This window comes from Paenibacillus sp. FSL P2-0136 (assembly GCF_037975325.1).
Classification (GTDB): domain Bacteria; phylum Bacillota; class Bacilli; order Paenibacillales; family Paenibacillaceae; genus Paenibacillus_AQ; species Paenibacillus_AQ silagei.
Window position 1 is genome coordinate 57672 of record NZ_CP150244.1, and the last position, 115343, is coordinate 173014.

Annotated in this window: 97 protein-coding genes, 1 pseudogene and 3 riboswitches (2 of these 101 cut by a window edge); of the genes and pseudogenes, 66 read left to right on the top strand and 32 right to left on the bottom strand. The window is 54.6% G+C overall.

What is annotated here, in order from left to right; translation table 11 throughout:
• The 11 genes from NYE26_RS00260 to NYE26_RS00310 all read left to right on the top strand — a co-directional run.
• Positions 1-813: the 3' portion of a TerD family protein gene (locus NYE26_RS00260; RefSeq protein ID WP_339253107.1), read on the top strand. 513 nt of this gene lie to the left of the window's left edge; the window shows 813 of its 1326 coding nt (coding positions 514-1326); its start codon lies beyond the left edge, outside the window; its stop codon occupies positions 811-813.
• Positions 814-840: 27 nt separating this feature from the next.
• Positions 841-1584 (top strand): TerC family protein, encoded by a 744-nt coding sequence (locus tag NYE26_RS00265; RefSeq protein WP_036723548.1) that lies wholly within the window; start codon positions 841-843, stop codon positions 1582-1584.
• Positions 1585-1817: 233 nt separating this feature from the next.
• Positions 1818-3026, top strand: coding sequence for an HpcH/HpaI aldolase/citrate lyase family protein (locus NYE26_RS00270; RefSeq protein WP_051477877.1), 1209 nt, complete (start codon positions 1818-1820; stop codon positions 3024-3026).
• 76 nt (positions 3027-3102) lie between these two features.
• On the top strand, positions 3103-4395 hold the full coding sequence (locus NYE26_RS00275; RefSeq protein ID WP_339257699.1) for a phosphoribosyltransferase family protein: 1293 nt from the start codon (positions 3103-3105) through the stop codon (positions 4393-4395).
• Positions 4392-5546, top strand: coding sequence for a cysteine protease StiP family protein (locus tag NYE26_RS00280; protein ID WP_339253108.1), 1155 nt, complete (start codon positions 4392-4394; stop codon positions 5544-5546). Before NYE26_RS00275 ends, NYE26_RS00280 begins: the two co-directional genes overlap by 4 nt.
• Positions 5543-6379: an HAD family hydrolase gene (locus NYE26_RS00285; RefSeq protein ID WP_339253110.1), complete on the top strand. Its 837-nt coding sequence runs from the start codon at positions 5543-5545 to the stop codon at positions 6377-6379. Before NYE26_RS00280 ends, NYE26_RS00285 begins: the two co-directional genes overlap by 4 nt.
• Positions 6376-7431, top strand: a complete 1056-nt coding sequence (locus NYE26_RS00290; RefSeq protein WP_339253112.1) for an ATP-grasp domain-containing protein — start codon at positions 6376-6378, stop codon at positions 7429-7431. Before NYE26_RS00285 ends, NYE26_RS00290 begins: the two co-directional genes overlap by 4 nt.
• A gap of 36 nt (positions 7432-7467) precedes the next feature.
• Positions 7468-8184, top strand: a complete 717-nt coding sequence (locus NYE26_RS00295; RefSeq protein ID WP_339253113.1) for a hypothetical protein — start codon at positions 7468-7470, stop codon at positions 8182-8184.
• Between the two features lie 13 nt (positions 8185-8197).
• The gene (locus NYE26_RS00300) at positions 8198-9292 is read left to right on the top strand and encodes a toxic anion resistance protein (protein WP_036723538.1); all 1095 of its coding nucleotides are present in this window, start codon (positions 8198-8200) and stop codon (positions 9290-9292) included.
• A gap of 159 nt (positions 9293-9451) precedes the next feature.
• Complete coding sequence (locus tag NYE26_RS00305; protein ID WP_339253114.1) at positions 9452-11986, top strand: S-layer homology domain-containing protein; 2535 nt, start codon at positions 9452-9454, stop codon at positions 11984-11986.
• A gap of 334 nt (positions 11987-12320) precedes the next feature.
• Positions 12321-13109, top strand: a complete 789-nt coding sequence (locus NYE26_RS00310; RefSeq protein ID WP_036723535.1) for a formate/nitrite transporter family protein — start codon at positions 12321-12323, stop codon at positions 13107-13109.
• Positions 13110-13796: 687 nt separating this feature from the next.
• On the opposite strand, the gene NYE26_RS00315 is transcribed toward NYE26_RS00310, so the two are convergent.
• Positions 13797-16103, bottom strand: coding sequence for a TPM domain-containing protein (locus tag NYE26_RS00315; protein ID WP_339253116.1), 2307 nt, complete (start codon positions 16101-16103; stop codon positions 13797-13799).
• Positions 16104-16348: 245 nt separating this feature from the next.
• Complete coding sequence (locus tag NYE26_RS00320) at positions 16349-16492, bottom strand: hypothetical protein (RefSeq protein ID WP_200869518.1); 144 nt, start codon at positions 16490-16492, stop codon at positions 16349-16351.
• 340 nt (positions 16493-16832) lie between these two features.
• On the opposite strand from NYE26_RS00320, the gene NYE26_RS00325 reads away from it, so the two are divergent.
• A complete protein-coding gene (locus NYE26_RS00325; RefSeq protein WP_339257701.1) occupies positions 16833-19931 on the top strand; it encodes an EAL domain-containing protein in 3099 nt (1032 codons plus the stop codon).
• Between the two features lie 158 nt (positions 19932-20089).
• On the opposite strand, the gene NYE26_RS00330 is transcribed toward NYE26_RS00325, so the two are convergent.
• Positions 20090-21100: a GGDEF domain-containing protein gene (locus NYE26_RS00330; RefSeq protein ID WP_339253118.1), complete on the bottom strand. Its 1011-nt coding sequence runs from the start codon at positions 21098-21100 to the stop codon at positions 20090-20092.
• A 310-nt stretch (positions 21101-21410) separates the two neighbouring features.
• Positions 21411-21510: riboswitch (purine riboswitch) on the top strand.
• Between the two features lie 138 nt (positions 21511-21648).
• Between NYE26_RS00330 and NYE26_RS00335 the strand changes: the two genes are divergently transcribed.
• On the top strand, positions 21649-23079 hold the full coding sequence (locus NYE26_RS00335; RefSeq protein WP_339253120.1) for an NAD(P)/FAD-dependent oxidoreductase: 1431 nt from the start codon (positions 21649-21651) through the stop codon (positions 23077-23079).
• 70 nt (positions 23080-23149) lie between these two features.
• Entirely contained in the window at positions 23150-24667 is a 1518-nt protein-coding gene (locus tag NYE26_RS00340) for a methyl-accepting chemotaxis protein (RefSeq protein WP_339253122.1), read from the top strand.
• A 295-nt stretch (positions 24668-24962) separates the two neighbouring features.
• Here the strand turns inward: NYE26_RS00340 and NYE26_RS00345 are convergent, their stop codons facing one another.
• Positions 24963-25643, bottom strand: a complete 681-nt coding sequence (locus tag NYE26_RS00345) for a class I SAM-dependent methyltransferase (RefSeq protein WP_051477874.1) — start codon at positions 25641-25643, stop codon at positions 24963-24965.
• A gap of 560 nt (positions 25644-26203) precedes the next feature.
• Between NYE26_RS00345 and NYE26_RS00350 the strand changes: the two genes are divergently transcribed.
• The 4 genes and pseudogenes from NYE26_RS00350 to NYE26_RS00365 all read left to right on the top strand — a co-directional run bounded on the left by NYE26_RS00350 (position 26204) and on the right by NYE26_RS00365 (position 31630).
• Positions 26204-27865, top strand: coding sequence for a sensor histidine kinase (locus NYE26_RS00350; RefSeq protein WP_339253123.1), 1662 nt, complete (start codon positions 26204-26206; stop codon positions 27863-27865).
• On the top strand, positions 27862-28593 hold the full coding sequence (locus tag NYE26_RS00355; RefSeq protein WP_036723527.1) for a LytTR family DNA-binding domain-containing protein: 732 nt from the start codon (positions 27862-27864) through the stop codon (positions 28591-28593). Before NYE26_RS00350 ends, NYE26_RS00355 begins: the two co-directional genes overlap by 4 nt.
• Before the next feature lie 131 nt (positions 28594-28724).
• Positions 28725-29984: an OFA family MFS transporter gene (locus NYE26_RS00360; RefSeq protein WP_339253125.1), complete on the top strand. Its 1260-nt coding sequence runs from the start codon at positions 28725-28727 to the stop codon at positions 29982-29984.
• A 453-nt stretch (positions 29985-30437) separates the two neighbouring features.
• Positions 30438-31630 (top strand): annotated as a pseudogene (locus tag NYE26_RS00365) (IS256 family transposase).
• A 490-nt stretch (positions 31631-32120) separates the two neighbouring features.
• On the opposite strand, the gene odhB reads toward NYE26_RS00365, so the two are convergent.
• Complete coding sequence (odhB, locus tag NYE26_RS00370; RefSeq protein ID WP_339257268.1) at positions 32121-33440, bottom strand: 2-oxoglutarate dehydrogenase complex dihydrolipoyllysine-residue succinyltransferase; 1320 nt, start codon at positions 33438-33440, stop codon at positions 32121-32123.
• A gap of 59 nt (positions 33441-33499) precedes the next feature.
• Positions 33500-36367 carry a 2-oxoglutarate dehydrogenase E1 component gene (locus NYE26_RS00375; protein ID WP_339253126.1) on the bottom strand — a complete coding sequence of 956 codons (2868 nt, stop codon included), beginning with the start codon at positions 36365-36367 and terminating at the stop codon, positions 33500-33502.
• 495 nt (positions 36368-36862) lie between these two features.
• Positions 36863-36966: riboswitch (cyclic di-GMP riboswitch) on the top strand.
• Between the two features lie 34 nt (positions 36967-37000).
• Between NYE26_RS00375 and NYE26_RS00380 the strand changes: the two genes are divergently transcribed.
• Positions 37001-37144, top strand: a complete 144-nt coding sequence (locus tag NYE26_RS00380; RefSeq protein WP_143803895.1) for an anti-repressor SinI family protein — start codon at positions 37001-37003, stop codon at positions 37142-37144.
• A gap of 145 nt (positions 37145-37289) precedes the next feature.
• Here the strand turns inward: NYE26_RS00380 and NYE26_RS00385 are convergent, their stop codons facing one another.
• From NYE26_RS00385 to NYE26_RS00405, 5 genes are all read right to left on the bottom strand, one after another.
• Positions 37290-37622: a helix-turn-helix domain-containing protein gene (locus NYE26_RS00385; RefSeq protein WP_036732876.1), complete on the bottom strand. Its 333-nt coding sequence runs from the start codon at positions 37620-37622 to the stop codon at positions 37290-37292.
• A 322-nt stretch (positions 37623-37944) separates the two neighbouring features.
• A complete protein-coding gene (locus NYE26_RS00390; protein WP_036732873.1) occupies positions 37945-38535 on the bottom strand; it encodes a TasA family protein in 591 nt (196 codons plus the stop codon).
• A 37-nt stretch (positions 38536-38572) separates the two neighbouring features.
• Positions 38573-39169, bottom strand: coding sequence for a TasA family protein (locus NYE26_RS00395; RefSeq protein WP_036732870.1), 597 nt, complete (start codon positions 39167-39169; stop codon positions 38573-38575).
• 99 nt (positions 39170-39268) lie between these two features.
• A complete protein-coding gene (locus NYE26_RS00400) occupies positions 39269-39871 on the bottom strand; it encodes a signal peptidase I (protein ID WP_339253127.1) in 603 nt (200 codons plus the stop codon).
• A gap of 1 nt (position 39872) precedes the next feature.
• Positions 39873-41183 carry a hypothetical protein gene (locus NYE26_RS00405; protein WP_339253128.1) on the bottom strand — a complete coding sequence of 437 codons (1311 nt, stop codon included), beginning with the start codon at positions 41181-41183 and terminating at the stop codon, positions 39873-39875.
• 548 nt (positions 41184-41731) lie between these two features.
• On the opposite strand from NYE26_RS00405, the gene NYE26_RS00410 reads away from it, so the two are divergent.
• From NYE26_RS00410 to NYE26_RS00425, 4 genes are all read left to right on the top strand, one after another.
• The gene (locus NYE26_RS00410) at positions 41732-42028 is read left to right on the top strand and encodes a transposase (protein WP_339223802.1); all 297 of its coding nucleotides are present in this window, start codon (positions 41732-41734) and stop codon (positions 42026-42028) included.
• 11 nt (positions 42029-42039) lie between these two features.
• On the top strand, positions 42040-42897 hold the full coding sequence (locus NYE26_RS00415; RefSeq protein WP_339257270.1) for an IS3 family transposase: 858 nt from the start codon (positions 42040-42042) through the stop codon (positions 42895-42897).
• Between the two features lie 154 nt (positions 42898-43051).
• The gene (locus tag NYE26_RS00420) at positions 43052-43348 is read left to right on the top strand and encodes a transposase (RefSeq protein ID WP_339223802.1); all 297 of its coding nucleotides are present in this window, start codon (positions 43052-43054) and stop codon (positions 43346-43348) included.
• Positions 43349-43359: 11 nt separating this feature from the next.
• A complete protein-coding gene (locus NYE26_RS00425) occupies positions 43360-44217 on the top strand; it encodes an IS3 family transposase (RefSeq protein ID WP_339257270.1) in 858 nt (285 codons plus the stop codon).
• A 410-nt stretch (positions 44218-44627) separates the two neighbouring features.
• Here NYE26_RS00425 and NYE26_RS00430 read toward each other — a convergent pair whose 3' ends face one another.
• From NYE26_RS00430 to NYE26_RS00445, 4 genes are all read right to left on the bottom strand, one after another.
• Positions 44628-45605, bottom strand: coding sequence for an aldo/keto reductase (locus NYE26_RS00430; RefSeq protein WP_339253129.1), 978 nt, complete (start codon positions 45603-45605; stop codon positions 44628-44630).
• A 65-nt stretch (positions 45606-45670) separates the two neighbouring features.
• Complete coding sequence (locus NYE26_RS00435; RefSeq protein ID WP_339253130.1) at positions 45671-45883, bottom strand: hypothetical protein; 213 nt, start codon at positions 45881-45883, stop codon at positions 45671-45673.
• A gap of 263 nt (positions 45884-46146) precedes the next feature.
• A complete protein-coding gene (locus tag NYE26_RS00440; protein ID WP_036732907.1) occupies positions 46147-46710 on the bottom strand; it encodes a PadR family transcriptional regulator in 564 nt (187 codons plus the stop codon).
• A gap of 4 nt (positions 46711-46714) precedes the next feature.
• A complete protein-coding gene (locus NYE26_RS00445; protein ID WP_339253131.1) occupies positions 46715-48235 on the bottom strand; it encodes an MDR family MFS transporter in 1521 nt (506 codons plus the stop codon).
• Between the two features lie 268 nt (positions 48236-48503).
• Between NYE26_RS00445 and NYE26_RS00450 the strand changes: the two genes are divergently transcribed.
• The 3 genes from NYE26_RS00450 (at position 48504) to NYE26_RS00460 (ending at position 51922) form a co-directional block, all read left to right on the top strand.
• The gene (locus NYE26_RS00450; protein WP_036732850.1) at positions 48504-48851 is read left to right on the top strand and encodes a metal-sensitive transcriptional regulator; all 348 of its coding nucleotides are present in this window, start codon (positions 48504-48506) and stop codon (positions 48849-48851) included.
• A 295-nt stretch (positions 48852-49146) separates the two neighbouring features.
• Positions 49147-49347 (top strand): copper ion binding protein, encoded by a 201-nt coding sequence (locus NYE26_RS00455; protein WP_036732845.1) that lies wholly within the window; start codon positions 49147-49149, stop codon positions 49345-49347.
• A 118-nt stretch (positions 49348-49465) separates the two neighbouring features.
• Complete coding sequence (locus NYE26_RS00460; protein ID WP_339253132.1) at positions 49466-51922, top strand: heavy metal translocating P-type ATPase; 2457 nt, start codon at positions 49466-49468, stop codon at positions 51920-51922.
• A gap of 240 nt (positions 51923-52162) precedes the next feature.
• Here NYE26_RS00460 and NYE26_RS00465 read toward each other — a convergent pair whose 3' ends face one another.
• Positions 52163-53101 carry a DMT family transporter gene (locus NYE26_RS00465; protein WP_209877405.1) on the bottom strand — a complete coding sequence of 313 codons (939 nt, stop codon included), beginning with the start codon at positions 53099-53101 and terminating at the stop codon, positions 52163-52165.
• 208 nt (positions 53102-53309) lie between these two features.
• On the opposite strand from NYE26_RS00465, the gene NYE26_RS00470 reads away from it, so the two are divergent.
• The 8 genes from NYE26_RS00470 (at position 53310) to NYE26_RS00505 (ending at position 62218) form a co-directional block, all read left to right on the top strand.
• Positions 53310-54653, top strand: a complete 1344-nt coding sequence (locus NYE26_RS00470; protein WP_339253135.1) for a PLP-dependent aminotransferase family protein — start codon at positions 53310-53312, stop codon at positions 54651-54653.
• A gap of 151 nt (positions 54654-54804) precedes the next feature.
• Positions 54805-55557: an oxygen-insensitive NADPH nitroreductase gene (gene nfsA, locus NYE26_RS00475; RefSeq protein ID WP_339253136.1), complete on the top strand. Its 753-nt coding sequence runs from the start codon at positions 54805-54807 to the stop codon at positions 55555-55557.
• A 1018-nt stretch (positions 55558-56575) separates the two neighbouring features.
• Entirely contained in the window at positions 56576-57838 is a 1263-nt protein-coding gene (locus tag NYE26_RS00480) for a prolyl oligopeptidase family serine peptidase (RefSeq protein ID WP_339253137.1), read from the top strand.
• 109 nt (positions 57839-57947) lie between these two features.
• Positions 57948-58535 (top strand): TetR/AcrR family transcriptional regulator, encoded by a 588-nt coding sequence (locus NYE26_RS00485; protein WP_339253138.1) that lies wholly within the window; start codon positions 57948-57950, stop codon positions 58533-58535.
• A gap of 274 nt (positions 58536-58809) precedes the next feature.
• Complete coding sequence (locus NYE26_RS00490; protein WP_339253140.1) at positions 58810-59721, top strand: ABC transporter ATP-binding protein; 912 nt, start codon at positions 58810-58812, stop codon at positions 59719-59721.
• Entirely contained in the window at positions 59721-60458 is a 738-nt protein-coding gene (locus NYE26_RS00495; RefSeq protein WP_339257272.1) for an ABC transporter permease, read from the top strand. Before NYE26_RS00490 ends, NYE26_RS00495 begins: the two co-directional genes overlap by 1 nt.
• Before the next feature lie 3 nt (positions 60459-60461).
• On the top strand, positions 60462-61619 hold the full coding sequence (locus NYE26_RS00500) for a sensor histidine kinase (RefSeq protein ID WP_245368481.1): 1158 nt from the start codon (positions 60462-60464) through the stop codon (positions 61617-61619).
• A complete protein-coding gene (locus NYE26_RS00505) occupies positions 61616-62218 on the top strand; it encodes a response regulator transcription factor (RefSeq protein ID WP_209877390.1) in 603 nt (200 codons plus the stop codon). The genes NYE26_RS00500 and NYE26_RS00505 overlap by 4 nt, the downstream gene beginning before the upstream one ends.
• Before the next feature lie 363 nt (positions 62219-62581).
• Here NYE26_RS00505 and NYE26_RS00510 read toward each other — a convergent pair whose 3' ends face one another.
• The 6 genes from NYE26_RS00510 to NYE26_RS00535 form a co-directional block, all read right to left on the bottom strand.
• Positions 62582-63367, bottom strand: coding sequence for an ABC transporter ATP-binding protein (locus NYE26_RS00510; protein ID WP_339257274.1), 786 nt, complete (start codon positions 63365-63367; stop codon positions 62582-62584).
• A gap of 118 nt (positions 63368-63485) precedes the next feature.
• On the bottom strand, positions 63486-64247 hold the full coding sequence (locus tag NYE26_RS00515; protein WP_209877388.1) for an ABC transporter permease: 762 nt from the start codon (positions 64245-64247) through the stop codon (positions 63486-63488).
• Entirely contained in the window at positions 64244-64537 is a 294-nt protein-coding gene (locus NYE26_RS00520) for an MTH1187 family thiamine-binding protein (protein WP_036732817.1), read from the bottom strand. Before NYE26_RS00520 ends, NYE26_RS00515 begins: the two co-directional genes overlap by 4 nt.
• Positions 64538-64588: 51 nt before the next feature.
• Positions 64589-65662, bottom strand: a complete 1074-nt coding sequence (locus tag NYE26_RS00525; protein WP_339253143.1) for an ABC transporter substrate-binding protein — start codon at positions 65660-65662, stop codon at positions 64589-64591.
• A gap of 149 nt (positions 65663-65811) precedes the next feature.
• A riboswitch (TPP riboswitch) is annotated at positions 65812-65922 on the bottom strand.
• Positions 65923-65994: 72 nt separating this feature from the next.
• Positions 65995-67446 carry a hypothetical protein gene (locus NYE26_RS00530; protein WP_339253144.1) on the bottom strand — a complete coding sequence of 484 codons (1452 nt, stop codon included), beginning with the start codon at positions 67444-67446 and terminating at the stop codon, positions 65995-65997.
• Between the two features lie 48 nt (positions 67447-67494).
• A complete protein-coding gene (locus tag NYE26_RS00535; protein ID WP_339253146.1) occupies positions 67495-68673 on the bottom strand; it encodes an MFS transporter in 1179 nt (392 codons plus the stop codon).
• A gap of 159 nt (positions 68674-68832) precedes the next feature.
• Between NYE26_RS00535 and NYE26_RS00540 the strand changes: the two genes are divergently transcribed.
• The 8 genes from NYE26_RS00540 to NYE26_RS00575 all read left to right on the top strand — a co-directional run bounded on the left by NYE26_RS00540 (position 68833) and on the right by NYE26_RS00575 (position 76006).
• Entirely contained in the window at positions 68833-69252 is a 420-nt protein-coding gene (locus tag NYE26_RS00540) for a pyridoxamine 5'-phosphate oxidase family protein (RefSeq protein WP_036732803.1), read from the top strand.
• Between the two features lie 208 nt (positions 69253-69460).
• Complete coding sequence (locus tag NYE26_RS00545) at positions 69461-70495, top strand: EAL domain-containing protein (RefSeq protein ID WP_339253149.1); 1035 nt, start codon at positions 69461-69463, stop codon at positions 70493-70495.
• Positions 70496-70595: 100 nt separating this feature from the next.
• Complete coding sequence (locus tag NYE26_RS00550) at positions 70596-71270, top strand: response regulator transcription factor (protein ID WP_036732799.1); 675 nt, start codon at positions 70596-70598, stop codon at positions 71268-71270.
• Positions 71267-72706: a histidine kinase dimerization/phospho-acceptor domain-containing protein gene (locus tag NYE26_RS00555; protein WP_339253151.1), complete on the top strand. Its 1440-nt coding sequence runs from the start codon at positions 71267-71269 to the stop codon at positions 72704-72706. Before NYE26_RS00550 ends, NYE26_RS00555 begins: the two co-directional genes overlap by 4 nt.
• Before the next feature lie 58 nt (positions 72707-72764).
• Entirely contained in the window at positions 72765-73676 is a 912-nt protein-coding gene (locus tag NYE26_RS00560; protein ID WP_036732796.1) for an ABC transporter ATP-binding protein, read from the top strand.
• The gene (locus NYE26_RS00565) at positions 73673-74389 is read left to right on the top strand and encodes an ABC transporter permease (RefSeq protein ID WP_339253152.1); all 717 of its coding nucleotides are present in this window, start codon (positions 73673-73675) and stop codon (positions 74387-74389) included. Before NYE26_RS00560 ends, NYE26_RS00565 begins: the two co-directional genes overlap by 4 nt.
• A gap of 2 nt (positions 74390-74391) precedes the next feature.
• Positions 74392-75129: an ABC transporter permease gene (locus tag NYE26_RS00570; protein ID WP_076083436.1), complete on the top strand. Its 738-nt coding sequence runs from the start codon at positions 74392-74394 to the stop codon at positions 75127-75129.
• 511 nt (positions 75130-75640) lie between these two features.
• The gene (locus NYE26_RS00575; protein ID WP_036732785.1) at positions 75641-76006 is read left to right on the top strand and encodes a metalloregulator ArsR/SmtB family transcription factor; all 366 of its coding nucleotides are present in this window, start codon (positions 75641-75643) and stop codon (positions 76004-76006) included.
• 335 nt (positions 76007-76341) lie between these two features.
• Here the strand turns inward: NYE26_RS00575 and NYE26_RS00580 are convergent, their stop codons facing one another.
• Complete coding sequence (locus NYE26_RS00580) at positions 76342-77328, bottom strand: cation diffusion facilitator family transporter (RefSeq protein ID WP_339253153.1); 987 nt, start codon at positions 77326-77328, stop codon at positions 76342-76344.
• Between the two features lie 261 nt (positions 77329-77589).
• On the opposite strand from NYE26_RS00580, the gene NYE26_RS00585 reads away from it, so the two are divergent.
• Together NYE26_RS00585 and NYE26_RS00590 are read left to right on the top strand one after the other, a co-directional pair.
• A complete protein-coding gene (locus tag NYE26_RS00585) occupies positions 77590-79926 on the top strand; it encodes a heavy metal translocating P-type ATPase (protein WP_339253154.1) in 2337 nt (778 codons plus the stop codon).
• Between the two features lie 217 nt (positions 79927-80143).
• Entirely contained in the window at positions 80144-82138 is a 1995-nt protein-coding gene (locus NYE26_RS00590) for a methyl-accepting chemotaxis protein (RefSeq protein WP_209877369.1), read from the top strand.
• Between the two features lie 91 nt (positions 82139-82229).
• Here NYE26_RS00590 and NYE26_RS00595 read toward each other — a convergent pair whose 3' ends face one another.
• The 3 genes from NYE26_RS00595 to NYE26_RS00605 all read right to left on the bottom strand — a co-directional run bounded on the left by NYE26_RS00595 (position 82230) and on the right by NYE26_RS00605 (position 84432).
• Entirely contained in the window at positions 82230-83192 is a 963-nt protein-coding gene (locus NYE26_RS00595; RefSeq protein WP_339253155.1) for an L-lactate dehydrogenase, read from the bottom strand.
• Positions 83193-83463: 271 nt separating this feature from the next.
• Positions 83464-83970, bottom strand: coding sequence for a cytochrome c biogenesis protein CcdC (locus tag NYE26_RS00600; RefSeq protein WP_036732774.1), 507 nt, complete (start codon positions 83968-83970; stop codon positions 83464-83466).
• Between the two features lie 201 nt (positions 83971-84171).
• Positions 84172-84432, bottom strand: a complete 261-nt coding sequence (locus NYE26_RS00605; protein WP_036732764.1) for a GlsB/YeaQ/YmgE family stress response membrane protein — start codon at positions 84430-84432, stop codon at positions 84172-84174.
• 257 nt (positions 84433-84689) lie between these two features.
• Between NYE26_RS00605 and NYE26_RS00610 the strand changes: the two genes are divergently transcribed.
• Entirely contained in the window at positions 84690-85742 is a 1053-nt protein-coding gene (locus NYE26_RS00610) for a lactonase family protein (RefSeq protein ID WP_339253157.1), read from the top strand.
• Between the two features lie 98 nt (positions 85743-85840).
• Here the strand turns inward: NYE26_RS00610 and NYE26_RS00615 are convergent, their stop codons facing one another.
• Positions 85841-88168, bottom strand: a complete 2328-nt coding sequence (locus tag NYE26_RS00615; protein WP_339253159.1) for an alpha/beta hydrolase — start codon at positions 88166-88168, stop codon at positions 85841-85843.
• Between the two features lie 407 nt (positions 88169-88575).
• Here NYE26_RS00615 and NYE26_RS00620 point away from each other — a divergent pair, with 407 nt between their 5' ends.
• The 4 genes from NYE26_RS00620 to NYE26_RS00635 all read left to right on the top strand — a co-directional run bounded on the left by NYE26_RS00620 (position 88576) and on the right by NYE26_RS00635 (position 92019).
• Complete coding sequence (locus NYE26_RS00620) at positions 88576-89697, top strand: sulfate ABC transporter substrate-binding protein (RefSeq protein ID WP_036732757.1); 1122 nt, start codon at positions 88576-88578, stop codon at positions 89695-89697.
• 111 nt (positions 89698-89808) lie between these two features.
• The gene (gene cysT, locus NYE26_RS00625) at positions 89809-90660 is read left to right on the top strand and encodes a sulfate ABC transporter permease subunit CysT (protein WP_339253162.1); all 852 of its coding nucleotides are present in this window, start codon (positions 89809-89811) and stop codon (positions 90658-90660) included.
• 173 nt (positions 90661-90833) lie between these two features.
• The gene (cysW, locus tag NYE26_RS00630) at positions 90834-91697 is read left to right on the top strand and encodes a sulfate ABC transporter permease subunit CysW (RefSeq protein WP_339253164.1); all 864 of its coding nucleotides are present in this window, start codon (positions 90834-90836) and stop codon (positions 91695-91697) included.
• Between the two features lie 100 nt (positions 91698-91797).
• On the top strand, positions 91798-92019 hold the full coding sequence (locus NYE26_RS00635; protein ID WP_036732753.1) for a YezD family protein: 222 nt from the start codon (positions 91798-91800) through the stop codon (positions 92017-92019).
• A gap of 275 nt (positions 92020-92294) precedes the next feature.
• Here the strand turns inward: NYE26_RS00635 and NYE26_RS00640 are convergent, their stop codons facing one another.
• The gene (locus tag NYE26_RS00640; RefSeq protein ID WP_036732749.1) at positions 92295-92762 is read right to left on the bottom strand and encodes a VOC family protein; all 468 of its coding nucleotides are present in this window, start codon (positions 92760-92762) and stop codon (positions 92295-92297) included.
• Between the two features lie 43 nt (positions 92763-92805).
• On the bottom strand, positions 92806-93114 hold the full coding sequence (locus NYE26_RS00645) for a hypothetical protein (RefSeq protein WP_036732747.1): 309 nt from the start codon (positions 93112-93114) through the stop codon (positions 92806-92808).
• Between the two features lie 228 nt (positions 93115-93342).
• On the opposite strand from NYE26_RS00645, the gene NYE26_RS00650 reads away from it, so the two are divergent.
• The 4 genes from NYE26_RS00650 to NYE26_RS00665 all read left to right on the top strand — a co-directional run bounded on the left by NYE26_RS00650 (position 93343) and on the right by NYE26_RS00665 (position 97937).
• Positions 93343-93756 carry a GNAT family N-acetyltransferase gene (locus tag NYE26_RS00650; RefSeq protein ID WP_036732745.1) on the top strand — a complete coding sequence of 138 codons (414 nt, stop codon included), beginning with the start codon at positions 93343-93345 and terminating at the stop codon, positions 93754-93756.
• A 60-nt stretch (positions 93757-93816) separates the two neighbouring features.
• Positions 93817-94449 carry an NAD(P)H-binding protein gene (locus NYE26_RS00655; RefSeq protein ID WP_339253167.1) on the top strand — a complete coding sequence of 211 codons (633 nt, stop codon included), beginning with the start codon at positions 93817-93819 and terminating at the stop codon, positions 94447-94449.
• Between the two features lie 620 nt (positions 94450-95069).
• The gene (locus NYE26_RS00660) at positions 95070-97091 is read left to right on the top strand and encodes an NAD(P)H-hydrate dehydratase (protein ID WP_339253169.1); all 2022 of its coding nucleotides are present in this window, start codon (positions 95070-95072) and stop codon (positions 97089-97091) included.
• Between the two features lie 417 nt (positions 97092-97508).
• Positions 97509-97937: a hypothetical protein gene (locus NYE26_RS00665; RefSeq protein WP_339253170.1), complete on the top strand. Its 429-nt coding sequence runs from the start codon at positions 97509-97511 to the stop codon at positions 97935-97937.
• Between the two features lie 10 nt (positions 97938-97947).
• On the opposite strand, the gene NYE26_RS00670 is transcribed toward NYE26_RS00665, so the two are convergent.
• Positions 97948-98403: a hypothetical protein gene (locus NYE26_RS00670; RefSeq protein WP_339253171.1), complete on the bottom strand. Its 456-nt coding sequence runs from the start codon at positions 98401-98403 to the stop codon at positions 97948-97950.
• A gap of 370 nt (positions 98404-98773) precedes the next feature.
• Between NYE26_RS00670 and NYE26_RS00675 the strand changes: the two genes are divergently transcribed.
• From NYE26_RS00675 to sdaAA, 3 genes are all read left to right on the top strand, one after another.
• Positions 98774-99184 carry a GNAT family N-acetyltransferase gene (locus tag NYE26_RS00675; RefSeq protein WP_339253173.1) on the top strand — a complete coding sequence of 137 codons (411 nt, stop codon included), beginning with the start codon at positions 98774-98776 and terminating at the stop codon, positions 99182-99184.
• A gap of 247 nt (positions 99185-99431) precedes the next feature.
• Complete coding sequence (gene sdaAB / locus NYE26_RS00680; protein ID WP_339253175.1) at positions 99432-100148, top strand: L-serine ammonia-lyase, iron-sulfur-dependent subunit beta; 717 nt, start codon at positions 99432-99434, stop codon at positions 100146-100148.
• Positions 100145-101023: an L-serine ammonia-lyase, iron-sulfur-dependent, subunit alpha gene (sdaAA, locus tag NYE26_RS00685; RefSeq protein ID WP_339253177.1), complete on the top strand. Its 879-nt coding sequence runs from the start codon at positions 100145-100147 to the stop codon at positions 101021-101023. Before sdaAB ends, sdaAA begins: the two co-directional genes overlap by 4 nt.
• 37 nt (positions 101024-101060) lie before the next feature.
• Here sdaAA and NYE26_RS00690 read toward each other — a convergent pair whose 3' ends face one another.
• The gene (locus NYE26_RS00690) at positions 101061-101363 is read right to left on the bottom strand and encodes a hypothetical protein (protein ID WP_209877347.1); all 303 of its coding nucleotides are present in this window, start codon (positions 101361-101363) and stop codon (positions 101061-101063) included.
• A gap of 72 nt (positions 101364-101435) precedes the next feature.
• Here NYE26_RS00690 and NYE26_RS00695 point away from each other — a divergent pair, with 72 nt between their 5' ends.
• Positions 101436-101633, top strand: a complete 198-nt coding sequence (locus NYE26_RS00695; protein ID WP_036732721.1) for a YwbE family protein — start codon at positions 101436-101438, stop codon at positions 101631-101633.
• Here the strand turns inward: NYE26_RS00695 and NYE26_RS00700 are convergent.
• On the bottom strand, positions 101620-102435 hold the full coding sequence (locus NYE26_RS00700; protein ID WP_339253180.1) for an HNH endonuclease: 816 nt from the start codon (positions 102433-102435) through the stop codon (positions 101620-101622). The two genes, NYE26_RS00695 and NYE26_RS00700, sit on opposite strands and share 14 nt — an antisense overlap.
• Positions 102436-102742: 307 nt before the next feature.
• Between NYE26_RS00700 and NYE26_RS00705 the strand changes: the two genes are divergently transcribed.
• The 9 genes from NYE26_RS00705 to NYE26_RS00745 form a co-directional block, all read left to right on the top strand.
• On the top strand, positions 102743-103225 hold the full coding sequence (locus NYE26_RS00705; protein WP_339253181.1) for a hypothetical protein: 483 nt from the start codon (positions 102743-102745) through the stop codon (positions 103223-103225).
• A 52-nt stretch (positions 103226-103277) separates the two neighbouring features.
• Positions 103278-104291, top strand: coding sequence for a LacI family DNA-binding transcriptional regulator (locus NYE26_RS00710; RefSeq protein WP_339253183.1), 1014 nt, complete (start codon positions 103278-103280; stop codon positions 104289-104291).
• A 109-nt stretch (positions 104292-104400) separates the two neighbouring features.
• Complete coding sequence (locus NYE26_RS00715; RefSeq protein WP_339253185.1) at positions 104401-105744, top strand: glycoside hydrolase family 30 protein; 1344 nt, start codon at positions 104401-104403, stop codon at positions 105742-105744.
• A 461-nt stretch (positions 105745-106205) separates the two neighbouring features.
• Positions 106206-109433: a cellobiose phosphorylase gene (locus NYE26_RS00720; protein WP_339253186.1), complete on the top strand. Its 3228-nt coding sequence runs from the start codon at positions 106206-106208 to the stop codon at positions 109431-109433.
• A 941-nt stretch (positions 109434-110374) separates the two neighbouring features.
• Positions 110375-111040, top strand: a complete 666-nt coding sequence (locus NYE26_RS00725; RefSeq protein WP_339253188.1) for a hypothetical protein — start codon at positions 110375-110377, stop codon at positions 111038-111040.
• Between the two features lie 161 nt (positions 111041-111201).
• A complete protein-coding gene (locus NYE26_RS00730; RefSeq protein ID WP_209877335.1) occupies positions 111202-112191 on the top strand; it encodes an ABC transporter permease subunit in 990 nt (329 codons plus the stop codon).
• Between the two features lie 18 nt (positions 112192-112209).
• On the top strand, positions 112210-113100 hold the full coding sequence (locus NYE26_RS00735) for a carbohydrate ABC transporter permease (protein ID WP_339253190.1): 891 nt from the start codon (positions 112210-112212) through the stop codon (positions 113098-113100).
• 98 nt (positions 113101-113198) lie between these two features.
• Entirely contained in the window at positions 113199-114899 is a 1701-nt protein-coding gene (locus NYE26_RS00740) for an extracellular solute-binding protein (RefSeq protein WP_339253192.1), read from the top strand.
• A gap of 69 nt (positions 114900-114968) precedes the next feature.
• On the top strand, positions 114969-115343 hold the 5' end (the start) of the coding sequence (locus NYE26_RS00745) for a histidine kinase (RefSeq protein WP_339253194.1). The gene runs 1524 nt beyond the window's last position; 375 of the gene's 1899 nt are visible here — the first part of the coding sequence; its start codon is at positions 114969-114971; its stop codon lies beyond the right edge, outside the window.

Genomic DNA, 115343 nt, shown 5'->3' on the forward strand with positions numbered 1-115343 from the left:
CTTAAGGCGCTCTGCGGCAACTATGGCATAGAAGTAGAGGACGAGCCTGCACCGGCACCGAAGCCGCCGGAAACTACACCGACGCAGGCACGACCGCCGCTTCAAGTGCCGCCGCCCCGCGCAGAGTCATCCAGACCGAATATTGTGATTCCGCCACCGCCTGCACCGGCACCGCCTAAGCAGGAGGCTGCTCCCGCACCGGCGCTGAATCTCAATCTGAAGAAGATTGAGCTGAAGAAGAAGGGCGATTCGATTAACCTGAAGAAATCCGCTTCCGGTCTGGGTGAGTTGCTGATTAACCTGAACTGGAACCAGAAGCAGGGCGGAGGGCTGTTCAGCCGTAACAAGGGCGGGGTGGACCTCGATCTGGCTTGTCTGTATGAGCTGAAGAACGGCAGCAAAGGCGTGGTGCAGGCACTGGGCAATGCGTTCGGTAACCTGCAGCAGCAGCCTTATATGATGCTCGATGGAGATGATCGGACAGGCTCCGTAACATCCGGCGAGAATCTGCGTATAAACGGAAGTAAGGTAGCCCAGATCGAACGGATTCTGGTGTTTGCCTTTATTTACAAAGGAGTTACCAACTGGTCTGAGGCGGATGGGGTGGTTACCCTGAAGCAGGATGGAGGGCCGGATATTATCGTGAATCTGGACGAGCATAACAACCGTAAAGGCATGTGCGCCATCGCGCTGATCCGGAATGTGGATAACGAGACCTTCAGTATTGAACGGCTCGTGCAATATTTCAGCGGTCACCGGGAGATGGATGAGGCTTATGGCTGGGGGCTTCGCTGGGTAGCGGGAAGTAAATAATTTGATATTACCGGAGGCGCAAGTGGAATGGACTGGTTCAGTGATTTTTTTAGGAGTATCGGTGAGAATTACGGGCATTTCTTCTCATGGAGTGATATTGCAGGAACGCTCTCCGACCCTGTCAGCTGGGGGATAATCGGAAGCCTGATTCTGCTGGAGGGTCTGTTGTCCGCTGATAACGCGCTTGTACTGGCGGTCATGGTTAAGCACCTGCCGAAGGAGCAGCAGCGTAAGGCGTTGTTCTATGGTATTATCGGTGCTTACGTGTTCAGATTCCTGGCGATTGGGCTGGGGACCTATCTCGTCAAATTCACGCTGGTGAAGGTGCTTGGAGCCTTGTATCTCTTCTACATTGCCTACAAAGGGTTGTTCAAGGGCAGCGGAGAAGAGGGAGAGATTAAGAATAAAGGTGCATCCTTCTGGAAGACGGTACTCCTCGTTGAATTAATGGATATTGCCTTCAGTATTGACAGCGTGGTAGCCGCATTTGGTCTTAGCAGTGAAGTATGGGTACTCTTCCTGGGCGGTATTCTCGGCGTGCTGATGATGCGCGGAGTGGCACAGGTGTTCCTCAAGCTGATTGCCAGATATCCTGAATTGGAACAGACAGCATTCCTGCTTATTGCACTGATTGCCGGTAAAATGCTTGCCGGAGCCTTCGGCTATGAATTGCCGCATGTAATTTTCTTCGGTATTCTAATTGCGGTGTTTGCAGGTACTATCGTGTACAGCGCAAGCAAACGCAAGAAGGCTGAGAACCACAAGGCCTGATGGTTGTGCGTGCTTCATCTCTTTATCCTTTATAGCTGTGCAGGAAGGCGCGGGGTTCACGGGAAGGGTGGACTCCGGCACGCCTTTCGGGTAATCGTAACAGGTTTATAGCATGGCCTTTGCTTGGGTTCTAAGCAAGCCGGATACCGTCCCCGAGAGGACGGCATAGCTGGTTCTGCTCGCAGCCAAAGGCCATTTGGATTGTGCTGGCACAACATTAAGGGGGAAGGGCCTTGAGATATTTCGATTACCTCACACAAGAACAGGAAGCCTCATTATTCCATGTTCCGCCGGTTTCATTTGATCATACTACCCGCAAGGATTTACTGGCTTATGCCGTCGGAGCAGCCCTTTATATGCCGGCCACCCGTGCCAGTGTTGCCGAAGATATTATTAAGCTGAGAGCCTCGGGGCTTATCACGGTAATCATAGATTTGGAGGATGCCATCGGGGACGGTGAAGTGGATTATGCCGAAGAATCCATCGTCAGGCATCTGGCATTTCTGTCCGCTTATGCGGAGAATGAGCCGGACCAGCGCGGCAGTCTTCCGCTGCTGTTCATCCGCGTACGTAACCCTGCACAGCTGCGGGATCTGATCTTTCGGCTGGGATCATTAATCACCATGCTGACCGGCTTCGTCTTCCCCAAGTTCTCCGTAGAGAACGGTACGGATTATTTCGAGGCCATTGCCGATTACAATGACACACGCAGCTATTCAGCCCCGGTGTTGTACGGGATGCCGATTCTGGAGAATGCACCGATCATCTACCGGGAGAGCCGGATGGACACTCTGCTTGGGGTCCGGGATCTGCTGGGGCAATACCGCGAGTATGTGCTGAATGTCCGGATTGGGGCTACGGACTTCTCCAGTCTGTTCGGATTGCGGCGCAGCCCGGATATCAGCATCTATGACCTGACGCCGATCCGCGACTGCATGTCGGATATCATTAACGTATTTGGCCGTGTGGAGGAAGGATACGTGATCTCGGGTCCTGTGTGGGAGTATTTTGCCAGCAAAGGACACCGGGTCCTCCGCCCGCAGCTGCGGGAGACGCCCTTCGAGGATACTTATGGCAAGCATGGCCGCGAAATGCGCAACAGCTTCATTTCAAGCTCGATGGACGGGCTGATCCGGGAAGTAATTCTGGACAAGGAGAACGGCATTGTGGGCAAAACCATTATCCACCCTTCCCACCTCAGACCCGTGCAGGCGATGTATACCGTAATGCATGAAGAGTATGTGGATGCCTTAAGTATTGTAGACAGCAACGATGGCAGCCGCGGCGTGTTCAAGAGTGAATACTATAATAAAATGAATGAAATCAAGCCTCATTTGAACTGGGCCAGACGAATTTTATTACGATCTCAAATATACGGGGTGTTACATGAACAACAGCATTTTGTCGGATTACTACCCGAGAACGAATACACACACGTTTAATATCGTCGAGAATCTGCAGGTTACGGTAACAGAAACCTCCAATCCTTTTCATATGCCTGTGGAGTCCTTGTTCTCCATGGCTGCACGAATCAATAAGAAGCGCTCCTTCCTGTTCGTCAGCAAAGTGCTTGGCAAGCACATTCCCGTAGGGCCCTATACCCCGCTGCTTAGCGGAGCGGCACTCGCCTTGCTCCTGTATCTGGAGATGAGTGGGGATACCGCTGACCGGGAGGTTATGGACCCGCTGATGAACCAGGCCGTTCATGGCCTGATCCATCCTGAATATGCGGAAGAAGCTTATCATGCGCTGCTTGCTGCACGTCTGGCTCTGCCTGAGCCGGTTCTGTTTATCGGGTTCGCCGAAACCGCTACCGCCCTGGGCCATAGCATGTATAATGCATTCGCCGGCGGCGCGTCTTATATTCATACCACGCGTGAGATGATTCCTGAGCTGGAATCGGTGGTGACCTTCGTGGAGGAGCATTCCCATGCGATGGACCACCTCTGTTACGCGCTGGATGCCAGCCTGCTGTCAGGGACTGAACCGGTCATCCTGGTGGATGATGAGATTACCACCGGCAATACGGCGGTCAACATCATCCGGGACATTCAGTCGAAATTCCCGCGCCGCGAATATGTAGTGGCTTCGCTCCTCGACTGGCGGAGCGAGGCGAATATTCAGGCGTACCGTAAGCTGGAGCAAGAGCTGGGGATACGGATTACCGCTCTATCCCTGCTGCAGGGAAGCATTAAGGTTGAGGGGGTTCCGCTGCTGCAGCCTGCAGCTGATAACGGAGCCGCTGCTACCACAGGTGCAGAGCTTGTAACTACTTATGTGCGGGACGGCCTGGAACGGCTGCCTGTAACCTCTGTGGATGCACAAGGCGTGATCAATCCGGCGGCATATTTGAAGCTCAGCGGCCGCTTTGGCCTGAAATCTGCGGATGATGTGCAGCTTGATGCCGGTGTAAGCCGCGTGGCCGAGCAGCTCGGGAGCTTGCGGGAAGGCTCCCGTGCCCTGGTGATGGGCGTAGGCGAGTTCATGTATCTGCCGATGCGGATCGCCGCAGAGATGGGAGAGGGCGTGCTGTACCAGGCCTCAACCCGCAGTCCGATCCATCCCGAGCGGCGTGCGGATTACGGCGTGCACAGCGCTGCTGCGTATCCGTCCGCAGGGGATACGGAGATCATGAATTTCATCTATAATGTGGACTCCGGCCAGTATGACGATATCTTCGTCCTGCTGGAGCGCGAGGTGCCCCGGCAGCGGATTGCACCGATGACGGATATTTTACAGAGGCTGGCAGGCAATAAGGTACATCTTGTTGTACTCAGCCCAGAACCAGATACGGGAGGCTCAGAGCTATGAAGGGAATAGATATCGAAGCCATTCACAATAGAACAATATCCCCTCCGGTGGCACTGGGCAGCTATCCTGCTTCCGACGTTACCTTCCTGCTCAAGGATCTAAGCAATGTATCCCTGGAGCGGGGAACAGCCGAGCGGGAGGAAGCGATCCAGTCCGGCGTGCATTATTCAGAGATGCTCCCGGTGGAGTACCAGCCGACAGAGCAGTATATCGAATTGTTTCATGAGACGCTGCAGCAGACTGCGAGGAAGGTGGCGCTGGCTGTAGCTGTGGTGTCCGAGATGATTGTTGCCCGGCGGGGAACGGCGAATACGGTGCTGGTCTCTTTGGCGAGAGCGGGCACACCTATCGGGGTGCTGATCAAACGTTATATTCTTGAGAAATATAGAGCGGATCTTCCGCATTACAGCATCTCGATTATCCGCGGCAAGGGGATTGATGAGAATGCGGTGCTCTATATGCTACAGCAGCATGGAAGGGATGCCGAACTGCAATTCATCGATGGCTGGACCGGTAAGGGGGCCATCCGGCAGGTGCTGATAGAGGCCTGTGAGAGTATGCATAAGAAATATGGCATTACGCTAAATGATGATCTGGCGGTACTCGCCGATCCCGGGCACTGCTCGGGAACCTTCGGTACCCGGGAGGATTATCTGATTCCAAGCGCCTGCCTGAACTCCACGGTATCCGGCCTGATGAGCCGTACGGTGCTCCGCGATGATCTGATCGGGCCTGAGGAATTCCACGGGGCCAAATTCTACAAGGAATGGCTGGACAGTGATCTGTCCAACGTATTCGTTGAAGCGATTACCCCATATTTCGCGGAAGTAGCAGCAGAGGCACTTGCGCAGGCTGCGGAGATGCTGGAGCATCCGCCGGAGATTACCTGGCAGGGGCTGGCCGATATCCGCAGTATCCAGGATACCTTCGGCATCGATAATATCAATCTGGTGAAGCCAGGAGTGGGGGAGACGACACGTGTGCTGCTGCGGAGAGTGCCCTGGAGAATTCTTGTCGACAGGCTGGACAATCCCAACCTGCGGCATATTCTGCTGCTGGCGGAGGACCGGGGCGTGCCGGTAGAGGTCTATCCCGGGCTGACCTACTCCTGCTGCGGAATCATCAAGCCGCTGAAAGGGGAGAGTGAATGATCTACGCCAGCGATCTGGACCGCACGCTGATCTACTCTCTTAGCGCGATAGGCGTTCCTGAGGATACCCCCGGTCTGGTTCCGGCAGAGGTTGTTGACGGCAAGGTGGTATCGTATATCTCACAGCAGGCTCTGGCTACACTGAAAGAGCTGGCGGCGAAGATCGTCTTCATGCCGGTGACTACACGTACCATTGCCCAGTACCGGCGGATTAACCTGTTCCAGGAGACGGTCATTCCGGATTATGCCATCACCAGCAATGGCGGCAATATTCTTGTGAACGGGGTAGTGGATCAGGATTGGCGGACGGCTGTCGGCAAAGCGGTGGAACGCGGCTCCGCTGCGGCGGAAGAAGCCGAGAGCATCGTGCGTGCTGTTGTCCGGGAAGAATGGATCATTAGCCGGCGGTATTGCGATGAGCTGTTCTATACCTTCGTGGTTCACCGGGATTCGCTGCCGCTTGAGGAGATTGCCCGGATGTCTCAACGGCTGGGTGAGCTTGGCTGGAGAGTATCCCTGCAGGGGCGCAAGCTCTATATCGTGCCGGAGGCGGTGAACAAAAGCGATGCCATTCTTCATGTCCGCCGCACCGTGCATTCGGAGCCGATGGTCGCTTCAGGCGATTCCCTTCTGGACAAGAGCCTGCTCGCCGCCGCCGATTATGCCATAGCTCCCTGCCACGGAGAAATATTTGCCGAGCAGCAGGCGGGTTTAGTACACTTAGAGTATCCGTTTACTAAGCGGCCGGGGGTATTTGCCGCGGATGAGATTATGCAGTATGTTCACAGGATCTATACACATTCGACAGCATTGGGAGTTGGACCGCCACCATGAAAAAGGTAAATATATATTTCAACCGCTGGTTCTCTGTTGCCTATCACTATATGAATCTCATCCGGAGCAACGAAGACGGGATTCCGGTGCAAATCTTCGCCACCCACCCGGATATCCACCATATGTCGCTGCAAGGCGCGGATGTAGCCGGAACCGAGCCGGCGCTAGAAGGCATTGAATACGTGCAGTTCTGTGTTGATTTTTGCCGCCGGAACGAGATTGATATCTTCATCCCCCGGCTGCATATGCTCGATATCGCGCTGCATGCCTCGCTGTTCGATGAGATCGGGACGAAGGTGCTGGTCTGCCGTGATCTGGATCTGCTGGAGATGATCATGGACAAAGGCAAGTTCTATGAGAGCGTGAAGACCACCGGGATTATGACAATTCCTGATTATCATGTGGTTAGTAATGCGCAGCAGTTCAGGGAAGCTTATGAAGATCTCGCAGCCAAAGGACACAAGGTCTGCTTCAAGCCTACCGAGACGGAGGGCGGACTCGGATTCCGGATTATAGATAATGACCGCAGTCCCGTGGAGGAGCTGTTCGGCCACGTAACTCCGCTGATCTCCTTCGAGGAAGCTTACCGTATCCTTGATGAAGCCGGGAGCTTCCCTAACCTGATGGTGATGGAGCTGCTGGAGGGATATGAATATAGTATTGATTGCTTGTCGGATGAGAAGGGCAGGCTGCTGGCCGCAGTTCCCCGCCGGAAGGCAGGCGGCCGCCTGCGGTTGATGGAGTATATCCCGGAGCTTGCGGGGGTGGCCCGCAGGGTGGCTGAGACGTACCGGATTCCGTTCAATTTCAATATCCAGATGAAATACAGCGGTGGCGTCCCCAAGCTGCTGGAGATTAACCCGCGGATGTCTGGCGGCCTGCATATCTCCTGTCTGTCCGGAATTAACTTCCCATATCTGGCTGTCAAAAGCGCGCTCGGCGGCGAGGTTCTGCCTGCATCGTTCGAGCATAATGTCCTGGCCAGCCATGTCGAGCAGCCGCTGATCATGAGAATAAACGGAGAATCCGTCATTACGGATTCCGTGAATTGAGCGTGTAGCATTCACGCTCATAAGAGGTGAGAAGGAATGCAAGCTAAATTCAAAGTACTGGCGTATGCCGGTGCCGGTTATGTTGTAGCCGTACTGACCAGCGGCTTCCTGCCTGAGCTGGTCTCGCTGCTGCTCCCGGTAATCGGGGCAGCACTTGCGGTGCCGGAGCTCAGGCGCACCAGAGTGAATCTTCCGGTAGAGGTGATTCCTGCCGGACAGGAGCCGCAGGTGATTCCGGCGGCATCGTCCGCCGCGCCGCAGGCTTCGTCTGCTGCCGCTGCCTCTCCTGCTGCTGCGGGACAGGCCTCCCCGGCCCATTCGGGTGCCGGACACAGGGAGGACATACAGATCGGAGCGGAGTTCGCTCCGGTGGTGGAGTATCTGGGCATCCTGGAGGATATGATCATCTCCGAAGGGCAGAAGGATACGCTGGACAATGAGATTGTCGAGAAGTCGCTGGCGCTGTTCGCCAGACTGCAGCGCGTCATTCCGCTGCTGCAGGAGCTGGGTAACGGTGAGATTAACCATACCGTCCGCAGGCTGGTGCTGAAGGACCTTAATGGAGTAATCAACCCGTTCCTGCGCCTGGGCGGCGAAGCCAAGACAAGAAACCGGAGAATGCTGCTGAACGGTCTGCGTGATGTCGATGCCAAAATTTCCGATATTGCGTCGACGATCGAGCACAAAGACCTGATGGAACTTCAGACCAAGGCGGAACTGATTCATCAGCGCTACAGCAGTTCCGAATTATAGGAGGAGGATAGCCATGTCCACGCAGTTAATTGAGCTTAGAAAAGAAGATGAGCAGAAGGTAGTCCAGGAGGCTTCCCAGTTAATTGAGCAGGTAGCCAAGACTGACACGGTAGCACTGGATTCCCTGATGGATGATATCGGGAAGCTTGGGGTCAAGACGCAGGAGAAGGCAGGCCAGACGCTGAAGCTGCTGGACCGCCCCGTCAATGACCTGATGAGCGGCAAGCGGGTGGAAGTGCCCAATATGATTATGAAGCTGCGCAATGAGTGCGAGACCCTTCAGCAGAGTAAGAATGTCAGCTTCTTCGGCAAAATGCTGCGCAAAAGCCCGCTTAAAAATTATGTATACAAATATCAGTCGGTCCGCACCAACATTGATGCCATTATCACCGGTCTGCGTGACGGTCGGGATACGCTAGAGGAGAGCATCGTTAACATGCGTCAGTTGAAGCGTACCTCCATGGAGGAGATCTATAACCTCCAGACCAAGATCGCCTTCGGCAACAAGCTGAAGGAGCTGTTCGAGGTGGAGATCGCCAAGCCCGAGAATGAATTCCGCAAAGCGTATCTGGAGCGGGGGCTGCGCAAGGTTATGGTGCGGATTCAGTCCATGACCGAGATGATTCTGCTCTACAATCAGGCGATTGCGGCAACGGATATCATCAATGACAATAATGACAAGCTGATTGATTCCGTAAACAACGCGATCGATAAGACCTCTAACCTGATCACCGTCTCGGCGATGATTGCCATGTCCCTGGCCGATCAGGAGAATGTCATCAATGCGGTCGAAGCCACCAACAAGACGATCGAGGACCAGTTCAAGGAGAATGCACGGCTGCTGCGCACGACGACCGAGAAGACAACGGAGCTGCTCTCCAAGCCGTCCATGTCTCTGGAAGCCGTGAATCAGGCGATTGGTGACCTGCTCAGCGCCCTGGATACCTCAGAGCAGTCCAACCGGCGGATCATCGAGAGCTGTCAGGACTATACGTCCAAAATGACCACCATCAACACCCAGCTGAACAACCGGCTCGGGCTTAACGAAGGCTCACAGCCGCAGGCTTTGAAGCAGGCGGAGAGCGGGCTGAGCAGCTTTTTGAATTAAGGGTTTGCTTCTGGGCCGGTAAAATAACTTGAATAATGCACCAAGCCTGCTGATATGGATTCGGCGGGCTTTTTTTGTTGTTAAATTTCTAATTTACTAATATATTCCGGTGAGATATTATGAGATGGGTTCAGTCGTACATTCAGGGGGAGAGTATTGATGATCAGGAAGTTAACGGGAATATTGGCAGGTATAGTCGGAGCGGGGATGCTGTTTGGTTCTATGGGGACAGCGGCAGCCCAGTCAGCAGGGACAAAGGATTATGAGGGACATTGGGCGCAGCAGACGATTCAAAGCTGGCTGGATAACGGCTTGCTTAAAGGCTTCGGAGATGGATCGGTTAAACCGAACCAGACCATAACCAGAGCGGAGTTCATGACGCTCATCAACCGTTCTTATCATTTTACGGAACAGAGTAAGGTGGAATTCACCGATGTGCCGTCTACCAGCTGGGCGTATAGTGAGGTTGCGAAGGCTGTAGCGGCTGGATATATCCAGGGCTTCAACAATGAGATGCGCCCGAATGCTCCGATTAACCGCCAGGAAGCAGCAGTTATAGTCAGCAAGCTGCTGAAGCTGGACGCGGGCAGTATAGAGGTATTGGAAGTATTCAGTGATGCAAGCCAGATTGCATCCTGGAGTAAAGGGAGTGTTGCTGCCGCAGTCACAGCGAAGGTGCTTAAAGGATATCCGGATGGAACCTTCGGGCCCGTCAAAGCCTTGACCCGTGCAGAATCCTTAGCGCTGATCGATGCGGCAGTCTCTCGAACGGGTCAAGCTGTACAGGGAGCGGCAACGCCTGCTCCAGCCGTAACACCGTCGGCTACTCCCGCAGCTACAGCTGCACCAACTGCAACTGCTGCTGTAGCTGCGGGAGGAAGTGGCGGCGGTAGTGGCGGTGGCGGTGGCGGTGGTCCTCAGGTGACACCAACCCAGGCTCCGGCGGCAACACCAACGCCGGTTCCAACACCGACACCGACACCAAGCCCGGAACCTGTTAATGAATTACCGGTCAAGGAGCTTCCGGCGCTGGATATCAGCATCACCTCTCGCCCTGACGATTCAGTTACGAATGCTGTTTATCTAGAAGTTGATTATAGCAGGGTGATTGGAAGCACTATCCGTCTAAATGACCAGATAACTTATTATGTAACAGCGAAGCCGATCAGCTCTAGAGATCTCCACTGGGAGCTTACCAATCTCCAGTACGCTTCTATTAGTACGGGATACTCGTTGAAGACGCTGACATATACCGGTGTTTCGATTCCAAAGAGCAGGATTGGCACAGCAGGCGATAAATATGTCTCGGTTGTGGTACGGAATTCATCTAATGAAGTGACCGGATTCTATACTCAAAAGGTGAATTTGCAGCCCTCAGTTACTGAGGCTTATAGCAGTATAATGTTACTAAACAGTGGTGTGACTATTACCCAGGAGAAATTCAGCACAGTGTCTTCCCAAGTATATTATCGGGATACTATTGATGTGGAAGATGCTGCTTTGCAATTTGGCGGAAGAGCAGTGGGATATACAATTACCCCGAAGTACTATATGGACAGTAACCTGAATTTGGAATTGAATGATATCATTCATGCTTCGCGTAAAGTGTACAGAGACGGCTGGGTCAGTGTGGTTGATGCCACAGTATCCTCTAATACAGCAGTAGGTGCTTCATCACCGGGCTATATCCCGTTTGCCTATGACACATTATATAATTTCAAAACATATAACGAAGATGAATACACCATTATTTTCCTCGATTCCGAGATGAAGCCATTGGGTTATTACACCGGCAAGGTGATGCTTAGCACAGACCTGAAATTAGAAGCAGCCATGAAAAGAATTGACGAGCTTCCTTCGAATGTAACTTTAATGGATGAAGATGCAGTTAACAGGGCTTATAGAGCCTACTTGCCGTTTGATGATTCTTTCAATTGGGGAGAACGCAAGACTAAGCTTAAGAATGCTGTATCAGCTCTTATGAACGCCAAGAGATCGGGACCACTTCAAAATATGGATCTGGTTCAATCCGTAATTATTGATGGGTATAATCAATTCAACGGCAAGACAATAAGTATGAATTGGATGGGTTTCCCGGATGAGTTGAAGGGAAGCATAGGCAGCTTCTCGTATTACATTACAGCCAATCCTGTTCGTGCAGAGGATTTAGCACAACCAAGCCCTTATGGGGAATTTGATTTTGCTGACATTCATTCAGTAGTTCTTCCGGTGACAGATAAGAGCGGACAGAATTACGTTACAGTGGTCTATTATAATAAGGCAGGGCAAGCAATACGTTATACCACCAAGCTGGTAGATTTCTCGTCGAAGCGGCCGGTGTGGGACGGAACGGCGGTACAGATTGGGGATGGAGTTAAGCTGGTCCGTGATTATAATAACGGTACCCGTATAGACTATGTATCTGTAAAAGATTATCAGAAAACGCATCCCGAAGCTGTCTATTTCACAGCGACCTCTAAATCAGCGTTGGCAGCAGCTAAGCAAGAATTCTCTGCAGAATCTGCAGTACAGTGTTTAAATGATTACCGGAATACCAACAGTATCTATCCTTATGAGCAAATTCAGTTATCTGATGATGCGGCGCGGAATGGACAGCCTGAAGACTACATTATCCTGTTCTATGATGCTAATTATAAGGCGCTTAATTATTATATTGGCGGTTTGACTGACTGATTCTCCGCTAATCCTACTCATATTATCCCGCTCCCCCACATACGTTGTCACTAAGGCGACCTGTGGAGAAAGAGGGGATAAGCGGGATGATTCTGGGATGCTTGATCGTGGTGCTTATCGTCGTAGCCAGCAGTGAGAAGGCGGAGGCGATTGCCAGCCTGAATGAACGGGAGGACAACGGCCTGTAACAAGAGTGCGGGGAGTGTGCGGATTCATAAATTATTGATGCTCTGTGATTCAAGCAATTTCCAGTGGTTTATTGGGTATAATAGCTGGAGGCTGTACATCAGTCTTCCGGCACCACTGAAAATATAAAGTGAATACGGAGGGTCAAATGGAGAACGAGGCACTGCTGCAGGTAGAGAAGCTTGCACTTAAGAAACAGAAGATATTCCGGCAAAGCGTATGGCGGTACATTGCCAGGGCCATGCTCGCCAGCATGTTTATCGGATTCGGCGTGATCGTAGCCTTTAAGACCGGCAACTTCTTCTATATGGAACAATCGCCGATGACCTATCCGATGGCTGCGATCACCTTCGGCGCAGCCATCATCCTGATTTCCTACGGCGGGGGCGATTTGTTCACCGGGGACACTTTTTATTACACCTATGCGGCACTGAGGCGCAAGCTGGCATGGACTGAGGTTGTGCGGATGTGGGTCGTCAGCTATCTGGGCAACATTCTTGGGGCTACGGCGTTTGCCCTGCTTATTTTTCTGACCGGATTGTTCTATGATTCCTCTGTCAACGGGTTCCTGCTGAATGTGGTGGCCCATAAGATGGAAGCACCGGCGATGCAGCTGTTCTTCCGGGCGATTCTCTGTAACTGGCTCGTCTGTCTGGCCTTCTTCGTCCCGATGTCAATGAAGAACGACGGTGCCAAAATGTTCGCCATGGTCCTGTTCGTCTTCTGCTTCTTCATCTCGGGATACGAGCATAGTATTGCCAACATGTGTACCTTCGCGATTGCTCTCGTCCTGGATCACCCTGGTACGATCTCCTGGGGAGGCGTGGTGCATAATCTCGTCCCGGTCACATTAGGCAATCTGATCGGCGGCGGCGTGCTAATGGGCGTGATGTATTACTATGTGAACAAGCCGTTTCTGGAGGATGAGTCTCACTGAACGGCAATAACATGACACAACAGCGATTCTCCGATTACCGGGGGATCGCTGTTGTGCGTGCGCAGGTAGGCCTAGGGCAAATGTATGTGGAAAAGCGAATACAATCGGTGCTGGCGAGGGTAAGTGGGCAAATGTATGCGAAAACAAACATGTCTTTCAAGGCACAACTCCAGCATGAAAATGAGCAGCGTGGCTAAAAAACAGAACATCGTCTTTTCATTTATTTAACATATTTTAACGGAAAACCAAACACAATGGGACTGGGAGCGCCGCGCAGGCCAAATGTAATCGAAAAACCGACCACAATGGGACTGGGTGCACCGCGCAGGCCAAATGTAATCGAAAAACCGACCACAATGGGACTGGGTGCGCTGCGTAGGCCAAATGTAATCGAAAAACCGACCACAATGGGACTGGGTGCGCTGCGTAGGCCAAATGTAATCGAAAAACCGACCACAATCGGATTGGGAGCGCGGCGTAGGCCGTGCGTTTATCGCAGCGCCAGACGTATTTTCACAGAAAAACCAAATACAATGTGCTAGCGTGAGGGCGCAGGGTCCGGAGGAAGTACATAGAAAGCAAAAATCAGGGACACTAATGTCCCTGATTTCGTTTGATGCCGCAGAATAAATTGTTACATCACCCGCCCTGTTAGGGTGAGTATGTGCTGTAGCGACAGTCGGCTGCTTACCACTTGGAGCCGCCGGAGCTTCGGCCGGATTTGCCGCCGCCAAACGAAGAGCCGCCGGAGGAACGTCCGCCGCCACCGCCGCCGCCCCAAGAAGAGCCGCCGGAGGAGCGTCCGCCGCCAAGCCCGCCGCCGAATCCTCCGCCCGGCGGGCCGGAATTGCGTCTGCGGGCTTGTTCCCGGCGCTGCTGCTCCCGCAGCATGGCCATTTGGGCTGCGCGTTCGGCCTCTTCCTTCTGACGGACCAGCCGGTTCGCTTCTTCTACGAAGGAAGCAATCTGTGAAGCATAGGAGCGTCCTGTCTCCTCCAGCTGATCCAGATCGTAGGGACCTGAGGCCAGACGCTGTTCCAGCTCGGTATATTCCGGCAGCAGTGATAGCTGGAAGCGGTTCTGCGAGGCAATTCCTCTGCTGTGCAGCAGATTGTAGGCGGCATCCACCCGGCTCTGCCCTTCTGTGAACAGCCTGCTCAAGCTGTCGAGACGCTCCTCCAGAGTGTCCAAACTGCTGCTCATGCTACTCATGCTGCTTGCCGTCTCATCCTGCAAAGCAAGGAGCCGGTCCAGCCCGCTGCGGGCATTGTCATACTCTCCGCGTGCATCGCTGGTCCAGGTCTCAAGCTGAGGCACTTCCGCCGCGCCTTGCCGCAGCGTGCCTCCGGCCTCCTCAAGCAATTGCTCCAGAGCGTCCAGGTGCTTCCGGGCGAACCGGTTCTTCGCCCCGGCAAGCCGGCTCTGTAATTCGTTCCGCCGCTGGCTAAGCGTTGCCCATGTGCTGCGTACAGTCTCCAGATCCTTGAGGTTATTCTGCCGGATCATAGCCTGGCGTTCCGTCATGGCCACGGCTTCAGTCATAAGGGCATCCATGTCAGCGCCAATCCGGCGCACTTCGTCCATATCGCCTCTGTGCAGCGGCGCTTCCATGGAACTGGCGGCATTGGAAGCCTGCTCCAGGCTGTCGTAAGGCTTAACCTTCATATTGTGCAGGGAGTTCTGGTCGATCAGCCCGGCAATCCGGCTGCGGGTAGTCGCCAGGACTCCGGGGAAGGCCTTCAGCTTATCGTCAAAGGTCCCCACATCCTGCACATCCTGCTCAATCTGCTGTTGCCGCTTTTTAGCTTGTGCAGTAATCTCCTGGGCAGCAATGGGGTCGAATAGCTCCAGTTGATCTGCCTTGGCCGTCTCTTCGGCCAGCTCTTGAAGATCTTGGGCAATCTCCTCCAGCGTATAGCCCGTCTCCAGGGCCGCTTGCTGCCGCTGTTCTTCAAGCTCCGGGGCAGCCTGCTTCAGCTCGGTGATCTGCTGCTTGACGTTCCGGTCGGCGTCGCTGACGACTGCGATATTCTTCTCCTCTTCCTCCAGGGAGGCACGGAATTCCCCCTCTGTCTGCTGAAGCTGCTCTGCCGCCGCCTTAAGCGCAGACAAGCGGTAGAACGGCGGCAATGGTGCTTGCCCGGCGGTCTGCAATGCAGAGATTTCGACCAGCCGGGAGGTCAGGCGCTTCGAGATGCCCTCGACCCTCTCACCAGTCTTGCCCTGCACAATCCCCTGGAAAGGCTGAAGGGACTCCAGAGCGCGGTTCGCCCGTACCAATAGGTCGGCGAGCTGCTCACGCTGCACGGAAAGTCCCTTGCGGCGGCGCATTCCGGTAATTGACACATACAGCAGCAATATCAGCAGCGCGGCCAAGACAAGACCGCCTGCAACCGGCAGGAGAGGGAATCTGCTGCCGCTGCCGTTAGGACTGGAGCCAGCTCCTGCCGTACCGGCATCCGCACCGCCTGCCGCACCGCTGCCGGTATTACTGCTCTGTCCGCTGCTGCCAATGGCTTGCATCTGCTGGATCACAGAACGTATGCCTTCAGGGATATCTCCCTTTTTAGCATAAGGATTGAAATATTTCTCCAGCACCTTGTTAATTGCTGCGTTACCCGCAGCTCCGCCCTGTTGTAAGGACCAGGCATCGAGCGCATCCTGCAGCCCGGGGTTAATGAAGCTGATCTCAGTCAGCTGATTTTCATAAGCGATGAGGAGCAGGATGTCCCGGGACTTCAGCCCCCAGGTATCATATACATCGGCGGCATAACTGGACATGTTGCTTCCGGCCAGCGAATCAACGGTTAAGACATGGAAGGTGTAACGGCCTGTAGTGGCTAACCCGGTAAGGTTCTCTACTTCTTGGGCAGACAGCAGCCGGGCTTCATCCGTAATTACTCCTTGCTGTGCAGGAATATTTGCAGCATAGACCCCTGGAATCCACAGCAGGGATAATATCAGGACCAAGGCGAGGGTGAGGTTTTTTCTCAATCTGACACACTCCGATCTATAGGCTATTGTTCATTGTAGTATGCTGATCATTATACTATATCATTACACATTCTGAGCCCCGCAGATGCAGGTACCCCGGAATTGACGGGAGATAGCGTCCACCCAAGTGCTCACGTTGATCCTGCTCCAAATCAAAAGGCGGTTCCAGCAGCCATTTCATGGCTTTTGGAACCGCCTCTTGTATAAGAAGTAAGCTATATTCATCTATTTCTGTATGAAATGGGCTATCTGGTCTCTAGGCACAGGATATACTGCAACCGGGACTTGATTTCTTTCTGCCATTTCATATCTCCGACTTTCACAGCAAGATTGAGCAGGTCCAGGTAATCGTCAACCTGCAGGGCGGTCCGGGTAGTGGCTGCGTTCATGGGGGTTCAGTCTCCTTTTAGCTCAAATATAGAAAATAATGAATGTTGTACATCCAATAATGATAATCATTATCAACCGTTACTGTTATTATCCACACTTTAACCGCAAAAAGCAATACAAATCTAAAGTTTTTGATTAAATCTAAGATGATGCACTAAAGAATTAAGGATATGAAACCGCAGGATGTGCACAATTTATCGGAAATGAGAAAAAAGGAGCAGGAACCCTACCATATTTTGTCGAATAAGCTTGTATACATAGTTATGCCGATCTTACTTGGGATAAAGGAGAATTGCGATGAAGCGGTGTAAATTGTTGCTTCTAATTAGCATTGTGCTCATGCTTGCACACCCCGCTGCCGCTTATGCCGAAAGACAGGAAATTAAGTACCAGGCAGAACTGGAGTATCCACCTTATAAGTACATACAGAATGGTTATCTGACGGGCTTCGATATTGACCTGACAAGTATGATCTTTGAGAAGAACGAATATCTTGTCCACTACAGCACCGGGAAGTGGGAGCAGACGTACCGGCGGCTGAGTGAGGGCGGGATTGATACTACCGGGCTTATGGCTGTCAGCGAGGAGAGGAAGCAGAACATTCTTTTCTCGAGACCCGTGTTAAAAAGCTATATTTCTGTCTATTCGCGTCAGGAACTCCAGGTTGACGTGACGCTGGGCACACTCCGTAAGTACAAGATCGGTGTTGGCAAAGGACAATATGCAGAGACCATCCTGCAGAACGAGGCGGGTATCCCGCCATCAGAATACATAGAATATGCAACCGTACCGGATGCGTTGGACGCTCTGCGTCAGGGGGAGATCGACCTGCTGTTCGAGAATCAGGGGGTTGTCGATTATCTGATTGTAGAACAGGGCTTAACCGGTAATATTATCCGCAAAATGAGCAATTTGTATCCGCAGGATGTGGCCTACGGCATCAGCAAGTCCAAGCCGGAGCTGGTGTCCTACGTCAATGCAAGGCTAGAGCGTCTGGTGAGTTCAGGTGCCTTCGAAGAGCTGTACCAGCAGTATTTCTTCGTGCATTCCGACCATTATAATGAAAAGATGCGTAACCGGATTTTTACCGTATTCTCCATCGGGACCATTCTGCTGGTATTCGGTGCCGTCCTGCTCCGGATGTATATCCGGCGGCTGCGCCGTACGATTCACTCCGAACAGGAATTCTTCAAGGATGTGATCGAGAATGCCGGAGTGATTGTGTGGGCTGTTCACGGGGACAAGCGGAGCGTGCGCTTCAATAAATATGCCGAGATGATGACCGGGCTGGAGGAGAAGGAGGTGCTGGGCGTAAGCATAGATGAGCTGCCCGGCCTGGAAGACGGTGCAGCCGTGCTTAGAGATCTCCTTGCCAGGGCGGCAGCCCGGGATTATGTGACCAATGTCGAGCTGAGGCTTCCCGGCCATTCTCCGGGTGCGCATTATTTCTCCGTCCGCACAGCCCTCATTAAGGGGATGGATGAGCAGGCGGAGGATATCTTCGTACTGGTCGGCATCGATATCGATGAACGCAAGCAGAATGAGCTTAAGCTCCAGCTTAGCTATGAGGAGCTGGAGTCTACATATGAGGAGCTGGCGGCCACAGAGGTAGAGCTGCAGGATCAGTTCAATAAGCTGGGGGTCAGCGAACGGCGGTTCCGCCTGGCTTCGGAAGGCTCTGGTGCGTACATGTGGGAGCTGGACTGGGACAGCGGCTTCTACAAGCTCTCAGACCGGTGGTACGAGGTGATGGGGTATACCGAGGCGGAGATCAACTCCTTCGAGGGAGGCGTGCTCAGCATTATTCACCCGGACGATCAGGAATCCGCGCGCAAGGCCAGACAGGAGCATCTTACCGGATTGACCCCGATCTATGAAACCGAATACCGGATGAGAACAGGGCAGGGGGAGTACATCTGGTTCGAGGTACGGGGCAAGGCAATCGTTGACCCGAAGGATCAGATCGTCCTGTTCCTCGGTTCCCTGATCGATATCAGCAAGCGCAAGCAGGCAGAATTCAAGCTGAATAACAGCTACCAGGAGCTGGAGGCGACTTATGAGCAGCTTACAGCGACCCAGCAGGAGATTGTAGGACAATATGATATGCTGCTGGAGAATCAGAAGAATATGCATCGCCTGGCGTATATGGATTCGCTCAGCAATCTTCCGAACCGGCTCAGTCTGCTGGAGACGATGGAGAGTTATTTCCGCCGGACGGGAGGCAGTGCGGCGCTGCTTTTCGTAGATATGGATAATTTCAAATACATCAATGACACGCTTGGACACAAGTCCGGCGATATTCTGATCCGCAAGGCCAGCGAACGGCTCCAGTCTGTAGTGCGTGAGGAGGATCTGCTGTCGCGGCTGGGCGGAGATGAATTTGTGATTTTCCTCAAGGATATTGAGAGCCGGGTGGATGTGCTTAATCTGGCCGAGGATATTATGCGTGCGTTCCGCAAGTCTTTTCTTATCGGTGAGAGCAATCTGTATGTGTCCTCCAGTATCGGGATCTCCTTCTACCCAGAAGACGGCGAGACGACGGAAGAGATTCTGAAGAACGCCGATGTAGCGATGTACCGGGCCAAGGAAGAGGGGAAAAGCACCTACGTCGTATATGATAAATCGATGCATACCGCCTTCAATGACCGGATGAATATTGAGAAGCATCTGCGCAGTGCAATGAATAATAACGAATTCGAGCTGCATTATCAGCCGCAGGTACAGATGGAGACCGGGCTGATCTCAGGCTTCGAGGCTCTGATCCGCTGGAACAGTCCGGTCCTCGGCTTTGTCTCCCCGCTCTCCTTCATTAAGATCGCCGAGGATTCCCGGCTGATTATCTATATCGGCGAATGGGTGCTGCGGGAGGCCTGCAAGTTCATGAACAGCATCCATCAGCGGACCGGCATTCCTTATAAAATATCGGTGAACATCTCCATCATTCAGCTCCTGCAGGATGATTTCGTAGAGATTGTGCTGGACAGTCTGGAGGAGAGCGGCCTTGTGGCATCCAGTCTGGAGCTGGAAATCACAGAGTCTATCTTCATGGAGTCGTTCGGGAGTACGGTTAGCAAGCTGGAGTTCCTGCAGTCCCGGGGGATACGGATTGCCCTGGATGATTTCGGAACGGGGTATTCCTCCCTTAGCTATCTGCAGCAGCTGCCGATCTCTACGCTCAAGATGGATAAAGTCTTCATCGATTCCTTGGCCGATAAGGCTTTTAGTGAATCTTTTGTGCAGACGATTATTACTCTGGGCCACAAGATGGGTCTGGATGTAGTAGCCGAGGGCGTGGAGGATGCCAGCCAGTGGGCCTTCCTTAGAGAATCTCATTGCGATAAAGTGCAGGGGTATCTGATCAGCCGGCCGGTGCCGCAGCGCCAGGTCATGGAGCTGCTTGTTCCGCAGAGACGGTATGGGGCGGAGGAGCTGGAATAGATATCAGAACAGGTTCAGATGACAAGCGGGTCCCCGGCATAGGCTGCTATGCACGGTGGACCCGCTTTTTTGAAATATAGAAATCATATGTTTGGGGTCCCCGCTAAATACCTGAATCATCATTGAAGCTAAAGCCACACTTTGTGGGATGGATGTACCTAGAAGATGACGATTTTGTTCTTGCCGGTTTTCTTGGCCTCGTACAGGGCGTCGTCCGCCTGCTGAAAGATAGAGCTCTTGGAATCCCCGCCGTTATATTCATGCATTCCGATGCTCACGGTAACCGATTCATTGTCCATTTCGCTGATCGGAAGGCTTGCAATTCCTGCGAGGATATTCTCCATAATGCGGCCCGAATCCTCTAATGTCTTGGATGTCAGAATAATCACGAATTCCTCCCCGCCGTACCGCGCTGCGAAATCATCCGAGCCGATATGCTGGAGCATGACAGCGGCGACCTGCCGGAGAACGATGTCTCCGACCCAGTGCCCGTACCGGTCATTGACCTTTTTGAAATTGTCGATATCAATAACCGCCAGCTGCATCGGAAAAGGATTGCTCTCTTGATGGTCAATCAGCCAGCCCAGGTACTCATGAAAGGTCTTATGGTTGTACAGGTCGGTCAGCGGGTCGATCTTGGACAGCCGGTCCATAATAATATTCTGGATGCGCAGCTCTTGCTCTGACTTCAACGAATTCTCCAGCGAGCGCATAAGATCCTTGCCCCGGGCTATAACACCGAAGCCGGCCAGGGAGGTTCCGGCTAGGATCAGGGTGATAATGATGTTCTGGATGCGTAGCGTGTAATCGGTAATAGAGGTGTTCAGAAATAGTATGATGATGTAGATCAGGGAGATCACAGAGGAAGCCCTCAGATAATTCTCCTTCAGATAGATCATGGATACCAGCAGCGGAAGCAGCATAATCAGCGGCTTCACATGATATTCGGAACTAAGATTCAGGATGAACACGATGCCGCACAGGTGGCTTCCAAGAATAATTGAGAATTCGGATAACAACGGCTTGTATTTATGGACAGCCTCCAGAATCAGCAGCAGGGCGAACAGAATAGCATCTGGAATCCAGATATGCCTAATGAGATATGGCTTGTCGGACAACTCGGGCCGGTGGCCCCACATGGATAAGTAAACATATAGCTGGCTTGCCATATAAACAAAAAGCGCCATCCAAAAGGTATTGAGGAGGACGCGGTTCCAATACATTTGGCGAGGAGTAGGGGGCGGGATCTGCATAAGATGTTCCTCATTTCCAGTGGCTATGTACTTATATATTCGACAATGTTCTTGTTTCTCCTTCTAGGTCTTATGACTGGGAATAGGTCTGAAATAACGTTCGTGTTTCTAAGGTGTTTGTTAGGTTATCTGGGTACGTGATTCTGCACAATGCTATAAACACGAACTATTCATGCTGTTCATCATTGACACATTCGGATTTATTCGGTAAAATTCCAATTGCCCCGTAATAACGGGTGAAGTTGTTCGTATATCCTCAATGATAAGGTTTGGGGGTTTCTACAGGGGACCGTAAATTCCTGGCTACGAATAGGGTGCATTTTGCATACCTATGAAGAGGCCGGGTTTTTTTGTGTGCTGATGTGTGCTGCTTGGTTAAGTGGACTAATATACTGCAGAGACGCTTTGCGGCCCCTGTCAACCGCAGGCCGAAGCCGTTTCACCTTGGGAGGAACAGAGAAGATATGAGTAAATATGATGTAATTGTTGTTGGAGCCGGTCCGGCTGGAATATTCGCCTGTTATGAATTAACACTGAAGGCCCCTGAGCTGAAGGTGCTGCTGGTGGACAAGGGACATGATATCTACCGCCGCAACTGCCCGATCCTGGAGGAGAAAATCAAGCTCTGTCCGCCCGCCTCCGGCCGTAAGGAATTCGCCGGGTGTCTGCCGGCCTGCTCCATTACTGCGGGCTTCGGCGGCGCTGGTGCGTACAGTGACGGCAAATTCAACATTACCACTGAATTCGGCGGCTGGATGACGGATTATCTGCCTCCTTCCAAGGTGATGGAGCTGATTGAATATGTAGATGGAATCAACCTGGAGCACGGGGCAACCCCGGTCATTACCGATCCGACTACGGAGAGCATTCGCGGTATCGAGCAGCGGGGATATGCCGCCGGGCTGAAGCTGCTGCGGGCGCAGGTCCGCCACCTCGGAACCGAGCAGAACCTGGAGATTCTGAAATCGATCTATGAATATCTGCGGACACGCATTGATATGTTATACAAGACAGAAGTTGAAGATATCGTTACCGTCAAAGAGAACGGAACGCACCGCATTACAGGCATTACGCTGAAGAACGGGGAGAATCATGAGGCTGGCCTGGTGATGATTGCTCCGGGTCGGGACGGCTCGGCCTGGTTGACCGAGGTGCTGAAGAAGCGCAGGCTCAAAATGTACAATAACCAGGTCGATGTCGGGGTACGTGTTGAGACCTCGGATGTGGTAATGCGGGAGATCAATGAGCATCTGTACGAGGGCAAATTCATCTTCAATACCTCCGTGGGTACACGCGTCCGTACCTTCTGCAGCAATCCTTCGGGACATGTGGTTGTGGAGAATCACAGTGGAGCGATGGCCGCGAACGGGCACTCCTATAAGGACCCAGCGCTGGGCTCGAAGAACACCAACTTTGCGCTGCTGGTCTCCCATACCTTCACCGAGCCGTTCGACAAGCCGAATGAATATGCCCGGGAGATCTGCAAGCGGGCGAATGATCTGTCCGGCGGCGGGGTCATTGTACAGAAATACGGAGATATCCTGCGGGGCCGCCGGTCTACGGAGACCCGGATTAAGGAAGGGTTCCTGGAGCCGACGCTGAAGGAAGCGGTGCCCGGTGACCTGGGTCTGGTGCTGCCGTACATCACGATGAAGAGCCTGATTGAAATGGTGGAGGCCTTGGAAAAGGTAACCCCGGGCATCGCCTCCGAACATACGCTGTTCTATGGCGTGGAAGCGAAATTCTATTCCGCCCGTCCGAAGCTGACGGATGAGTTCGAGACCGAAATCTCCGGCCTCTACTGCGGCGGCGACGGGGCAGGCATTACCCGCGGATTGGCCCAGGCCGGAGCGGCTGGCGTGTGGATCGCCCGCGGCATGATGGCGAAGAAATAGTTCCCTTAATTTAACTCTGCTGATATAATGTTAGAATACATAACATGATAGAGTGGAGTGAACGTGCAGAATGGGAATTCGCCGGAGCAAGGCCGCTATCGTTATTATTTTGCTGCTAGGTGTGGGGTTGTATGGCTTATGGATGGAGATGTACTGGGTACATAAGGTTGTCTATCTGTTGCTGATGGTAGCGCTGGCCGGGTTTGCGCTGGATATCCGCCGGGGCGGAGTGATTGGAGCCCGGCAATTGGTGGAATCACAGAGCAAGGTAGAGCGGCTGGGCAATGAAATTGTTGTCACCTCGGACCGGCTGCATGGTGCTCTGGAGGAGATTACCCGTCATACCGAAGGGCTTCAGCAGACAGCGGACTATTCGCATGCCTACGAGGTGGAGCTGCAGACCCGCAGCAATGAGGCGAAGGCCAATATTGAGGGGGCTTTTGCCAGGATGGGCGGAGTCGCAGCAGTTACCGGACAGATTGGAGAGCTGACCGGACGGCTGAGTATGGCGATGCAGGCAGCACGTACAGGGATGGCGGGGATGGTGGATTCCCTGAAGAATACAGATGAGGTCATGGAGGAATTGCAGGAGCAGAGCGGAGATATGCTGGGCAAATTCACCGTGTTAAGCGGACATATTGCGCTGGTGGAGGAGATGAACGCCCTGATCGTAGGCATCGGCAATGAGACCTCGCTGCTGGCCCTGAACGCCTCGATTGAAGCTGCGCGGGCCGGGGAAGCGGGCCGCGGATTTGCTGTGGTCGCAGGCCGGATCAGGCAGCTGGCCGATCAGAGCCGGGATTCCGTGGAGCGCTCAACGTCGGTGCTGCGGGATCTCAATCATGGCGTACGGCAGGTGCTGGAGTCGGTCACGAAGGAGCAGACAGCGGTTGCGCATGGAGTGAATGAAGTGGCGAAGGTGAAGCAGCGCCTCGGGGATATCTCGGCCCGGGTGGAGGAAGTCGGGGTCATAGTTACGGAGTCAGCGGCTGCGGCAGAGCGGCAGAACAGTCTGATCGAAGAGGTGACCGGCGAGCTGAGCGGTGCAGTGGGGATTGTCAATGAGACCATAGCAGGCGTAGACCTGACCTTGGAGCAGGTGACCCGCCAGCGCACGCAGATTGGGCAGCTTAATGAGATCAGCGCAAGCCTGCTGCTGGAATCTCAGACCCTGCAGCAGTCAGTGAACGGCATTGCCGGACGCGAAGTCATTGAGCTGAGTCAATATACGGCGCGGCTTGAGGAAATGCAGACGGTGCTTCAGGAGATAGCAGCCAAGCAGGAGATGTGTGCAGCGGATGCGGACATCCATGGCAGAGTTCTTACGGCCTGTAAGAATAAGGTGCCGGATGTGCAGGCCATCTGGTCCAACCGGACGGATGGCACCTTCATCTACTCCGAGCCTGCGGCCGGGCTGCTGAATGCGAAGCGCCGGGACTGGTGGAGCGGGGCAATGGCGGAAGGTCAGTACGTCTCGCAGCCGTATGTCTCGGCCATTACGAAGCGTTCCTGCATCACTCTCTCCAGAGCAATTACGAACAGTGACGGAGAGATTGTGGGTGTGGTGGGGATTGATCTGGCAGTCTAGAGGCATTGAACAGTGGACGCATACGGCGCAGTAAGAGAGGGATAGTAGGTTGAATTGATTAGCGGGTCATTAGGCTGGAATGGAGATATAAGCATTTTGCGAACAAACTCAAATTTGCATAAGGTGCATTAAAAACATTGGCCCCAAAAATTTCAACGACGACAGCTCTTGAACGAGATAATAAAGTCATAGACTGCCGTTGTGTTATTGAGTTAACGTGGCCCTTTAGCATAACGAAGGACTACCATACGGTAGCCCTTCGGTGTTCAAGAGTCATTCCCTGTTAATTCAACGCTTATCGCCGTACTTTCTTGCCAACAGCGAGCCCTAGACTCAACCAACGTCCTTCATCGTGCAAAATAAAATCCTTCTCGCCTTCGTAATATCGGAAATTATCGAGCATCCATTGGTAACTCTCAGAGAAGTAAGAACTTTCGGTAATTAAAAAACCTTGATTTCGAAGTAAATTGCAATTCCAATCTAACGTCCGAATCCATTTTTTATAAGACTGTAAGATATCGAAATTCTCCAAACCAAGCGGTATTGGATTCAATGTACACATAGGTTCTGCAATTCCAAAAAAACTGTTAGTGCGAGTAATGCGTGTGATTTCTTTCAGAGCTTGTTCCCTATCCTCTATCATAAAAAAAGAGCCGATACTAAAGACTGCATCAAATGCTTCGTCAGGAAATGGCATAAGTTCAGCATTCGCTCTTACTGCCAGAACGTTATTATCTACACCCTGTTCTGATGCATATTCCTGGATAACACTCAATATTTCCCACAATTCCAATGTAATTACAGTTACTCCCCAATGTTTAGCTACCGTTGCCGCAACTTGACCAGTACCAGCGCCTATTTCCAATACACGCATACCTGGCTTCAATTCTAAAGCAGTAATTAGTGGCAGAGCCATTTCGTATGAACCCGCGCCTAATGGAGTTGGGTTTTGGATACTTAGAAAAGGATTATTCAAGACATTTTTCTCCCTAATGGGGAGTCGCAGTTATAGGGCTAATTAGGCGCTATATTCCCCGTTTTTTTGCCCATTATTCTTCTTACTTTTCATGTTAACCGCCTCCAATTCTTATATATTCCAAGTTTATCAAAAAACAATCAAGGATACCATCATCTACTATCCTGCCTTGAAACTTTTTCATCGAGAGTCATAGTGACTGTTGCGCAGTCCGAAGAAAAGGTGCAGCAGTTATTTTGAGGGGCTGTTATAGCCCCCATAGATTACTTTCGTTTGTTACGGCCAATTAAGCCGCCCACTATCCAAAAGATCAAAATGCCAACAAAGGCAAATACAATCCAAAAAGCTATACGCACAGGCTATCACTCCTTTAAAACAACCTTACGATAATAGTTAATTTTCCGCAATAGAAGGGCTTTTATACTCAGTGAGGGAACACGACATGCCTGGTTTGGAAATCCAATAGAATTACCTCAACCCTTAGCGGCGGCTGCGCAGATTGCTATAACCATTATCCCAACTTATAATGGACCGATAGCTTGTCCTATGGAGGCGTGAGTGTGCAATATAATTTGAGTATTCTGCTGCAATTGTTTGAGCGGGCAGCGCTGCTGCTGATGTGTCTGTTCGTCCTGAGCCGGGTGCCGCGGTTCAAGGAGATTTTTGCCAAAGGGGTGCATGCCCCTCAGGAGCTGGCGATTGTCACGGTTATCTTCAGCCTGTTCGCCATCTTCGGAACCTACAGCGGGATTAATGTGGAAGGGTCTCTGGTCAACGTGCGGATTATCGCCATCATAGCCGGAGGGATTCTGTTCGGTCCTTGGGTCGGGCTGATTACCGGGATCATCTCGGGCGTACACCGCTTCCTGATCGATATCGGCGGGGTCACCTCGCTCCCGTGTCTGATTACCAGCATTACGGCGGGCGTGGTATCCGGGATCATCTACCGGCGCACTTCGCCTGAACGCCGCTGGATCGCTGCTATTGCCGCCGGAATGGCCTGTGAGGCATTGACGATGGCGCTGATTCTGGTGATGGCTGATCCCCATTCGCTGGGCGTGGATATCGTGTCCAAGATTGCTTTTCCGATGATAGTGGGGCAGATCTGTGCCGGGCTGATCGTTACGCTTGTGCAGAGTGTAGAAGGGGAGAAAGAACGGATTGCCGCGAAGCAGTCCAAGCTGGCGCTGGAGATTGCCAATAAGACGCTTCCGTATTTCCGCAGTATTACTCCCGAGTCGCTGCGTACCATCTGCGGAATCATCCAGGAGGATATCGGGGCGGATGCGGTGGCAATTACCGATACCAGAGTCATTCTGGCCTACGTGGGTGTCGGGGAAGAATATTATGCCGAAGCCAATGAGATCATCAGTGAGGAGACGAAGCAGACGCTGAGCAGCGGGGAGATTACCATCCGTGACGACGATACCGAATACATGAACCGTGACATCCGTTCGCTGATCATTATCCCGCTTAAGGAGAAGGGGGAGGTGACGGGATCACTCAAGATCTACTATACCCACGCGCATAAAATCACCTATTCCCTCCAGGCTATGGCGGTAGGGCTGTCACAGATCATCTCCACGCTGATGGAGGTGTCACGGGTTGAGGGGATCAAGGAGATGGCCAACAAGGCCGAGCTGAAGGCACTGCAGACCAGCATCAACCCCCATTTTCTATTCAATGCGCTGAATGCAATTATCTCCTCCATCCGGATCGATCCGGACAAGGCGCGTGAGCTGATCGTCAATCTGTCGGGGTATATGCGGTATAATCTGGAGCTGACCGATGAGTCCATAGATATCCGGCGCGAGCTGCAGCAGGTGCAGCATTATGTGGAGATTGAGAAGGCCCGCTTCGGCAGCCGGCTGAGCGTTCTGTACGATATAGATGAGGTAACGGTACGTATTCCGAGTCTGGTCATTCAGCCGCTGGTGGAGAATGCGATTATCCACGGGATTTTGAAGGGGAAAGGGAACGGAACGGTAGACATCTCGGTCAAAGACCACGGAGACAGCGTAAGGGTGCGGATTGCCGATACCGGAGCGGGGATCAGTGAAGAGACGATTGCGAAGGTCTATAGCGGAAGCATGGAAGGCAACAAAATCGGCCTCAACAACGTGCACCAGCGCATCAAGCTGATCTACGGTACGGGTCTGACCATCCGGCGGCTGGCTAAGGGGACGGAAATCTATTTTGATGTGATAAAGGAGCAGCGATGAGAGCGATCATTGTCGAGGATGAAGTGCTGGCAAGACAGGAGCTTACGTATCTGATTCAGACCCATAGCCGGATCAAGATTGCGGCGGAATTCGAGGACGGGCTGGAGGCGCTGAAGTACCTGCAGACCGATACGGTGGATGTGATTTTCCTGGATATCAATATCCCTTCGATCGACGGGGTGCTGCTGGCCCATAATATCAGCCGGTTCGCGGTCAAGCCGTATATTGTGTTCATTACAGCCTATAAGGAGCATGCCGCCGAGGCGTTCGAGATTGAAGCATTCGACTATATTCTGAAGCCTTACAGCGAGACGCGGATCAGAGCGATGCTGCAGAAGCTGGAGGGTGCCATCGCGGCCAGGAGCCGCCAGGGGGAAGAGGGGCCGGTGAAGCTGGGCAGCGATAAGGTCAATCTGTGGAAAAATGAAAAGATTATCGTCGTCGATGCGGACGAGATCTATTATGCTTCGGCGCAGGAGAAAACAACGAGTGTGATCACCAAGGGGGAGGAATACAGCATGGCCCTCAGTATCAGTGAATTCCATACCCGCCTGCCGCAGGAGCAGTTCTTCCGCTGTCACCGCTCCTATCTGGTCAATCTGTCCAAAATCAAGGAAATCATCCCCTGGTTCAACAATACCTATCTGCTAAGGCTGCGGGATCTGAATGTGGAGGTTCCAGTCAGCCGCAGCAAGGTGAAGGAATTCAGGCAGATTATGCGTCTCTAACGGCAGTTCATTCCCCGTCAGTGTCATCTCATTCCGGATTTCTCTCAGAAGGAGCTCCTTTCGCTACAATGAAGAGGCAGAGTAAGCCTTGAAGCGATTTCAGCGACTTCAGAGAGAAAGAGGGAATTCTGATGATAACGGATACAGCCAGTAAACGGTGGCTCATCGTATTAGGTACAGTGATTATGCAAATGGGACTCGGTACCATCTACACCTGGAGCCTGTTCAATGCACATCTTGTTAGTACATTTGGTTTTGAGCTTAGCTCAGTTTCGATAACGTTCTCTATTACCAGCTTTGCCTTGGCCTTCGCCACACTGTTCGCAGGCAAGCTGCAGGACCGGTTCGGTCTCCGCAGACTGACCGCAGCTTCCGGCATCCTGCTGGGGCTGGGGCTGATGCTAAGCTCACAGGCCAGTTCCCTGCCGATGTTCTACCTGCTGGCTGGCGTAGTGGTCGGTTATGCGGACGGAACGGCGTATATTACTTCGTTGTCCAACCTGATGAAGTGGTTCCCGAAGAATAAGGGACTGATCTCCGGGGTGTCCGTGGGTGCTTACGGAACGGGCAGTCTGATCTTCAAATACATCAACGGCAGCCTGATTGAATCGGCGGGTGTGTCGAATGCTTTTCTATACTGGGGCCTAATGGTCATGCTGATGATTCTCCTCGGCTCGCTGCTGATCCGGGAGGCTCCGTTGGCTGCACCTGCTGTAACTGCTGCGGGAAACCGGGTATCGTCCGCTTCCGGGGCGGCTCTGCTGCCCAAGGATTATACCGTGAAGGAAATGCTCCGCACGAAGGAAGCGTACCTGCTGTTCGTGATCTTCTTCACCGCCTGCATGAGCGGCCTCTATCTGATCGGTATCGTGAAGGATATCGGTGTGCAGCTGGCGGGTATGGATGTGGTGACGGCGGCGAATGCTGTAGCGATGATCGCTATTTTTAATACGGCTGGACGCCTGATTCTTGGCGCATTATCCGACCGGGTAAGCCGCACCAAGCTGATTAGTATCACGCTCGCGGTAACGGCTGTGGCGATGTTTACCCTCAGCTATGCCACACTGAGCTATGGCCTGTTCTTCACCTGTGTGGCGGCCATCGCCTTCTGCTTCGGCGGTAACATTACCGTCTTCCCGGCGATTGTCAGTGACTTCTTCGGCCTGAAGAATCACAGCAAGAACTACGGCATCATCTATCAGGGCTTCGGGATCGGTGCGCTGTCCGGTTCATTCATCGCCGCCTTCCTCGGCGGGTTCAAGCCTACTTTTAACATCATCGGTCTGCTGTGTATTCTGGCCTGTATCCTGGCGGTTTCGCTGAAGCCTCCGGTAGCCAGAGCAGCCAAAGCCAAGGGAATGAGCTTGAAGCCTTCACGGCATACGGCTTAAACCATATATCGGCTTATCGACTTACGTCGGCTTAAAGTAGTATAGACAAAGAGAATAGCTTTTGGAGAAGAGATGTCCTACGTTCGCGTGAGCGGGTGGTGGAGGTCTTTTTTTCATGGTCGAAAACAAACATGTCTTTCGAGGCACAACTCCAGCATGAAAATGAGCAGTGTACCTAATACAGAATGTCGTCCGTTCAACTGTTTAACGTACTTAATTCAGCAAACCGACCACAATTGGACTGGACGCGCTGCGTAGGCCAAATGTAATCGAAAAACCGACCACAATTGGACAGGGTGCGCCGTGTCGGCCAAATGTAATCGAAAAACCGACTACAATTGGACAGGGTGGATGGCGTAAAGTAAGTTGTGTACCAAGATTTGGAGCCTAGTCAGGCACCAAAAAAGTAGGGTATCCTCGGGATTGCGAAACCACCAAGGAGGAACCCTACCAATGAATATTTTACCCGAAAGTTCTCTGAATAATCTATTTGAAAAACTTGTTAAAGATTTTGTGAAAGACAACATGGAACGCCTGTTGCGCGCCGAAATCCAGGGGTTTATGGAGAGTGAAGAAGTGGCGCCAGCAATAGTCGCAATGGCTACTATACGCGAGATTTACACACGAAATACGGCCATATCGAGGATCTTCAGGTGCCCCGGGACCGCCAAAGCCTTTTCCAGACGCAGTTGTTTGAGCCGTACCAGCGGCGGGACGGATGGTTAGAAGAGGCCGTCATCCAAATGTATAAATCGGGCATGGGTACGCGGGATGTGGCCCGGTTCATTGAAAGTATGTTTGGCAGCCACTACTCCCCCACCACGGTCAGCAATATTACGGCTACAGTGCTGGACGATATCCACCAGTGGCAAAAGCGGCCACTGAGCAAACGGTACTCCGTCATCTACTTAGATGGGCTGTACGTGAAGCTGAAACGGGGCACGGTTCGTGGTGAAGTGGTCTACTTTGCGATGGGAATTGACGAGGAGGGCCAGCGTCAAATTCTCGGGTTCTACGTGGGTGGCCAAGAGAGTTCGAATGGCTGGCGGGAGGTACTCAAAGACCTGTACGACCGCGGAGCGCAGGAAGTCCTGCTGGGTGTGTTTGACGGGCTACCGGGACTGGATGCGGCGTTTAAAGAGACCTATCCTCAGGCGGATGTACAGCATTGCGTAGTGCACAAAGTGCGGGCCACGTTTCATAAAATTCGGGTGGAGCACAAAACCGATGTCATGGAGGCGTTGAAAACCGTATATACGGCACCGGATGAAGTGGTAGCCCGGGCTAACTTTGATACGGTCAAAGCGAAGTGGAACAAGCTGTATCCGAAGGAAATGAGGTCCTGGGAGGAACAGTTATCCACACTCCTGACGTTCTACAACTATCCGCTGTCGATCCGTAAAGCGATCTACACGTCGAACCCCATCGAGCGGATGAACAAGGAAATCCGCAAGCGTCTGAAACCGATGAACAGTCTGACAAACATGGATGCCGCAGAGAAAATCGTGTACCTGGAGATGCTGGAATACAATGAACGTCATGCAGGGCGGGTCGCCCAAGGCTTTGGAGTGGATGCCGTTAAAAAGAAGCTAAAAGAGCTATTCGAAACACGCTACCCCTCTTTGCCCACACCGGAAGAGGCGTAACAGAGAAATCCAGTTTCTGGGAGTCGGGGTTCCCCCTCCCCCAGAAACACTACATCCCAACCCGTAACCCGGGGGAGGCACTTCTACTCTTTTACACAAACTTCTTGACGCTACCACTGGGTGGGTAGCGTCGGCCAAATGTAATCGAAAAACCGACTACAATTGGACAGGGTGCGCCGCATCGGCCAAATGTAATCGAAAAACCGACTACAATTGGACTGGGTGCGCCGCGTCGGCCAAATGTAATCGAAAAACCGATCACAATTGGCCCGGACGCTACCTCGTCGGCTAAATGTGGTCGAAAAACCGACCACATTTAGCGCGGTGGAGGTGCGTGGGCTGCTGAGAACAGGCGCATGTTGGTATGAGCGGGTATGGCGGAGGCAGAGTCAGCGGATATAGCAAAAAGGCATCCGGGAGGGCGTAGGGTTACGCTCTAACGGGTGCCTTTATGTTAATTAAATGGTTGGAGAAGCGATGGGCCGGGGGCTTAGCCTTCCAGCAGCAGGGATTCCGGGTCCTCCAGCAATTCCTTGACTCTGACCAGGAAGCTGACCGCTTCTGATCCGTCCACGATCCGGTGATCGTAGGACAAGGCGATGTACATCATCGGACGGTTGACCGTGCGCTCCTCATCCAGCGCGATGGGGCGCAGCTGGATCTTGTGCATGCCGAGAATGCCGACCTGCGGGGTATTGAGGATCGGTGTGGACAGCAGGGAGCCGAACACTCCGCCGTTCGTGATGGTGAAGGTGCCGCCCTGAAGCTCCGGCAGGCTGAGCGTATTGGCGCGCGCCTTGGAGGCCAGCTCGCCGATACGCCGCTCGATCTCTGGGAAGCTAAGCCGGTCGGCATCGCGGACGACCGGTACGACCAGGCCTTCCTTGGCAGCTACGGCAATGCCGATGTCGTAATATTTTTTCAGCAGGAGATCTTCTCCGTCGATCTCGGCGTTCAGCATCGGGTAAGCCTTGAGCGCGCCGATGACGGCCTTGGTGAAGAAGGACATGAAGCCGAGTCCGACCTCGTGCTTCTCCTTGAAGGCATCCTTGCGGCGCTTGCGGATGTCGAGAATGGCGGTCATGTCCACCTCGTTGAAGGTGGTCAGCATCGCGGCCGTCTGCTGCGCTTCGACCAGGCGGCTGGCAATCGTCAGCCGCCGCCGCGACATGCGCTTGCGCTCGGTGGCTTTGCCGTCCTCGGCGTGCGGCGCCTTGCCCGCTGCCGGCGGCGCGCGGGCTTCATGCGGCTCCGGCCGCGCGGCCGCCGGAGCTGCTGGCGCAGCGGCCTGCGGCCCGGCTGCGCCATGACCATCCACATCGGCCTGACCGATCCGGCCGATTGGGTCGCGGGCACTGACCTCGCCGAGGTCGATGCCCCGCTCCCGCGCCAGCTTGCGCGCCCCCGGCGAAGCCAGGGCCGCAGTGCCTGCCGCCGCACCTTCGGCGGCGGCTGGAGCCGTTACCGCAGCGGCCGGTTCAGCCGCTGCGGTACTTGCGGCAGCAGCAGGCGCGCTGCCGCTCTGCGGAGCATTATCTGCTGCAGGCTTGCCCCCGCTGGCAGCACCTGCCCCGGCGGCGCTGCCGATGATGCCGATGGCTTCGCCAACGGCAACGTTCTCGCCCGCCTGGCGCAGGATGGAGGAGATGACGCCGTCCTCCTCCGCACTGATCTCGAGATTGACCTTGTCGGTCTCAAGCTCGGCAAGCACATCTCCCTGGCCGACAGTGTCGCCTTCTTTAACCAGCCATTTGTAGATCGTTCCTTCGGAAATCGATTCGCCCAAATCGGGTACTTTTATCTCGGACACAGGCCGTACCTCCCCAAATATAGTGGTGTGCGTGATATCGGATGACCGCCTTGCTGTGCTCAGGAAGACGGTACAGGTGCTTGCACTGCAGCATTCAATTTCAGGGCTTCCCGGACAATGCGCCGCTGCTCGAAGCTGTGGACATCTGCGTAGCCGCTGGCCGGACTGGAACGGTCCGGACGGCCGATATACTGGACAGTGACCTTCTGCGGTGCGATGGCGCGCAGCCGGGATTCGGCATACGTCCACCCGCCCATATTCTTCGGTTCTTCCTGCACCCAGACGATCTCCTCCAGAGAGCTGAAGCTGCTCAGGTGAGCGCCAAGCTCGCGTTCCGGGAACGGATAGAGCTGTTCCATGCGCAAAATGTGCAGCCAGGAGAAGTCCTGTCCGCGCGTTGCCTCCAGCTCCGTCTGCAGGTCGATGGCCACCTTGCCGCTGCATACCACGAGGCGCTTCACGGCTTCCGGCTTACTGCCGAGCAGCGGCTCGGGAAGAACCGGCTGGAAGGTGCCCGAAGCGAGATCCGCTCCCGCCGAGGTGCTGCGCGTGTTACGGATCAGGCTCTTCGGCGCCATGATCACCAGCGGCCGGGCATCCGGTTGTCCGCAGAGCGCGGCCTGACGGCGGAGCAGATGGAAATACTGCGCAGCGCTGGTCAGGTTGGCTACAGTCCAGTTCTCCTCGGCGGAGAGCTGGAGGAACCGTTCCATTCGGCCGCTGGAGTGCTCTGGTCCTTGGCCTTCATAGCCATGAGGCAGCAGGATTGTCAGATTGCTGCGCTGCGTCCACTTGGCACGGTAAGCGGAAATGAACTGGTCGATAATGACCTGAGCGGCATTGGCGAAGTCGCCATATTGAGCCTCCCAGATGACGAAGGTCTCCGGTGCGAACACGTTATAACCATATTCGAAGCCGAGGACAGAGGCCTCGGACAGCGGACTGTTGTAGACGCCGAATGAAGCGCTGGAATCACTCAGCTGATGCAGCGGAGAATAGAGTTCGCCGTTCTCGCTGTCATGCAGCACCAGATGGCGGTGGGCGAAGGTGCCGCGCTGTGAATCCTGTCCGCTGAGGCGGATCGGCGTGCCATCCTTCAGGATGGTCGCGAAGGCCAGTGTCTCTGCCAGTGCCCAGTCTACCCGCTCTCCGTCATTCAGCGCATCCTTGCGGCGCTGCAGAATCCGTTCCAGCTTCGGATAGACCTTGAAGCCCGCCGGTACGCGCAGCAGCTCGCGGTTAATTTCCTGCAGACCGGCCAGAGGGAAGGCTGTCGGACGCTGCTGGGGACTGCTGTTATCCAGCGCGACGGCGGTTTTGGACTCCGCATTCTTCTGCTTGCCTTCCTTCATCTGATCGAAGGCCTGCTGGAGGACGCTCTCAGCCTCGGCAATCATGTTCTTCAGATCATCGGCTGTGATTACCTTCTCGCGCTCCAGGCGTTCTGCATAAGCACGGTACACAGTAGGGTGGTTCCGCACTTTGCCGTACACAATCGGCTGGGTCGTCTCGGGATCATCCATTTCATTATGTCCGTGGCGGCGGTAGCCGATCAGATCAATCAGGAAGTCCTTCTTGAACATATGGCGGTAAGCGCTGGCCAGACGGACTGCGGCAATGCAGGCTTCCGGGTCATCGGCATTGACATGCACAACCGGAATCTCATACCCTTTGGCCAGGTCGCTGGCATAATGGGTGGAGCGGGAATCCTCGCTCTCGGTGGTGAAGCCGATCCGGTTATTGACGATAATATGCACGGTACCGCCATTCTGATAACCCTGCAATTTGCCGATATTAAGCGTCTCAGCCACAATACCTTCGCCAGGGAAGGCTGCATCGCCGTGCATCAGCACAGCCATAGCCTTGCTTGTGTTCAGCTTAGGCAGTCCCGGAGCGTTGCGTTCTTCCTGTGCGGCGCGTGTGAAGCCCTCGACTACAGGATTGACGAATTCAAGATGGCTGGGGTTATTGGCCAGCGTGATCCGGGTACGTACGGTTTCGCCTTCGCGGACGGCACGGTCAGCCCCGAGATGGTACTTCACATCACCGCTCCACCCGTAAGTCACGCCCATGGAGCCTTCCGAAGGGAACAGCTCTTTGTTCGGCGAATGATGGAACTCTGAGAAAATAATATCATAAGGCTTGCCCAGAATATGGGCCAGCACATTAAGTCTTCCGCGGTGGGCCATACCCATCAGGATATGCTCGGCGCCGTCATGCGCGGCAGCCCGCACAATCTCATCCAGCATCGGCACAAGGGCATCATTGCCCTCCAGGCTGAAGCGCTTTTGGCCGACGAAGGTCTTGTGCAGGAAGGTCTCGAAATGCTCCACCTGAACCAGCCGCTTCAGCAGCTCTTTGCGTTCTGTATTATTCAGCGGGGCAGGGGAGGTCATCGATTCCGCCTGGCTGTTGAGCCAACGCAGCTCGCGTTCATCATGCACATGCCCGAATTCATAAGCAATGGTCTGTGTATAGGCCTGGCGCATTCTGTGGACGGCATCCATCGCGGTATGCACATCCGCAGGGGCATTATCCCAGATCAGCGAAGCGGGCAGGGCATTAAGATCCTCACGGGTAAGCTCGTAGGTCTCCAGCTCCAGCCATTTGGCCATCGGGTTCGTGCTGCGCTCCAGCGGGTCAATGTCTGCGGCCATATGGCCATATATTCGAATATTGGCGATCAGCTTCGAGGCCTTGACAGCCTTCTTGAGCCACTCGGCATCTGCTGATACGGCAGGCCTTGGAGCCCTCTCGGCATCGGGTGCCAGTGGAGGGGGGCCGGATACGGTGAAGAGATCGCGGTAATGCTGTTCAACAGAAGAGGGGTCCTTGACAAATTGCTCATATCTTTCTTGGATGTAGCCCAGGTTGGGGCCGTAGTATTTGCTCCATACTGTGTCGTTATAGGGCTCTTTGACTGCCATGAATAGGTCCTCCTAACGGATAAACTCCACGCGAGGCATCCAGTGTGCCACTTGGCGGAGCTGCAAATGTTTGCGGTTTCATTCTCATCCTATTGTGCTACTTTCCGGCGGGGTAATCAATTCATACTTTCGGTCAATCCGTTCGCAATTTGGCATGATTCATTACAGTATTCATACGGAACTATCATAAATAGAAAAAACTCATATAACAGCCCGTTATACATACAAATGGGTAATTGTCTCTATACGATGTTGCGTGCAGCGGCAAGTCGGGGCGGATGGGGTTCCCTTTAGTATAATTAAACTATTAGCTAGTGTTTGAACTTGGAACTGGAAATATTTATACAAGCCGCTGGCAATTTCAGCTAAGTTTCCTCACATTTTTTCATAAAAAAATTCCAGAAAACGACACACTAATTGCGTATGATCTTGTATAATGTTATTGCGGAGAACGGTTTCATCGATTCTTGCCAGATCCTTTCATGATGGAAAGGGTCCAGTAAAAGGTAAACCTGCCGAAAGACAGGGGCACAAAGTCTCGGATCTAAAGTAGAAATACTACAAAGTAGCAATACTACTATGATGGCCGGACTGCCTGGGGACGCGAAAATTCTAGGAGGAGATTTCTTGGATATGTCCAACCAGGGGAATGACGAGCTGCAGGCAGTAGATCTGGATTTAGAATGGGTGCACTTGCTGATGTCTGCCAAGCAGGCGGGGATCGCGGCGGAGGATATCCGCCGGTTTCTAAGTGAGAAGGCGCTCCAGGCGATGTAAGGGCGGTCATCATTGTTCGGATACATACAGAAAAGGCACAGCGTCCGGTACGCTGTGCCTTTTCTGTATGCCGCTTGAAAGGCTGCCTTCGCCGAAGGCGGCCTCCCTGCCGTGCGGAATCTTCCCTGTGGCATATAATGCCCGTCTAGTTGTCCTTTTGTTCCATGCGCCATTTCTGGTAATCGAGGAATTCCTTGAATTCGCGTTTGCTTATACCGGAGGCCATGGCCTCCTGAACAAGCCGGAACCATTCCCCGTCCAGAGCCTGTTCTTCCGTCTCTGCCAGTCCGCCATACAACAGTGCATGAATGGATACCTGAAGCGCGTCAGCGATTTTTTCGATGAATTGAATGGAGGGGTTGGATTGAATGTTCCGTTCCACATTACTGAGGTATGATTTCGCCACATCAGCCTTATCGGCAAGCTCGGATAACGAATAGCCCTTCTCCAGCCGGAGTTTGTGGATGCGGCTTCCCATAGTATCTGACACGATTACAACGCCCTCCGTACTTTTTTTGGTGAAAAATAAGAAGTTATATGCTTTGCGCTATACATTCTCCTTATCTTTCTCGTTGAAACGGTACCGCCCGTTCAAAGTAAGCAAAGCCGTTTTCTCTTGTCAGTATAACAAAAATCCGCAAAACGGACAAAAATCCTTGAACCCGGCAGCGGGAAAAAAGAAACGGCATACCCGGCCCGGATGAGGGAGGATATGCCGTCTTGATGGATTGCTGAAACGCTGCCTTCCTAATAAAAGGTGGCAGCAAAGCCATTTTCACTTGTATAGGCTGGCCCCTGATCTACTTGGCTTCTCCCACTCCTTGAAGAGCATCGAAGGTCCAGTTCAGAGCTAAGCCGTCACCCTGGAAAATGTTCTGATCGAGCGTGTTGTCTACGAATTCGAAGGCGATCTTGAAGGTCTTGGACCCGGCGGCGGCAATCCCTCCTGGCAGTACACCTGCTGCTACGAGATCGTAGCTGGGGGTATTTTTCAGATCCTTCAGGGAGATCTCGGACAGCACATGACCGCTTAATGATCCGCCGGTGTACGTATTATCGAGGAGCTTGACCTTGAAGTGGTCTCCGAGATCCTGGCCCGCGTTATCGCCCTTGGCATCGGTCACGGTGTAAGTGGTGGCAAGCTTGAGGAATTTGATATCCAGTGTGCCGTCATTGGACAAGGTGAAGGTGCGGACGGTGTAGTCTCCCGGCTTCAGATTCGTCAGCGCTACCGGAGTATTGAAGGAAGAGCCGAGCTTCAGCGTACCCGCTGCGAAGGTTGCCGTGCTGGTAGCTGTGGAGCTGAAGTAAGCGAAGGTGCCCCCGCCGATTAAAGACAAGCCCAGTGCTGCCGATGCTACGCCAAGACCCAATGTTTTTTTGATACCCATTATTTATTTCCTCCTCGAATGGTTTGTTTTTGTGGAATTATTTGAGCGTGCCTTTTTCCTGGTTGGCTTCGAAATTCAGAGTCAGTGCAAGCGTGTCGCCCTGATAATAGTTCTGCGGCTGGAGGGTCTCCTTGAAGGCGAACTGGATGGTCAGGTTATCCGAGGTGCCGGCTTTGATGCCGGACTTCTCTCCGCCTAAGATCGCTCCGAGAATTCCCCGGGCCACCAGATCGGGACTCTCCTGCTCCAGATCGGCCAGCGAGATGACCAGGAGCGGCGATTCCTTCTTATCCTTGTTCACGAGGAAGGTCACAATAATATCATCCTTGAAATTATGGGAGCCGTTGTCTCCCTGGGCGTCTGTAATGGCCGATGAGGTGCGCAGTACCACTTTGGGAATATTGAGCGTCCCGTCATTTTTAAGTTTGAAGTCCCGTAAGACCGTATCACCCGGCTTGAGATTGCTGAGATTAACAATGACGGAGGGGTCAGATTGCAGTGATAGGGTTCCGTTGTTAAAAGAAGCTGAGGAAGTAGAAGTGCTGCTGAAGTAAGCGAAGGTGCCTCCGCCGACCAGGGTTAAGCCTAATGCTGCCGATACAACGCCGAGACCTAATGTTTTTTTGACGTTCATTTGTTCATCCCTCTCTTATGAGTCTGCTTTGTGCATAGCCGGTGCTTCCGGCAAGCTGTATTGTGGCTCCGCGTTTCGTAAACGGGAGAGAACAATTGATCATTGTACGAGATCAGTCAGAGTATCCGGCCCGCCGCTGCTGGCTGCGGATGACGGGGCATTCTTCTTTTCCAGTGCTGCAACGGCCTTCCAGGAAGAATACAGCGCGTAGAGAAGCAGGAGCAGTCCGGGAATAATCATCAGCACTACGCTTCCGGCTTTGGAGACTGCGAAGCTCATGGCATAGCCCGCATAGGGGACGGTCACGCCGGTGTACTCACCTACCACATTCGTGGAACTGACGGCTGCGGTGTCGGCTGAATCATTATTGTCGCCCTTGGTGGTGTAGCTGGCTTCCCCCAGAGCACTGTTCAGCTCGGCATCGACCACGCGGTGGGTAATCAGAATATTATCGGGATTCAGAAAAGTGATCACATCGCCCTTCTGGAACCGGGTCATATCCCCGCCCGGCTTAATGGCCACAATGGAACCGGTCTGGATGCCGGGCTCCATGGAGCCGGATAATACCGTCTTGATCTGGTAGCCGAAGAAGGAGGGCTCGCCGCCGGAGGCCTTGGAGATCACAACGGCTGTGATCAGCACCAGGAACACTATTAGAATCAGAGTGGAAATTATCGTATTGGCTATTTTTCGGATGCGCATCTTATTCGCCGCCTTTGCTGGTGTCGGATTGTGGAGCCGGTGTAGCTGTAGGAGCAGGCTGCGCGCCGTCCATTACAGTGCCTGGAATTACGCTGCCGGGTAATGGATCTGGAGTTGCCTCCGGTAAAAGAATCTCAGACGCCGGAGTGGCAGTGGGAATAACCTCTGCTGCTGAAGAAGCTGTGGGGACTGGATTGTCCTCTACAGGCGCTTCGGGAGCGGGCACCTCTGTCGGCTGGCTTTTGTCAGGAGGACTGGTTGCGGTCGGCTGGTTCTGGGCTTGTTCATGCTCCAGCTTCAGCGCTTCGTCAGCAGCCTTCTGCTTCTCTATGGCGAGCCGCTGGGCTTCCTCCGCTCTGGCTTTATCGGCTTTTTCAAGCGCCAGGCGTTCCTCTTCCTCTTGCTGTGCCTTCGCCTTGTCCTCCAGGGCCGTCTTGGCCTCAGCGATTTCTGCCAGCCGTTCCTGCAAGGTGTGAATTGTGGAGGACAGGGTATCCTTGGACGCCGTTAATTCGGTATTCAACTGCTCATACGTGGTCAGCAGCGCGGGAGATACCTGCGAATCTGCTTGGTAGGCGCTGGTTACGAATGAGAGGATAGGCTCCTCGGCGGGGAAGCTAGAGTCATGCTGCCGGAGCAAGACGCGGTCTGGATTGCCTGTAGGCAAAGATCCGCCGAAATCATGAATCGAGCCAAGGTACTCTACAATTCCGCTTAACGTCTCCGCCAGCGATTCCGACAGAATCCCGCTTTGATGAAGACTCTCTTGAAGCTGGTCGAAGAACTGTGCATCACGGATTTCCAGACAGTTAGGGTCGAGATTCATCATATACCCTCCGAGCTTGTGCAGAATGGCCGCTGCATGGCCGATTTCCTGCAGAATTTGTTGCCAGACCGTCCCGTTGAAGCTCAGCTGCTTCTCCAGCAGGTCGATCTCGCTGCCAGCTTGAGTGAGCTCGGACGAGAGTTCATCCGCAGCCTGATCCAGCTCTGCAAGCGACAGCTCTCCGGCAGCGACTGAGGTGTTATACACTCCGCTGATGCTATGGCTGCCAAGGGAAGCTTTCAGCTCTATGACGGTGTTTAGATGCCCGCTGAATTCCGACAACAACTGCTCAATCTGACCCGGGAAAACCGAACACAGCCCGATGGAGCTGATCTGTTCCTGGGAGGTGTTGAACTCTCCATAGGTGCTGCCGATCTGGCCTGAGGTGTACATCAGGAGCACAGATATGGCCATACCCGATTGCAGAATCCGCAGGCCGAGCTTCCTGGTTTTCCGTTTGCGCCGCTTGGCAGATCTGGGGTACATAGCTAAGCCCCCTCTCGAGTTGCTAATGAATAATTCGTTATATTCGTTCTTAATAAAGAACGATATCGTAAGCAAATCATACACTGTGCTGCTCAGAAAAGAAAAATGTTATTTTCAGCGGAATGTTCGCAATAAAGTACGAAATGTATGGGATATCTCGATTTATCTGACGATATCGCTGTTTTTCACAAAAGTTCATTATAAAGAACGGTCGGCGAGCGTGGCTGGGAGGAGCGGAGAAAGGTGAGGGGGAGACGAGGGGGAGGTAAAGTGCATAGGAGTTATCCGCTGATAGTGGGCGGGGGGTGGAAATGAGGGGCATTAGTGCCCCTGAATGGGGCAAAAGTCGGCGGTAGGCGGAAATGAGGGGCATAAGTGCCCCTGAATGGGGCAAAAGTGGGCGGCGAGCGGAAATGAGGGGCACAAGTGCCCCTGAATGGGGCGAAAGTGGGCGGCGAGCGGAAATGAGGGGCACAAGTGCTGTTAGTGTTAACCGTGGACACCCGTTAAGAGAATAGAGATAATAAGCTTAACGAGGAGGTGTCCCCATGAGTGGAACACGGAGAAGCTACAATGAAGAATACAAAAGACAGACCGTAAAGTACATCCAGGAGCAGACGAAAACGGTGGCGGAACTGGCCCTGGAACTGGATGTCCCCGCCAAAACGTTGCATAAATGGCTAGGACAGTACCGGCAGTTTGAGAATGAGCCCATCGTGACTCCAGACAAATACAGAGAGCTGGAACGTCAACTGAAGGAGCGGGAGCAACAACTCGCAGAGCTGACAGAGGAGATGGCAATCCTAAAAAAAGCCGTGCACATCTTCAGCAATCCAAAGAACTGAGATTTCAGTTTATTGAAGATCATCGCTCCGAGTTCCGCGTGGAGAAGATGTGCAATGTCTTTCAGGTGTCCCGGAGCGGGTACTACAAATGGAGAACAGCAAAGCCCAGCCCTCAAGCCAGCCGCAAAACCTTGTTGCTGAAGCGGATTGCCTATCATTTTCATGACTCTAAGGGTCGCTATGGCAGCCCCAAAATCAAGGTTCTCCTAGAGCGTGAAGGGCACCAGGTCAGTGAACGCACGGTAGGCAAGTACATGAAAGAACTGGGTCTGCGCTCTTGTGTCGCAAAGAGATTTCGCGTATGCACCACCGACTCCAACCATCCGTTACCCATTGCCCCCAACCTGTTAAACCAGCAATTTCACACGGAAAAGCCGAACCAGACGTGGGTGGCGGATATCACCTACATTCCCTGCCGGGAAGGACGAATGTACTTGGCGAGTGTGCTGGACCTGTGTACCCGGGAGATTGTCGGCTGGCGGCTTAGCGACCGGATGACCACTGACCTCGTACAAGGCGCTCTGGACGCTGCCTACAAGGCCAAACGCCCCGGGAAGGGCTTAATTCACCATTCGGATCGAGGCTCCCAGTACGCCTCGGAAGACTACCGGGAACGCCTAAAGACGTACCAGATGACGGCAAGCATGAGCCGCAAAGGGAACTGTTATGATAACGCCTGTATCGAATCTTTTCACAGCCTCTTAAAAAAAGAGTTGGTGTACTGGAATCGATTTAAAACGAAGCAACAGGCGTATGATGCCATTTTCCAGTACATTGAATTTTTCTACAACCGCAAACGAATCCATGGGGCGCTCGGTTACGTTTCTCCGGTTCAGTTTGCAGCCACATTTAAGCGAACAACGATGTAGTTGCTGTCTACTTTCTTGACAGGAGTCCACAAGTGCCCCTGAATGGGGCAAAAGTGGGCGGTAGGCGGAAATGAAGAGCATAAGTGCTGTTAGTGTTAACCGTGGACACCCGTTAAGAGAATAGAGATAATAAGCTTAACGAGGAGGTGTCCCCATGAGTGGAACACGGAGAAGCTACAATGAAGAATACAAAAGACAGACCGTAAAGTACATCCAGGAGCAGACGAAAACGGTGGCGGAACTGGCCCTGGAACTGGATGTCCCCGCCAAAACGTTGCATAAATGGCTAGGACAGTACCGGCAGTTTGAGAATGAGCCCATCGTGACTCCAGACAAATACAGAGAGCTGGAACGTCAACTGAAGGAGCGGGAGCAACAACTCGCAGAGCTGACAGAGGAGATGGCAATCCTAAAAAAAGCCGTGCACATCTTCAGCAATCCAAAGAACTGAGATTTCAGTTTATTGAAGATCATCGCTCCGAGTTCCGCGTGGAGAAGATGTGCAATGTCTTTCAGGTGTCCCGGAGCGGGTACTACAAATGGAGAACAGCAAAGCCCAGCCCTCAAGCCAGCCGCAAAACCTTGTTGCTGAAGCGGATTGCCTATCATTTTCATGACTCTAAGGGTCGCTATGGCAGCCCCAAAATCAAGGTTCTCCTAGAGCGTGAAGGGCACCAGGTCAGTGAACGCACGGTAGGCAAGTACATGAAAGAACTGGGTCTGCGCTCTTGTGTCGCAAAGAGATTTCGCGTATGCACCACCGACTCCAACCATCCGTTACCCATTGCCCCCAACCTGTTAAACCAGCAATTTCACACGGAAAAGCCGAACCAGACGTGGGTGGCGGATATCACCTACATTCCCTGCCGGGAAGGACGAATGTACTTGGCGAGTGTGCTGGACCTGTGTACCCGGGAGATTGTCGGCTGGCGGCTTAGCGACCGGATGACCACTGACCTCGTACAAGGCGCTCTGGACGCTGCCTACAAGGCCAAACGCCCCGGGAAGGGCTTAATTCACCATTCGGATCGAGGCTCCCAGTACGCCTCGGAAGACTACCGGGAACGCCTAAAGACGTACCAGATGACGGCAAGCATGAGCCGCAAAGGGAACTGTTATGATAACGCCTGTATCGAATCTTTTCACAGCCTCTTAAAAAAAGAGTTGGTGTACTGGAATCGATTTAAAACGAAGCAACAGGCGTATGATGCCATTTTCCAGTACATTGAATTTTTCTACAACCGCAAACGAATCCATGGGGCGCTCGGTTACGTTTCTCCGGTTCAGTTTGCAGCCACATTTAAGCGAACAACGATGTAGTTGCTGTCTACTTTCTTGACAGGAGTCCAAAGTGCCCTTGAATGGGGCAAAAGTGGGCGGCGAGCGGAAATGAGGAGCATAAGTGCCCCTGAATGGGGCGAAAGTGGGCGGCGAGCGGAAATGAGGGGCACAAGTGCCCCTGAATGGGGCAAAAGTGGGCGGCGAGCGGGAATGAGGAAAGTAATCGGACTCAATGTATGCGAAAAACCGAACACAATCGGTCAGCGGGAGGCGTGTGGGCCGAATGTATGCGAAAAACCGAATACAATTCGGATGCTGCACCAGTTGGCTAAACGATAGGGTTAGCGTATTTCGACACAAAGAAGGTACTGTCCATACAAGGACAGTACCTCTCGACTATCGCTGAACCTGAACCTGTTCAATCATGTAATTTCCAGTAAAATTCAATCTCAAGGAAGCTTCTCCCCGCGGGAGGTGACGTACAGCTCATACCATTCCTTGCGGGAGAGCTCTAGCTGGTCTGCGTCTGCACAGGCAGCGATCCGCAGCGGATTCACGGTGCCAATGATGGGCTGGATGGCTGCGGGATGGGTCATCAGCCAAGCCAGCACGATAGCCTCGGGCGTTGTGCCCTTCTCGTTAGCAAGCCTCTGTACCATGGCTGCTGTATTCACAACATTCTCCGGCAGGCCTTCAAGCGGCCGTCCGCTGAAGAGTCCCTGGGCCAGGGGGCCCCAGGCCTGGAGCTGGATGTTCCCGGCGCGGCAATACTCCATGGTGCCCTCCGGGAATGTAATGTCCTTCCACGGGTCGCGGTTCACGCTGAGTACGGCGTCGACCCAGCTGATCCGGGACAGGCTCATATGCAGCTGGTTGACAATGAACGGCTCGTCGCAATAAGTCTGTAACAGCTGGATCTGGGCGGCGCTCATGTTGGAGACGCCGAAGTGGCGCACCTTGCCGGAGGCCTTGAGCTGATGGAGTACTTCCGCCACCTCTTCAGGGTCCATTAACGGGTCGGGGCGGTGCAGCAGCAGAATATCAATATACTCTGTGCCCAGCCGTGCGAGAGTTCCATCGACGCTGGACAGAATGTGCTCCCTGGAGAGGTCGAAGCTATTGGAGATATCGCCTGGCTCCATCAGCTTGATGCCGCATTTTGACTGGAGGAGAATGTCCTCGCGCAGCCCCGGCCGCTCCTTGAAGATCTGCCCGAACACCTTCTCCGCCTTGCCCCGGGTATAGATATCCGCATGGTCAAAAAAATTAATACCTATAGACAGCGCCGCATCCAGCGCCTCGTGTCCCTGCTTTATGTTCGCAGCCGTGACCGGTTCACGGTCCCACCCGCCGCCCAGCCCCATGCAGCCCAGGGCGATACGGCTGGCAGGTATGCCGCGCCGGTTAAGGGGTAACGCTCTCAGCAATGTGATCCCTCCATACCATTAAGCTTGTAAATGCTCCGATGATACTACCGGAAAAGCATACACCTTTAGAACCCGGTGTGGTATCTCTTGTCGCTGGAGGAGCGGTGCTTCGTGGTCTCTTTATCCTTCTCTTCCTCCTTCTCAAGTGTCAGGTCCTCTACGGGTATCGGGTCCACATGCTGCTCGCTCTCATCTACATCGAACAGGCTGGGCTTGTCTGTAGGGTATTGCTCCGGGTGGTCACGCTCGTCTCTGATCGGCTTTTTATCATCGCTCATAGCGGCTTCACTTCCCTTTCCAGAGTATCCGCCAGGGCGGGGCCGGCACACCGCACGAATACAAACTGTGGTACAGCCGGATGCCCAAGCCGCTCGCCAGCGGTTTGCTCCAAATATAAGAATTTATATGTTGCACACGATAACTTATCCTTCTATTTCTCGCTGAAACGGTACCGCCCTTTAAAAGGTCGGCAAAGCCGTTTCCACTTGCTAATAAACACATATCGTCTTCGCTAAACAATCACATCGGCTATCTACTTCTTTTAGTCTGCGATAATCGGTCTGCCGATATCATTCATTTTGCGGACGGCTACATCCTCATACAGGCGCTTCAGCCATTTCAGCTCGGTCTGGCTATGCTCATATCTGCCGTACATCATATGCAGCACCGAGCGGGGCACGATGGAGATATGCTCCTCGTATACTTGGTAGGCATAATTCACCTGATGCTCCGCCTCCCGGATGCGTTCCTCCAGCAGCTTCGCCACCTTGCCCTGGTCGATATGACGCGCGAGGGCCAGGGCCATGTACAGCGGATGATAGGGCGGATCACTTTTTTTAATCTGCTGGAGAATGAGCTGCTCCATCAATTCTTTGCCTTTATCCGTAATGCGGTAGATGGTCTTATCCGGCCGGTCCGGGCTGTGGATAATCTCTACCGCCTCGATATGGCCGCCTGCGGCCAGCTTGTCAACGGCATAATATAAGGAACCGGTCTGCAGCTTGATGACTTGATCCATGGAGCGTTCCTTCATGACAAGGGTGATCTCGTAGGGATGCATATCCCGCTCCAGCAGGAGTCCCAGAATCAGCAGCTTCATCGGCATGGGCTTACCGCTGACCTTGATTTGTACCGTGCTGGCTACCCTGCGGCAGCAGACGGTCCTTCGGCATCAGCAGGACGAAGACCACGGTAAGCACCGCCGGAACTATAGCCCACAAGAAGGTATGCGAGATCGACGAAGACAGTGAATTCGTGATTTTCTCCAGTACAGGCGGCGGAATCTGCGCTCTGGCCTCGGGCGTCAACGCGGAACGCGGGTCGCCGAAGGAAGCGGCCTGGCCGCTGTCTCCGAAGGCTGTACTAAGCTCGGAGGCGAAGTGGTTACGCTGGATAATGCCGAAGATCGTTATCCCCAGCGTCATTCCGAGCGAGCGCATGAAGGTACTGGTGGACGTTGCCGAGCCGCGCTGGCGCATGTCGAAATGCTGGATCGAAGACAGGCTGAGCACGGAGAAGGAGAAGCCGACTCCGAAGCCGGTCAGGGCCATGAAGGCATTAAGCGCCATTCGGGAGGTCTCCGGGGTCAATGTGCTGAGGGAGTAGATCCCGCCTACGAAGCAGACTGCTGACAGCAGCATGATGTTGCGGAAGCTCGTTTTGGTGGTAAGCAGGCCGCCGGACTGGCTGCCGATTACGGTACCGATCATCATCGGCATCAGAATCAGGCCGGAGTTGGTGGCCGAGCCGCCGTATACCCCCTGGACGTAGATCGGGATATATACCGTTGCTACGATGAATGCCGAACCATAGAACAGCCCCAGGATACTGCTGGTTGCGAACAGGCGCCCCCGGAACATGGCGAAGGAGATGACCGGCTCTGCCGCGAATTTTTCAATGACAATGAAGGCGATCAGAAGCACGGCGAACGCAGCGAACAGTCCGAGAATAGCCGCAGAATCCCAGGCATACTGGTTACCGCCAAGCTCCAGGGCGAACATCAGGCAGATAATCCCTGCCACCAGAGTGAAAGCGCCGCCCCAGTCAATCCGCTGCTTGGAATGTGATATGGATTCCTTGTAGGAGGTCATAATAAGGAAGAACGAGACAATTCCGATGGGCAGGTTAATATAGAAAATCCAGTGCCAGCTCACATATTCGGTGATATAAGCACCAAGCAGAGGCCCAATCACACTGGAGATCCCGAAGACAGCACCGAAGAGTCCGGTGAGCTTGCCTCTTTTCTCAGGCGGGAAGATGTCGAAGACAATCGTGAAGGCAATCGGCATGAGTGCACCGCCGCCAATTCCTTGAATCGCACGGTATATACTAAGCTGGGTGATGCTGGTAGCCGTTCCGCACAGTGCGGAGCCGATCAGGAAGACGATGAGGCCGAAGATGTAGAACCGCTTGCGTCCGTACATATCGGACAGTTTGCCGAAGATCGGGGTGCCAGCCATAACCATGACCATATAGGCGGAGGTGACCCAGACGATTTTATCGAGTCCTCCGAGATCAGAGACAATCGTGCCCATCGCTGCGGCAACAATGGTATTATCCATGGCCGACATCAGAATGCCGAGCAGCAGTCCGACAATGACGAGCTTGAGATTACTTTCTTTGGTGTGCATGTTAAGCTCCTTTATGTTTAAAATTCAATGGAATTTTATTATATTCAAATTTGAATAGGGTGGCAATTGTTTTTTTCAGGAGGACAGACGGGTTGGGATCTGCTTGGGAACTTGCATGCGTGTACTTGGTATTCCTTATCGGCCGGTCCTTTATTCCAGCTGCAATAGGGAAAAGTATCTGAAGGAGGGGCGGAGGGCGCTTGTCCGCTAAGGTCTTGACATACCCATGGGGGGTATATTATATTGGTACATAAGGAGGCTGATTCCTGTGTCTACAAATGAGAAGGACCCTGCCGGACAAGATTGCGCCGAAGCCTGCCATTCTTCTGCTTCCGGCGACCGCAAGAGTCATCATTCCCCGGAATTCAAGAATGGGCTGACGACCCGGCTGAACCGGATTGAAGGGCAGATCCGCGGTGTGAAAGGTATGATTGAACGGGATACTTACTGCGATGATGTGCTGAATCAGCTGGCGGCGGTGCAGGCGGCCCTGAACAGTGTCGGCAAGCTGCTGCTTGAAGGCCATATGAAGAGCTGCATTATCGAACGGATCGAAGCCGGTGAGCATGAGGTGATTGATGAGCTGCTGGTTACGGTGAACAAGCTGATGAAATAGAGGTTGGGCCTGTTGAGTTTGAAGGTCTAAATTCAATGATGCGGGTCGTAACTGCGGTGAATTTTGAACTTTCGGCCGCTGTTGTCCACAGATTTCATGATTGATACCGCCGTAGCGGTAGAAATCCGTGGACAAAGGCGGTCGCTGGCGCTCCTGCAGTTTCAAAATTCCCCTCCGTTACTATCATCTATTGTTATTTTCTCAAGATCAAACTCTTCAGGCATATGAGGAGCCGAAAGACCAAGCATTCGCTTACAATTAAGCAAACGCTAAATAACATTAGGAGGTTATTCAAATGTCGAATGTAACACTGAATGTTGAAGGAATGTCCTGCGGTCATTGTGTAAGTGCTGTAGAGAAGGCTGTTAGCGGCGTAGGCGCTGCGGCGAAGGTAGATCTGCCGGCGAAGACGGTGGCGGTTGAATTCGATGAGAATACGGTAAGCCTGGATAAGATCAAGGCTGCTATTGAAGATCAGGGCTACGACGTAGTGTAAGCTAAGGGTTGTAATATAAGGGCTTGGAGCAGGGAACCCTGGGGTACAGGGCCGGGCGCCAATGCCTTTTCTTTTCAAAATAAATATACCCCTTGGGGGTATATGGAGGTGCATGAGGATGGAAAAGAGTGCAGAGTCCGCCCCGCAGCAGCAGGCAACGCTGCAGATTACCGGCATGACCTGCTCCGCCTGTGCGGCGCGGATCGAGAAGGGTTTGTCCCGCATGGAGGGGGTGACCCGGGCGAATGTCAATCTGGCGCTGGAGCAGGCTACGGTGGGCTTCGACCCGGCGGCTCTGGATGTGCCGCAGATTGAAGAGAAGATTCGTTCCCTTGGCTACGATACGCTGAAGGAATCGGCGGATTTCGATATCACAGGAATGACCTGTGCGGCTTGCTCGTCACGGATTGAGAAGGTGCTGGGACGGATGCCGGGGATTGCTGCGGTCAATGTGAACCTGGCGTTGGAGACCGCGCATGTGGAGTACTCGCCGGGTAATATCAGTACCGCCGAGATAATGGATAAGGTGAGCAGCATCGGCTATAAGGCGGCGCTTAAGCAGGACCGGAAGGATATCGCGGAGCAGCGCAGCGAAGAGATTACACGCAAGCGGAATAAGTGGATGATCTCCGCGCTGTTATCTCTCCCGCTGCTCTGGGCCATGGCAGGCCACTTCTCGTTCACTACGTGGATCTGGACGCCCGAGCTGTTCATGAATCCCTGGTTCCAGCTTGTGCTGGCTACCCCGGTTCAGTTTGTGATCGGCTGGCAGTTCTATGTCAGCGCCTATAAGGCGCTGAAGAACGGCAGTGCCAACATGGATGTGCTGGTGGTGCTGGGCACCTCTGCGGCTTATTTTTACAGCCTATACCTGACGATTGATTCCCTGAAAATGAGCGGGATGAACCATACCGTGGAGCTGTATTTCGAGACCAGCGCGGTGCTGATCACGCTGATTCTGGTGGGCAAATGGTTTGAGGCGCTGGCCAAAGGGCGTTCATCAGATGCGATCCGCAGCCTGATGGGGCTGCAGGCCAAGACTGCGCTGGTGCTGCGGGACGGTGCAGAGCTGAGTATTCCCGTCGAGGATGTAGTGATCGGCGATATTGTGCTGGTGAAGCCCGGCACGAAGGTGCCTGTAGACGGTGAAGTCGTAGAGGGGCTATCCTCCGTCGATGAATCTATGCTCACGGGCGAGAGTATGCCGGTAGAGAAAAAGCCGGGGGATTCCGTTATCGGAGCCACGCTGAACAAGAATGGAATGCTGCGGGTCAAAGCCCGCAAGGTCGGCCGCGATACAGCGCTGGCACAGATCATCAGAGTCGTGGAGGAAGCGCAGGGCTCGAAGGCGCCCATTCAGCGGGTTGCCGATGTCATCTCTGGGATCTTCGTGCCGATTGTGGTCGGTATTGCTGCCGTAACGTTTGGTGTCTGGTATATCTGGGGAGCGCCCGGTCAGTTCCCGGAGGCACTGGAGAAAGCCATTGCGGTGCTTGTCATTGCCTGTCCGTGCGCACTGGGACTGGCGACGCCAACCTCGATTATGGCCGGGTCCGGGCGGGCTGCTGAGTTCGGCATTCTGTTCAAGGGCGGGGAGCATCTGGAAGCTGCGCAGGGCGTGAAGGTAGTGGTTGTGGATAAGACCGGGACCGTGACCAACGGCAAGCCGGTGCTGACCGATATTGTAGCGACTACAGCAATAGCTGCACAAGGCCGGGTGCTTGGCGAGAACCGGCTGCTGGCCATAACAGCGGCTGCGGAGAAGCTCTCGGAGCATCCGCTGGCGGAGGCCATTGTGGCTGGAGCACAGGGCAGAGGAATCGATCTGCCGCCTGCGGGCCAGTTCGAGGCGGTACCGGGGCGCGGGGTGTCGGCGGTAGTGGACGGCCAGAAGGTAAGCGTAGGCACACGGCGGATGATGGTGGAGAACGGGCTGGATATCGAGCCGTGGACAGGGATCATGACCAAGCTGGAGCAGGAAGGCAAAACAGCGATGCTGGTAGCCGTCGATGATGCGGTAGCGGGAGTGATTGCCGTGGCTGACACCATCAAGGAGACCTCACGTGAGGCGGTATCCCGGCTGCATGCCATGGGCATCGACGTTGTCATGATTACTGGAGACAACAAGATTACGGCCCAGGCGATTGCGGATCAGGCGGGCATCCGCACGGTTCTGGCGGAGGTGCTGCCTGAGGGCAAGGCGGAAGAGATCCGCAGGCTCCAGAGCGGCGGGGTCAAGGTGGCTATGGTCGGCGACGGCATCAACGATGCTCCGGCGCTGGCGACCGCGGATACAGGCATGGCGATCGGCACCGGCACGGATGTGGCGATGGAGGCGGCGGATATTACGCTGATGCGCGGTGATCTGATGAGTATCCCGGATGCGATCCTGATGAGCCGCAAGACTATGCGCAATATCAGGCAGAATCTGTTCTGGGCGCTGGCCTACAATACGGTCGGAATCCCGATTGCAGCGCTCGGCTTTCTGGCCCCTTGGCTGGCCGGAGCTGCGATGGCCTTTAGCTCGGTATCGGTGGTACTGAATGCGCTGCGGCTACAGCGCGTCAAGCTATAAGAATTATGCGGCCTGCCGCAGCCGGAGTCATCCGGACGGACAGAAGGCCGCAACTCAAAGAATCGCCGGCGAGCATCTGCCGGCGATTCTTTATTTAAATATAAGAATTTATATGTTTTACTCTATAAATTATCCTTCTATTTCTCGCTGAAACGGTACCATCCTTTAAAAGGACGGCAAAGCCGTTTCCACTTGTTATCGAAGAAGCTGAATGGATAGGCGAATGAAGTCTAAGCTACTCTATTCGCTGGCTGCTGCGGAAGCCGCAGCGGTCTTTTTCCGGCCAAGCAGGTTCGTGCCAATGACCCCGGCGATGATCAGGAAGGATCCGATCCAGTGATAGACCGTGATCTGCTCACCCAGGAAGACCGCTCCGGCTGCAATGGATACGATGGTGGACAGATTTGTGAACACGCTCATGAGTGAGGCCTCGATTTTGGATAAAATATAGGTTGAAGTCAGGGTTGTGACCAGCGAGGCGACCACCCCAAGATATACGGCGGACAGGACAAACGTTGCGCTTCCCAGCGGATTCAGGAACTCCCCGAGCGTCCCGCTGACTGTATGACCAGTGAGCGAGATGATCAGGAAGGTGGCGAAGCCGACCCCCATCATCAGATAGCTGAGCTCAGCGGGGCTGAAGTGGCTGGAGAGGGAGCGGGCCAGCACACTGTACCCGGCAAAAGCGAGACAAGTCATAAACAGCAGCACAATCCCGGTCATATTAGACAGCTGAATGCCGCTTCCCTTCATGACGAAGATGAATACCACGCCGAACACCGAGAGGAAGATGCACAGCTTTTGCAGCAGGGTGGTCTTCTCCTTCAGGAAAATCGCAGCGATGATCATCGTCACGACCGGAGTGAACGAATAGAGGATGCCTCCCTCGGCTGAGGTGGCGCGCTGAAGTCCGAAGACCTGCAGGGTGAAGAAGCCGAGCGGGTACATCGCGGCGAGCAGCAGGGCCCGGCCAATCGGCTTGCCCCGGTAGGAAACCTTGACCCAGCCGAGGGCGACCGGAACCGACATGACGGCAAAAGAGGCGGCGAACCGGAAGGTCAGCGTGTCGAGCGGCCCGGCATGAACGAGCGCCACTTTGGTGAACAGGAAGGAGAAGCCGATAATGACCGCATTGAGTACGGCGAAGCTGTAGGCCAGCTTGAGTCCTTGTTTGTGCATGGGTACATCTCCTTGTAGGTTAGTGAAGATTGGATGCTGTAAACATTCGATCTATTACTTTAAAATTAAAGGAAAAGGCGTACACCAACAATACAAGGTTTCCTTAACTGTACCGGTACAGTTTGCAGCGATCCCTATATAATAAGGGAAGAATAATAGGATAAAATACAAGGCATAGCATGGTAATGACGGCGAACGGAGGCGGGCGATGAACAAGTATCATCAGGTGATCACAGAGCTGGAGCGGCAGATGAAGGAAGGGCAGTACCGCCCCGGGGATAAGCTACCGTCTGTGCGCAGTGCTTCAGAAATCTATGGCTGCAGCGTCAGTACCATTCTGAAGGCTTACGGGGAGCTGGAGCGGACGCATACGATCTACTCTATTCCGCAGAGCGGCTATTACATGGTGGACAAGAGTGACGATTCGGCAGCGGCGGGGGGTGAAGGGGCGGTTGATTTTGCTTCGGCTTCGCCCGATCTGAACGTGTTTCCGTACCTGGACTTCCAGCATTGCCTCAATAAAGCGATTGACCAGTACAAATACCATCTGTTCACCTATGGCGATGCGCTGGGGCTGGAGACACTGCGCCGCACCCTGGTGTCGCATCTGGCGGAGTATCAGGTGTTCGCCAAGGCGGAGTCGATCCTGATTACCTCCGGGATACAGCAGGCGCTGGAGATTCTGGCCAGAATGCCTTTTCCCGGCGGCAGGACGGAGATTCTGGTAGAACAGCCGGGATATGATATCTATCTGCGGTATTTGGAGGCTGAGGGGCTGCCGGTGAGCGGAATCGGGCGTTCGGCGGCCGGCATCAACCTGCAGGAGCTGGAGGAGCGGTTCGCCAGCGGGAGATTCAAGTTTTTTTATACGATGCCCAGATATCACAATCCGCTTGGGACAACGTACAGCACCGAGGAACGCAAGGCCATTGCCGGACTGGCAGCAAGGTACGATGTCTATATCGCCGAGGATGATTATATGGCGGATCTGGGGATCGGACGGCGTTATGACCCGATCTATGCGTATGACCAGACCTCCCATGTCATTTATCTCAAAAGCTTCTCCAAAATCATCTTCCCGGGCCTCCGGCTCGGTGCGGTAGTGGTGCCGCAGCCACTGCTGGAGACCTTCCGCTCCTATAAAGGCTACACCGATACCTCGCTGCTGTCGCAGGCTGCGCTTGAGGTATACATCAAGAACGGGATGTACGGGCATCACAGGCACAAGATCAAAGCTATGTACGCCAAAAAAATCCGCGCGGTATACGAAGCACTTGGGCGGCATAATACGGAAGGCATCATCGAAGCCTCTGCGGACAGCTCCGGCATCTATATCCAGTTCAAGCTGCCGCTCACCGTCAACCTGGAGCGTCTGGTCAAGCGCCTGGCCGGGCGGAAGATCCACGTGGTGCCGGGGAACGGCTTCTATCTGCCGGGTTACCAGAGTCGCGACAAATTCCTGCGCATCAGTATTTCCCGGGCGGGGCTTACGCAGATTGATGAGGGAATCCGGGAGATAGTCCAGGAGGTGAAGCGGGGGAGCGGGTGGTAAAGGCCTTAGAGGCGGAAGAGGCTAAAGAGTCGAAAGAGTCGAAAGAGTCGAAAGAGGGAGGAAGAGGCTGGAAGGAAGCCCCACTTGTTGTCTGAGCCGCGAAATGGGATCATAATAGGCTTATATAGGAGTGAAGAGAGGCGGGATGATAATGAAACCCACGAATGAAACCCTTGAGCTGTTGAACCGTCATACCTCTGTCCGCCAGTACCAGGACAAGCCGGTTAGTGACGAACTGCTGGCAGCAGTGATTGGAGCGGGGCAGATGGCTTCGACCTCCAGCAATGTCCAGGCGTACACAGTTATTGCTGTAACGGAGCCAGCACTGAAAGCCCAGTTATCTGCCTTATCCGGCAATCAGGTGTACATCGAGCAGTGCCCGGTCTTTCTGGTCTGGTGTGCGGATCTGTACCGGCTGCGGGAAGCGTCTGCTCCGCATTTGGAGGAGAAGCCGTCCTATGAGGACACGGCCGAGAATCTGATTGTAGCGACTGTCGATGTGGCGCTGGCCGCGCAGAATGCTGCCGTTGCCGCAGAATCGTTTGGCCTTGGCATTGTCTACATCGGCGGCATCCGCAATCAGATCGCCGCTGTATCTGAGCTGCTCGGCCTGCCAGAGCTGGTCTATCCGGTCTTCGGCATGTGCCTCGGGTATCCGGCCGCCGTGAACGGCATCCGCCCGCGCCTGCCGCAGGCAGCGGTGCTGCATCATAACGGCTACAATGCCGAAGCCGCAGTGGAACAGGCCCGCGTATACGACACCATCTCCAGCGACTATATGCGCGAGCGTACCGGCGGCCAGAGCGCAGCCTCCTGGTCGGAGATGATGGCCGGCCGGCTGGCTCAGCCTGCCCGGCTGCACATGAAGGAATTCCTGCTTAGCAAGGGATTCATGCAGAGGTAGAGATTTGGTGAGCCTTCCCCGTGGTCGCGGGGGAGGCTTTTTTTGGATTGGAGGGGCGCGGGGCGAATGTATGCGAAAAACAGGCATGACAAGACAGAGGCCTTGTCGCCCCCAGGAATGAAAATAAGTCGGGTGCATCAGTCGCATCCCGACTTTTATTTTCGTATTAACCGAACATAGTGGTCTGGCGCGAAGGTACGCAGGCTCAATACGCCACATCCAGTAACAAATATTGAAATTTCCTGCAAGAAATGCAACAATGCTGTCCAATATAAGCGGCCTATGCAGAAATCCTGCACCAAATGCAACAATGTCAGAGCTAACCTGCTCAAAATACCAAAATTCCTGCAAATGATGCAACATTGCACCGCAGCCAGTAACATGTCTGGAGAAATCCTGCAAAAACTGCAACAATGTTGCTCCATACAAGCGGTTGGTGAGAGTGAAAACCATCAAAAATGGCCAGAGATAGGCAGAACGTCGCCATGATGTGCTGATGCGGGGATATCGGGGCGAATGTATATGGAAAACAACATACAATGCGCAACTGCAAGGATGAGCAGGGCGAATGTATGTGGAAAACAACATACAATGTGCAACTGCAAGGGTTAGCGGGGTAAATGTATGCCGAAAACAACATACAATGTGCAACTGCAAGGGTGAGCAGGGCGAATGTATGTGGAAAACAACATACAATGTGCAACTGCGGGGGTGAGCGGGGCGAATGTATGCGGAAAACCGAATGCAGTGGGTTCGAGTGAAGGTAAGGGAGCCGAAGCGAGCGGAATACTATTCCCCCATTTGATTATTTTGCACGTATTGCAAAATTGCATTAAAAGAAATATTGCGTGTTGCGCAAAAATATGGAAAGTGCTAAAATCTGGTTAGAGACCGAATTTCGCTGGACGCCAACACCCGGGCCCGGAATCGCGCCGTAGCCTGATTCCCTCTTCCGCTTCGCGGCTGTGTCTGCTGTGGATGATCTTGAAAGGATAGATTGGAGAAGGATGAGAATGGTATGGTACAGGTAGATGGGCAAGAGACAAAGGTGGCTGCACGATTGACGCACAAGGTATTCTTTGAGCGGGATGACATTGAGTTCACATTCCAGTGGCTGCTGTCGTTCGTACACTGCGGCGGTGTGTCGCAGGGGGAAGTATTCAAGCTTGCAAGGAACATCGATCCCGGCTCTTTGACCAGCTGGAAGACTGAATTCGAGAAGGAAGCCGTTAAAATCGAGGCAACAGCAGAGCGCTGCCTGAAGAAAGGGCATCTGATCAGCGCCAGCGAGGCATTTATCCGTGCCCACTCGTATTACCGGGCAGCCTTCTATGGAGCTTTTCCCGGTGAACCGGATTTCGTTCGGTACCACGGCAAAAGTGTGGAATGCTTCCGCAAGGCACTTGATGCGAAGTCTGAGCAGATCCCCCATGAGTGGGTCGAGGTGGAATACAAGGGGTATAAGTTCCCGGGCTGCTTCCTGAAGGCGGAGCACGGGAATGCGCCTAAGCCAACGATTATTTTCCATAACGGCGGGGAGACGCACAAGGAAGATACCTATTTTCTCGGAGGGCAAGCGGCTATTGACCGGAGATACAACGCGCTGATCGTAGACCTTCCTTATGATGTATGTGTCAGATTCTATGAGCCTGAGGCGACAGCACGGAACTTCCCGCGCGAGGAGCTGCATAATGTCTACAGAGCCACCACGGATTTCGTACTGGCCCGTCCGGATGTGGACCCTGAGCGGCTGGTGGTCAGCGGCATGAGCTATGGCGGGGCCAAGACGATGGTGCATGCCAGCTGTGACGACCGCTTCGCTGCGGCAGTGCCAAACTCGCCGGTGTACTCTATGGCGTCCTTCATTGAACGCGGGATGCCTTCATTCCTGCGGGGCACCGCGGAAGAAGCGGCGGAGCAGAGCAAGAAGATGCCCTATACCGGCCAGGTTCTATTCGCCGGATCGGCTTGGTCGCACGGCTTCGACAGTATTGCCGAGTGGTATCATGTAGCCAGGGAAGCCATCGAAGTGGACCCGAAGGACGTCAAATGTCCCCTGCTCTCCATGTATTCGGAAGCAGAGCATCCTGAGATGCAGCGGCAAGCGATAGACACTTACGAGAAGGCTCCGAATGAGAAGAACGCGATATTCAAGGGGACGGAAGAGGATGGTGCCGACCTGCATTGCCAACTGAACAATCTGCCGCTCAGCTATCAGGTGATGTTTGACTGGCTGGACGAGGTGCTGGATTATAACATTCAGCTTCCAGTGGCGCAGTAAACCATTCCGCAGAATGATACCAGGGTCTGTAGTGCTGAAATTTTCAGCACCGCAGGCCTTTGATTACATATAGAATTGACTACATACAGGAATGGAGACATAGACGGACATGACGACTGAGAAACCGGGCTTGAGAGAACGCAAGAAGGAAGAGACCAGGCGGACGCTAAGTGATGTAGCCTGCAGACTTGCCATGGAGAAAGGGGCCAGTCAGGTTCGGGTGGAGGATATTGCCGCAGCTGCGAATGTCTCCATGCGGACGTTCAATAACTATTTTGCGTCCAAAGAGGCTGCTATTGTCGGCAATGCCTATCAGCGTTCCGAGCGGATAGCGGCTACCCTTGCCAGCCGTCCTTCAGGTGAACCGCTTCAGGACTCCATCCGCGCCGCTGTGCTTGACGGATTCGCTGAGACTACAGACCGGCAGTGGTATGCACGCATCGTCCTCCTCCGCGATGATCCTGCATTGTTCGGCGCGACACGGAAGGTGGAGATCGAGATTGAGCGGGAGCTCGCTAAGGTGATATCGGAGCGTACACACAAGGATGTGAAGCTCGACCTGTACCCGGATTTATTGGCCGCGCTGCTTATGGCAGCGATACGAACAGCGGTTTTCCATTGGGTAAGCGCCCCTCCCGGAGGGGAGACGCTGAACGGCATGCTGGAACAGGCGATTGGGCAATTGAGGTTTGAGTAATATGCACACGGAGGCGCTCCTGCTACGATAACGGAATCGTGACAGGAGCGCTTTATTTAAATATAAGAATTTATATGTTTCACATGATAAATTATCCTTCTATTTCTCGCTGAAACGGTACCGTCCTTTAAAAGAACGGCAAAGCCGTTTCCACTTGTTGCCCGGGTGACAGTTGTCACTTTGAATCGGTGACAGTCCATACTGATGCTTCTCTCCGGTCTCCGGTACTATAGCAATATAGCCAAGAGGGCAGAAGGACACGGAGGGATACACGATGGAACATGTCATTGAAATGAACAATGTCAGCCGCAGCTTCCAGGAGAAGCAAGCGGTAAAGCAGGTGAGCTTTACGATTAGCCGCGGCTCGATCACAGCGGTGCTTGGCCCTAATGGAGCCGGCAAAACCACCACACTGGCAATGCTTCTGGGCTTGCTTGAGCCCTCGGAGGGCAGCGTGAAGGTGTTCGGTCTTAAGCCGGCAGACGTCAGGGTGAAGCAGCGGACCGGAGCCATGCTCCAGGAGGTCAGTGTCATGGACCGGCTCAAGGTCCGGGAGCTTCTGGCCCTGATCCGCAGCTATTATCCGCAGCCCATGGAGATGGAGGTGCTGCTTCAGGCGACGGGGCTGGGGGAGGCGGATCTGAACCGCTATGCGGAGAAGCTCTCCGGCGGGCAAAAGCGCAGTCTCAGCTTCGCGCTGGCGCTGGCGGGCAACCCGGATCTGCTGTTTTTTGACGAGCCGACGGTGGGGTTGGATACGACAGCGCGGCGGCTTTTCTGGGAGAGGGTGCGGGGACTGGCCGATCAGGGCAAGACGATTCTGTTCAGCACCCATTATCTGCAGGAGGCGGAGGATATCGCGGACCGGATTCTACTGTTCAACCGGGGAGTGCTGGCGGCGGACGGAAGCCCGGACGAGATTAAGGCGAGACTGGTCAAGAAGTCGCTGTCCTTCCTGGCGTCCGGCGACCCGGCGCTGCTGTGCAATCAATTGCTGGAGCTGCCAGCCGTGGAAGGCTGCTACGAGAAGGATGGACGGCTGCATGTGTCGACAGGGAATACGGATGAGGCGCTGCGGGCTATTTTCGTGAACGGGCTGGCCGTGCAGGATGTACGGATCGACCAGGGGAAGCTGGATGAAGCGTTCGAGCAATTGACCCTGAATCAAGAGGAGGCGGCAGTATGATGAACCCTATGATGGCCCAGTGCAAGGCAGAGCTGCTGCGGATTATCCGCAATCCCTATTATGTATTCTGGTCGCTGCTCATGCCGATTATGTTCTACTTCATCTTCACCCGGGTGGTGAATACGGGGACGGACGATACGAAGCAGTGGCAGGCGCATTATCTGATGTCGATGGCGGCCTTCAGCGTGATGGGCTCGGCGATTATGACCCTCGGCGTCCGGCTGGTGCAGGAGCAGACGCAGGGCTGGAATAAGTTTATCCGTATTACTCCGCTGCCGCCTTCGGTATATTTTTTCGGCAAAATGTTCGGTCAGAGCATCATGCATCTGTTCTCGGTTCTGTGCATTTTCGCAGCCGGGTACCTGATTAACGGGGTATCGCTGACAGCAGCGCAGTGGCTGCTTAGCGGACTGTGGCTGCTTGCGGGCTCTCTGCCTTTTCTGGCGCTGGGTACGATTATCGGGTCCATGAAGCGGGTGGATACGGCCAGCGGGGTGAGCAATGTGCTCTATATGGGGCTGGCGGTGGCCGGGGGCATGTGGATGCCTCTGGAGATTATGCCTAAGCTGATGCAGAAGATCGGACACTGGCTGCCGTCCTACAATTATGGAGATGGAGCCTGGGCGATTGTAGCGGGAGATTCCCCGTCGTGGAAGGCCGTACTGCTGCTGCTCGGTTACCTGGCTGTATTTATGTTATTATCGGTCTATATAAGGCGAAAACAGGAAGCGGTGTAATCCATGGTGGCACGTAAGCAGTTCCGGATATTTCCGAAAAGATTCGGCTTCTTCCCCTATATCTGGCTGTTCTATCTGGTGTTCCCGGTGCTGAATCTCGATGGCTACAGCGGCTATAAGCTGATGTGGGGAGTGGCGCTGCTCCTGCTGTTCCTGGTGATTTACCGCCAGCTCTACTGGGCGGAAGAGAGAACGTATACGGCCTGGCTGGGGCTGCAGATGCTGATTATTGTCGTGCTAACCGTAGTCTATAGCCCCTACAACATGTATATGGGCTTCTTCACCAGCAACTTTATCGGCTGGTATACCGACTTGCGCCGGTTCAGACGGGCCTTGGCCATATTCACAGCTATGCTGATCGCGTTGGCTCTGCTGTCCCTGGATCAAATGTACAGCACGGGGGGATTGCTGTTCATGGTGCCCTTTGCGCTGATGATGCTGATTACTCCCTTCGGTATCCGCTCCATGAACCGGCGGAGGATGCTGGAGAAGGAGCTGGATCAGGCCAATGAGGTGATTAGAGAGATGATCAAGCGCGAGGAACGGATGCGCATCGCCCGCGATCTGCATGACACGATGGGACACACGCTGTCACTGATTACCTTGAAGAGCCAGCTTATTGAGAAAATGGTGGTGAAGAACCCCGAGCGGGCGCAGGCGGAAGCCCGTGAGATCCAGCGGACCTCGCGGGCCGCGTTGCGCCAGGTGCGGGAGCTGGTCTCAGAGATGCGTGCAGTCTCAGTTGCCGAAGAGCTGGTTGAGGCAGCGGAGATGCTGCGCAGCGCCGAGATTGCGCTTGAGGTAGAAGGGGATGCAGCGTTGCCGGGCGTATCCGATTTGACGCAGAGTATTCTCAGCCTCTGCATCAAGGAGGGCGTGACCAATATCGTCAAGCACAGCCGTGCGGACCAGTGCCGGATCAGCATCGTAATGACACCCGGCGAGGTACAGATTACGCTGGAGGATAACGGCATAGGGGTAGATGCCTGCGGCTCGGAGAGCACGGATCGCCGGGACGGCAATGGCATGAAGGGAATGGGCGAGCGGCTGGCCCTGATTGACGGTTCACTGACGCTTGCCCAGAGACCCGGAGGGGGAACCCGGCTGACGGTGGTCACACCAAGAGTAGTTAAGGATGGAAAGGATGGGGAAACGGCATGATCAGCATCATAATTGCCGAAGATCAGCGGCTGCTGCGCGGCGCGATGGCATCGCTGCTCGATCTGGAGGATGATATTGAGGTAGCGGGCGAAGCGGGAGACGGGGCGGAGGCGCTGGCTCTGATCGAGCGTGTCCAGCCGGATGTGTGTCTGATGGATATTGAGATGCCGCTGATGAGCGGTCTGGAGGTGGCCGAGCTGCTGAAGTCGCGGGGCTGCCGCACCAAAATCATTATCCTGACCACCTTCGCCCGTCCCGGTTATTTCGAGCGCGGGGTGAAGGCCGGAATTCAGGGCTATCTGCTGAAGGATGAGCCGGTGGATAAGCTGGCGGATGCCATCCGCCGCGTGATGGGCGGGGGCCGCGAGGTCTCGCCCGAGCTGGTCTTCGGCAGCCTGCGCGAAGAGAACCCGCTCTCGGACCGGGAGCGGGAGATTCTGAAGCTGGCTGCCGCAGGCCGCAGCGCCGGAGAGATCGCCGCGGCGCTCCACCTCTCCTATGGCACGGTCCGCAACTACATCTCGGAGATCCTCAGCAAGCTTGCGGTCAAGACCCGGATCGAAGCCGTGCGGCTGGCGGAGGACAAGGGCTGGATGTAGGGGGAGGGCGTGTGCGGAATGTAAGCGAAAAACCGAACACATCAGGCTGGCGCGGGGTGCGTGTGCGGAATGTAAGCGAAAAACCGATCACAATGGGACCGTGGGTAGCGCGAAGGCCAAATGTAAGCGAAAAACTGATCACAATGGGACCGTGGGTAGCGCGTAGGCCAAATGTAAGCGAAAAACCGACCATAATGGGACTGGGGGGCAGCTCGTGGTCCAAATATAATCGAAAAAACGATCACAATGGGACTGGAGGCAGCTCGTGGTCCAAATATAATCGAAAAACCGACCACATTAGGCTGGCGGGCACATAGCAAATAACCTCCCTACACGGGGAGGTTATACCGCCGGAGTGGTTACTTAGCTCTGGCTCTTCGCCTGCTCCTCGCGCATCCACTCTGAGAGCTGGCGCCGCATCCGGAGGAACTCCGGCGAATCGGCGATCTCTTCGCGGCGCGGACGCGGGAAGGGGACCTCCACGGTGTGGAGGACGGAGCCGGGACGCCCCGAGAAAACATAGATGCGGGTGGAGAGCAGCAGCGCCTCTTCAATGTTATGGGTGATGAACAGCACGGAACGGCGGTTCTCCTCCCACAGCTCCAGCAGCCAGCGCTGCATCTGCTCGCGGGTCAGCGCATCGAGCGCGCTGAACGGCTCGTCGAGCAGCATCAGCTCCTGCGGCGCGAGCATGGCCCGCAGGAAGGCGGCCCGCTGCTGCATGCCGCCGGACAGCATGTGCGGGTAGGCCCGCTCGAAGCCGCCGAGGCCGATCTTCGCCAGCCAGTGGCGCGCAGCCTCGCGCGCCTCCCGCTGCGGGGCGCCTTGCAGCTCGCCGCCAAGCAGGACGTTATCCAGTGTGCTGCGCCACGGGAACAGCGCGGGCTGCTGCGGCATATAGCTGATCTTGCCGCGCTGCCCGGTCACCGGGATGCCGTTCATGCGGACGGTTCCGGTATCCGGCAGCGTAAGGCCGCCGATAATATGGAACAGCGTGCTTTTGCCGCAGCCGGACGGGCCGACAATGGAGACGAATTCCTGCGGCTCCACGGTCAGGGACACCTGATTCAGCACCTGTGTCTCCCGGCGGCGGTGCTTGAACGACTTGCTGATGCCGCTGACTTCGAGCGCAGGCGGCACACTCCGTATACCCAGGCGCCCGTCTCCGTCCGCCTTCTCCAGTTCAATCCTCGTAAGCTCAGACACTTCGCGTAACCTCCTTCAGTTGACTATAAGTACTTCCGTGTTGGGATATCCTCCCGTGGCATTAAGCTTCCTTGCGCGGCTTCCAGCGCACCAGCCATCTCTCCAGGAGGGCAATGAGCGCGAATAATACGAGACTCAGCAGCACGATAATAGCGATGGCCACGAACATCCGGTCCGCACGGTAAGAGGACTTCTGCAGCAGCATATAGTAGCCGATCCCTTTGTCGGCGCCGATCCACTCGGCCACCACTGCGCCCATCACCGCATAAGTGGCGGAGATTTTGAGCCCGGAGAACAGGGAGGGCAGCGAGCCGGGAAGCTCCAGCTTGGTGAAGATCTGCCACTTGCCTGCACCTGCCATCTTCATATAATTCAGCATTACCCGGTCGCTTTGCGTCAGCCCGCCCATGGTCGCAACAGCCACAGGGAAGAAGCAGACGAGGGTGATCAGGATGATTTTGGGCAGCAGGCCGAAGCCGAACCAGATAATCAGCAGCGGGGCAAGCGCAATGGAGGGCACATTCTGGCTGAGAATCAGCAGCGGATAGAGCGCTCGCTTGACCCAGGGCAGCAGATGCAGCAGCAAGGCGGTGAGTAGGCCGATGCCTGTGCCGACCGGGAAGCCGATCAGGGTCAGCCGCAGCGTGGCGGCGGTGTGCTCCCAGATCCCGGAGGCGTTATTCTTCGTCTCACGAGCGATATCCGCGGGGCTGGGCAGCTGGTAAGCGGGGATGTCGAACAGCATGACCGATAGCTGCCATATCCCGACAAAAAAGAGGACCGCCACAAAGGGCGGCCACACTAGCTTCCAGGTGCTTCTCACGGCCGGTATTTCTCCGTCAGCTTCTCCATGCTGATGCCGCCCGGATTATGGGCGATCTTGATTTGTGAGATGACACTAGGACTGCCGGAAGCGATCAGCGCCTCATGCATATCACGCACAATATCCAGCAGCTCGGACAGCTCGCCTTCCATCGTGGTCTCCAGCGGATTCACCTGATGCTTCACGCCTGACTTTTGAATGACCTCTATAGCCTTGTCCACGTAAGGGATGGAATCCTCGTTGTTCGGTGTCTTGGGAATTACCTGAATGCTGAGCAGTGTGTTAGCCATGATCAATCATTCCTTTCAAGTTAAGTATAAGATTCCCGCCATGCGGGTTCATTATGATTCCGGCAAAAATTCATTCGTAAACGTACTCTCCGCATCCAGCGGCTTATCCAGCAGCTTCAGGCCGTACATCCAGTCGGCGTAATTCTTCCAGATCTCAAGCTTCTGCTCACCCCAGCGCGGGGCGTCGTCCTTGTATTTCGGGCTAAGCCATTTCTGACTGGCCAGCACCAGCTTGGGGTCCAGATCAGGTACAGCATCCGACAGTACCGTCGCGGCTTCTTCCGGGTTATCGATAGCGTACTGATACCCCTTGGACGTAGCCTTAAGGAAGGCCTTCACCACTTCAGGGTGCTCGGCGATCTCCTTCTCGCTGGTGGTCAGCACCGGTGTGTAGTAATCCAGCTGCGGCGCATAATCCTTAAGATAGAGCATATCCAGCGGCTCCCCGCGCAGCTCGGCTTCCACCCCGGTCCAGGCATAGAAGATCCAGGCGAAGTCAATATCCCGCTTCACGGCTGTGAAAAAGTCCGCTTCGCCGATATTCACCAGCTTCACCTTGGAGACATCCCCGCCTTCGGGGTCCATAATGGCTTTCATGGCAGCCTGCTCCGCAGGGGAGCCCCAGCCTCCGTAGGTTTTGCCTTCAAAATCCTTCGGCGTCTTAATATTGCGGTCCTTCGGAGCCGCAAAGCCCGAGGTATTATGCTGAATGATTGCAGCAATCGACACCAGCGGAACATCCTGCAGGCGGGCCAGCGTCAGCGCCTCCTGGGCGCTGATGCCGAACTGGGCTTCGCCGGAAGTGACCATTGTATCCGACCCGGCAGCGCCTGGCTGTACAATCTGTACGTCAAGACCTTCCTCAGCGTAATAGCCCAGCTCCTTGGCTGCATACAGGCCGGTATGGTTCGTGTTCGGCGTCCAGTCCAGGGCAATCTTGACCGGAGTCAGCGCCTTAGGTGCATCTGTGGGTGCGGCTGCGGTTGCATCAGGTGCGGCCGTGCTGTTCCCGGCAGCAGGTGCGCTGGCCCCCGCATTGCCGCTGTTGTTCCCGCCGCCACATCCCGCTACGGTGAGCAGCAGCATGGAACTGAGCAGCAGCATTACTGTTTTTTTGACTCCCATTTCTCTTTTTCTCTCCTTCCAGCAACCCCTGGTCTTCAGAGTTTACAGAAACCCTATTCCTGTACATCCTTAGAATCAAAAAAGCGTCCCGAAGATCGGGACGCCAGTTACTTGCGTGAGGGGAATTCAGCTTCAGTACCGCTTAAGGCACTGTGCCGAATGAAGATTCCTACGCTGGCATTATCCAGATCAGGTATAAGGGTCAGTATCTTGTGGGATACAATCTCAGCCGGCCAATTCCAGCACCCCTGGTTCTATAAAGTTCACGGGTATTGCTATGTTCTTACGGTGTATTATAGACGGCAGCTTCGACATTGTCCACCCTCTGTGTCTTAATCCCTCGTATAATGCCGCTTCTTGCGGCGGCTGCGGATGCCGTTCCAGATCTCTCTCAGCGTTAAGCCGACACTGACGGTGATCCCCGAGAAGGTTAGGAACAGAGCCAGATACTCGAACGCGGAGTACTCCAGCATTTTGCTCCAGTCGATCTGGCCCTTCAGATCCTCGATGACCTGATTCATCCCGTATATCCCGCTGATGACCGTAAATACGGTGAGCACCATCAGGAGCGTATCCCGCCGCTTGGCCTGGAATTTGTCCTGATACTGGAACAGGTCATTCAGGGTCATTTTCACCTCATCGAACAGGGCATCATTACCATACACCTTACGCAGCTGAAAAAAAATCTCCCGCCCCTGCGACTGTGAAATCAGCTCCAGGAAGTAGAATTTGGCCGAGAATTTGTTGATCAGGAAGATCAGATTCTCGATCTCGTCGTTATCGTGGTTGATGCGCAGCCGGGAGTGGAGGTTGGCGAGCTTCAGCAGCACGATTTTATGAAAAATACTCAGCAGCATTCCGTAATAATATTCGCCGTACATCTGGCTGATCAGGCCTGCGGCAATCTCCGGCTTCGCCCGGCTCACGCAGCAGAAGGTCTGCTCATTGGTCATATAGTAGGTGTCCGGCCCCCAGCGGCTATAGCAATGCTCACGGGTGTACTGCTTGATATAATCCGGATCACTTGCACTCATGTAGGGGCTGCCGTCGATGGTCAGACCATCCACCTGAGAGGCACGGTAGAGCATTTCGACACTGATCTCTTCCTCGTCCTCAGGGAGATTAACGCCGTAGAAGGCCTGCACCAGCATTCGTTCATCGACGAAGAAGGGCAGGGTCTCGAAATAATTGCCATTCGTCTCCGCAGGATCGAGATACGGCTCCAGCCCGGCTGCCAGATGCCTGAACACGAAGTCCTCCACCCGGGCAAAAGACTTCTTATGACAATGGATGAAGGTATGCTCATCCTGAACGCTTACATCCTCCAGGTTGCGGAACCGGTCGGCGAATTCGAGTACCATGCTGAAGGGGAGATTCTCCTCCTCAATAGCCACTCTTACCGTCAGGAAGCCCAGCTCGAACGGGCAGAGGAACACATCGGTCGACAGCACGCGGAAGGGAACCGTCTGAAAGGGCATTTGCAGCCCGCACAGCAGATCACTCACCCGGGAAAAGCGGCGGAAGGAATCCCTGTCCTTCTCATGCGGAAACAAGACATGGGCGGCAAAAGGAAGATAGCTGCGCTCCATTTTCTCATGGGATACACAGTGGTTCTCTCCGTAATAGGCATGCTCCAGTTCCTTGTTCTCAAGAAAAAAACGCGTAAATCCATCCTGCTGTAAACTCTCAATCAGCTCTTCATCGACCTCGGCCTTGATGGAGAAGGGGAAAATGAATTGCAGCAAGGCGGTATGCAGAGTGGGCTCGGAATGCAGTTCAGCCATGTGTGGGTTCCATCCTTATTCACAGAATATGGACCTTGTTGTATACAATTACCCGATTCTCCAGGCGGTCACGCTCAGCACGAATAACAGCGCGGCAAAAGCGGCCAAAAGTCCCGAGGTCTGGGCGATCTGCAGATGATCCATGGACCAGCCGGTCAGCAGCGGCAGCACCGCGCCGCCGATTCCGCCGGAGGCGATCATAATGCTGGGCGTGGATTCTTCCGCGCCGGGCAGCAGCTTGCTGGAGAAGACCAGCGCGATGGAGAAGATGCCGGACATGAACAGGCCAAGCAGCAGGATGATGGCAAAGGCGGCAAGCCGGTGACCGGCGAACGGGAAAATAATAAGCAGCAGCAAAGCGGCAAAGCAGCTGACGAGCACATAGATGCGGTAGGAGATCTTCTCGGCGATGACACCGGCGAACAGTCTGCCTGCCGACATGGCAAGCCAGAAGAAGGTCACCGTGAGCGCAGCCGCGGCCTCGCTCATGCCCAGCTTCGCGATGAAGATCGCCGGCATGAAATTCACCAGGCTCATCTCAGTGCCTACATAGAGAAAGAAGAACAGAATGAACAAGCCAAGCACCACCCATTGCTTGCCCTTGTAGGGCAAGGACAACCGTCTCGTAGTTCCCGCTGCCGCAGCGCGGTCAGGGCGGGCAGGCCGCTCATTCAGCGCGCTGTCCAGCGGGCCGAATCTGCTCTTCGCCCAGAAGAGCAGCGAGAGGAGGGAGAAGGCGGCAACGATCAGGAAGGCCAGCCTCCACTGCCCGGCGGCAATCAGCGGACTGGCCGCCAGAGGCATGAGCAGCGCCCCGACACCGAACAGCACTTCCAGCCGGCTCATGGCAACTGCCGTTCCTTCGGTGACTGCGGCTATAATAATCGTGCCGATGACGGCTTCGATCATCCCGAAGCCGAACCCTGCGGCTACGGCAATTACGTACATCCAGCCCCAGGGCGGGAGGAAGGCGTAGGCAATCTCGGCGCTGAACAGCAGGCCTGTGGCAATCAGAATACCGCCGCGCTTGCCGAACCGCCGGTTCAGCAGCGGCGAGACCAGTACGCCGGCCAGGAAGCCCGCGAACTGGCTGAAGATCAGCTCGCCCCCTGCACTGTAGCTGCGGTCATAATGCTGGAGCAGCACCGGAAGAATGGAGCCCAGGACGACATGGGCGAGGCCGATTACGAAATAGGAGAGACAGCCGATCCAGATTAGTTTTTTCAAGAATAAGACTCCTTATGAATCAATTTATGAACAGATGGCGGGATTCAGAATGAACGGGAAGGGTACACTATATTAGGCACAGGTTAATCATAAATCCAAACCGTGGACGTGAATATATAAACTTATATTCACATGAATTTGAAGGGAGCTGTGACGTCAATGGATAACAAAGAGCTGGAGAAAACAATCATACAGGTGCTGGACGACAACAGGTTCGGTTCCTTCGGCACGATTGAGGCCGGTAACAAGCCTAAGGTGCGTTACATGGCGATTTTTCATGACGGACTGTCCATCTATCTGGCAACTAACCGCAAGACTCATAAGGTAGAAGAGCTTCAGGATAATCCGAATGCTAGTCTCTTGCTTGGCTATGAACAGGGCGGCGGCAAGGATGTACTGGAGATTGAAGCTACAGTTGCTGTGACGAAGGATGATAGCTTGCGCTCTAAGGTATGGAATGAGTCCCTGGAGAAATGGTTCAAGGGACCGGATGATCCCGATTATGTCATTCTTGAGCTGTCCCCTTCGCGGATTGAATATATGGGCAAGAACGGTGAGCACGGGGTATGGCAGCCTTAAGCGGTTGTCTCCGGTAAAAGGATGGCAGTGGCCGGTAACGGATAAGTTCCGCCTAAGCCTAAGTACTATATAGTCCGGCAATCCGGGCCTCTTAGGAACCTCCATGGTTCATAGGGGGCCCTTTCTGCTGCTGCTTTTCGGATTGTGCCTAAGGAATCATGCTATAATGACCTCAGGTTATCGACATCATGAGGCGGAGGGGATTGCCATGAACTGTGTTGATTGTGCTGACATCGACCCGATAGAGGATCAAGGGGAGCTGAAGCTCCGCCCCTGCTCTGATCCGCTGGCTGCTGCCATCCGGAATGCCGGTTATGAAGTATTTGAGACAAGCAAGACCTGTATCATTCCATATCATCGTAAGGAAGAGCTGTTGAAGCTTATAGAAATGCTGGTGGCGGCTAAGGACATTGCGGACTCCTTATCCGTGTGCGTTAAGAGCAAAGGTGCCCCTACGGCTCCGGAACGGTGGCTGACCTTCGATCAGCTGAAGGTCCGCTTCGCTAACGAGAATCTGGTGTCCATCATTATGAGCCATGATTTCTGCAGCCACATGCAGCCGATTGTGAATTTCAGCGAGGAGATTGTCGGCTTTGAATTTCTGCTGCGCCCGCTGCCCCAGGGCAGTTATTTTCAGCCTTATGAGCTGTTTGAGATTGCCCGGCGGACAGGGTTTCACTCCTTCCTTGACCGGGCCGCCCGGATCTCGGCAATAGAGACCAGCAGTAAGCTGCTGCCTAAGGGCATCAAGCGGTTCATTAACTTCCTGCCCTCTTCTATTTATAATCCCAAGTATTGTCTTACGCATACCTTCGAGGCGATCCGGAGGCTGGACCAGAACCCGGAGGATTATGTATTTGAAGTAGTGGAGACGGAGCAGATCAGCGATATTGCCCATCTGCGCGCCATCTTCGCCGAATACCGCCAGCAGGGGATGCGGGTTGCGCTGGATGATGTGGGCGCGGGCTATTCGACCGTTGAACTGATGTCCAGCCTCCAGCCTGATTATGTCAAGGTTGACCGTAGTCTGATCAGCTTCTGTGACCGGGATGAGGGGAAGCAGCGGATGCTTAGGGAGATTATCTCCAGGGCCGGAGAATTCGGTGCAAGCCTGCTGGCCGAAGGCATTGAACGCCGTGAGGAATTCCTGGTCTGCCGTGATCTCGGTATGGATCTGGGACAAGGCTATCTGTTCGGGCTGCCGGAGGATAAGCCTCCGGGACGTTTTGGATTTACGGCCTGAACAGCAAGTATAATTCTCCCCGGATGCCGGCAGATCTCAAGACTGCCGGTATCCGGGGATTTGTGATGTCACTTGGAAGGAAGAAAGGACGGTTAACAACGTGAGTGTAACCCTATTGTACGTAGAAGACGACCGGGAGATCGGCAGTGTCGTAGCTGCAGATCTGCGGGAACGGGAATATGCTGTGCGCTGGCTGGAGAGCGGAGACGGGGCGCTTGAAGCTGCAGAGGGCTGCCAGCTTGCGATTCTGGATGTGATGCTGCCGGGGCTGGACGGCTTCACCGTCGGCCAGCGGCTGAAGCGGGCTTATCCGGAGCTGCCGGTTCTGATGCTCTCGGCGCGCACCTCCATTGACGATAAGCTTCAGGGGCTGGACTTCGCGGATGATTATCTGACCAAGCCGTTTCATCCCGATGAGCTGGCGGCGAGAATCGAGGTTCTGCTGAGAAGAAGCGGCGCTGCCGCGCCCGCTCAGTTGACCCTTAAGCATCTGGTTGTCATACCGGGGAGCAGTGTGGTCACGGAAGCTGCGACCGGACGGGAAATTATGCTTACCGGTAAGCAGTTTCAGATCTTCTCTTATCTGCTGCGGCATCTGGGCCAGATTCTGACCAAGGAGCAGATCTATGAGGCGGTCTGGGGGGAGAGCTATATCGAAGGCGACAAGACGCTGATGGTACATATCCGTTATCTGCGCGAGAAGCTGGAGCTTGATCCGGCCGCGCCGGAGATTATTGAGACGGTCCGGGGGATCGGCTACCGGGTGAGAGGGTGAAGGGGGCAGGGCGTTTCCAGCTGCTGCACCGTTCGCTTCTTTTTCGTTATCTGCTGATTATTGTAGCTGCACTGCTGTTCGTGCCGGTTGTTATTCCGCTGACGATTGCCGTATACAGCATCTTCGCGGGGGCTACTCATACAAGTCCACCCAAGGAGTATGAACAGTATTCCAGTATAGATAAGCTGGAGATTCTGTGGCATGAGGAAGCGCGCAAGCTTCTTGGTGAACCCCCGGCGGATATTACCAAGCGGCTGTCGGCCTTAGGCGAAGCCTATCCGCTGTCGAGAATATTCTGGGTCGATCCTGCGGGCACAACACAGCTGGTGACAGAGCCTTCAGGACCGCCGCTGCTCTTGACGGGAGAGGCTCCGGCTGTTCCCGTCCAGTGGAGCGCCGCTGAAGCGGTATCCTTCATGAAGGACAGTGCGGTGCTGAAGCCGCTGGCGATTGTCGCTTTTATAGGAGACCGGGCAGAGGCCGCAGAGGGCTTCATGGTCATGCAGATTCCTGAGGATATTACGGAAAGCAAATATGCGGCAGGACTGGATAAATGGTATACGATTGCCATGCTGGTGTTCTTCCTGCTGTTCATCACCAGCTCCTGGTTCTTCTTCATCATGATCCGCAGAAGACTGCTGCGGCTGCAGACCGCTATGGTGTTCACCGGGCAGGAGGGCTTGCCGCAGATTGTTCCGCCGGGGAAGCCGGATGAGATCGGGCGTCTGGAGGAAGCCTTCAATACCATGGTGACGGAGCTTAAGGCAGGCCGTGCCCGAGAGGCGGAAGAAGAGGCGCTGCGCAAGCGGCTGGTGGCCGATCTGTCGCATGATCTGCGGACTCCGCTGACCGTCATTCGCAGCCACCTCCATGTACTGGGCAAGGAGCCGTTGTCACCGCATGGCCAGTCCTCCCTTGAGCTGATGGATCAGCGGATTGAGAGCCTTGGCATCCTGATTGAGAACCTGCTGTCCTACAATCTGCTGAACAGCGGACGCATTGCGCTGCACCCGGAACGCCGGGATGTGCTGAGACTGGTGCGGGAGAGCGCCGCCGCCTGGTATCCGGTGTGGGAGAAGGAGGGGTACCAGATCGAGATTGATCTGGAGGGAGCGCCGCTGTACTGGGAGATCGATGACAGCTGGTTCCGCAGAGTGCTGGATAATCTGTTCCAGAATATTCTGCGTCATGCGCGCAGCGGATTATATGTTGGAATACTTACGGAGATCCGTGAGGGCAACCGGGTGATTATCATCTCCGATCACGGCGGCGGCCTTGCGCAGAGCACAGACTCCGCAGGAGCCGGCCTGGGCCTGTCGATTGTCGATCTGCTGCTGAAACGGATGGACCTGGAATGGAGCATGGAGAGCACGGCGAAGGGGACCGAGGTTGTGATCTGGAAGCGGGACGCCCCGAACAATTTAAACAAAATTTAAACTTGCTGCTTCCGTGCTTTTAACCTTGGGGCGTTATGCTGTTACCGAGGTGAAGAGAATGAAGGATACAGTGATAGAGACAAGAAATCTGCTTAAGGAATACCGCGGCCGTGCGGCTGTGAAGAACCTGAATCTCAATATTACAAAAGGGGAAATCTACGGCTTCCTCGGACCGAACGGTGCCGGCAAGACAACAACCATCCGCATGCTGCTCGGCCTAATCAAGCCGACCTCCGGCAGCATTGAAATCTTCGGCAAGGAGCTGCGTGCGAACCGGATGCAGATTCTGCGCAAGGTAGGCTCGCTGGTGGAATCGCCGTCCTACTACGGGCATCTGAGTGCATGGGACAACCTGGAGGCGATCCGCCGCATTCTGGGTGTGCCCAAGGTGCGTATTGCCGAGGTGCTGGAGATCGTATCGCTTACCGGGGAGGAGACGCGGCCAGTCAAGGGCTTCTCGCTGGGCATGAAGCAGCGGCTGGGCATTGCGGCAGCCCTGCTGGGCAGCCCGGAGCTGCTGATTCTCGATGAGCCGACCAACGGACTGGACCCGTCAGGCATACAGGAGATCCGCTCCCTGATTAAGCGGCTGCCTGGAGAGCAGGGCATTACGGTGCTGGTATCCAGCCATCTGCTGAGCGAGATTGAGCAAATGGCCGGTACGGTCGGCATTATCCGCGAGGGGCAGATGGTCTATCAGGATACCATTGCACATCTCCAGCAGCAGGCGGCCGGCCATCTGCGTCTGGCGTTATCCGAGCCGGAGACTGCGCTGATGACGGCGGTGCGGCGCGGCTGCGGCGGCGAGCTGCAGGAGGGCCGGCTGGTTCTGCCCCGGATGAGTGATGCGAGAGTATCGCTGCTGGTCAAAGAGCTGGTCGAGGAGGGTCACGCAATCTACAGGGTGGAGGAGCACAGGCAATCTCTGGAGGAATTCTTCCTGCAGGTGGTTGGGGGAGGGGAGCTATGATGTGGCGTGCGCTGTCGGCGGACTGGCTTAAGATCCGCGGCAAAGGCATTTGGTTCCTCGCCTTCCTCGGCCCGCTGGGTCTTATCGCCATGCAGGGGCTGAATTTCGGCCTCCGCTATGACTATCTTCGCGGGCAGTACCGGGAGGATCTGTGGGGTGGCCTGCTCAGTGAGGTTGTACCCTTCGTCCCGATTGCCCTGTATCTTGGAGGCACACTGATTCTCTCTCTGATTGCGAATGTCGAGCATCAGACCAGCGCCTGGAAGCAGCTTCTGGCACTGCCTGTCTCCCGTACGGCTGTGTTCATGGCGAAGCTGCTGCTCTGCCTGCTGCTGCTTATCGTGTCCTGCCTGCTGCTGTCGGCAGGAACTGTCGTCCTCGGGCTGCTGCTCGGATTCGGCGCTCAGCCGATACCGCTTGCAGATGTCCTGCGGATAGGCTTCGCCGCTTATGCTGCAGCCATGCCTGTCATTGCACTCCAGCTGTGGCTCTCTCTATCCAGCCGGAACCAGACCCTTCCGGTATCGGTGGGATTGACCTTGTCGCTGGTCAGCCCGTTCGGTGTGTACTTCACGGAATGGTTCCCGCTCTCCTGGCCAGTCTTAGCCTGGAGTGATCCGCGTCCTTGGCTGTTCAGCGGAGCCGGCCTGTTGCTTGGACTCCTGGTAATCCTGCCTGGAGCCATACATTTCGCGCGAAAGGATGTGGACTGAATATGCGGACTTTTCTGCGAATAATGTCTGCGGAGTGCATGAAGATAGCCGGATTCCGCACCTGGCTGTTAATCCTGCTCAGTCCGCTGATCTCCCTGCCGATAGGCGCGCTTTCGGACATGCAAGAGGATAGGGTGATAACCTGGCAGGTTCTGCTGAGCACAATGTCAGCGGTACATGCGCTGCTGTTTCTTCCGGTACTCTCTGGACTCTTCGCCGCTTTAATCTGCCGCAATGAGCATAGTGACGGCGGCTGGAAGCAACTCCTGGCGCTTCCGGTTACACGAACCTCCGTATATTTTGCCAAATATGCATTAATTGTAGCGCTGCTGGGTGCGGTTCAGCTGCTGTTTCTTGCAGGGGTTCTGGGAGTGGGATGGTATCGGGGTGCAGAAGGGGGAATTCCCTGGGGACTGCTGCTGAACAGCCTGTTCGGAGGCTGGTTTGCCTGCCTGCCGCTGGCTGCACTGCAACTGGCGATATCTCAAGGCTGGAGCAGCTTCGGCGCCCCGCTTGCGCTGAATGTCTGCTTCACCATTCCCAATATACTGATTGCGAACTCCTCCACCTACGGTCCTTATTATCCATGGGTGCAGCCGGTGCTGGCCATGTCCCCCTTCGGCGAAGAAAGGTTCGGCGCCTTCAACCTGCCGCTGGAGAGCCTGATGATTGTCGTGGCTGGGAGCCTGCTTCTGTTCCTGGGCGCTGGCTTGATAGCCTTTTGGCGTAAGGCGGTATAAGGTTAGCAGGTATCGGAATGCGGCTGGCGGGAAATGTTAAAACTAATCACATGTTAGGGTTCACGTACGATTTACGTATGCGACTAAGGTATACGAGGTATGCTTAAATGCACTCTGTACAACTAAATCACCCTGATATATGGCCTAGGAGTGGTTTAGTTGCACTTCGTACATTTAAAAATCCATCTGTACCGGATTCTCACCCATTCGGGCAGATTTAGTTGTACAGACTACAGTTAGAAGAGGAAAACCTTTCTTTTCGGGGTTTTTAGATGCACAGACTACAACTATCACTGAATGATCACTGAATGTTCGAAGCGAACCCGAACGAAACTGATCATACTAGCTGATCTCGCTGATGGATAGGCTATACATCGCCGCATGTTTGAATGAATTCCCTCCCGTATTTTCTTCTCAATGGACATTGGACGCCATTTTTTCTATAATTAATCGTAGAAGATACTATTAAGCGCCGGTGACACCGGATGAGCATATGGAGGAGGGCGGGAGCATGGAACCAGCGGCACTTGAAGAATGCGACAACACCTGTAATGGTTCCGAACTGGAACCGGAATCGATGGCCTTGATTCTGCCGGACCGTGAGATCACAGATAAGATGGCAGAAATGTTCAAGGCACTGGGTGATCCAACAAGAGTTCGGCTGATCTACGCATTATCCCAGCAGGAGCTGTGTGTGCATGACTTGTCCTCTATACTGGATATGGGACAATCGGCAGTCTCCCATCAGCTCCGCTATCTGCGCAATCTGCGGATTGTGAAGCGCCGCAAGGAAGGCAAGACCGTATATTATTCGCTGAATGATGCACATGTGGAGCAGATTTTCCTGCAGACCCATGAGCATATCCGGCATGAATAGATTGTTATGACAGCAAGGGCTGTCCCAACGCCGGGTAATGGCTTGGGGCAGCCCCTTTTATATTATGATGTGCGATAAACCAAATATATGTGGAAAACAGCATACAATTGGTCGTTGTGAGGGCAAGTGGTTCGAATATATGTGGAAAACAGCATACAATTGGTCGTTGTGAGGGCAAGTGGTTCGAATATATGTGGAAAACAGCATACAATCGGTCGTTGTGAGGGCAAGTGGCCGAATATATGTGGAAAACAGCATACATTCGGCAGGCATACAGAATCGTTAGATTTTCCTCGGACTCCCTCATTCTCCCTTACCCGCTTACCACCTCTTCCTCAGACCGGAAGATCACCGTGCTTCACAGCAGAATTCTCAATCTGCAGTGTGGAGTGCTGGATGCCGAAATTCTCTTCCACTAATTTAAGTGCCTGCTGCAGCACCTGTTCTGTATTCACCCCGTCTTTGATCAGCAGATGACCGCTGAGAGCATCCAGGCCGGAGGTGATGGTCCAGATATGCAGGTCATGCACATCCTGAACCCCTTCAATTTGAAGTAGCGCCTTTTCGACCTCTTCGGCATTTACGCTAAGCGGAGTTCCTTCCATAAGGATATGGAAGGCCTGCTTGATGACACCCCAGGCGCTGCGCAGGATGAGCAGGGCGACCAGCACACTGATGATAGGGTCTGCCACATACCAGGAGAACAGGTTCATAATCAGACCAGCCGCCAGCGCGCCGACGGAGCCGAGAGCATCGCTGATTACATGCAGGTAAGCGCTGCGGATATTGATATTGTCTTTAGCCCCGCTTTTGCGCATCAGTGACCAGGCGCTGACGAGGTTGGCCAGCAGTCCGACACTGGCAATCAGCATCATCGTTCCGCTGGCTACCACCGGAGGGGCGGAGAAGCGTTGGAAGGCTTCATACATAATGAATCCGGAGATTACAAACAGGGTCACCCCGTTGAACAAAGCCGCCATAATCTCAAACCGGTGGAAGCCGTAGGAGTTCTTGGAGGATGCCGGTTTCACCGCGATAATCATGGCCACAAGGCTAAGGGCAAGGGAGGCGGTATCGCTGAGCATATGCCCCGAGTCGGACAAGAGAGCCAGGCTCCCGGTGAACAGGCCGCCGAAGAATTCAAGGAACATAATACCGCCGGTGATAATTAAGGCGATCAGCAGGCCTTTCTTATTATCCGGTGCGTGGGAATGCGCATGTGAATGGGAGTGGGAGTGGGAATGCGAATGCCCGCCAGCGTGCGAATGAGTGTGTGTTCCAGCATGCGAATGAGTGTGTGAATCGGTTTTGGAATTGTTCATTAGATAGGACCTCTTTTCAGTTAACATATGAATGATTGCTCATATGTTAATATTATGGCCAGCTCAGACAAATTACAAGCTTTTTTATATAGATGAAGAATAGTTTGTCCAAAATAACTCCATCGGCATCCAGATTCTTCACAGTACATAATTAGCCACAATCTGTGGGCTGAATGCATTGACACTGCATGATTCAGGGGAATATAATAGGTGTAAGTTAACATATGAACAAATACTCATATATAGGGACGATCAAGGGAGATGAGTCATTTGAGTACGGTAGAAGACAATGTGAAGCGCAAGTGGGTCCTGGATGGGCTGGACTGCGCGAACTGCGCTATGAAAATCGAGAATAAGGTTAAGAAGATTGAAGGCGTGTCCTCCTGCTCCGTCAACTTCGCGACGAAGACCATGACACTGGAGACAACAGCTGCTGCTGCAGATGAGATCGCGAAGCAGGCTGAGCATACGGTAACCAAGCTGGAGCCGCATGTGAAGCCGCGTGCGGTTCGTGCTTCGCGTGCGGTCAAGAAGCCGTTGTCTGCGGAGGGGGCAGCTCAGGTACGCGGCGTAGCGGTTCAAGGACAGGGTCATGTTCATACCCACGTCGAACCGCACGGTCATGAGCATGCCCATGGAGAAGGACATTCCCATGAAGAGGGGCACCCGCATTCACATGCTGCTGAGCATAGCCACGGCCAGGAGGATTCACATGGCCACGGACACAGCCATGAGCATGGGGAGGGCGATACGCGCCGCATCCTGATGCGGCTGGGCGGCGGTGCCATTCTGGCTGCGGCCGGGATGTTCCTGCCGGTCAGCGGGATCACCGAGCTGCTGATCTTCCTGGCAGCTTATCTGATTGTCGGCGGAGAGGTCGTCCTCGCCGCTGCCCGGAATATTGTAAGGGGCCAGGTGTTCGATGAGAACTTCCTGATGGCCCTTGCGACCATCGGCGCCTTCGCCATCGGCGAATATCCCGAAGGCGTTGCGGTTATGCTCTTCTATCAGGTAGGTGAGCTGTTCCAGGGAATGGCGGTGAACCGTTCACGCCGTTCGATCACAGCGCTGATGGATATCCGGCCGGAGTTCGCCTATCTGAAGGAAGGCAGTAATCTGCGGAAAGTGTCCCCCGAAGAGGTTAGAGTAGGAGACAGCATCGTAGTTAAGCCCGGTGAGAAGGTTCCGCTGGACGGGATTATTCTGGAGGGCAACGCGATGATGGATACCTCGGCACTGACCGGAGAATCCGTTCCCCGTTCTACTCAACCGGGCAGCGAGGTACTCAGCGGATTCATTAACCGCAATGGTGTGATTACCATTGAAGTGACCAAGGACTTCGGTGAATCGGCAGTCTCGCAGATTCTGGAGCTGGTCCAGAATGCTACGAATAACAAAGCAAAGACAGAGAATTTCATCACCAAATTCGCCCGTGCCTATACGCCGGTCGTAGTCATAACAGCGCTGCTGCTGGCCGTGATTCCGCCGCTGATTCTGAGCGGAGCCACCTTCTCCGACTGGATCTACCGTGCACTGGTCTTCCTCGTTATCTCTTGCCCTTGTGCGCTTGTCGTGTCGATTCCCCTCGGGTTCTTCGGCGGGATCGGTGCCGCATCGAAGAACGGGATTCTGGTGAAGGGCAGCAACTATCTGGAAGCCTTGAATGATGTGAAGATCGTTGTGTTCGATAAGACAGGAACCTTGACCAAAGGCCAGTTCACGGTAACCGGCAATGTTCCGGCGGAAGGCTTCACAGAGCAGGAGCTGCTGCGGGTAGCGGCTTATGCGGAGAGCCACTCCGGCCATCCGATTGCGGAATCCATCCGTGCAGCCTATGGCGAAGCTATTCCGGGTGAAGCCATTACCGGCTATAACGAAATTTCCGGCCACGGCATCGCAGTTACCGTGGAGGGGAAGGCAGTGCTGGCCGGGAATGCGCGGCTGATGGAGCGTGAAGGGATTGCCAGCGTAACTCCGCAGGAGTACGGGACGATCGTTCATATTGCTGTAGATAAGCGCTACGCAGGCTATCTCGTCATTGCAGATGAAGTGAAGGATGATTCTCTTAAGGCGATTCAGGCTCTGAATGCATTGGGAATCCGCAAGACGGTTATGCTGACGGGTGACGCCGCTCCGGTAGCCGAGTCTGTCGGCAGACAGCTGGGCATTCAGGAGATTCATGCTGAGCTGCTGCCGGGAGATAAGGTCGCAGCGATTGAACAGCTGGAGCGGGAAAAGGGACCGAAGGAGAAGATCATTTTTGTCGGGGACGGGATTAATGATACTCCGGTGCTGGCCAGAGCGGATGTCGGGATTGCCATGGGCGGACTTGGCTCGGATGCGGCCATTGAGGCAGCGGATATTGTAATCATGACGGATGAGCCTTCCAAAATCGCTTCCGCCATCGGGATCGCCAAACGGACGCGGACCATTGTCTGGCAGAACATTGCTTTTGCGCTGGGAGTCAAAGCGGTCTTCCTGCTGCTGGGAGCGTTCGGAATTGCCACGATGTGGGAGGCCGTATTCTCAGATGTCGGAGTTACTGTACTCGCTGTACTGAACAGCATGCGCGCCTTACAGCCGCCGAAATCGGTATAATCGTGTAAGATGAATCGATAATGAAATAATTATGAAAAGTATAAGCCTTAATGATCCTAATTTTTGGGTCTTAAGGCTTATTTTTATTGTATGTATTATGCTTTTTGTCTATTTATGCCGATATATCAATATATATATTTACAGCATATGGAAGACCAGAATGGGTTTCTAGGGGGATTTTGCGGTGAATGAGGGAAGTGTACGGTCAAAATTGAAAATGAATGCAAAGAACGGAAAATCATTATCGCTGCAAAGCAAGTATTCGCTTGTTATTTTGGCAATTGCTATTGTACCTCTGCTCGGCGTCACGATTTTTTTCATGCAGTACTTCGGGGGTGTCACCAGAGACGACAGCGAGGAGCTCGCCCAGAATATTCTGGAGATGAACACTACACGCATCGTAGAGTGGCTGAATACGCGGACATCTGCGGTCCAGGAGCTGATTGCGCAGCATCCTGAATTCGATACCTCAAGACCGGATACTATTTTTCCTGTGGTCAAGGTACTCGAAGAGAGCGATACTCAGTCCGAAGGCTACAGCGTCATTAACAAGCAGGGCATTCTGGCCAATTCCCTTAAGCTTACGGCGGATGTGGGCCAATCGGCATATTTCCTGCAGGCCAAGGAGAGTCTTGCTCCGGCGGTAGCGGAGATGTCTTATCTGGAACAGCTCAGTAAATATATTATCCCGGTATTCGTTCCGGTCGTGGACAAGGACAAGCAGTTTGGCGGCGGTATCGCCTTCTCGGTGACACCGGACATTCTGATGGAGATGGGCAAAAACATCCACGTGGGCGATACCGGCTACGGATATGTGATCTCTGGCAAGGGTGATTATTACGCCTACTCCGAGACCGAGCGGATCGGCAAGAATATCGCGGATTACGCGAAGACCACAGAGATGAAGCAGGCCGTAGAGCATATTCTCGGCAAGGAAGCAGGCTCGGAAGTTTATAAGGGAGAGGACGGCAAGCAGGTGATTACCTATTTCCGTACCGTTCCGGGCACAGACTGGAAGCTGCTGATTACGGTTCCCAAAAGCGAGATTACCGCCAAAGTCACCTCAGCCCAGCGGATATCCACATTGTTCATTGCAATCATCATTCTGGCGGTCGTTGCCTTGGCCTTGTCTCTGACCCGTCTGATTGTGAAGCCGATTGTGGCGATCTCCGGGGTGATGAAGAAAGTAGCGGACGGCCATCTCAGCGAACGGGTGACCGTGCGCTCGGGTGATGAGATCGGCCAGATGAGCCAGAGCATTAATGATATGATCGGATCATTGTCCGGCATTGTCGGCAAAATCGATGCTACCGTGGCGCAGGTTGCTATCTCGGCAGAAAGCGTGCTGAAATACGCCAGTCAGACCTCGAATACATCGGCAGAGATTGAGACGGTCGTCCAGGAAGTCGCCCAGGGCATGGGCGAGCAGTTCAAGGGCTCGGAGCAGGCGGCCAGAGCTACGGAGGAGATGGCGATCGGGCTGCAGCGGATTGCGGAATCCTCCGTTAATGTGTCCGACCAGGCAGAGACAGTCAGCACTGAGGTCGAGAACGGATACGTGGAGATTCAATCCACACTTAAGCAGATGACTGTCATCAGCGGCGCTGCGGAGGAGACCTCGGCTCTGATCAGCAATCTGAGCGGGCAATCCGAACAAATTGGCCAGATTGTTGACGTAATCTCCGAAATCTCCAATCAGACGGGGCTGTTATCGCTCAATGCGTCGATTGAAGCGGCCAGAGCAGGCGAGCACGGGCGCGGGTTCGGCGTGGTGGCGAATGAAGTGAAGAAGCTGGCGGAGCGCACGAACAGCGCCATTGTGAACATTGTGGAGCTGATCCGTCAGATTCAGGAATCCACCAGAGCGGCCGAGGTCTCTATGGAGAAGAGCATTGCTGAGATCGGAGACGGGATGGGTAAAATGCAGAATGTAGGCACCTCCTTCGACCATATCCGCTCGTCCATCCGTGAGGTATCGGTTCAGATCCAGGACGTCTCTGCCGTCAACGAGCAGATGTCTGCCGGGACAGAGGAGATTACGGCCTCCATCTCCGATATGCTGATTATTGCCAGAGATTCTGCCGAGAGCGCCGAGATGGTGGCGGAGGCTTCCACCGAGCAGCGGAATCTGATGGGCCAGGTTGTCACCTCAGCCGAATCCCTCAACCAGCTGATGAGCGAATTGCGCAGCGAGATCGAGAAGTTTCAATAATATCAGGTAAAATCATCGCAAACACCCCTCTGCCCCACAGGTTACTGTGTGAAGCAGAGGGGTGTTTGCGGTATAGGCTGTGCTGTTCAGCTTAGTGCTGCTCCTCCAGCGTGAGGCTATCAATTCCCGCGCGGATGATATTGCAGGAGTCGGTGAATTTAGCCATCTCTGTATCGCTGAGGTTCAGCTCCAGCAATTCCTGAATACCGCTGCTGCCGATAATGGCCGGAACTCCGGCGCATACGCCGCTTTGTCCGTATTCCCCGTCCAGGATGGCGGAGACAGCGATGATTTTGTGCTCGTCATTCAGAATGGAGCGGGTGATATAAGCGAGGGCACTGCCGATCCCGAAGTGAGTCGAGCCCTTGCGCGTAAAAATCTCCCACCCGGCATCCTTCGTCTTGCGGGCGATATCCATAAGGTCCAGGCTGCTGAAGCGCTCGCGGTGCTGCTCCATAATCTGCAGAATCGGCTTGCCGCCGATTGTCACATGGGACCAGGCTACGAACTGCGACTCCCCGTGTTCGCCAAGGGCGTAGCCGTTAACGCTGCGCGGATCAATCGTGAACACCTCCGACAACAGTGTCTTCAGCCGGGAGGAGTCGATGGAGGTGCCTGTGCCGATTACCCGGTGCCGTGGCAGGCCGGAGATCTGCCAGACCATATAAGTTACAATATCTACAGGGTTCGCAGCGACGACGAAGATCCCATCGAAGCCGCCCGCCATAATCTCGGTGATGATCTCCCGGGTAATTACAGCGGTGGCATCCAGTACATCCAGCCGGGTCTGCCCCGCCTTGGGATTAGCGCCTGCCGTCAGAATGACGACATCCATCCCCGCACAGTCACTGGCGGTGCCGGCATAGACCTTGGTGCGTGTTCCGGTGAAGTCCATGCAGTGCGAGAGATCAAGCGCTTGTGCCATGGCGCGGTCGTAGGTGCGGTCGATCATCATGATCTCATCGCATATGGCTTGATTCACCATGGAATAGGCAACGCTTGAGCCGACCATGCCGGAGCCGACGATTGCCACTTTTCTCGATTTACTTTTCAATTGCCCAGTCCCCACTCTCTACAAGTATGGTACTATTCTAACTGATCTCATCGCAAGTTACCTGACATCGCACCGAAAATGCCCGCTGCACCCGTCCGTTATTTGGCCATAATTCACATGAAAGGTTAGAGTATCAGGGTTCTTATGAATTATAATATGCAGCTGATGGGCATTTGGGAAGACAGAAGGAAAGGGTGTTCCCGGCAGTCCTCCCTAAGGCTGCCGGGGACACCCCCTTGTACATAATTATATAATCCATCCCGGCCTCACCCTAGACCCGGGGCTGCGGAATCTGCGGCTCGGCAGGCAGCATTCCGGTATAGTGCTTATACATGAACAGTCTCCAGTGGAGGATCATGCCGAAGGCCAGAATGAAGAATAATCCGCCGGACTGCGGAACAGAGACATACCGGTTGATGAACTCATGGAGCAGGGTGCGGACCAGCAGCAGTCCAAGCAGAATGAAGGCGAAGCTCTTGGAGCGTTGGGCATAGATCAGCCCTTCACGTTCTTCGAACCGCGTACTGCGGATTAGCGGGTAGGCAAAAATAAACCAGCCGACCAGGAAAGCCGCTACCGCCCACCACCAGGGGAAGCGCACTTCCGGTACGACGAACATGGCGAAGCCGGTGGACATGCCAAGCGGCGGAATCCATATTTTGCGGATGGTTACCGGGCGGGCGCTGGCCTTCATGCGGATAAAAATCACCATCAGCGCCATGAATACTGCTCCCAGCGTGGAGCCCACATGCAGAAGTGAGGGGTTGATGTTACCCATAATTCACGTTCCTCCTCTGTGATTTCGGTCACTATTTACTTCATTATAGCAGATAATGAACGGATTTCATTAATGATGCGCAGCCTGCCTCATGCGGGTGATCTGCCTGAAGCACACAGCAAACCCGCCAGAGTCTAACCCCGGCGGGTCTGCTTGCTAAGTATAGTACAGCAGCTTCGTTAAAGCATGCTGCCATAGAGCTTAAGAACGGCTACGTCCGCCAACCGAACGCAGAATCAGGCTTACAATAAAGATCAGAACCACAGCACCGATCAGTGAAGGGAAGACATAGTAGTCGCTGATCTTAGGTCCCCAGCTTCCCAGCAGCATGCCGCCGAGCCATGAACCGAGAATACCAGCGATAATGTTGCCGATAATTCCGCCTGGAATGTCTCTACCCATAATCAACCCGGCCAGCCAACCAATTACGCCACCAACAATCAACATCCATAGTAAACTCATTAACTCTCAGCTCCTTTTGTGTTTGTTGTCTTCGATGGTTACTATTAACCTTATGCACAGCGTTTAAACCAGTGTTAAATTTTGCCGGCACACATTTATTTAGTATTCCAGTCTGTCCAAATTTATGCTGTTTAACCCTGATAACGCAGTGGGTACATAAAGATGTTATAGTGAATTTATGGTTCACCCGCTGAGTGAGTATAGGGGTGTACAGGGTATATAAGCTTATATACTATACAAACAAAGGAGCCGCTGCCATGCACCAGCCTAATGAAGTATTATTCTATATTGGAACGTACAACAGAGAGGAGAAAGAGGCCATCCTGCTCGGTGCGCTGGATAAGGAGACCGGAGAAATGAGAGTTATGGGCGGTACCCGGGGGATCCTGAATCCTTCCTATCTGGCGGTTAATGCGGCGCAGACGGTATTATATGCAGTGAGTGAGCAGGATGAGGGTGAGGTTCATGCCTACTCCATTGATCCCGGCAGCAAAGCGCTTCATCCGCTGGGCAGCAGAGTGACCGGGGGCGGCGCGCCCTGCTATGTCTCGGTGGCTCCGAAGGGAGATTACATAGCCGTGTCTAACTATACGGGAGGGAATGTCAACGTGTTCCCGCTGAAAGAGGACGGGTCATTACAGGAGATGTCCTCCCAGGTGAAGCATGAGGGCTCGGGAATCCGCAGCGACCGTCAGGATGCCCCCCATCCCCATTCCGTGATTCCGGACAAGACGGGGGATCATGTGCTGGTCTGTGATCTCGGTCTCGACCAGATCGTGTTCTATCGTGTGGAGGACGGGAAGCTGGTCACTCACCGGGAGGTAGAGCTTCCTCCAGGCTCAGGACCGCGCCATCTGGCGGTTCATCCTTCGCGGCAATGGATCTATCTGGTTAATGAACTGAACAATACGGTTACCCTGTTCGCCAATGATGAGCCTCAGGGCAATCTGAAGATCCTGCAGAGTATCAGCAGTCTCCCGGAGCATTATACCGCCGGAAGTGATGATACGGCTGCAGATATCCATGTATCACCATGCGGACGCTACCTCTACGTATCCAACCGTGGGCATGACAGCATCGCACTGTTCCATATTGATAAGGCTACGGGTCTGCTGGAAGCGGAGGACTGGGTGACTTCCGGGGGACGGACACCGCGTAACTTCGCTCTGATCGGCGGCATGCTGCTCGCTGCTAACCAGAACAGCGGCAATATTGCCTCCTTCCGCATAGACAGTGAGACCGGACGGCTGATCCCTACCGGCAATGAGCTGGAAGTGCCGGCGCCTGTCTGCCTTGTAGCCCTGGATTAACCTGCACAACGACCCTGTGCAGGAACAGCAAAGCCCCCTGTCCGCAGTATGGCGGACAGGGGGCGATTTTGGCTTTTTATAGATAGAATGATGTCCGGTTAATACACTCCTGTCAGCGGGTCCTCCCGCTCATAGAAGCCGATGTCATCCAGCATAATCTTGTCTTCTGTCCCTTGCAGATAAAAGGTGATGTCTGTCAGACTATCCGGATCAAGCTCGGGCTCTTCCTCAAGGAACAGCTCGAAGGGCAGCTTGTACGTCTGGTAGACGGCTTCCGAGAGGTTGCCGAATTTGCCGTCACTGATCCGCTCCTCCAGCCATGGACTAAGCGTAAACTCAGTCTGCGGCAGCGGCAGAATATCCATCACTTCGTCCAGGGGAATTCTTGCAGAGGTGTCCTTACTGTCGGTCAGCTCCACCTCTACCTCCGGGGAGAGTTCTGCCTCCGGCAGCGGCTTGGAATCTCCATCCTCGTTAGGACCGGAATTATGATTCGCCAGGGAGAAGGTCAGTCCCTCTACGGCAGGGGATTCCGCAAGCGTCTGAGTCAGCGTGTCGCTAAGCCTAATGCTGTAAGCGGCCTCGGCATCCGTATGCTCCTGATCCGGGCTGCTGCTGCGCTCCAGCAGAATACCGTAAGAGGGCTTGTTGTTCCGTTCGCGGTCCTTCGCGGCCTCTTCGCTCCAGTGAAGCCCCGTAGTAGTAGAGACGGTCCCGCCTTGGACGGCGTCTCGGTTGCGGTCTTCATCATAGTCCGCCACCGTGATATAGGCCCCGCTCTGGAAGCGGTTATAGTAGGCGGTATCCGGCAGCCACCGGGCACCGCTGCGGTAATCGCGGAACAATTGCCGGTACTCGCTCCTCCCGTGCAGCGTGGTCTCCAGGAAGGCAGAGACATAGACCTTGGCGATTCTCCTCTGCCCCTCCCCGTCCATGATCCGGGAGCGCTTCAGGAACAGGCCGGTAGGCAGCGTCTGGTCATATAGCCCCCAGTCCGTATTGAACTGGCTGTGATTAGCGTCGGCAATATAGAGCGAGCTTTTGAAGCCAGGGGTATTGCCGGTGTAGGAAGAGCGCATATATTGACGGTCCCCGTAGAAATCATGTACATCGCCGTCACGGGCGCCCTGGAGTGTCAGATAGCTCACATCGGTTAGACGGGCCTGCTTGCTGTCGATCATTTTATCCGTAGGTGCCAGGGCAATGACCGAAGTAATATGGAACTGTTGAATAGCGTCCAGAACCGGATCACTGCCGAACCAGCGCGCCGCATCCGCAGCCATGGCTACGGCCTGCCCGCCGCGGCTGTGGCCAAGCAGTGCAACAGAGTCATAATCAACCTTCTGGTAAAAGGGAGTGCCGGGCTGCTCCGCGAAGCTGCCGATCTGCTGCAGATGCTTCAGAATCATCCAGGTCCGCGCCTTGAAGTCGTTGTCCGGAATACCCGACCAGGCAGAATAATTCAGGAAATTCTCATCCAGGGTGACCGCGATGAAGCCCCGGCTGGCCAGTAATTCACCAAGATAGGCATAGCCGTCCTCGGAGAAGTCCTCCATCATATGGTTGCCATGGACCATGAGCACCAGCGGATAAGGCCCGTCCCCATCCGGCATCCACACTCTGGCATTCAGCGGGAGGGAAGCGGGATCGAACCCCCAGAACAGGGTCCGCAGCACGGGCCAGGAAGAGATATATTCGGTAGCATCCACGGAAGCAGAGGCTAGCAGGACATCCTTGCCATACGCCTTGCGCTGCAGATCCTTGCCGCTGCCGTAGGTGAAGCTGTGGAACGTGTAGTCTCCCGGCTGGGCGGGATCATCCGCAGTTATGGGAAGTACCTGTCCGTCCGCCGCCAGACTCTGAAGCGAGGGTACAGGTACCGGGCCGCTTCCCGTCCCATAGCCATAGGCCAGTGCGAAGGGGGAGAGGAAGAGTGCCGCTGCCAGCAGACCACCGGTGAACATTCTCCGGGTCCGCAGCAGACCGGCCGCAAGTCCCCCTATCCCGCAGGCCAAGGCTGCGATACAGGCGACAACGGCTGCAGCTCCAAGCTCCAGATCGGAAAAATACAGGATCAGCCATACAGCCCCATAGGTGCTGAGCAAAGAGCCTGCGAACAGATGCGGACAGCGGAGTCCGGTTAGGGAGAGCAGCACAGCCAGCAGATTGCCGGCCAGCGCCATAACTAGCGTCCCCGCGCCGGCTGCCAGCATAATATCCGCTGCGCTTCCGAGTCCGGTAGGAATACCCATAATAACTATAGAAAAAGCCAGAATGCATAGCGTCCACGGGCCGCTGAGCGCAGTCCTCCATAAAGTAGTATCATACCTGTACGTCTCCAGGATACGTCTGCCCAGTTCTCTGAATACACGCCTGTGCAGCCATGGTCCCTGCGGCGCGGGACCATACTCCAAATCCATTCCCATGATTATTTCCCCCGGTGTAAGCGGCAATAATAGAAACTGCGATGCCGTTTCTATTTATATGAATTCGCTCTATTTTCGCTCAATAAGATGTAGCAATGATATTACTTTGGGGCAACAATAACAAGTGGGTCTTACAGGAACGGGCGCCACTTCCTGCCCCGGGTCCAGCGATCGCCGTCTTTCATTCAAAGTGAAAAAAAGGTTTGACAGCGCGGGAAGCGTTCAGTATTATATCTGTATAACCTACTAAATGGGTAGGAATAATCAAATAAGTTCTTACCGTACAGACGGAGGAACGCCTGCTTCAGGCTCGCAGATACGTGTCTATAAGACCGGTTTGACTTGCCGCAAGCGGGCTTTCCTGCGTCTATTGCTTGTTACAAGACTATTATGGGGGAGTGGTTGGGATGACAAAAGGGATCAAGAAGGGGCTTCTCGCCGGGGTTGCATTGATATTGACGGCAGGGCTTACGGCTTGCGGGAACAGTAATGCAGGGAATAGTGCGGGTGCAGGAACAGCGGCCCCGGCAGCAACAGAAGCGGCTGCGAATGCATCTTCAGCACCGGAAGCCACCCAAACACAGGCCAAAGATCCGGTGGAGCTGCTGAATGTATCCTACGATCCGACGCGTGAGCTGTATGAGAACTATAACAAGGCCTTCGCCGCCTACTGGGAGAAGGAGACCGGCCAGAAGGTAACCGTTAAGCAATCGCATGGCGGATCGGGCAAGCAGAGCCGGGCTGTGCTGGATGGCCTGGAGGCGGATGTCGTTACGCTGGCGCTCGGGTATGACATTGATGCGCTTCAGGAGGCCGGCTTGATTGGCGCGGACTGGCAGAGTAAATATGAGCATAACAGCTCCCCATATACCTCCACCATCGTCTTTCTGGTCCGCAAAGGCAACCCGAAGGGCATCAAGGATTGGCCGGATCTGCTTAAGGACGGCGTAGAGGTCATCACCCCTAACCCCAAGACCTCCGGCGGTGCCCGCTGGAACTACCTGGCTGCCTGGGGCTATGCGCTGGACCACAATAATAATGATGAAGCCAAGGCTCAGGAATTCGTGCAAAAGCTGTTCAAGAATGTACCGGTCCTGGACACCGGAGCACGCGGCTCAACCACTACCTTCGTGGAACGCGGCATCGGAGATGTGTTGATCGCCTGGGAGAATGAGGCTTATCTGTCCATCAAGGAGCTGGGTCCGGATAAATTCGAGATTGTGAATCCGTCAGAGAGTATTCTGGCTGAGCCGCCGGTTGCTGTGGTGGATAAGGTCGTCGATAAAAGAGGAACGCGTGAGGTAGCAGATGCCTATCTGAAATATCTCTACACCGAGGAAGGCCAGAAGATTGCTGCCGAGAACTATTACCGTCCGACACTGGATAGCGTAAAGGCCGAGTTCAAGGATCAATTCCCGGAGATCAAGCTGTTCACCCTGGCGGATAAATTCGGAACCTGGAAGGAGACGCAGGCGAAGCACTTCAATGACGGTGGGATTTTCGACAAAATCTACGTACCGGGCAGCTGACAGCGGAGTTCGTGAACGATGATGAAGAAGCGGAAAGACCATACTGACAGGCGGAATTCCGCCAGAGGCTGATCGGCCATATGCCGAAGGCAGGAAAGGATGAATGGGCAGATGAATGTCACGACCAAAGCTGCTGCAAGGACGGTATCAAGGCGCAGGCTGCTGCCGGGGTTCGGGATTACGATGGGATTCAGCGTGCTGTATCTGAGTCTTGTGGTCCTGCTGCCGCTGTCCGCACTGCTCTTTAATTCAACGGGGCTGAGCTGGGCGAAATTCTGGGATGTGGCTACGGATGCCCGCGTCTTGGCCTCCTACCGTGTCAGTCTGAGTACGGCGGGCGCTGCGGCCCTGATCAATGTTTTTCTGGGACTGCTGCTGGCCTGGGTGCTGGTGCGGTATGAATTCCCCGGCAAAAGAATCTTCGATGCCCTGATCGACCTGCCGTTCGCGCTCCCTACAGCCGTGGCGGGCGTATCGCTGACCGCCCTCTATTCCCAGAACGGCTGGATCGGCTCCCTGCTGACGCCGCTCGGCTTCAAGGTTGCCTTCACGCCGCTGGGCATCACGCTGGCGCTGATGTTCATCGGCATTCCCTTTGTCGTCCGCACGGTGCAGCCGGTGCTGGAGGATCTGGACAGGGACATGGAGGAAGCCGCTGCTACGCTGGGGGCAGGCCGCGGGCGCACCTTCCTGCGGATTGTCCTGCCCGAGCTGCTCCCGCCGCTGCTTACGGGCTTCGCCCTGGCGTTCGCCCGGGGCATCGGCGAGTACGGCTCTGTCGTGTTTATCTCCGGCAATATGCCGATGCGCACAGAGATCGCCCCGCTGCTGATCATGTCCAAGCTGGAGCAGTTCGATTACGCCGGAGCCACCGCCGTGGCCCTGATTCTGCTGCTGCTCTCCTTCCTGATGCTGCTGGTCATCAACAGCCTTCAGCACTGGGCGCGGAGGAGCTCGCGATAAGAGAGAACGGGTATGCTTCATAAAACTTAAGCATATGCTTCCGAAGCGAGTTTTGTTAGGAGCGGATTCAGGATGCATATACTAACAAAACTTAAGCATATGCTTCCGAAGCGAGTTTTGTTAGGAACGGATTCAGGATGCATATACCAACAAAACTTTTAGGAGGAATAAATATGGCCGGTACGGTTCCCCTGCATGTCCCCGGGCCGCGTACAGGCGCGTCATCGCCTTCTACGACGGAGTCACAAGCGGTGAAATGGGTGCTCATCTCCCTGGCGGGACTGGTCCTGCTCTGGCTGATTGCGCTGCCGCTGATTATTGTGCTGGTGGAGTCGCTGAAGCGGGGGCTGGATGTCTACTGGGCCGCATTGACCGACCCGGATGCCGCCTCGGCGCTGAAGCTGACGCTGCTGGTCGCCGCCATTACGGTTCCGCTGAATACGGTCTTTGGGGTAACGGCGGCGTGGGCGGTAACCAAGTTCCGTTTTCGCGGCAAGGGCTTTCTGGTGACGCTGATCGATCTGCCTTTTGCCGTATCACCGGTGATTGGCGGGCTGATCTTCATTCTGGTGTTCGGCTCGCACGGCTGGTTCGGCCCCTGGTTAAGCGAACATGATATCAAAATCGTCTTCGCCCTGCCGGGCATCGTGCTGGCTACGCTGTTTATCACGTTCCCGTTCGTCGCCCGCGAGCTGATTCCCCTGATGGAGGAGCAGGGCACACAGGAGGAGGAGGCTGCCATTACGCTCGGTGCGCACGGGTGGCAGATCTTCTGGCGCGTAACGCTGCCGAATATCAAGTGGGGCCTGCTCTATGGCATTATTCTCTGTAATGCACGGGCCATGGGTGAGTTCGGGGCCGTCTCGGTGGTGTCCGGGCATATTCGCGGGGAGACGAATACGTTGCCGCTGCATGTCGAAATTTTGTACAACGAATATCAGTTCTCGGCATCCTTCGCGGTGGCTTCTCTGCTGCTCCTGCTGGCACTGGTGACGATGGTTGTAAAAAGCCTGCTTGTACGCAAAAATGCTCATTGACAGCTATTGGGTGCCGTGCTAAGTTAATTCATAGTATACAAGTTGGTAATAACGGAATTTAGGCAGAGTTATTCTCTAACCGGGAAAGGGAGGCTTGCGAATGGCTAAACCACTGAAGGTGGATGAGGTATGGCTTGCGCGGATAACGGAACTGCTCGACGATATGGAATTCGGCTCCTTGCACATCGTAGTGCATGAAGGCCAAATCGTACAGATGGAGCGCACGGAGCGCAAACGTTTCGAGAACAGCACAGCAAATTCACGTGGTAGTGGAGAGACCGGAAGCCGGCGGACCGATACCCGTGCAGGGGGACGAGGATAATACAGAAAGACCTTCGATTGGGCAACCAATGGAAGGTCTTTCTTGTAGTATAGGAAATTATGATTTTCTTCTGTTGTGAATAAGTGGCGCGCAGGCGTGTGGCTCAAATGTATGGGGAAAACAGCATACATTGTGCTCACATGCAGACGCGTGGCCCGAATGTATGCGGAAAACAGCATACAGTTGCTGGCACGCAGGCATGTGGCCCGAATGTATGCAGAAAACAGTATACATGTCGGTTTCCCTGCACGTTTCTCCCGGCACAGCTGCTGGAACTAATCGCTGGACTTCCTGCACAGCTCCTCCCACTCCTCAAAAGACAGCTTGCTTGTGATCGTCTTCAACCCCTGAGGGACTTCGATATGACACATCAGCTCCAGAGAGTTGCCGTCCGGATCATTGAAGTAAACCGAGGCATTGCCTTGATGGGGGCGGATAAAAGGCTCAACCGTGCTTCTGCTGCCGAAAGGAACCGGGTCAATCTGTAGGGAACGCAGCCAGGCGAGCGATTGCTTCAGATCCTCATAAGTGACTTCGAAGGCAATATGCCTCAGGGAAGGGTGATAAGGGGTCTGAACCTCCGGCCCTTCCCATAATCCGATCCAGCTCCGCCCCTCTGTAATCCAGAAGAACGCGGTGTCCTCATCGCGCCAGGCGAATTTCAGTCCCAGCCTTTTATAGAATTCAATAGATGCTTCCAGATTAGAAACGGGTAAATGGGCTTCGTATAATCCTTTAATCATAGTTGGTAGTCTACTCCTTGTTCACAGATTAATGTGTTGACTATCAGTATCGTGGATTGCGCCGTGATCCGCTCAGCCCTTCTACGAGCAGAATAATAGCGGTAATGGCATGCATCACCCAGCCGACAAAAGGAATCAGGGCAACCACCGAGGTGACCACGCCCACTGCATTCCCGATAATCGGACCGCGCTCTCTCAGCAGAATGATTATGGCTACAGCATGCAGGAGAAAAGCGATTCCTAGCGGCGCCCAGGCATTTGCCACCACAAAGCTTCCCCCGATAATCGGCAGCGCCAGAAAAGCCTCATAAGCGAAAGTTCCCCATTTAAACAGTTTCCCTGTAGGAGACATAATTACTTCACCAACCTTCCAAAATAGTAGTGTTGCTTGTCTATCCACAGTTTACCCAAGGACACGGGGTAAGAATAACCTGCCCGCCCGCAGAGAGCAAGTGCTGTGTTTTGAGTTATTGTACGCCGGAGGAGGCGGGGCGTTTCAATTTTGAACAAATACATATATATTGGTATCAGTATAGCAGGCGGGTTATGCTTGCAGATTGCAGTAAATAGGAGGAGTAGCATGACAAATTCAGCACAGCTGGAGATCCGGCAGGAGCTGCCCCCGGTAGAGGATTATCTCGCACTGCGGCAGGAAGCCGGGCTTAGCCCGATGAGCATAGAGGGGGCGGCAGTCGGACTGCCTAATTCTGCTTTTGCAGTTACTGTGTATGCAGGCGAGCAACTGGTGGGAATGGGCAGGGTTATTGGGGACGGGGGATGTTTTTTTCAAGTGACGGATATAGCAGTGAAGCCTTCCTTCCAGGGACGGGGTCTCGGAAAAATCATCATGGGGGAAATCCGCGCATTCCTGGACAGTGTGCCGGAGAAGGCATATATCAGTCTCATTGCTGACGGGGAAGCGGCCAAGCTGTATGCCAAATACGGATTCGAGCCGGTAATGCCTGCTTCACAGGGAATGTTCCTGCGGCGATAAATCGTGTGAATTCGTGTAATGCTAAAGGATAGCAGATTAGGAAAGTGAGGCAGCGGGAGAATGGATATTGTAGTGTTTGGAGCATCGGGCAGGGTTGGAAGTGCCATCGTACAGGAAGCGTTAAAAAGAAAACATGAGGTCACGGCTGCGGTACGCAGACCTGAAGCCTTCAGCCTTCAGCATGAGCGTCTGCAGGTGACGGCTGCTGATCTGCTGGACCCGACCTCGGTAACGGCAGCCGTGCGCGGACATGAGGAGGTAATCAGTGCTTTCGGTCCGGCGGCAGGGCATGAGAATGATCTGCTGCGGGTAGCGGATTCACTGCTGGAGGGGCTGCGGGCGGCTGGGCTTGAGCGTCTGATCATTGTCGGCGGAGCAGGCAGCCTCAAGACGGAATCGGGAGAATGGCTGATGGACACCGCCGGATTCCCGGAGGACTACCGCGCGCTGGCTTCGGCTCATGCTAATGCCTATGAGATCTATAGAGGGTCGGAGCTGGATTATACGTATCTTAGTCCGCCTGCCGCTCTGGTAGACGGGCGCCGTACCGGCCAATTCCGCATCGGCCTCGACCGGCTGATTGTAGACGAAGACGGCCGGAGCAGCATCAGCATCCAGGATTTTGCCGTGGCGGTCATCGATGAGCTGGAGGAAGGTAATTTCAGCAGAGCCAGGTTTACTGTAGGGTATTGATGGGGGGATACGCGGAGGCGGAAGGTGAAAAGGCAGAGGAAAGGAAGAGGTGGAGTCAGCGGCAGGTTTAATCGCACTTTGTACAACTAAAACGCCTGATATTCTACCGATTATCCGTTTAGTTGCAGTCTGTACATTTAAAAATGCCGCTGTGCCGGGATTCTCCCCAATTGGGCAGATTTAGTTGTACAAACTACAGTTAGAAGAGGCCAGCCTTGCTTTTGAGTGTTTTTAGGTGTATGGAATGCAACTATGGATCCAAGTATGCTTCCTTTAAATTATATTTACCTATTCACTTATCTGGTCCTCAGGACTGAATAGTTGGAATCATTACAAGCAGGTAGTTGTAAGGTGGGTAAAGGTGGGTAAAGGGGAGATGAAGGTAAGTAGAAGTCCCAGCTGTCTTTACCTGCCACTATCGACCCTACAGACTTACGCCTGCATATCCTTAAGTATCTAATATAAAGGTATAAAGGTCCTCTTCGTAGCGGGAGGGCTTTTTTCTTTTTTTGCTGTTATAGTAGCTCGGCGCTCGTCGGCCGCCATGAGTTCCTTGGGTTATTTGCTTGCTGAAACGGGACTTAGTACAATCGAAGCAACTATGAAGGAGGTCTGGACCAATGGATGTGGTAACAGCGGAGGAGATGCGGGCATTAGACCGTGACACGATCGAGCGGCTGGGCATCCCGGCCATCGCCCTGATGGAAAATGCCGGACGGGCCATTGCCGAGGAGGTCATCGCCCTATGCCGCCGCCGGGCAAGTGAAGCTGGTGTGCCTGGTGGCGGGATGTGGGGGGCTGGAGCGGGAGCGAAGTGGGATGGAACTTGTACGGCTGGAGGTGGAGTGTGGAGTAGTGAAGCGGGAGTGCCAGGTAGCGAATTGCAGCGTGATGGAACGAGATCGGTTGGTGGTGAAGCACGGCCTATTGGAACAGGTGCAGTTGATGATCGAGTGCGGTGGAACGGAGCGGGAGTGCAAGGTAGCAAAGTACCCGGAGCGGGAGCGAGTGTTGATGGTGCACGGAGTGATGGGTTCGGCACGGCTGGAGGTGGATCGTGGAGAAACGGAGCGGGAATATTAGGTGGTGGAGTGCAGTGGGAAGGAGCGGGAACGACAGGTGGCGGAATGATGCGGAACGGAGCGGAAGCAGCTGGTGACGTAGTGGATGCGTCAAGCGGGCGCGGGGCGCCTGGCTTCGGCGCTGACGCTGCGGGCTTCTCTGTCAGCGGAGATGCGGCGCTGACGCTTGCCGGTGCCGGCGGAGAGCATTGGCTCGTCCTCGCCGGCAAGGGCAATAACGGCGGCGATGGCCTCGCCGCCGCCAGGCACCTGCGTGAGGCCGGCATCGCCGTCACGCTGGTGTACGCGGCCGCGCCGGAGTCGCTGGCCGGCGAAGCCGCGCTGCAGCGTGATGCCGCTGCAGCTATGGGCATTCCTGCCGTAGTCTACGGCAGGGACGCCCTGGACCTTGCCGCATGCAGCGGCATCGTGGATGCGCTGCTCGGCACAGGCAGCGCGGGAGCCCCGCGCGGTGCCTATGCGGAGCTGATTGCCGCTGCGAACGCCAGCGGCAGAGCCATTGTGTCCGCGGACATCCCCAGCGGGCTGGATGCGGACACGGGGGAGACGCATGAGCCCTGCATTCATGCGTCAGTGACCGTCTGCCTCGCGTTCCTGAAGCGGGGGCTGCTGCAATATCCCGGCGCTGGGGCCGCCGGGCGGGTCGTGGTCCGCTCCATCGGCATACCCGCTGCCCTTGCCCGGGAGGGCGGCGTCCAGGTCAGCCTCCTGACGCCGGAAGTACTGACGGCGCGCCTGAAGGTTGACCTGGCGCGCCGCCGTTCGCCCGAGGGCCACAAGGGCACCTACGGGCATGTCCTGCTTGCAGCAGGAAGCCTGCGCATGAGCGGCGCAGGCCTGTTGTCTGCCCGCGCTGCACTGCGTGCAGGCTGCGGGCTGGTAACCTGGGCGCTGCCGGAGAAGCTGCTGCCCTATGTGATCGGTTCTGTACCGGAGCTGATGCTGGCCCCGGTCACCGGAGGTGACGGGGAGTGGAACGCGGGTACGGCCGCTGAAGTGCTGCGTCTCAGTACCAGCCGCGATTGTACAGCCATCGGCCCCGGCCTGGGCCGGTTCGAAGGAGACACGGAGTGGCTCCGCAGACTATGGGAGGAGACGGAGGGTCCTATGGTTATTGATGCGGATGCGCTGAATATACTGGCGGATACCGATTACCGGAGCTGGAGCCGCCGCCATCCGGTTATTCTGACCCCTCATCCGGGGGAGATGGCCCGTCTGGCGGGGATATCTACAGCGGAGGTGCAGCGGGACCGGATCGGATTGGCATTGTCTTACGCAGTTCAGCATGGGGTAATCCTTGTGCTAAAAGGAGCCCATACCGTAATAGCAACGCCCGAAGGGCTGGCCTATATCAATATCACCGGGCATCCCGGTATGGGTACCGGCGGTGCGGGCGATGTGCTGACAGGCATCATCTCCGGTCTGCTGGCCCAGGGCCTGGAGGAGGATCAGGCCGCCGCGTTCGGAGTCTATCTACACGGGCTGGCCGGAGAACGTGCTGCCCGGAAGCGGGACCATCCTGCTGCCCTGATCGCCGGGGATATTATAGAGGCGCTGTAAGTGTAAGCAACGGCGTGATTTTTCCAACCAACAGCGCCAGCCTTCCGGCAACATTCATTAACAAGTTCAAGCTCTTGCTCGCTCTGGCGCACGGGCTGCTTGGAGTTCAAAGTCTATGTTAGTCTGCTGTCTGCTTTAGCGGATAACAGGTGGATTTTGTCCACCTGCTGATGAGCAGATGAGTTCTGGCGGGACGTTAGTTGGATAAACGGCACTTAATTTAGCACATTTCACCCCAGGCGACAAAACTAACTTTATTAGTTGGAGCTTTTCCGCTTTCCTGCCTGTAAACGGCAGAAACGGATGAAATAAGACACATTTCTCCAATTGTTTGCTTCGGGCATCCTACTTGAGCGCGATGCACCGGACGATAAGAGTTAACGCAATGTGCCAGCGCGAGGTCATCAGCCCCAATGTATGCGAAAACCGAACACAATGTGTGAGCGCGAGGTCATCGGGCCCAATGTAATCGAAAAACCGACCATATTGGGCCTGACGGAGGCGTGTGGTCCCAATGTAATCGAAAAACCGACCATATTGGGCGTGACGGAGGCGTGTGGTCCCAATGTAATCGAAAAACCGACCATATTGGGCCTGACGGAGGCGTGTGGTCCCAATGTAATCGAAAAACCGACCATATTGGGCGTGATGGAGACGTATGGTCCAAATATAGTCGAAAAACCGACCATATTGGGCGTGACGGAGACGTATGGTCCCAATGTATGCGGAAAACCGAACACAATGTGCCATGAGAAGGGTTTGCGGTTTCCGAATACTGATCCCATCCAGCCCGGTATCCAGCCTTACCCACCATCCCGGCCCTCCCCAGTGCTCCGCCCTGCCTGAACCCGCCAGGTCAGAACAAGACCAGACAGATCAGTGGAATGAACAGAGCGAAGAAGGGAAGCAGGATCGGGAAGCGTTCGCCCGCGATCTGGGCGATGCGGAACAGCAGCAGGACTGCGAGTCCGGTAAGGCCGGAGACAAGGGAGTCGCCGCCCTGCTCCGCAGCGAGCCACAGGCCGGCGCCATAGCCGGCAATGGCGTACAGGGCCAGCGCCGGGCTGAGCGAGGTGGAGCGGAAGATGCGCAGCAGCGCATCGGCCAGGATGGCAGCCGGCAGGCCGTAGGCGTAGATGGCATAAGGCACCGATACCGGCCAGCCGGACGGAATTCCGTTCTCATAGCCATGGATCAGCATGAACAGGGAGATCAGGATGAAGGTCAATCCGGCGGCCGACAGCTTGGTCAGAGCGTACATGCCCGCATTCAGGCGGACAGAAGGCAGGTTGAAATCCTTGTGTTGATTCATCGCTATACATCCTCTCGGGTTGGGAATGAACAAGGCCGGCGTGACCGGCTGAAGCCTGGACATGGATCAGTTGGTAACGGTCCTGGTGCTGAGGGGGAAAAGCGACAGGCTGCACATGGGAGACCGTCTTTTCAAAATATAAGAAACTTATAGGTTTCACACGATAACTTATCCTTCTATTTCTCGCTGAAACGGTACCGTCCTTTCAAAGGACGGCAAAGCTGTTTCCACTTGCCATAATAAGGATACATGGGGTTCATCGGCGGTTACTCCTCCTTGCCTGCTCAGCTCTTCCGTATATGGGTATGCATGCGCCCAGAAAAGCGTGCGGCGTGAAGTGGAGTCATTAACTTAGAAATGGGGAGAATGCATGATATATAGAGCAATGACAGGGGACGATTACGAAGCGGCTTACCGGTTGTGGGAGAATACGGACGGAATGGGTCTCAGTGAAGCCGACTCGCGTGAAAATATCATCCGTTATTTGGAGCGGAATCCGGGCATCAGCCAAGTGTGCGTGAAGGAGGACGGCACCCTAATGGGCACCGCGATGTGCGGGCATGACGGACGCAGAGGCTACATGTACCATGTGGCTGTCGACAGCAGCAGCCGGGGAAGCGGTACAGGCCGTGAGCTGGTGAGGCGTTGCCTTGCGGGACTGCGCGAAGCGGGCATAACGAAGTGCCATCTCATGGCGATCGAAGATAATGCCCTGGGCCGCAGCTTCTGGACCCGTATCGGCTGGCAGGAGCGGGACGGCTTGGTGCTTTTCTCGAAATAGAATGTATAGACTTCACGCTATACATTCTCCTTCTATTTCTCGCTGAAACGGTACCGTCCTTTGTAAGGACGGCAAAGCCGTTTCCACTCACAGAGCAGCGAATAATAGGTCACAATTCATGTAATAGTGTAGCTTTGGTGCGGACGCAGTATAATATATAGGTGCTGTACAATGAACGGATGGACATCATTACATCATTCGCTATTCGCTGTACATGGCCGAATTCAGATAGCGGGAGACCAAAACTATGAGATTTAAAGATGTATTCTCAATTATAGGCCCGGCCATGGTCGGGCCTTCCAGTTCTCATACAGCGGGAGCCGCGCGGATCGGGCGGGCCGCAAGGCAGGTGCTTGGTGAGCTGCCGGGAGAGGCCGAGGTTACGTTCTTCGGTTCTTTTGCCGCGACTTATCAGGGACACGGGACAGACCGGGCGATCGCCGGGGGGCTGCTTGACTTCGCCACGGACGACCACCGGCTGCCGGATTCCATTGAGCTTGCGGCCAAAGCCGGGATGAGCATCTCCTTCGGTCAGGGAACGGGGCTGTTTCCCCATCCCAATACGGTCCGTCTGCGCCTTACAGGCAGGGAGAGCGGGACGGAGATGACCCTTACCGGCACATCCATCGGCGGCGGCAATATTGAGATTGTAGATATTGACGGCTTCAGCGTGAAGCTGACCGGCATGTACCCGACGGTGCTGATTCAGCATATGGATTATCTGGGTGTGCTGGCCAGTGTTACGGATGTCATGCGGGAGGGCCAGTTCAATATCGGACATATGTCACTCGACCGGAAGAACCGCAGCGGGGCGGCCTTGACGGTGCTGGAGCTGGATGAGCCAGCCACGGCGGAGCTGCTGGAGAAGCTGCGGGCGCTTCCGGCAGTGAAGAGCGTCAAGGTAGTCGATTTGAACGGCAATACACAAGAACAGACACAGAAGGGGAAGGACATCACAACATGAACTTTCAAACACTCAGCCAGCTGGCTGTACTATGCGGGGAGCGGGAGCTTGGGATCGGTGCTCTGATGCTTGAGGAGCAGAGCGCCGAATCCGGCCGTTCCCAGGAGCAGGAATTCGCCACCATGCGCGAGTATTACGGGGTCATGAAGGAAGCGGTGCAGCGCGGCATGACCGAAGACACCACCTCACGCAGCGGCCTGACAGGGCTGGATGCCCAGCGGATGGCCGCCTATAATGCAGCGGATGAGCCTTGTCTCGGGGGACCGGCAGGCCAGGCAATGGCGTATGCCCTTGCCGTCTCTGAAGTGAACGCTTCTATGGGCCGGATTATTGCCACACCGACTGCCGGCTCCTGCGGAATTATCCCCGGTGTGTTCCTGAGCTGTCAGGAGCGCTTCGGCTGGGACGATGATTATATGGTCTCCGGTTTGTTCGCGGCTGGAGCGATAGGGTATGTTATTGCTAATAATTCTTTTGTATCGGGTGCGGAAGGCGGCTGTCAGGCCGAGGTGGGCTCAGCGATCGGTATGGCGGCCGGAGCCTTGACTGAGATGCGCGGCGGGACTCCGGCACAGGCTGTACATGCAGTAGGTCTTGCGCTCAAAAATACACTGGGGCTGATCTGTGATCCGGTAGGCGGACTCGTGGAGATTCCATGCATTGTCCGCAACGGCTTCGGTGCCGTTACGGCGCTTGCGGCGGCGGATATGGCCCTGGCCGGCGTCCGCAGTGTGATTCCGTCCGATGAAGTGATTAAGGTCATGCTAGAGGTCGGCTCTGCGATGCCCGAGAAGCACCGGGAGACGGCAGGGGGCGGGCTGGCCCAGACCCCGACCGGCCGCCGGATTATGAAGGATCTGCGGAAACCGAAATAACCTCCCGGTCACAGGCGCTCTTGCAGTCTGCCGTTCATCAGAGCATACGGAAGCGTTCCAGGTGCTCCCATAAGCCCTCCTGCCGGAGGATCTCCGCCTGCTTCGGGCCCATGAGGTCGAAGTGGGGGAACGGCTGGCGGTTATGAATATACCGCGCCGGGAGACCGTGCTTCCTGCACCACTCCCGCAGGCGGGGCAGATCGCTGCAGCCCACCTTGGTGACTGTTGTGATCTCAGGGTAGCGTTTATCGATCCAGTAATGGGTCAGGAACGCAATCTCCCCTGCGGAGACGGCCTGTTTCCAGCGGGTTAATTCCGCCCGGTTGATTCCAAAAGCCATGGCTGTTCATCCTTATCTGTAAGAGTAAGTAGACTATATATTACGCGAATATTAGCGGAAGGAGAGTGTATTATGAACGGACAAGTAAGAGCGGATATCCGCCCCGGCATTCAGGTAGATATCGTACTGAAGCAGGATCAGGCGACCGGCAAGCTCACGCACGGCACAGTCAAAGACATCCTGACCAACTCGCCCCGCCATCCGCACGGGATCAAGGTGCGGCTCTCGGACGGCCAGGTTGGACGGGTCAAGAACATTACCGGCTCATGAATTGCTCCACTAACTGGTCAGCCTTCGTCTGATTGCATAAATTGCAGGCACAGACGCAGTTATCCGGCGTAGTATGCCCGCCTTTGGCGCGGGGGAGTAGATGATCGATGGTATCCCCGTATTGGCCGCAGAAATAACAGGTATAGTTGTCCCTCGTCAAAATATAGGCGCGGAAGTCCTTATTGCTGTACAAGCGGCGGATCGTACGCCGGTTCACGACGATGGCCGCATGCTCCTTGACCAGTGTCACGGCAAGCTCAAGGTCGATCTCCTGATGCCAGCGGCGGCCCTTATCGCTGTGCCCGCGCATGAGAATCATGCCCTTGGCCGAAGGAATCAGGGCAGAGGCATCCTGCGGATCGGGCTTCGGCCCGCGCTGCTGCGGAAGGCTGCGCCCGGTCTCGGCGGCATGCCGGGGACGCGCCTTGCCCTTAAGGCCTGGCGCTCCCGCGCTGCCTCTGGCGTCCCGGGCACGCTCCGGCCGGGAGGCTGGACGGGGCTGGGCCATGGGCGGCTTTGCCTGCTCAGGCGCAGATGCCCCGGAGACAGAGACCGGCCCCTTGTCCCGCTTGAGGGGCCTGGCCGGTCCGGCCAGGCGCTCCGGCAGGGCAGGCGCTACGCTTGCCCGCACTGGCGGCAAGGAAGCCTCGGCCTCGCGGAGCTTGCGGCATTCCCGGCACGCTCCGCGCCGGGACATGCCTTTGGCGCGCTTGCCTGTGCGCCTGCGAAATTCAGAGAGCGGCTTAAGTTGATGGCAGTACGCGCATTTTTTGGATGGAGGTAGAGTTGTAATCTCAGTCATAAGTGTACTTGGCAGAAGCAGCCTTAAGCCGCAACCGTCCAATCCCTTCTGTATTGTGAATGATAAATGCATCTGCTTGCATGCGTCCGCTTTAATGTCAGGAGTTGTCCTAATTGATACTAGTATAGCGTAAACCGCAGACATTCACACAGCAGGCACATCATGCAAATTTTCCGGAGTGTGATTTCTTTCCCGGCAATCTTGAGGAGAAATCTGTAAAATCTCAATAAAGCATAGGCGCTAACCAGAAATAGCCCTAATCCGTAGCCGGAAAATAGGTGCCTGAAATGGGGAATGAGGAATGAGGATGAACGCTGCTAAAAAAATGCCAGTTGCTGTTAAGGTGCTGCTGGTACTTCAAGGGTTTTTGAGCTTGGGGGCCATCGCAGGCGGGCTGGCGCTGCTAACTGATCCCAGCGGGGAATTGCTCGGCATGCCGGCCTCTGCAATGGTACGAATGCCCTTTCACAGCTTTGCCGTCCCTGGGCTGCTGCTGCTGCTCGTATTCGGTCTGCTCCCGCTGCTCGTGCTGTACGGCCTCTGGAAGCAGCCGCAGTGGGCTTGGAGCTACGCCTTGACACCGTTCAAGGAGCGGCATGCGGCCTGGAGCTTTTCGCTCTATATCGGCTTCGGCCAGATTATCTGGATTATGGTGCAGACCTACATGTGGAACATGGTCAGCTTGATTCATGTGTTCTATATGTCACTGGGAATGCTGATTCAGATCTTGACGCTGCTGCCTGAGGTCCAAAGATATTTTATGCTGGACGGCCGTGCCGAAAGAAGTTAGAATGTCAGTGAACATAAAAGGGCTTTCATTGAGCTGCGGGAGTGAACCGGAAATGACCACGATATACGATATTGCCAAAAGGACCGGCTACTCACCAACCACAGTGTCCAAGGCGTTCAATAACTATTCCGATGTGCGGGAGAAGACGCGTGAGGAGATTCTGCGTACCGCCAGGGAGATGGGGTACCTTCCCAATGCGCATGCACGTACACTGACGACCAAGAAATCCTGGACCATCGGTGTGCTGTTTGTGGAGAATACGGGGGCGGGAATCCGCCATCCTTTTTTCAGCGCAGTGATTGAGAGCTTCAAGCAGGTTGCCGTAGCCAAGGGCTATGCCCTCATGTTCATCTCGAAGGATGTAGGCGGCAAGCAGAGCGGATATCTGGAGAACTGCCGGATTCGCGGCGTCGACGGGGTGGTAGTGTTCCTCTCTGATTATGATGACCCGTATTTCCGGGAGCTGCTGGAGAGTGATATTCCGACCGTGGTGCTCGATTTCGAGACGGAGCTGTCACATACAGTCTGCTCGGATAACATGACGGGTGCGCTGCAGGCCGTGGAGTATCTGGTCAGTCTTGGACACCGCCGGATTGCCCATATCTCGGGAGGCGGGAACACCTATCCGGGACAGCAGCGGGAGCTGGGGTACAGAACGGCTATGAAGCAGCAGGATCTTGAGGTGCCGGATGAATATGTGGCCGAGGGAGCCTTCTACGCGCTGGAGAATGGTTATGGTGCAATGAAGCGTCTGCTGGCGTTGCCGCAGCGGCCGACGGCTGTTTTTGCTTCGGGTGACTTGCTGGCCCTGGGTGCGGTAATGGCGGCTAAGGATGAGGGGCTTGCGGTGCCGGAGGATGTCTCTGTGATGGGCTATGACGACATTGAGCTTGCCGGATACGTTACGCCTGCGCTGACCACTGTACGCCAGAATACTGGAATGCTGGGGACCCGGGCGGCGGAGCTGCTGCTGGCATCTATGAACGGTCCAGGTACGGCTCAGGAAGCACTTGTGCTGCCTGTGGAGATTATTGTGAGGGATTCCTGCGCACCGCCGCGCATGTGATGAAGGTGCGTACATTCAGGAATACCTTTTTTTTCGGCAAAATCGAAACCGGTTTCGATTTTTTTCGTCCCTGGTTTCGCCTAGCAAAAATAATAAAGGAGTGATAGACATGACAACCGTTCAAACCGTAGTCACCGCCAAAGATACAGGAGATCGCCTGAGTCGCAAGGATGGCATTCAGTTCAGCGCAGAGGGCGCAGCGGCAAAAGCAGATATCGTGCTGCACCCGGAGCAGGCGTTCCAGACCATTATTGGTTTTGGCGGAGCATTCACAGAAGCAGCGGCGTATACCTTGTCCCGGATGAGTCCGGCGAAGCGTACGGAGGTCATCCGGCGGTATTTTGACCCGGTAGACGGGCTGAATTACAGTATGGGCCGTGTGCATATCCATAGCTGCGACTTCGCACTCGGTAATTATACGTATGTGGAGGATGGGGATACGGAACTTAAGACCTTCGATATCTCGCGTGACCATAAGTGGGTGCTGCCGCTGATTAAGGATGCCATGGAGGTGCGGGGCGGACCGTTCACCATGCTGGCCTCCCCGTGGAGCCCGCCCGCCTGGATGAAGACGAACGGGGAGATGAACAACGGCGGCTCGCTGAAGCCGGAGTATGCGCCGGTCTGGGCGCGGTATTATACCAAATTCATCGAGGCCTACCGCAAGGAAGGTGTTCCGGTCTGGGCCGTCTCTGTGCAGAATGAGCCGGCAGCGGTGCAGACCTGGGATTCCTGTGTATACAGTGCTGAGGAAGAGCGTGATTTTGTCAAAAACCATCTCGGACCCGTGATGCACGAAGCCGGAATGGGCGATGTGAACATCGTGATCTGGGATCATAACCGCGACATTATGGTCGAGCGCGTGACCCCGATTCTGTCGGACCCGGAAGCTGCACAGTATGTCTGGGGGACCGGTATCCACTGGTATGGCGGCGAGGAGTTCGGAAACGTGGAGCAGGTGCATGAGCTTTTCCCGGATAAGCATGTGCTGTTCACCGAGGGCTGTCAGGAGGGCGGCGTGCGTCTGGGCGAATGGTTCACGGGCGAGCGCTACGGCCGCAATATGATCGGCGATCTGAATGCCTGGACCGAAGGCTACCTGGACTGGAATCTGGTGCTGGATGAGACGGGAGGACCGAACCATGTGGGCAATCTCTGCGATGCTCCGGTGATCGCGGATACGGCTACTGACGAGGTCCACTACAACAGCTCGTATTACTACATCGGGCATTTCAGCAAATTCATCGCCCCGGGTGCGGTGCGGATCGGGCTTGAATCGGCAGCGGCAGATGTGCTGTCGGCTGCGTTCCGCAATCCGGACGGCAGTCTCGCTGTGGTGCTGATGAACGAAGGCGGGGAAGCACGTACGCTGACGCTGGGACTGGGCGCTGAGACCGCCGAATGCACGCTGCCTGCGCACTCTATCGCGACCCATCTGATTACGCAGGGGTAGGCCTGCGGAGCAAGAGGAAGAGGAAGAGGAGTAGGGACGGCGGAGTGTGCTTGCAGGAGTAGCGGCTGTGAGAAGTTGGAGTGGCTTAGTAGGCTTGCAGGTTTAGAGGCTGTGAAAAATCGGGAGCATCGGATAGGCCTGTAGAGTCTAGAAGCTGTGAGAGGTAGGCGCGGCGGATTTAGGTGAGTCTGAATGCCAGACGGCTTCCGGGCCGCCGCCGATTGCATTTTGTACACTAGATCCCTCCAATTTCCGCCTAAATTAGCGATCTATTGCACTACGTACAGTAGAATTCTGCAAAAACGGCATTATCGGGCAGAAAGCCGGAAATCTGCTGTATGAAATACAACAGGAGGCTGCCAGAAGCGCGACTAGACAAATTCTAGTGCACTAAATGCAATCACCGCTAACGCAATCACTCACAAACGAATACGTATATTGATATTTTTAGGAGGAATAGAATGAGTAAGTATACTTTTGACGCCGGAAAATTTGTCATTGAGCAGTTCCACGAAGGCAAGCCGTTCGCCAGCTTCCTGCCGGGCCTTGCCGGACTGAAGGGGATACCGATGTGGACATTCTATGTGAACCGCGGCCAAGGGATTAGCAGCTTCGGCGTGCGGGACAAAAACTCGCCGATCATGGAGTTCTCGCCGGCCAATATCTCCTACAAGAATGTAACATCGACCGGCTTCCGCACCTTCATCAAGCTGAAGGGGAACGCAGAGATCTATGAACCGTTCCAGTCGGCCCGCCCGGACCAGGCAGCCCAGCGGATCATGACCATTCTGCCGAACGGACTGACCATTGAGGAATCGCATGCCGGACATGGCCTGAAGACCACAGTCCACTATTTCAACCTTCCGGGGGATGATTATGCCGCGCTGGTCCGTCAGGTGGAGATTCAGAATATCGGCGGAGTTGAACTTGCGCTTGAACTGCTGGACGGTCTGCCGGAGGTGCTTCCGTTCGGAGTGGCGAACGGAGGCTATAAGGAGATGGGGAACCTTCTCCGCAGCTGGATGGATGTGTTCAACCTTGAGCACGGGATTCCGTTCTACAAGCTGCGCTCCGGCACGAATGACGATGCCGAAATCGGCAAGATCGAGAGCGGGCATTTCTATCTCTCCTCCACGGCGGAAGGAGAGCTGCTCCGCCCGCTTGTAGATTATGAAGTGATCTTTGGCGGAAATACGTCACTGACCTATCCTGACCGCTTCGCGGCGCTTCCGCTGGCCGAGCTGCTGGCACAGGCGCAGTATCCGGTCAACAAGGTGCCGTGCGGATTTAGCGGCACTGCCCGGACGCTTGCCCCCGGGGCTTCGCTGAAGCTGAACACCATCATCGGGCATGTAAATGATATTGCCCGGATTAATGAACGGACGGCGGAGCTGTGCCGTGAGGAGTATTTTGCCGCCAAGTCCCTTGAAGCTGCCGCACTGACCGAGGAGTTAACTGCGGATATCGCCACCCGGACGTCCTCGCCGATCTTTGACGCGTATTGCCGCCAGTCCTATCTCGACAATTTCCTGCGCGGGGGATATCCGTTTATCTTTGACAATGGGGAAGAGGGCTTCGTGGTCCATCTCTACTCCCGCAAGCATGGCGATATGGAACGGGATTATAACTTCTTCTCGCTGGCCCCCGAATATTATTCGCAGGGGAACGGGAATTTCCGCGATATGAACCAGAACCGCCGCAACGACGTCTTTTTCCATCCCAAGGTGGGCAGCTTCAATATCAAAATGTTCTATAGCCTGATTCAGGCAGACGGCTACAACCCGCTCAGTGTACAGGGCACCAGCTTCGAGATTCTGCCGGGTGCGGAGGAGCAGCTTAAGGCATGGCTGACCGGGGCGCTTGCAGAGCAGCATGCGGGACTTACTCAGCTCCTGGCCGGACGCTTCACCGCAGGCAGTCTGATTAACTATATTGCCGATCAGCAGATCGTGTTAACCCTAAGTGAGCAGGAATTCCTCAGCGGGGTGCTTGCGTTGTCGCAGCAGAACATTGAAGCCGCCTTCGGCGAGGGGTTCTGGTCGGATCACTGGACGTATAACCTGGACCTGGTGGAAGGCTATCTGGATATTTATCCTGAGCGCCTTGGAGAGCTGCTGTTCGGGGATGAGACGTATGCGTTCTACGACTCTCCGGCCTATGTCCTGCCGCGCAGCGAGAAGTACGTGATCAGCGGCGGCAAGGTGCGGCAGTTCGGAGCTCTGCTGGAGGATGAGGAGAAGCTGCATAAGCTGAAGCGCAAGGCATCCGGTACCGAGTGGCTGCGCACACAAGGCGGGCACGGGGAGATCTACCGGACCAGTCTGTTTGTGAAAATGCTGTCGCTCGCCCTGAACAAATTCGCCACGCTTGATCCATACGGTATGGGTGTGGAGATGGAGGCGAACAAGCCGGGCTGGAACGATGCGATGAACGGACTGCCGGGCCTGATGGGCTCGGGCATGAGCGAGACACTGGAGCTGAAACGGATGCTGGTCTTCATGGTGGAAGCGCTGGAGAACAGTGCCGGGCTTCCTTCCACAGTGGCTCTTCCATCGGAGATTGCGGCGCTGCTCACACAGGTAGGCCAGGCTGTAACGGAAGTGCTGGACGGTTCGCTGGCTGAGTTCCCGTATTGGGACCGTGTGGCCGCAGCGCGTGAGGCATACCGGGCGTCCGTTCGGTTCGGGATCACGGGCGAGACCGGCGAAGTCTCCCTTGAAGTGATCCGCGGAATGCTGGAGCAGTGGCTGCACAAAGTGGATCAGGGGATTGCGCGTGCGGTAGACATGGGCGGCGGACTGGTGCCAACCTATTTCCGTTTCGAGGCTACGCGCTTCCGGCCGGTCACGGATGCTGCCGGCGAGCCGGTCATCAGCGGCTATGGACTGCCGAAGGCAGTCGTAGAAGAATTCGAGGCTTCGGCGCTGCCGTATTTCCTGGAAGGCCCAACCCGCTGGCTGAAGACACTGGAGGATCAGCAGACCGCCAAGGCTATCTACAGCAAGGTGAAGCGGAGCGGGCTGTTCGATCCGGTCACCTCGATGTACCGGACTTCGGTATCACTGGAGGAAGAGGGGCATGAGATCGGACGCATCCGGGCGTTCACCGCAGGCTGGCAGGAGCGGGAATCGAACTTCCTGCACATGTCCTATAAATACTTGCTTGAGCTGCTGAAGGCGGGACTGTATGAAGAATTCTACAGTGAGCTGAGAACGTCGCTGATCCCGTTCCTTGATCCTGAGGTATACGGACGCAGCACGCTGGAGAATTCGTCGTTCATCTCCACCGGCGGCAACCCCGACCCTGCCACACATGGCAGAGGGTTCGTGGCCCGGCTGAGCGGATCCACGGCCGAGTTCCTGAGCATGTGGAGAACGATGATGGCAGGCAGCAGCCTGTTCGCTACCCGGGATGGCGAATTAACGCTGGCGCTGCATCCGGCTCTTCCCGGCTGGCTGTTCGACGAGCAGGGAGAGGTCTCCTTCAAGCTGCTGGGCAGCACGGAAGTGACGTATGTGAATCCGCGTCATGCGGATACCTTCGGCGACAGCAAGGCAGTTATTCAGACGCTGGCACTGACCTTCCGGGACGGTGCGGAGCGCATAATTACCGGTGGCCTGCTGCGCGGCGCAGATGCCGAAGCCTTGCGGCGCGGGGAGATTGCCGCGATCCGTGCGGTGATGGAATAACGGGCATAGATAGTGGTGGAGAGGAGGTCCTTGCGGGGGCCTCCTTTCTGGTTTTATAAGGAAGCATGATTCCATCTATTGTGAATAAGACAGCGCGGACTAAATGTAATCGAAAAACCGATTACAATGGGCGGGCGGAGGGTGTGCGGGCCGAATGTAAGTGAAAAACCGATTACAATGGGTGTGCGGAGGGGGTGCGGACCGAATGTAATCGAAAAACCGATTACAATGGGCGGGCGGAGGGTGTGCGGACCGAATGTAAGTGGAAAACCGATTACAATGGGTGTGCGGAGGGGGTGCGAGCCAAATGTAAGTGGAAAACCGATTACAGTGGGCGGGCGGAGGGTGTGCGGACCAAATGTAAGTGGAAAACCGACTACAATGCGCCGGCGGAGGGTGTGCGGACTAAATGTAATCGAAAAACCGATTACAATGGGCGGGCGGAGGGTGTGCGAGCCAAATGTAATCGAAAAACCGATTACAATGCGCCGGCGGAGGGTGTGCGGACTAAATGTAATCGGAAAACCGACTACAATGCGCCGGCGGAGGGTGTGCGGACCGAATGTAATCGAAAAACCGATTACAATGGGCGGGCGGAGGGGGTGCGGACCGAATGTAATCGAAAAATCGATTACAATGGGCGGGCGGAGGGTGTGCGGACCAAATGTAAGTGGAAAACCGACTACAATGCGCCGGCGGAGGGTGTGCGGACTAAATGTAAGTGAAAAACCGACTACAATTGCAATAGGCTGACGCAGACTCCAACTTAGACGCAAATTCACCAGTCCAAAAGTTAGTTTATAATACTAAGGTATACATCTGCTAACAGGATACAGCCGGAGGTGATATATCAGATTGGGTTAATCTAGCTTGGGTTGGAGTAGCTCGGTTTGAATGACCTTAGAGCAGAGCGACCAAACACGAGAGGAGCTACATTAAGAATGAGCGAGCTTAAGATCGGACTGATTGAGAAATACTCCATGATTATTCCCGCCGCTGAACGGGAGACGTGGGAGGCTAAAGGCTGGACGGAAGAAAGTTCGTTCAGGGACTTCCACTATGAAGCGGAGGAAGGCGAGGCGATGATGACCGCCAGACCCCGGACCCTGACAGAGATTGACACGGACTCGCTGATGGGCAGCCGGGTTGCCGGATTTCACCGCCATCTGGGAACCTATGGCATGGGAGGTCCCGGGTTCTTCGGACTGCTGCTGGAGAAGGAGAGCGTTCGGCAGTATCTTGTGTATGCCGTCTGGGCATCGGGCCAATATATTCTGCTGGACGGCAGAGTGATTGAATGCCACCTGAATTACAACAAGAGCCACCGGCCGTGGATATCCAGCTGGGCAGGGGAGCCTGAGGAAGAGCAATGGGATGAGCTGACGGCAAAAGTAACGGGGAGCGTGGTGTCCGCTGTCTGTCTGACCGATGAGGAGCTGCGGCTTGAGCTGACGCAGGAGGGTGCGCGATCCCAGCTTGTTTTTTACAAATACCATCAGGATCTGCCCCCGCTGGGAAACGGCCAGCCCCGCAAGCCTGCGTTTGAGGACGGCGTGATCGGTGACTATCTTGTTTTGTCGGAGGAGCATGCGGTTCTGCATGTGTAAGAGGCTCGGCTTGGGGAGCCCAGAAGAATACTCCAAGCCGAAATATGAGCCCCTAAATACGAAATATGAGGCCTTTTACCGTATACCTAAAACGCATACAATACTTACATAGAGATGAAAACGCTTCACATAAACAGATAGGTATCCTGGAGGTCCACACGATGGAGAACAAACGAAATACCAAGCAGGACCCGGTCATGGGTCCGCTCATTCCGGCGTCAATCGAAACCGGTTCAGGTCGAAAACATTCACTCTGGAGGAAATTTGTAGCCCAGCGGCATTTGCAGACGATGGCCCTGCTCGGCGTAGCCTGGATGATTGTATTCAACTACATTCCAATCTATGGCCTGATTATTTCCTTCAAGGAGTACAACATCGTCAAATCAATTGCCGAAGCCCCCTGGGTGGGCCTGCAGCATTTCAGGGAATTATTCGACGACGACGAGTTGCCCAATGTTATACGCAATACGCTGGGAATCAGTCTGATCAAGCTGATTATCGGATTCCCGCTGCCGATTATCTTCGCTTTATTTCTTAATGAGGTCCGTTCCCTCCGGTATAAGAAGGCGATTCAGACGATCTCCTATCTGCCGCATTTCCTCTCCTGGGTCGTGCTTGGCGGAATTCTGGCCACCTGGCTGGCCGATGTGGGGATTATCAATAGTATCCTGATGGCGCTGCACCTCATTGACCAGCCGATTACGTATCTGGCCGAGCCAAGCTACTTCTGGACCATTATCATTAGCTCCGACATCTGGAAAGAGCTGGGATGGTCAGCCATTATCTATCTGGCGGCGATCGCCGGTGTCTCTCCGGAGATGTATGAGGCGGCGACGATTGACGGAGCCGGGCGGTTCCAGAAAATGTGGTTCGTTACACTGCCGTCTGTCCGGGGCACGATCAGCATTCTGTTCATTCTCGCGGTCAGCGGAGTGCTGAGCTCCAACTTCGACCAGATTCTGGTGCTGCGCAACTCGCTGAATGACAGTGCTTCTAACGTCATTGACTATTATATTTATCAGACAGGTATTGTCTCTAACCGCTTCTCCTACTCTGCGGCGGTCACTCTGGTTAAGGCGGTCATTGCACTGATTCTGCTGCTGATTGCTAACCAGGTATCCAAAAAAATCAACGACACGTCGCTGTTCTAGAACAAGGAGGATCTATCTATGTTTGCACTCAAACGCAGAACCAAAGGCGAAGTCATCTTCGACATCATCAATAATCTGGTCATGCTCTGCGTCTGCTTCCTGACGCTCTATCCAATCTGGTATGTGCTGGTCAACGCCTTCAATGACGGCAATGACGCCATGCTAGGCGGAATCTACTGGTGGCCGCGCATCATCACATTGAAGAACTTCGAGGCGGTCTTCGCAAGTCCGGGCATTATGCTGGCGATGGCCATTACCGTAGCCAAGACAATAGTCGGTGTTGCCGTGCATGTATTCTTCACAGCAATGGTCGCGTATGCTCTATCCCGCAGGGATCTGGTGGGCGGCAAAATCTACATTCTGATCGGTACGGTCACCCTGTTCTTCAACGGCGGGCTAATCCCGACCTTCCTGCTGAACCGCGACCTGCATCTGCTGGATAACTTCCTGGTCTATATCATCCCGGTGATGTTCAGCTTCTTCGACCTCATTATCTTCATGACCTTCTTCCGGGAAATTCCGGATGGTCTGGATGAAGCGGCGCGGATTGACGGGGCCAACGACTGGTCGATTCTGCTGCGGATTGTGCTGCCGGTCTCCATGCCGGTCATTGCCACCATCGCGCTGTTCCACGGGGTTTATCAGTGGAATGATTATTTTACCGGCATTATCTACATCAACAACGTGGATCTGCAGCCTATTCAGACCTATCTGTTCCGGGTCGTGGCCCAATCCAGCTCCAATACGATGATGACTGCTGTCCAGGGCAGCGCGGCCACAAGAACGGTCACCTCACAGTCGATTAAGCTGGCTACCATGGTCGTGACCACACTGCCGATCGTGTTCGTCTATCCGTTCCTGCAGCGTTATTTTGTCAAAGGCATGATGATTGGTTCGATCAAGGGCTAAGCATCTGCAAGCCACAGGTAACTCCTCCAACGCCCGGGTGTCATAAGGGCTACGGGGTTGAGCTTATAATTTATATTATCTAGAAAAGGGGTAAACAAATGGGCATGAAACATAAGCCGAAGAAAACGGTCCTGCTGCTCTTGGGACTCATGATGGCCTTCTCTGTTACGGGCTGTGGCAGCAAGGATAACGCCGCGGGCGGAAACACGGGGAATAATAAGCCGGCGAACACGGAGGCTACAACGGCACCTGCAACAGATGCTGCAACACCGGCACCTGCGGCTTCGGCCGATGAACCGGGCTGGAAGAGCGATACTTCACCGATTACTTTTGACTGGTATCTGAACTTTGCCTGGTTCCCGAATAAATGGGGCGTAGATCCAACCTCTCAATATGTGACCAAGAAGACCGGCGTTAACCTTAACTTCATCGTGCCTGCAGGTAATGAGAACGAGAAGCTGAACACGCTGATGGCTTCCGGCAAGCTGCCGGACTTCATTACGCTCGGCTACTGGGAAGATGCAATCAAAAAAATGGTAGAAGGAGATCTTGTGCTTCCGCTGAACAAGCTGGCAGATGAATATGACCCTTACTTCTACAAGGTATCGGATAAGGATAAGCTGGGCTGGTATACTCAGCCGGACGGCAATGTCTACGGCTATCCGAACTCCTCGTCCTCCCCGGCCGATTATAAGCAATACGGCGATACCTACGTATCCAACCAGACCTTTGCGGTCCGCAAGGATATCTATGAAGCCATCGGCAGCCCGGATATGCGTACGCCTGAAGGCTTCCTCGCCGCGCTGAAGGCAGCGCAGGAGAAATTCCCTCAGGTGAACGGCCAGCCGCTGATTCCGCTCGGTTTGCATGAGTTCACCGAGAACGGCAACGACTCGCTGGAAGGCTACATTCAGAATTTCCTGAACATCCCTTGGGAAAAAGACGGCAAGGTCTATGACCGTGAGACAGATCCTGAGTATGTCCGCTGGATGAAGACTCTCCGCCAGGCGAACCAGGACGGACTCTTGGCGAAGGATATCTTCATTGACAAGCGTGCGCAAATGGAAGAAAAAATCGTACAGGGACGCTACTTCGCAATGCTCTATCAGCGTACAGACTTTGCTTCGCAGCTCGGTACAATTTTCCAGAAAAACCCTGATCAAGTGTACATTGCGGTAGACGGACCGGCCAACACCAAGATGGACCCGCCTGCACTGAACGGCCCTGGGATCTCCGGCTGGACGGTGACCCTGATCTCCAAGAATGTGAAGGATAAAGCGCGTGCGATTAAATTCCTCAGCTACCTGAACAGTGAAGAAGGTCAAAAGGATCTTTTCCTGGGTGAAAAAGGCGTCAGCTATGATACAATTGACGGCAAGGACCAATTCCTGCCTGAAGCGCTGAAGCTGATGAACTCAGACCGCGGAGCCTTCGATAAGCAGTACGGTTCATCCTTCACCTTCTGGATGATGCAGAACACCAATATTACCGATCAATGGAAGCCGGAATCGGTAGAGCCTTACAAACAACTGGAGGACTGGACGAAGGGCAAATCGGTCAACACCTCCGAATTCCAATTGATTGACCCTACCGGCAACTCGCCGGAAGGCATTATCGCGACCAAGCTGAAACAGCTTCGCGGCAAAACCATGCCGAAGCTGCTGATGGCGGATTCCGATGCAGACTTCGATAAGATCTGGAGCGATTATCTCGCCAAGAAAGAAAAGGACGGCCAGGCGACCTTCGATGCCTACCGCCAGACGAAATATGAAGAGAACAAAAAGAAGCTTGGAATGTAAGCTTAACGAATATGGCCCAATTGCCCGCGACCTGCGGGCTTTTGGGTTTTCAACTTGTGCGAGGTGAGCATGCGCGAACGAACAGGGGCCTTATGGAATTCCTTCCGCTACTGGTGGGGGCGGAGATCGCTGCAGAGCCGGCTGATTGCCGCTTATATCTTCATTATTCTGGGACCCAGCCTGCTGGTGTCCCTCTATTCGTACAGAGCGATCAATAATACGTATAAACGTGATTCTATTGAGAAGAACAGCTATCTCCTCCAGATGGAGAAGCTGTATGTGCTCAACCAGATTGAAGCGATGGAACGTGTCGCCCAGATGGCTTCCTCGGATAAAGGGGTGGAGAGCTATCTGGTCAGCGAGGATGAGCCTTCGCTTGGAGAACTGATCGATTTCAATACAACTACCTTTGTGAGCTTGAGCCAGATGCAATTCAATAATCCG

Bases quoted from the DNA above. Each gene is read 5' to 3' on its own strand.
- NYE26_RS00265 (WP_036723548.1), top strand. From the start codon at position 841: ATGGACTGGTTCAGTGATTTTTTTAGGAGTATCGGTGAGAATTACGGG.
- NYE26_RS00275 (WP_339257699.1), top strand. From the start codon at position 3,103: ATGGCTGCACGAATCAATAAGAAGCGCTCCTTCCTGTTCGTCAGCAAA.
- NYE26_RS00280 (WP_339253108.1), top strand. From the start codon at position 4,392: ATGAAGGGAATAGATATCGAAGCCATTCACAATAGAACAATATCCCCT.
- NYE26_RS00285 (WP_339253110.1), top strand. From the start codon at position 5,543: ATGATCTACGCCAGCGATCTGGACCGCACGCTGATCTACTCTCTTAGC.
- NYE26_RS00290 (WP_339253112.1), top strand. From the start codon at position 6,376: ATGAAAAAGGTAAATATATATTTCAACCGCTGGTTCTCTGTTGCCTAT.
- NYE26_RS00295 (WP_339253113.1), top strand. From the start codon at position 7,468: ATGCAAGCTAAATTCAAAGTACTGGCGTATGCCGGTGCCGGTTATGTT.
- NYE26_RS00300 (WP_036723538.1), top strand. From the start codon at position 8,198: ATGTCCACGCAGTTAATTGAGCTTAGAAAAGAAGATGAGCAGAAGGTA.
- NYE26_RS00305 (WP_339253114.1), top strand. From the start codon at position 9,452: ATGATCAGGAAGTTAACGGGAATATTGGCAGGTATAGTCGGAGCGGGG.
- NYE26_RS00310 (WP_036723535.1), top strand. From the start codon at position 12,321: ATGGAGAACGAGGCACTGCTGCAGGTAGAGAAGCTTGCACTTAAGAAA.
- NYE26_RS00320 (WP_200869518.1), bottom strand. From the start codon at position 16,492: ATGAACGCAGCCACTACCCGGACCGCCCTGCAGGTTGACGATTACCTG.
- NYE26_RS00325 (WP_339257701.1), top strand. From the start codon at position 16,833: ATGCTTGCACACCCCGCTGCCGCTTATGCCGAAAGACAGGAAATTAAG.
- NYE26_RS00330 (WP_339253118.1), bottom strand. From the start codon at position 21,100: ATGGCAAGCCAGCTATATGTTTACTTATCCATGTGGGGCCACCGGCCC.
- NYE26_RS00335 (WP_339253120.1), top strand. From the start codon at position 21,649: ATGAGTAAATATGATGTAATTGTTGTTGGAGCCGGTCCGGCTGGAATA.
- NYE26_RS00340 (WP_339253122.1), top strand. From the start codon at position 23,150: ATGGGAATTCGCCGGAGCAAGGCCGCTATCGTTATTATTTTGCTGCTA.
- NYE26_RS00355 (WP_036723527.1), top strand. From the start codon at position 27,862: ATGAGAGCGATCATTGTCGAGGATGAAGTGCTGGCAAGACAGGAGCTT.
- NYE26_RS00360 (WP_339253125.1), top strand. From the start codon at position 28,725: ATGATAACGGATACAGCCAGTAAACGGTGGCTCATCGTATTAGGTACA.
- NYE26_RS00375 (WP_339253126.1), bottom strand. From the start codon at position 36,367: ATGGCAGTCAAAGAGCCCTATAACGACACAGTATGGAGCAAATACTAC.
- NYE26_RS00380 (WP_143803895.1), top strand. From the start codon at position 37,001: ATGTCCAACCAGGGGAATGACGAGCTGCAGGCAGTAGATCTGGATTTA.
- NYE26_RS00385 (WP_036732876.1), bottom strand. From the start codon at position 37,622: ATGGGAAGCCGCATCCACAAACTCCGGCTGGAGAAGGGCTATTCGTTA.
- NYE26_RS00390 (WP_036732873.1), bottom strand. From the start codon at position 38,535: ATGGGTATCAAAAAAACATTGGGTCTTGGCGTAGCATCGGCAGCACTG.
- NYE26_RS00395 (WP_036732870.1), bottom strand. From the start codon at position 39,169: ATGAACGTCAAAAAAACATTAGGTCTCGGCGTTGTATCGGCAGCATTA.
- NYE26_RS00400 (WP_339253127.1), bottom strand. From the start codon at position 39,871: ATGCGCATCCGAAAAATAGCCAATACGATAATTTCCACTCTGATTCTA.
- NYE26_RS00405 (WP_339253128.1), bottom strand. From the start codon at position 41,183: ATGTACCCCAGATCTGCCAAGCGGCGCAAACGGAAAACCAGGAAGCTC.
- NYE26_RS00410 (WP_339223802.1), top strand. From the start codon at position 41,732: ATGAGTGGAACACGGAGAAGCTACAATGAAGAATACAAAAGACAGACC.
- NYE26_RS00420 (WP_339223802.1), top strand. From the start codon at position 43,052: ATGAGTGGAACACGGAGAAGCTACAATGAAGAATACAAAAGACAGACC.
- NYE26_RS00435 (WP_339253130.1), bottom strand. From the start codon at position 45,883: ATGAGCGATGATAAAAAGCCGATCAGAGACGAGCGTGACCACCCGGAG.
- NYE26_RS00440 (WP_036732907.1), bottom strand. From the start codon at position 46,710: ATGCCGATGAAGCTGCTGATTCTGGGACTCCTGCTGGAGCGGGATATG.
- NYE26_RS00445 (WP_339253131.1), bottom strand. From the start codon at position 48,235: ATGCACACCAAAGAAAGTAATCTCAAGCTCGTCATTGTCGGACTGCTG.
- NYE26_RS00455 (WP_036732845.1), top strand. From the start codon at position 49,147: ATGTCGAATGTAACACTGAATGTTGAAGGAATGTCCTGCGGTCATTGT.
- NYE26_RS00460 (WP_339253132.1), top strand. From the start codon at position 49,466: ATGGAAAAGAGTGCAGAGTCCGCCCCGCAGCAGCAGGCAACGCTGCAG.
- NYE26_RS00465 (WP_209877405.1), bottom strand. From the start codon at position 53,101: ATGCACAAACAAGGACTCAAGCTGGCCTACAGCTTCGCCGTACTCAAT.
- NYE26_RS00470 (WP_339253135.1), top strand. From the start codon at position 53,310: ATGAACAAGTATCATCAGGTGATCACAGAGCTGGAGCGGCAGATGAAG.
- nfsA (WP_339253136.1), top strand. From the start codon at position 54,805: ATGAAACCCACGAATGAAACCCTTGAGCTGTTGAACCGTCATACCTCT.
- NYE26_RS00480 (WP_339253137.1), top strand. From the start codon at position 56,576: ATGGTACAGGTAGATGGGCAAGAGACAAAGGTGGCTGCACGATTGACG.
- NYE26_RS00485 (WP_339253138.1), top strand. From the start codon at position 57,948: ATGACGACTGAGAAACCGGGCTTGAGAGAACGCAAGAAGGAAGAGACC.
- NYE26_RS00490 (WP_339253140.1), top strand. From the start codon at position 58,810: ATGGAACATGTCATTGAAATGAACAATGTCAGCCGCAGCTTCCAGGAG.
- NYE26_RS00495 (WP_339257272.1), top strand. From the start codon at position 59,721: ATGAACCCTATGATGGCCCAGTGCAAGGCAGAGCTGCTGCGGATTATC.
- NYE26_RS00500 (WP_245368481.1), top strand. From the start codon at position 60,462: ATGGTGGCACGTAAGCAGTTCCGGATATTTCCGAAAAGATTCGGCTTC.
- NYE26_RS00505 (WP_209877390.1), top strand. From the start codon at position 61,616: ATGATCAGCATCATAATTGCCGAAGATCAGCGGCTGCTGCGCGGCGCG.
- NYE26_RS00520 (WP_036732817.1), bottom strand. From the start codon at position 64,537: ATGGCTAACACACTGCTCAGCATTCAGGTAATTCCCAAGACACCGAAC.
- NYE26_RS00525 (WP_339253143.1), bottom strand. From the start codon at position 65,662: ATGGGAGTCAAAAAAACAGTAATGCTGCTGCTCAGTTCCATGCTGCTG.
- NYE26_RS00530 (WP_339253144.1), bottom strand. From the start codon at position 67,446: ATGGCTGAACTGCATTCCGAGCCCACTCTGCATACCGCCTTGCTGCAA.
- NYE26_RS00540 (WP_036732803.1), top strand. From the start codon at position 68,833: ATGGATAACAAAGAGCTGGAGAAAACAATCATACAGGTGCTGGACGAC.
- NYE26_RS00545 (WP_339253149.1), top strand. From the start codon at position 69,461: ATGAACTGTGTTGATTGTGCTGACATCGACCCGATAGAGGATCAAGGG.
- NYE26_RS00560 (WP_036732796.1), top strand. From the start codon at position 72,765: ATGAAGGATACAGTGATAGAGACAAGAAATCTGCTTAAGGAATACCGC.
- NYE26_RS00565 (WP_339253152.1), top strand. From the start codon at position 73,673: ATGATGTGGCGTGCGCTGTCGGCGGACTGGCTTAAGATCCGCGGCAAA.
- NYE26_RS00570 (WP_076083436.1), top strand. From the start codon at position 74,392: ATGCGGACTTTTCTGCGAATAATGTCTGCGGAGTGCATGAAGATAGCC.
- NYE26_RS00575 (WP_036732785.1), top strand. From the start codon at position 75,641: ATGGAACCAGCGGCACTTGAAGAATGCGACAACACCTGTAATGGTTCC.
- NYE26_RS00580 (WP_339253153.1), bottom strand. From the start codon at position 77,328: ATGAACAATTCCAAAACCGATTCACACACTCATTCGCATGCTGGAACA.
- NYE26_RS00585 (WP_339253154.1), top strand. From the start codon at position 77,590: ATGAGTCATTTGAGTACGGTAGAAGACAATGTGAAGCGCAAGTGGGTC.
- NYE26_RS00590 (WP_209877369.1), top strand. From the start codon at position 80,144: ATGAATGCAAAGAACGGAAAATCATTATCGCTGCAAAGCAAGTATTCG.
- NYE26_RS00600 (WP_036732774.1), bottom strand. From the start codon at position 83,970: ATGGGTAACATCAACCCCTCACTTCTGCATGTGGGCTCCACGCTGGGA.
- NYE26_RS00605 (WP_036732764.1), bottom strand. From the start codon at position 84,432: ATGAGTTTACTATGGATGTTGATTGTTGGTGGCGTAATTGGTTGGCTG.
- NYE26_RS00610 (WP_339253157.1), top strand. From the start codon at position 84,690: ATGCACCAGCCTAATGAAGTATTATTCTATATTGGAACGTACAACAGA.
- NYE26_RS00615 (WP_339253159.1), bottom strand. From the start codon at position 88,168: ATGGGAATGGATTTGGAGTATGGTCCCGCGCCGCAGGGACCATGGCTG.
- NYE26_RS00620 (WP_036732757.1), top strand. From the start codon at position 88,576: ATGACAAAAGGGATCAAGAAGGGGCTTCTCGCCGGGGTTGCATTGATA.
- cysT (WP_339253162.1), top strand. From the start codon at position 89,809: ATGAATGTCACGACCAAAGCTGCTGCAAGGACGGTATCAAGGCGCAGG.
- cysW (WP_339253164.1), top strand. From the start codon at position 90,834: ATGGCCGGTACGGTTCCCCTGCATGTCCCCGGGCCGCGTACAGGCGCG.
- NYE26_RS00635 (WP_036732753.1), top strand. From the start codon at position 91,798: ATGGCTAAACCACTGAAGGTGGATGAGGTATGGCTTGCGCGGATAACG.
- NYE26_RS00640 (WP_036732749.1), bottom strand. From the start codon at position 92,762: ATGATTAAAGGATTATACGAAGCCCATTTACCCGTTTCTAATCTGGAA.
- NYE26_RS00645 (WP_036732747.1), bottom strand. From the start codon at position 93,114: ATGTCTCCTACAGGGAAACTGTTTAAATGGGGAACTTTCGCTTATGAG.
- NYE26_RS00650 (WP_036732745.1), top strand. From the start codon at position 93,343: ATGACAAATTCAGCACAGCTGGAGATCCGGCAGGAGCTGCCCCCGGTA.
- NYE26_RS00655 (WP_339253167.1), top strand. From the start codon at position 93,817: ATGGATATTGTAGTGTTTGGAGCATCGGGCAGGGTTGGAAGTGCCATC.
- NYE26_RS00660 (WP_339253169.1), top strand. From the start codon at position 95,070: ATGGATGTGGTAACAGCGGAGGAGATGCGGGCATTAGACCGTGACACG.
- NYE26_RS00665 (WP_339253170.1), top strand. From the start codon at position 97,509: ATGCGAAAACCGAACACAATGTGTGAGCGCGAGGTCATCGGGCCCAAT.
- NYE26_RS00670 (WP_339253171.1), bottom strand. From the start codon at position 98,403: ATGAATCAACACAAGGATTTCAACCTGCCTTCTGTCCGCCTGAATGCG.
- NYE26_RS00675 (WP_339253173.1), top strand. From the start codon at position 98,774: ATGATATATAGAGCAATGACAGGGGACGATTACGAAGCGGCTTACCGG.
- sdaAB (WP_339253175.1), top strand. From the start codon at position 99,432: ATGAGATTTAAAGATGTATTCTCAATTATAGGCCCGGCCATGGTCGGG.
- sdaAA (WP_339253177.1), top strand. From the start codon at position 100,145: ATGAACTTTCAAACACTCAGCCAGCTGGCTGTACTATGCGGGGAGCGG.
- NYE26_RS00690 (WP_209877347.1), bottom strand. From the start codon at position 101,363: ATGGCTTTTGGAATCAACCGGGCGGAATTAACCCGCTGGAAACAGGCC.
- NYE26_RS00695 (WP_036732721.1), top strand. From the start codon at position 101,436: ATGAACGGACAAGTAAGAGCGGATATCCGCCCCGGCATTCAGGTAGAT.
- NYE26_RS00700 (WP_339253180.1), bottom strand. From the start codon at position 102,435: ATGACTGAGATTACAACTCTACCTCCATCCAAAAAATGCGCGTACTGC.
- NYE26_RS00705 (WP_339253181.1), top strand. From the start codon at position 102,743: ATGAACGCTGCTAAAAAAATGCCAGTTGCTGTTAAGGTGCTGCTGGTA.
- NYE26_RS00710 (WP_339253183.1), top strand. From the start codon at position 103,278: ATGACCACGATATACGATATTGCCAAAAGGACCGGCTACTCACCAACC.
- NYE26_RS00715 (WP_339253185.1), top strand. From the start codon at position 104,401: ATGACAACCGTTCAAACCGTAGTCACCGCCAAAGATACAGGAGATCGC.
- NYE26_RS00720 (WP_339253186.1), top strand. From the start codon at position 106,206: ATGAGTAAGTATACTTTTGACGCCGGAAAATTTGTCATTGAGCAGTTC.
- NYE26_RS00725 (WP_339253188.1), top strand. From the start codon at position 110,375: ATGAGCGAGCTTAAGATCGGACTGATTGAGAAATACTCCATGATTATT.
- NYE26_RS00730 (WP_209877335.1), top strand. From the start codon at position 111,202: ATGGAGAACAAACGAAATACCAAGCAGGACCCGGTCATGGGTCCGCTC.
- NYE26_RS00735 (WP_339253190.1), top strand. From the start codon at position 112,210: ATGTTTGCACTCAAACGCAGAACCAAAGGCGAAGTCATCTTCGACATC.
- NYE26_RS00740 (WP_339253192.1), top strand. From the start codon at position 113,199: ATGGGCATGAAACATAAGCCGAAGAAAACGGTCCTGCTGCTCTTGGGA.